Source organism: Streptomyces sp. NPDC031365 (assembly GCF_055569765.1).
In genome coordinates, this window is record NZ_JBVIIM010000009.1 from 113,783 (window position 1) to 225,324 (window position 111,542).

General features: G+C 72.1%; 103 protein-coding genes, 3 tRNA genes and 4 pseudogenes (1 of these 110 cut by a window edge). 54 read left to right on the top strand and 56 right to left on the bottom strand.

The features are described 5' to 3' along the window. The first annotated feature begins 10 nt into the window (after nucleotides 1–10). A complete protein-coding gene (locus tag ACZ5C2_RS16105) occupies nucleotides 11–1,324 on the top strand; it encodes a glycoside hydrolase family 26 protein (RefSeq protein WP_468790795.1) in 1,314 nt (437 codons plus the stop codon). 32 nt (nucleotides 1,325–1,356) lie between these two features. Here the strand turns inward: ACZ5C2_RS16105 and ACZ5C2_RS16110 are convergent, their stop codons facing one another. The 8 genes from ACZ5C2_RS16110 to ACZ5C2_RS16145 form a co-directional block, all read right to left on the bottom strand. After that, on the bottom strand, nucleotides 1,357–2,007 hold the full coding sequence (locus ACZ5C2_RS16110; protein WP_468790797.1) for a YveK family protein: 651 nt from the start codon (nucleotides 2,005–2,007) through the stop codon (nucleotides 1,357–1,359). A 15-nt stretch (nucleotides 2,008–2,022) separates the two neighbouring features. After that, complete coding sequence (locus ACZ5C2_RS16115) at nucleotides 2,023–3,159, bottom strand: glycosyltransferase (protein ID WP_468790799.1); 1,137 nt, start codon at nucleotides 3,157–3,159, stop codon at nucleotides 2,023–2,025. Beyond that, the gene (locus ACZ5C2_RS16120) at nucleotides 3,159–3,923 is read right to left on the bottom strand and encodes a polysaccharide deacetylase family protein (RefSeq protein ID WP_468790800.1); all 765 of its coding nucleotides are present in this window, start codon (nucleotides 3,921–3,923) and stop codon (nucleotides 3,159–3,161) included. The genes ACZ5C2_RS16115 and ACZ5C2_RS16120 overlap by 1 nt, the downstream gene beginning before the upstream one ends. Continuing rightward, the gene (gene murJ, locus ACZ5C2_RS16125) at nucleotides 3,907–5,589 is read right to left on the bottom strand and encodes a murein biosynthesis integral membrane protein MurJ (protein WP_468790802.1); all 1,683 of its coding nucleotides are present in this window, start codon (nucleotides 5,587–5,589) and stop codon (nucleotides 3,907–3,909) included. The genes ACZ5C2_RS16120 and murJ overlap by 17 nt, the downstream gene beginning before the upstream one ends. A gap of 563 nt (nucleotides 5,590–6,152) precedes the next feature. Further along, on the bottom strand, nucleotides 6,153–7,496 hold the full coding sequence (locus ACZ5C2_RS16130; RefSeq protein ID WP_468790804.1) for an O-antigen ligase family protein: 1,344 nt from the start codon (nucleotides 7,494–7,496) through the stop codon (nucleotides 6,153–6,155). A gap of 6 nt (nucleotides 7,497–7,502) precedes the next feature. After that, complete coding sequence (locus tag ACZ5C2_RS16135; RefSeq protein WP_468790806.1) at nucleotides 7,503–8,930, bottom strand: exopolysaccharide biosynthesis polyprenyl glycosylphosphotransferase; 1,428 nt, start codon at nucleotides 8,928–8,930, stop codon at nucleotides 7,503–7,505. Further along, on the bottom strand, nucleotides 8,927–10,171 hold the full coding sequence (locus tag ACZ5C2_RS16140; RefSeq protein WP_468790808.1) for a glycosyltransferase: 1,245 nt from the start codon (nucleotides 10,169–10,171) through the stop codon (nucleotides 8,927–8,929). Before ACZ5C2_RS16140 ends, ACZ5C2_RS16135 begins: the two co-directional genes overlap by 4 nt. A 44-nt stretch (nucleotides 10,172–10,215) precedes the next feature. Then, nucleotides 10,216–11,304: a DUF3344 domain-containing protein gene (locus ACZ5C2_RS16145; protein WP_468790810.1), complete on the bottom strand. Its 1,089-nt coding sequence runs from the start codon at nucleotides 11,302–11,304 to the stop codon at nucleotides 10,216–10,218. 321 nt (nucleotides 11,305–11,625) lie between these two features. On the opposite strand from ACZ5C2_RS16145, the gene ACZ5C2_RS16150 reads away from it, so the two are divergent. The 3 genes from ACZ5C2_RS16150 to ACZ5C2_RS16160 all read left to right on the top strand — a co-directional run bounded on the left by ACZ5C2_RS16150 (nucleotide 11,626) and on the right by ACZ5C2_RS16160 (nucleotide 12,698). Beyond that, a complete protein-coding gene (locus tag ACZ5C2_RS16150; protein ID WP_468790812.1) occupies nucleotides 11,626–11,826 on the top strand; it encodes a hypothetical protein in 201 nt (66 codons plus the stop codon). Continuing rightward, on the top strand, nucleotides 11,823–12,266 hold the full coding sequence (locus ACZ5C2_RS16155) for a hypothetical protein (RefSeq protein WP_468790814.1): 444 nt from the start codon (nucleotides 11,823–11,825) through the stop codon (nucleotides 12,264–12,266). Before ACZ5C2_RS16150 ends, ACZ5C2_RS16155 begins: the two co-directional genes overlap by 4 nt. Before the next feature lie 159 nt (nucleotides 12,267–12,425). After that, nucleotides 12,426–12,698 carry a hypothetical protein gene (locus ACZ5C2_RS16160; protein WP_468790816.1) on the top strand — a complete coding sequence of 91 codons (273 nt, stop codon included), beginning with the start codon at nucleotides 12,426–12,428 and terminating at the stop codon, nucleotides 12,696–12,698. Between the two features lie 202 nt (nucleotides 12,699–12,900). On the opposite strand, the gene ACZ5C2_RS16165 is transcribed toward ACZ5C2_RS16160, so the two are convergent. Beyond that, nucleotides 12,901–13,140, bottom strand: a complete 240-nt coding sequence (locus ACZ5C2_RS16165; protein ID WP_468790818.1) for a chaplin — start codon at nucleotides 13,138–13,140, stop codon at nucleotides 12,901–12,903. Nucleotides 13,141–13,454: 314 nt separating this feature from the next. Between ACZ5C2_RS16165 and ACZ5C2_RS16170 the strand changes: the two genes are divergently transcribed. From ACZ5C2_RS16170 to ACZ5C2_RS16185, 4 genes are all read left to right on the top strand, one after another. Next, a complete protein-coding gene (locus ACZ5C2_RS16170; protein ID WP_468790820.1) occupies nucleotides 13,455–13,724 on the top strand; it encodes a hypothetical protein in 270 nt (89 codons plus the stop codon). Between the two features lie 110 nt (nucleotides 13,725–13,834). Further along, nucleotides 13,835–14,104: a hypothetical protein gene (locus ACZ5C2_RS16175; protein WP_468790822.1), complete on the top strand. Its 270-nt coding sequence runs from the start codon at nucleotides 13,835–13,837 to the stop codon at nucleotides 14,102–14,104. Nucleotides 14,105–14,310: 206 nt separating this feature from the next. Further along, entirely contained in the window at nucleotides 14,311–14,580 is a 270-nt protein-coding gene (locus tag ACZ5C2_RS16180) for a hypothetical protein (RefSeq protein ID WP_468790824.1), read from the top strand. 143 nt (nucleotides 14,581–14,723) lie between these two features. Next, nucleotides 14,724–15,002, top strand: coding sequence for a hypothetical protein (locus ACZ5C2_RS16185; protein WP_468790826.1), 279 nt, complete (start codon nucleotides 14,724–14,726; stop codon nucleotides 15,000–15,002). A 67-nt stretch (nucleotides 15,003–15,069) separates the two neighbouring features. On the opposite strand, the gene ACZ5C2_RS16190 is transcribed toward ACZ5C2_RS16185, so the two are convergent. Continuing rightward, the gene (locus tag ACZ5C2_RS16190) at nucleotides 15,070–16,038 is read right to left on the bottom strand and encodes an alpha/beta fold hydrolase (protein ID WP_468790828.1); all 969 of its coding nucleotides are present in this window, start codon (nucleotides 16,036–16,038) and stop codon (nucleotides 15,070–15,072) included. Between the two features lie 202 nt (nucleotides 16,039–16,240). Here ACZ5C2_RS16190 and ACZ5C2_RS16195 point away from each other — a divergent pair, with 202 nt between their 5' ends. Both ACZ5C2_RS16195 and ACZ5C2_RS16200 read left to right on the top strand, forming a co-directional pair. Beyond that, nucleotides 16,241–17,182, top strand: coding sequence for an NAD-dependent epimerase/dehydratase family protein (locus ACZ5C2_RS16195; protein ID WP_468790830.1), 942 nt, complete (start codon nucleotides 16,241–16,243; stop codon nucleotides 17,180–17,182). 71 nt (nucleotides 17,183–17,253) lie between these two features. Then, nucleotides 17,254–20,697 (top strand): aminotransferase class I/II-fold pyridoxal phosphate-dependent enzyme, encoded by a 3,444-nt coding sequence (locus tag ACZ5C2_RS16200; protein ID WP_468791039.1) that lies wholly within the window; start codon nucleotides 17,254–17,256, stop codon nucleotides 20,695–20,697. A gap of 48 nt (nucleotides 20,698–20,745) precedes the next feature. On the opposite strand, the gene ACZ5C2_RS16205 is transcribed toward ACZ5C2_RS16200, so the two are convergent. Beyond that, a complete protein-coding gene (locus ACZ5C2_RS16205; RefSeq protein ID WP_468790832.1) occupies nucleotides 20,746–20,895 on the bottom strand; it encodes a hypothetical protein in 150 nt (49 codons plus the stop codon). Nucleotides 20,896–20,999: 104 nt separating this feature from the next. Next, the gene (locus ACZ5C2_RS16210; protein ID WP_468790834.1) at nucleotides 21,000–21,731 is read right to left on the bottom strand and encodes a response regulator transcription factor; all 732 of its coding nucleotides are present in this window, start codon (nucleotides 21,729–21,731) and stop codon (nucleotides 21,000–21,002) included. Nucleotides 21,732–22,158: 427 nt separating this feature from the next. On the opposite strand from ACZ5C2_RS16210, the gene ACZ5C2_RS16215 reads away from it, so the two are divergent. From ACZ5C2_RS16215 to ACZ5C2_RS16225, 3 genes are read left to right on the top strand one after another with little or no spacing between them, the layout of a single operon-like run. Further along, complete coding sequence (locus tag ACZ5C2_RS16215) at nucleotides 22,159–22,446, top strand: hypothetical protein (RefSeq protein ID WP_468790836.1); 288 nt, start codon at nucleotides 22,159–22,161, stop codon at nucleotides 22,444–22,446. A 5-nt stretch (nucleotides 22,447–22,451) separates the two neighbouring features. Beyond that, nucleotides 22,452–22,613, top strand: coding sequence for a hypothetical protein (locus ACZ5C2_RS16220; protein ID WP_468790838.1), 162 nt, complete (start codon nucleotides 22,452–22,454; stop codon nucleotides 22,611–22,613). 22 nt (nucleotides 22,614–22,635) lie between these two features. Next, complete coding sequence (locus ACZ5C2_RS16225) at nucleotides 22,636–23,790, top strand: sensor histidine kinase (protein ID WP_468790840.1); 1,155 nt, start codon at nucleotides 22,636–22,638, stop codon at nucleotides 23,788–23,790. 12 nt (nucleotides 23,791–23,802) lie between these two features. Here the strand turns inward: ACZ5C2_RS16225 and ACZ5C2_RS16230 are convergent, their stop codons facing one another. Together ACZ5C2_RS16230 and ACZ5C2_RS16235 are read right to left on the bottom strand one after the other, a co-directional pair. Further along, a complete protein-coding gene (locus ACZ5C2_RS16230; RefSeq protein ID WP_468790842.1) occupies nucleotides 23,803–23,931 on the bottom strand; it encodes a hypothetical protein in 129 nt (42 codons plus the stop codon). Nucleotides 23,932–24,120: 189 nt separating this feature from the next. Then, nucleotides 24,121–25,134: an RNA polymerase subunit sigma-70 gene (locus ACZ5C2_RS16235; protein ID WP_468790844.1), complete on the bottom strand. Its 1,014-nt coding sequence runs from the start codon at nucleotides 25,132–25,134 to the stop codon at nucleotides 24,121–24,123. Between the two features lie 82 nt (nucleotides 25,135–25,216). Here ACZ5C2_RS16235 and ACZ5C2_RS16240 point away from each other — a divergent pair, with 82 nt between their 5' ends. Then, a complete protein-coding gene (locus tag ACZ5C2_RS16240) occupies nucleotides 25,217–25,672 on the top strand; it encodes a hypothetical protein (protein ID WP_468790846.1) in 456 nt (151 codons plus the stop codon). 66 nt (nucleotides 25,673–25,738) lie between these two features. Here ACZ5C2_RS16240 and ACZ5C2_RS16245 read toward each other — a convergent pair whose 3' ends face one another. Further along, on the bottom strand, nucleotides 25,739–25,975 hold the full coding sequence (locus tag ACZ5C2_RS16245; RefSeq protein ID WP_468790848.1) for a hypothetical protein: 237 nt from the start codon (nucleotides 25,973–25,975) through the stop codon (nucleotides 25,739–25,741). Nucleotides 25,976–26,333: 358 nt separating this feature from the next. Here ACZ5C2_RS16245 and ACZ5C2_RS16250 point away from each other — a divergent pair, with 358 nt between their 5' ends. Further along, complete coding sequence (locus ACZ5C2_RS16250) at nucleotides 26,334–26,498, top strand: hypothetical protein (RefSeq protein WP_468790850.1); 165 nt, start codon at nucleotides 26,334–26,336, stop codon at nucleotides 26,496–26,498. 363 nt (nucleotides 26,499–26,861) lie between these two features. Here the strand turns inward: ACZ5C2_RS16250 and ACZ5C2_RS16255 are convergent. After that, nucleotides 26,862–26,934: transfer RNA gene (locus ACZ5C2_RS16255), tRNA-Arg, on the bottom strand. A 320-nt stretch (nucleotides 26,935–27,254) separates the two neighbouring features. Here ACZ5C2_RS16255 and ACZ5C2_RS16260 point away from each other — a divergent pair. From ACZ5C2_RS16260 to ACZ5C2_RS16275, 4 genes are all read left to right on the top strand, one after another. Next, the gene (locus tag ACZ5C2_RS16260) at nucleotides 27,255–28,865 is read left to right on the top strand and encodes a dynamin family protein (protein ID WP_468790852.1); all 1,611 of its coding nucleotides are present in this window, start codon (nucleotides 27,255–27,257) and stop codon (nucleotides 28,863–28,865) included. Nucleotides 28,866–28,868: 3 nt separating this feature from the next. After that, nucleotides 28,869–30,749, top strand: coding sequence for a YfjP family GTPase (locus ACZ5C2_RS16265; protein WP_468790854.1), 1,881 nt, complete (start codon nucleotides 28,869–28,871; stop codon nucleotides 30,747–30,749). 230 nt (nucleotides 30,750–30,979) lie between these two features. Next, nucleotides 30,980–31,450 carry a single-stranded DNA-binding protein gene (locus tag ACZ5C2_RS16270; protein WP_468790856.1) on the top strand — a complete coding sequence of 157 codons (471 nt, stop codon included), beginning with the start codon at nucleotides 30,980–30,982 and terminating at the stop codon, nucleotides 31,448–31,450. A 319-nt stretch (nucleotides 31,451–31,769) separates the two neighbouring features. Further along, nucleotides 31,770–33,179, top strand: coding sequence for a Cys-Gln thioester bond-forming surface protein (locus tag ACZ5C2_RS16275; protein WP_468790858.1), 1,410 nt, complete (start codon nucleotides 31,770–31,772; stop codon nucleotides 33,177–33,179). A gap of 62 nt (nucleotides 33,180–33,241) precedes the next feature. Here the strand turns inward: ACZ5C2_RS16275 and ACZ5C2_RS16280 are convergent, their stop codons facing one another. The 4 genes from ACZ5C2_RS16280 to ACZ5C2_RS16295 all read right to left on the bottom strand — a co-directional run bounded on the left by ACZ5C2_RS16280 (nucleotide 33,242) and on the right by ACZ5C2_RS16295 (nucleotide 36,490). Continuing rightward, nucleotides 33,242–33,853, bottom strand: coding sequence for a TetR/AcrR family transcriptional regulator (locus ACZ5C2_RS16280; protein ID WP_468790860.1), 612 nt, complete (start codon nucleotides 33,851–33,853; stop codon nucleotides 33,242–33,244). 61 nt (nucleotides 33,854–33,914) lie between these two features. Next, entirely contained in the window at nucleotides 33,915–34,640 is a 726-nt protein-coding gene (locus tag ACZ5C2_RS16285; protein ID WP_468790862.1) for an ABC transporter ATP-binding protein, read from the bottom strand. Further along, nucleotides 34,637–35,764: an ABC transporter permease gene (locus ACZ5C2_RS16290; protein WP_468790864.1), complete on the bottom strand. Its 1,128-nt coding sequence runs from the start codon at nucleotides 35,762–35,764 to the stop codon at nucleotides 34,637–34,639. The genes ACZ5C2_RS16285 and ACZ5C2_RS16290 overlap by 4 nt, the downstream gene beginning before the upstream one ends. A gap of 222 nt (nucleotides 35,765–35,986) precedes the next feature. Next, a complete protein-coding gene (locus ACZ5C2_RS16295; protein WP_468790866.1) occupies nucleotides 35,987–36,490 on the bottom strand; it encodes an HAD domain-containing protein in 504 nt (167 codons plus the stop codon). A gap of 598 nt (nucleotides 36,491–37,088) precedes the next feature. On the opposite strand from ACZ5C2_RS16295, the gene ACZ5C2_RS16300 reads away from it, so the two are divergent. From ACZ5C2_RS16300 to ACZ5C2_RS16320, 5 genes are all read left to right on the top strand, one after another. Then, on the top strand, nucleotides 37,089–37,589 hold the full coding sequence (locus ACZ5C2_RS16300; RefSeq protein WP_468790868.1) for a sortase: 501 nt from the start codon (nucleotides 37,089–37,091) through the stop codon (nucleotides 37,587–37,589). Nucleotides 37,590–37,691: 102 nt separating this feature from the next. After that, nucleotides 37,692–38,363, top strand: a complete 672-nt coding sequence (locus ACZ5C2_RS16305; RefSeq protein WP_468790870.1) for a class F sortase — start codon at nucleotides 37,692–37,694, stop codon at nucleotides 38,361–38,363. 308 nt (nucleotides 38,364–38,671) lie between these two features. Then, a complete protein-coding gene (gene ettA / locus ACZ5C2_RS16310; RefSeq protein ID WP_468790872.1) occupies nucleotides 38,672–40,336 on the top strand; it encodes an energy-dependent translational throttle protein EttA in 1,665 nt (554 codons plus the stop codon). Between the two features lie 4 nt (nucleotides 40,337–40,340). Further along, nucleotides 40,341–40,763 (top strand): acyl-CoA thioesterase, encoded by a 423-nt coding sequence (locus tag ACZ5C2_RS16315; protein WP_468790874.1) that lies wholly within the window; start codon nucleotides 40,341–40,343, stop codon nucleotides 40,761–40,763. Further along, a complete protein-coding gene (locus ACZ5C2_RS16320) occupies nucleotides 40,760–41,425 on the top strand; it encodes a DUF8185 domain-containing protein (RefSeq protein WP_468790876.1) in 666 nt (221 codons plus the stop codon). Before ACZ5C2_RS16315 ends, ACZ5C2_RS16320 begins: the two co-directional genes overlap by 4 nt. 186 nt (nucleotides 41,426–41,611) lie before the next feature. On the opposite strand, the gene ACZ5C2_RS16325 is transcribed toward ACZ5C2_RS16320, so the two are convergent. Next, nucleotides 41,612–42,025: a globin gene (locus tag ACZ5C2_RS16325; protein ID WP_468791041.1), complete on the bottom strand. Its 414-nt coding sequence runs from the start codon at nucleotides 42,023–42,025 to the stop codon at nucleotides 41,612–41,614. A 49-nt stretch (nucleotides 42,026–42,074) separates the two neighbouring features. On the opposite strand from ACZ5C2_RS16325, the gene ACZ5C2_RS16330 reads away from it, so the two are divergent. Continuing rightward, nucleotides 42,075–43,061, top strand: a complete 987-nt coding sequence (locus ACZ5C2_RS16330) for a methyltransferase domain-containing protein (RefSeq protein ID WP_468790878.1) — start codon at nucleotides 42,075–42,077, stop codon at nucleotides 43,059–43,061. A 252-nt stretch (nucleotides 43,062–43,313) separates the two neighbouring features. On the opposite strand, the gene ACZ5C2_RS16335 is transcribed toward ACZ5C2_RS16330, so the two are convergent. From ACZ5C2_RS16335 to ACZ5C2_RS16410, 16 genes and pseudogenes are all read right to left on the bottom strand, one after another. Further along, nucleotides 43,314–44,585 carry an RNA polymerase sigma factor gene (locus tag ACZ5C2_RS16335; protein ID WP_468790880.1) on the bottom strand — a complete coding sequence of 424 codons (1,272 nt, stop codon included), beginning with the start codon at nucleotides 44,583–44,585 and terminating at the stop codon, nucleotides 43,314–43,316. A gap of 37 nt (nucleotides 44,586–44,622) precedes the next feature. Next, nucleotides 44,623–44,973, bottom strand: a complete 351-nt coding sequence (locus ACZ5C2_RS16340; protein ID WP_468790882.1) for a YciI family protein — start codon at nucleotides 44,971–44,973, stop codon at nucleotides 44,623–44,625. Between the two features lie 264 nt (nucleotides 44,974–45,237). Beyond that, nucleotides 45,238–45,483 (bottom strand): annotated as a pseudogene (locus ACZ5C2_RS16345) (hypothetical protein); the annotation flags it as partial. A 98-nt stretch (nucleotides 45,484–45,581) separates the two neighbouring features. Next, on the bottom strand, nucleotides 45,582–46,910 hold the full coding sequence (locus ACZ5C2_RS16350) for an FHA domain-containing protein (RefSeq protein WP_468790883.1): 1,329 nt from the start codon (nucleotides 46,908–46,910) through the stop codon (nucleotides 45,582–45,584). 81 nt (nucleotides 46,911–46,991) lie between these two features. Continuing rightward, entirely contained in the window at nucleotides 46,992–48,338 is a 1,347-nt protein-coding gene (locus ACZ5C2_RS16355; RefSeq protein WP_468790885.1) for a vWA domain-containing protein, read from the bottom strand. Between the two features lie 132 nt (nucleotides 48,339–48,470). Beyond that, nucleotides 48,471–50,015 (bottom strand): PP2C family serine/threonine-protein phosphatase, encoded by a 1,545-nt coding sequence (locus tag ACZ5C2_RS16360; protein WP_468790887.1) that lies wholly within the window; start codon nucleotides 50,013–50,015, stop codon nucleotides 48,471–48,473. Nucleotides 50,016–50,018: 3 nt separating this feature from the next. Beyond that, a complete protein-coding gene (locus ACZ5C2_RS16365; protein WP_468790889.1) occupies nucleotides 50,019–52,583 on the bottom strand; it encodes a serine/threonine-protein kinase in 2,565 nt (854 codons plus the stop codon). Nucleotides 52,584–52,605: 22 nt separating this feature from the next. Continuing rightward, nucleotides 52,606–53,943: a hypothetical protein gene (locus tag ACZ5C2_RS16370; RefSeq protein ID WP_468790891.1), complete on the bottom strand. Its 1,338-nt coding sequence runs from the start codon at nucleotides 53,941–53,943 to the stop codon at nucleotides 52,606–52,608. A 196-nt stretch (nucleotides 53,944–54,139) separates the two neighbouring features. Further along, nucleotides 54,140–55,183 (bottom strand): glutamate ABC transporter substrate-binding protein, encoded by a 1,044-nt coding sequence (locus ACZ5C2_RS16375; RefSeq protein WP_468790893.1) that lies wholly within the window; start codon nucleotides 55,181–55,183, stop codon nucleotides 54,140–54,142. 53 nt (nucleotides 55,184–55,236) lie between these two features. Continuing rightward, nucleotides 55,237–56,676 carry a hypothetical protein gene (locus tag ACZ5C2_RS16380; protein ID WP_468790895.1) on the bottom strand — a complete coding sequence of 480 codons (1,440 nt, stop codon included), beginning with the start codon at nucleotides 56,674–56,676 and terminating at the stop codon, nucleotides 55,237–55,239. Nucleotides 56,677–57,326: 650 nt separating this feature from the next. Continuing rightward, nucleotides 57,327–58,298 (bottom strand): N-acetylglucosamine kinase, encoded by a 972-nt coding sequence (locus ACZ5C2_RS16385; protein ID WP_468790897.1) that lies wholly within the window; start codon nucleotides 58,296–58,298, stop codon nucleotides 57,327–57,329. Further along, complete coding sequence (locus tag ACZ5C2_RS16390; RefSeq protein WP_468790899.1) at nucleotides 58,289–59,554, bottom strand: 6-phospho-beta-glucosidase; 1,266 nt, start codon at nucleotides 59,552–59,554, stop codon at nucleotides 58,289–58,291. Before ACZ5C2_RS16390 ends, ACZ5C2_RS16385 begins: the two co-directional genes overlap by 10 nt. Nucleotides 59,555–59,564: 10 nt before the next feature. Next, nucleotides 59,565–59,672 (bottom strand): annotated as a pseudogene (locus ACZ5C2_RS16395) (carbohydrate ABC transporter permease); the annotation flags it as partial. Then, nucleotides 59,669–59,905, bottom strand: a pseudogene (locus ACZ5C2_RS16400) (ABC transporter substrate-binding protein); the annotation flags it as partial. The pseudogenes ACZ5C2_RS16395 and ACZ5C2_RS16400, both read right to left, overlap by 4 nt. Nucleotides 59,906–59,956: 51 nt before the next feature. Then, complete coding sequence (locus ACZ5C2_RS16405; protein WP_468790901.1) at nucleotides 59,957–61,174, bottom strand: ROK family transcriptional regulator; 1,218 nt, start codon at nucleotides 61,172–61,174, stop codon at nucleotides 59,957–59,959. Between the two features lie 220 nt (nucleotides 61,175–61,394). Further along, a complete protein-coding gene (locus tag ACZ5C2_RS16410) occupies nucleotides 61,395–62,501 on the bottom strand; it encodes a mechanosensitive ion channel family protein (protein ID WP_468790903.1) in 1,107 nt (368 codons plus the stop codon). Nucleotides 62,502–62,794: 293 nt separating this feature from the next. Between ACZ5C2_RS16410 and ACZ5C2_RS16415 the strand changes: the two genes are divergently transcribed. Then, nucleotides 62,795–63,349: an HNH endonuclease gene (locus ACZ5C2_RS16415; protein WP_468790905.1), complete on the top strand. Its 555-nt coding sequence runs from the start codon at nucleotides 62,795–62,797 to the stop codon at nucleotides 63,347–63,349. A gap of 354 nt (nucleotides 63,350–63,703) precedes the next feature. Here ACZ5C2_RS16415 and ACZ5C2_RS16420 read toward each other — a convergent pair whose 3' ends face one another. After that, on the bottom strand, nucleotides 63,704–63,877 hold the full coding sequence (locus tag ACZ5C2_RS16420; RefSeq protein ID WP_468790907.1) for a hypothetical protein: 174 nt from the start codon (nucleotides 63,875–63,877) through the stop codon (nucleotides 63,704–63,706). Between the two features lie 70 nt (nucleotides 63,878–63,947). Further along, the gene (locus ACZ5C2_RS16425; protein ID WP_468790909.1) at nucleotides 63,948–66,836 is read right to left on the bottom strand and encodes a beta-N-acetylglucosaminidase domain-containing protein; all 2,889 of its coding nucleotides are present in this window, start codon (nucleotides 66,834–66,836) and stop codon (nucleotides 63,948–63,950) included. Between the two features lie 298 nt (nucleotides 66,837–67,134). On the opposite strand from ACZ5C2_RS16425, the gene ACZ5C2_RS16430 reads away from it, so the two are divergent. From ACZ5C2_RS16430 to ACZ5C2_RS16445, 4 genes are all read left to right on the top strand, one after another. Beyond that, entirely contained in the window at nucleotides 67,135–67,410 is a 276-nt protein-coding gene (locus tag ACZ5C2_RS16430; RefSeq protein WP_468790911.1) for a hypothetical protein, read from the top strand. Nucleotide 67,411: 1 nt separating this feature from the next. Further along, nucleotides 67,412–69,466, top strand: a complete 2,055-nt coding sequence (malQ, locus tag ACZ5C2_RS16435; RefSeq protein WP_468790913.1) for a 4-alpha-glucanotransferase — start codon at nucleotides 67,412–67,414, stop codon at nucleotides 69,464–69,466. 272 nt (nucleotides 69,467–69,738) lie between these two features. Continuing rightward, nucleotides 69,739–70,014, top strand: a complete 276-nt coding sequence (locus tag ACZ5C2_RS16440; protein ID WP_468790915.1) for a hypothetical protein — start codon at nucleotides 69,739–69,741, stop codon at nucleotides 70,012–70,014. Nucleotides 70,015–70,173: 159 nt separating this feature from the next. Beyond that, complete coding sequence (locus tag ACZ5C2_RS16445) at nucleotides 70,174–71,619, top strand: FAD-dependent monooxygenase (protein WP_468790917.1); 1,446 nt, start codon at nucleotides 70,174–70,176, stop codon at nucleotides 71,617–71,619. Nucleotides 71,620–71,633: 14 nt separating this feature from the next. On the opposite strand, the gene ACZ5C2_RS16450 is transcribed toward ACZ5C2_RS16445, so the two are convergent. After that, nucleotides 71,634–72,146, bottom strand: coding sequence for a MarR family winged helix-turn-helix transcriptional regulator (locus ACZ5C2_RS16450; protein ID WP_468790919.1), 513 nt, complete (start codon nucleotides 72,144–72,146; stop codon nucleotides 71,634–71,636). A gap of 123 nt (nucleotides 72,147–72,269) precedes the next feature. Here ACZ5C2_RS16450 and ACZ5C2_RS16455 point away from each other — a divergent pair, with 123 nt between their 5' ends. Further along, the gene (locus ACZ5C2_RS16455) at nucleotides 72,270–73,253 is read left to right on the top strand and encodes an EamA family transporter (RefSeq protein WP_468790921.1); all 984 of its coding nucleotides are present in this window, start codon (nucleotides 72,270–72,272) and stop codon (nucleotides 73,251–73,253) included. 18 nt (nucleotides 73,254–73,271) lie between these two features. On the opposite strand, the gene ACZ5C2_RS16460 is transcribed toward ACZ5C2_RS16455, so the two are convergent. Continuing rightward, on the bottom strand, nucleotides 73,272–73,682 hold the full coding sequence (locus tag ACZ5C2_RS16460; protein ID WP_468790923.1) for a nuclear transport factor 2 family protein: 411 nt from the start codon (nucleotides 73,680–73,682) through the stop codon (nucleotides 73,272–73,274). A gap of 101 nt (nucleotides 73,683–73,783) precedes the next feature. Here ACZ5C2_RS16460 and ACZ5C2_RS16465 point away from each other — a divergent pair, with 101 nt between their 5' ends. Beyond that, nucleotides 73,784–74,422 (top strand): TetR/AcrR family transcriptional regulator, encoded by a 639-nt coding sequence (locus ACZ5C2_RS16465; RefSeq protein ID WP_468790925.1) that lies wholly within the window; start codon nucleotides 73,784–73,786, stop codon nucleotides 74,420–74,422. Nucleotides 74,423–75,069: 647 nt separating this feature from the next. Beyond that, on the top strand, nucleotides 75,070–76,602 hold the full coding sequence (locus ACZ5C2_RS16470; RefSeq protein ID WP_468790927.1) for a PQQ-dependent sugar dehydrogenase: 1,533 nt from the start codon (nucleotides 75,070–75,072) through the stop codon (nucleotides 76,600–76,602). Nucleotides 76,603–76,611: 9 nt separating this feature from the next. Here ACZ5C2_RS16470 and ACZ5C2_RS16475 read toward each other — a convergent pair whose 3' ends face one another. From ACZ5C2_RS16475 to ACZ5C2_RS16485, 3 genes are read right to left on the bottom strand one after another with little or no spacing between them, the layout of a single operon-like run. Next, nucleotides 76,612–76,977, bottom strand: a complete 366-nt coding sequence (locus tag ACZ5C2_RS16475; RefSeq protein WP_468790929.1) for a hypothetical protein — start codon at nucleotides 76,975–76,977, stop codon at nucleotides 76,612–76,614. Between the two features lie 2 nt (nucleotides 76,978–76,979). Then, on the bottom strand, nucleotides 76,980–77,468 hold the full coding sequence (locus ACZ5C2_RS16480; RefSeq protein WP_468790931.1) for a TetR/AcrR family transcriptional regulator: 489 nt from the start codon (nucleotides 77,466–77,468) through the stop codon (nucleotides 76,980–76,982). A gap of 19 nt (nucleotides 77,469–77,487) precedes the next feature. Then, complete coding sequence (locus ACZ5C2_RS16485; protein WP_468790933.1) at nucleotides 77,488–77,937, bottom strand: ATP-binding protein; 450 nt, start codon at nucleotides 77,935–77,937, stop codon at nucleotides 77,488–77,490. Between the two features lie 213 nt (nucleotides 77,938–78,150). Between ACZ5C2_RS16485 and ACZ5C2_RS16490 the strand changes: the two genes are divergently transcribed. The 4 genes from ACZ5C2_RS16490 to ACZ5C2_RS16505 all read left to right on the top strand — a co-directional run bounded on the left by ACZ5C2_RS16490 (nucleotide 78,151) and on the right by ACZ5C2_RS16505 (nucleotide 81,540). Beyond that, nucleotides 78,151–79,002 carry a helix-turn-helix domain-containing protein gene (locus tag ACZ5C2_RS16490; RefSeq protein ID WP_468790935.1) on the top strand — a complete coding sequence of 284 codons (852 nt, stop codon included), beginning with the start codon at nucleotides 78,151–78,153 and terminating at the stop codon, nucleotides 79,000–79,002. 8 nt (nucleotides 79,003–79,010) lie between these two features. Beyond that, nucleotides 79,011–79,196 (top strand): DUF397 domain-containing protein, encoded by a 186-nt coding sequence (locus tag ACZ5C2_RS16495; RefSeq protein ID WP_468790936.1) that lies wholly within the window; start codon nucleotides 79,011–79,013, stop codon nucleotides 79,194–79,196. Nucleotides 79,197–79,272: 76 nt separating this feature from the next. Beyond that, a complete protein-coding gene (locus tag ACZ5C2_RS16500; RefSeq protein ID WP_468790937.1) occupies nucleotides 79,273–80,124 on the top strand; it encodes an alpha/beta fold hydrolase in 852 nt (283 codons plus the stop codon). 246 nt (nucleotides 80,125–80,370) lie between these two features. Beyond that, the gene (locus tag ACZ5C2_RS16505) at nucleotides 80,371–81,540 is read left to right on the top strand and encodes a hypothetical protein (protein ID WP_468790939.1); all 1,170 of its coding nucleotides are present in this window, start codon (nucleotides 80,371–80,373) and stop codon (nucleotides 81,538–81,540) included. A 168-nt stretch (nucleotides 81,541–81,708) separates the two neighbouring features. On the opposite strand, the gene ACZ5C2_RS16510 is transcribed toward ACZ5C2_RS16505, so the two are convergent. After that, complete coding sequence (locus ACZ5C2_RS16510) at nucleotides 81,709–82,125, bottom strand: hypothetical protein (RefSeq protein ID WP_468790941.1); 417 nt, start codon at nucleotides 82,123–82,125, stop codon at nucleotides 81,709–81,711. A gap of 169 nt (nucleotides 82,126–82,294) precedes the next feature. On the opposite strand from ACZ5C2_RS16510, the gene ACZ5C2_RS16515 reads away from it, so the two are divergent. Further along, nucleotides 82,295–82,498 (top strand): NUDIX hydrolase, encoded by a 204-nt coding sequence (locus tag ACZ5C2_RS16515; protein WP_468790943.1) that lies wholly within the window; start codon nucleotides 82,295–82,297, stop codon nucleotides 82,496–82,498. Between the two features lie 68 nt (nucleotides 82,499–82,566). Here ACZ5C2_RS16515 and pepN (ACZ5C2_RS16520) read toward each other — a convergent pair whose 3' ends face one another. Next, nucleotides 82,567–85,143, bottom strand: coding sequence for an aminopeptidase N (gene pepN, locus ACZ5C2_RS16520; protein WP_468790945.1), 2,577 nt, complete (start codon nucleotides 85,141–85,143; stop codon nucleotides 82,567–82,569). Between the two features lie 174 nt (nucleotides 85,144–85,317). Here pepN (ACZ5C2_RS16520) and ACZ5C2_RS16525 point away from each other — a divergent pair, with 174 nt between their 5' ends. Next, nucleotides 85,318–85,803 (top strand): DUF1203 domain-containing protein, encoded by a 486-nt coding sequence (locus ACZ5C2_RS16525; RefSeq protein WP_468790948.1) that lies wholly within the window; start codon nucleotides 85,318–85,320, stop codon nucleotides 85,801–85,803. 77 nt (nucleotides 85,804–85,880) lie between these two features. Here the strand turns inward: ACZ5C2_RS16525 and ACZ5C2_RS16530 are convergent, their stop codons facing one another. Next, nucleotides 85,881–86,897: an aspartate-semialdehyde dehydrogenase gene (locus tag ACZ5C2_RS16530; RefSeq protein ID WP_468790950.1), complete on the bottom strand. Its 1,017-nt coding sequence runs from the start codon at nucleotides 86,895–86,897 to the stop codon at nucleotides 85,881–85,883. Nucleotides 86,898–87,230: 333 nt separating this feature from the next. Between ACZ5C2_RS16530 and ACZ5C2_RS16535 the strand changes: the two genes are divergently transcribed. Together ACZ5C2_RS16535 and ACZ5C2_RS16540 are read left to right on the top strand one after the other, a co-directional pair. Beyond that, entirely contained in the window at nucleotides 87,231–87,767 is a 537-nt protein-coding gene (locus tag ACZ5C2_RS16535) for an RNA polymerase sigma factor (RefSeq protein WP_468791043.1), read from the top strand. 1 nt (nucleotide 87,768) lies between these two features. Continuing rightward, nucleotides 87,769–88,758, top strand: coding sequence for a hypothetical protein (locus tag ACZ5C2_RS16540; RefSeq protein ID WP_468790952.1), 990 nt, complete (start codon nucleotides 87,769–87,771; stop codon nucleotides 88,756–88,758). Nucleotides 88,759–88,829: 71 nt separating this feature from the next. Here the strand turns inward: ACZ5C2_RS16540 and ACZ5C2_RS16545 are convergent, their stop codons facing one another. Further along, complete coding sequence (locus tag ACZ5C2_RS16545) at nucleotides 88,830–92,147, bottom strand: S8 family serine peptidase (RefSeq protein WP_468790954.1); 3,318 nt, start codon at nucleotides 92,145–92,147, stop codon at nucleotides 88,830–88,832. A gap of 222 nt (nucleotides 92,148–92,369) precedes the next feature. After that, a complete protein-coding gene (locus tag ACZ5C2_RS16550; RefSeq protein WP_468790956.1) occupies nucleotides 92,370–92,921 on the bottom strand; it encodes a CGNR zinc finger domain-containing protein in 552 nt (183 codons plus the stop codon). Between the two features lie 121 nt (nucleotides 92,922–93,042). On the opposite strand from ACZ5C2_RS16550, the gene ACZ5C2_RS16555 reads away from it, so the two are divergent. From ACZ5C2_RS16555 to ACZ5C2_RS16565, 3 genes are read left to right on the top strand one after another with little or no spacing between them, the layout of a single operon-like run. Beyond that, nucleotides 93,043–93,486, top strand: a complete 444-nt coding sequence (locus tag ACZ5C2_RS16555; protein WP_468790958.1) for a VOC family protein — start codon at nucleotides 93,043–93,045, stop codon at nucleotides 93,484–93,486. Between the two features lie 13 nt (nucleotides 93,487–93,499). Next, entirely contained in the window at nucleotides 93,500–94,399 is a 900-nt protein-coding gene (locus tag ACZ5C2_RS16560; RefSeq protein WP_468790960.1) for a pyridoxamine 5'-phosphate oxidase family protein, read from the top strand. Between the two features lie 9 nt (nucleotides 94,400–94,408). Continuing rightward, the gene (locus ACZ5C2_RS16565) at nucleotides 94,409–94,867 is read left to right on the top strand and encodes an NUDIX hydrolase (RefSeq protein ID WP_468790962.1); all 459 of its coding nucleotides are present in this window, start codon (nucleotides 94,409–94,411) and stop codon (nucleotides 94,865–94,867) included. A 173-nt stretch (nucleotides 94,868–95,040) separates the two neighbouring features. Here ACZ5C2_RS16565 and ACZ5C2_RS16570 read toward each other — a convergent pair whose 3' ends face one another. Then, nucleotides 95,041–96,093, bottom strand: coding sequence for a hypothetical protein (locus tag ACZ5C2_RS16570; protein ID WP_468790964.1), 1,053 nt, complete (start codon nucleotides 96,091–96,093; stop codon nucleotides 95,041–95,043). A 424-nt stretch (nucleotides 96,094–96,517) separates the two neighbouring features. Further along, nucleotides 96,518–99,094, bottom strand: coding sequence for an aminopeptidase N (gene pepN, locus ACZ5C2_RS16575; RefSeq protein ID WP_468790966.1), 2,577 nt, complete (start codon nucleotides 99,092–99,094; stop codon nucleotides 96,518–96,520). Nucleotides 99,095–99,231: 137 nt separating this feature from the next. Here pepN (ACZ5C2_RS16575) and ACZ5C2_RS16580 point away from each other — a divergent pair, with 137 nt between their 5' ends. Next, a complete protein-coding gene (locus ACZ5C2_RS16580) occupies nucleotides 99,232–99,879 on the top strand; it encodes a mycothiol-dependent nitroreductase Rv2466c family protein (RefSeq protein ID WP_468790968.1) in 648 nt (215 codons plus the stop codon). A 3-nt stretch (nucleotides 99,880–99,882) separates the two neighbouring features. Here ACZ5C2_RS16580 and ACZ5C2_RS16585 read toward each other — a convergent pair whose 3' ends face one another. Beyond that, the gene (locus ACZ5C2_RS16585) at nucleotides 99,883–100,125 is read right to left on the bottom strand and encodes a hypothetical protein (protein ID WP_468790970.1); all 243 of its coding nucleotides are present in this window, start codon (nucleotides 100,123–100,125) and stop codon (nucleotides 99,883–99,885) included. A gap of 558 nt (nucleotides 100,126–100,683) precedes the next feature. Between ACZ5C2_RS16585 and ACZ5C2_RS16590 the strand changes: the two genes are divergently transcribed. The 3 genes from ACZ5C2_RS16590 (at nucleotide 100,684) to ACZ5C2_RS16600 (ending at nucleotide 102,883) form a co-directional block, all read left to right on the top strand. Then, nucleotides 100,684–101,268, top strand: a complete 585-nt coding sequence (locus tag ACZ5C2_RS16590; RefSeq protein ID WP_468790972.1) for a biotin transporter BioY — start codon at nucleotides 100,684–100,686, stop codon at nucleotides 101,266–101,268. Nucleotides 101,269–101,524: 256 nt separating this feature from the next. Then, nucleotides 101,525–102,010 (top strand): ribose-5-phosphate isomerase, encoded by a 486-nt coding sequence (locus tag ACZ5C2_RS16595; RefSeq protein ID WP_468790974.1) that lies wholly within the window; start codon nucleotides 101,525–101,527, stop codon nucleotides 102,008–102,010. 45 nt (nucleotides 102,011–102,055) lie between these two features. Further along, nucleotides 102,056–102,883 (top strand): Fpg/Nei family DNA glycosylase, encoded by an 828-nt coding sequence (locus ACZ5C2_RS16600; protein WP_468790976.1) that lies wholly within the window; start codon nucleotides 102,056–102,058, stop codon nucleotides 102,881–102,883. 4 nt (nucleotides 102,884–102,887) lie between these two features. Here ACZ5C2_RS16600 and ACZ5C2_RS16605 read toward each other — a convergent pair whose 3' ends face one another. Then, nucleotides 102,888–104,138, bottom strand: a complete 1,251-nt coding sequence (locus ACZ5C2_RS16605; protein WP_468790978.1) for a GNAT family N-acetyltransferase — start codon at nucleotides 104,136–104,138, stop codon at nucleotides 102,888–102,890. Between the two features lie 164 nt (nucleotides 104,139–104,302). On the opposite strand from ACZ5C2_RS16605, the gene ACZ5C2_RS16610 reads away from it, so the two are divergent. Continuing rightward, nucleotides 104,303–105,481: a PP2C family protein-serine/threonine phosphatase gene (locus ACZ5C2_RS16610; RefSeq protein WP_468790980.1), complete on the top strand. Its 1,179-nt coding sequence runs from the start codon at nucleotides 104,303–104,305 to the stop codon at nucleotides 105,479–105,481. A gap of 24 nt (nucleotides 105,482–105,505) precedes the next feature. After that, nucleotides 105,506–105,956, top strand: a pseudogene (locus ACZ5C2_RS16615) (HD domain-containing protein). Between the two features lie 13 nt (nucleotides 105,957–105,969). Here the strand turns inward: ACZ5C2_RS16615 and ACZ5C2_RS16620 are convergent. After that, nucleotides 105,970–107,160: an acyltransferase family protein gene (locus ACZ5C2_RS16620; RefSeq protein ID WP_468790982.1), complete on the bottom strand. Its 1,191-nt coding sequence runs from the start codon at nucleotides 107,158–107,160 to the stop codon at nucleotides 105,970–105,972. A gap of 624 nt (nucleotides 107,161–107,784) precedes the next feature. Here ACZ5C2_RS16620 and ACZ5C2_RS16625 point away from each other — a divergent pair. After that, nucleotides 107,785–107,979, top strand: a complete 195-nt coding sequence (locus tag ACZ5C2_RS16625; protein WP_360411203.1) for a hypothetical protein — start codon at nucleotides 107,785–107,787, stop codon at nucleotides 107,977–107,979. Nucleotides 107,980–108,228: 249 nt separating this feature from the next. Here the strand turns inward: ACZ5C2_RS16625 and ACZ5C2_RS16630 are convergent, their stop codons facing one another. Together ACZ5C2_RS16630 and ACZ5C2_RS16635 are read right to left on the bottom strand one after the other, a co-directional pair. Further along, nucleotides 108,229–108,864: a hypothetical protein gene (locus tag ACZ5C2_RS16630; protein ID WP_468790984.1), complete on the bottom strand. Its 636-nt coding sequence runs from the start codon at nucleotides 108,862–108,864 to the stop codon at nucleotides 108,229–108,231. Between the two features lie 216 nt (nucleotides 108,865–109,080). Beyond that, nucleotides 109,081–109,151: transfer RNA gene (locus ACZ5C2_RS16635), tRNA-Gly, on the bottom strand. Between the two features lie 166 nt (nucleotides 109,152–109,317). Between ACZ5C2_RS16635 and ACZ5C2_RS16640 the strand changes: the two genes are divergently transcribed. From ACZ5C2_RS16640 to ACZ5C2_RS16650, 3 genes are all read left to right on the top strand, one after another. Next, nucleotides 109,318–109,394: transfer RNA gene (locus tag ACZ5C2_RS16640), tRNA-Pro, on the top strand. A 166-nt stretch (nucleotides 109,395–109,560) separates the two neighbouring features. Further along, nucleotides 109,561–110,964 carry a trigger factor gene (gene tig / locus ACZ5C2_RS16645; protein ID WP_468790986.1) on the top strand — a complete coding sequence of 468 codons (1,404 nt, stop codon included), beginning with the start codon at nucleotides 109,561–109,563 and terminating at the stop codon, nucleotides 110,962–110,964. 558 nt (nucleotides 110,965–111,522) lie between these two features. After that, nucleotides 111,523–111,542 carry the beginning of an ATP-dependent Clp protease proteolytic subunit gene (locus ACZ5C2_RS16650; RefSeq protein WP_030818448.1) on the top strand. The gene runs 586 nt beyond the window's last position, so only the first 20 of its 606 coding nucleotides appear in the window; the start codon lies at nucleotides 111,523–111,525; its stop codon lies beyond the right edge, outside the window.

Here is a 111,542-nt window from a genome sequence, read left to right on the forward strand (position 1 = left end):
GGAGCAGCCAATGGCCCCACAGCACGGGCGGGTCCGGCCCCGCGGAAGGGCCGTGGGCGCGGCGGCGGTCGTGGTGTCGGCCGCCCTGGCGGCCGGTCCCGCGGCGGGGGCGGCGCGAGCCGACGACTCCCGCCCCGCGCTGCCGTCCCCGGCGGAGTCCGCAGTCACGCAGGCCGTCCCGACGCCCACGCCCACGGTCCCCACGCCCGGCATTCCCACGCCCGTGCCCCCCACGGCCCCGGCCGTTCACCCGCCGTCGCTCACCACGCCGTCCGTCCCGGCGCCGGACCGGGGTGTACCGGCCTTCGGCGCCTTCCTCGCCTCCGACGCCCGCGGCGTGGCCCGTATGGAGCAGCTCAGCCGCTGGCTGGGCGGGGCGGAGCTGCGCGTCGGCCACACCTACCTGCCCGGCAACCGCTGGAGCGACATCGAGGGCGACATCCAGTTCCTCGAGTCGTGGGCGCACTGGCGCAACGCCGAGGACGACCGGATGCTCGTCCTCAACGTCCCCATGCAGGAGCGCAACGAGGAGGGGGCCTCCGACGAGGAGGTCCGGGGGCTGCTGCGGCGTGGCGCCGCCGGGGAGTTCGACCATCACTTCCGTGCCCTCGCCGAGCGGCTCATCGAGCTCAAGGTGCCGGACACGATCCTGGTGCTGGGCTGGGAGATGAACGGCGTCACCTACACCCATCGGTGCGGGCCCGACCCGGAATCCTGGAGGAAGTACTGGAACCGCATCGTCAAGACCATGCGCGCGGTGCCGGGCCAAGAATTCAGGTTCGACTTCACGCCGAGCCGGGGCCGGGACGCCGTTCCCTGGACGGAGTGCTACCCGGGGGACGACACGGTCGACATCGTCGGAATGGACTCCTACGACCAGCCGTCCGGGATGTCCTTCGACGAGCAGGTGAAAGAGCCCTACGGACTTCAGGACCATGTCGATTTCGCCAAGGCGCACGGCAAGCCCGTCTCCTATCCGGAGTGGGGGCTCTTCCGCAACGGCGACAATCCCGAGTACATGCGGCGCATGCTCGCGTGGATGGAGCAGCACCGGCCGCTCTACAACACGGTGACCGACTACTGCCCGCACGGTGTGTGGCAGTGCGACGACAACCCGGACTCCTCCCGCGTCTACAAGTCCGTGCTCTACGGCCGCACCCACGACGCGGACCCCGACAGCCCGGACGTCACGCCGGCGCCGTCCGCGCCGACCGAGCAGCTGCCCCTGGAGAACTGCTCGCCGCTGGACCTGGGCCGCTGGGTGGAGCACTGGCTCGTCGGGAAGCTCTGCCTGCCCTTCGACTGGTGGTCGCGCAGCCGCTAGTGCGCTCGCCGTCCCGGCCGGGTCCACCGCCGTCACCGCGGCACATCGGCGGCGGTGGCCGGGCCGGGCACCGAGGCGGTGGGCACCGGGTCGTCGTCCCGGCCGCCCCGCCTCGGCCGCGCGAGCAGGGCCAGCCCGCCCAGCAGCCCGCCCCCGCTCGCCCCCACCAGTGCGGTGACCGCCGACGACGCGGACGCGGGCCCGCTCGGCTTCACCGCGCGCGAGAACTGCACCAGTCGCACCTGCGTGCTGTCCTTGGTGTCCTCCGCGTGCCGGGTCAGCGCGCGCGAGACCGCGTTGGCCATGTCGACGGCCTGTTCGGCCCGCGCGGAGGTGGCCGTGACAGAAACCATCGGCGCGTCCGGCGACGTCGCCGTGCGCACGCTGTCCCGCAGCGTCCGCACCGGCACCCCGGCCCACACCTGCGCGTCGCCGAGCACCGCGAGCTGGGTCGCGACCCGTCCGTACGCCTGCGCGAAACCGCGGGCGGCGTCCGGGGTCGCCTGCCCGGTCGGTACGGCGACGACATAACTGGTGGCCGTGTACGACGGGGGCGTGAGCAGGCCGTACGCGCCGCCGAGCAGTCCGCCGACGAGCGTGCCTGCCACCAGCGCGGACCAGGCCGGCAGCTTCTTGACGCGGTCCATGGACGGAAGGCGCCGACGGGTCGGAGTGTCGGTCATGACGGGCTTGCTCCCTTAGGGTGCGAGGGACGGTGACGGGCCGGCGACGGCCGCCGTGTACACGTCCATGAGGCGGGCTGTGCTGCGGGTGATGCTGTAGTGGCGCGCGGTCTGTCCGGCCGTGCGCGGGACGGGGCCCGTCGCGCGGACCTCGGTGATCGCGCGCGCGTACGCTTCCGGGCCGCCGTGCACCCGCCGGGCATCGCAGGAGGCCGTCGGCGGCAGGTCCTCGATCGCCGGGCAGGAGGCGTAGAGCACGGGCAGTCCGGACGCCAGCGCCTCCACGGCCGCGAGCCCGAAGGCCTCTTCCGCGGAGGGGGAGGCGAACAGGTCCATCGCCGAGGTGAGCGAGGGCAGGTCGGGGCCCGGGGAGCCGTCGGGAACACTCGGGCGTTCGCCGGTGAACAGGACCCGCCCGGCCACGCCGGCCTCATGGGCCGTGCGGCGCAGTACGTGCTCCTCGGGGCCGCCGCCCACCAGCAGCAGCCAGTGGTCCTCCGGGAGCCGGGCCAGTGCGCGGACGAGGACATCGAACCGCTTGCCCCGGGTGAGCCGGCCGACACCGCCGACGACGAAGGCGCCCTGGGGCAGACCGAGACGCCGGCGGGTGCGCTCGCGGCGTTCCGGGTCGAAGCGGAAGCGTTCCACGTCGATGCCGTTCGGGACGACCTCGATACGGGGGGCGGGCACGCCCCAGCGCTTCAGCCGGTCGGCCACCGTCGGGGAGACGGCGACCGTCGCCGAGCCGAGCCGTTCGCTCGCCAGGTACAGCGCGCGTACCCCTGCCGTCAGCCGGCGGCCCTCCATCTGCGAGTCACCGAGCGAGTGTTCGGTGGCGACGACCGCGCGGACCCCGGCGACCCGGGCGGCCAGCCGGCCGTAGACGCAGGCCCGGTAGAGGTGGGTGTGCACCAGGTCGTAGCCACCGGAGCGGATCACCTTCACCAGGCGGGGCAGGGCGGCCAGGTCGCGGTTGCCGCCCATGCCAAGGTGCACGACACGGACCCCGTCGGCGCCGAGGCCCTCGGCGACCGGGCCCGGGTTGGTCAGCGTCACCACGTCGCAGTCGACGGGCAGATGGCGCAGCAGCAGCCGCAGCTGCTGTTCGGCCCCGCCGACGCCGAGACCGGTGATGATGTGCAGCGCCCTCATCACACGCCCTCCACCGGGCGGCGGCGCAGCCGGTGCAGCCGGAGCTTGAGATGCAGCCGCAGGGCCGTGTCGTTCTGCCCCACGTGTGCGCGCGGCAGGGCGTGCGGGCCGGTCAGCGGGCCGGGATCGATGGCGCAGGCGTAGGTGTAGCCCGCCTTCCGTACGGCCGCGACCACGCGGGCGTCGACCGTGCCGTACGGGTAGCAGAAGCCCTCGACCGGGGCGCAGGTCAACTCGGCGAGGAGGGTGCGGCTCTCGGCGACCTCGGCGGTGAGGGTGGAGTCGTCCGCGCCGGTGAGGTCGACATGGGTCAGACCGTGCGAGCCGATCTCCACGCCGGCGTCGGCGGCGCGCCGGATGCCGTCCGCGGTCAGCAGCGGCTTGCGCGGGCCGAGCGGGTCCCAGGCGTTGTCGCCACCGAGCCGTCCCGGCAGGACGAAGAGGGTGGCGCCGCAGTGGAAGCGGTGCAGCAGCGGCAGGGCGGCGTCGAGGAAGTCGGTGTACCCGTCGTCGAAGGTGAGGCCGACCAGGCGCCGCCCCTCGCCCCGGGCGCGCGCGGCAAGCAGTTCGGCGACGGACACGCCCCGCAGTCCGCGCCGGCGCAGCCACGCGAGCTGCCGCTCGAGCCGCTCGGGCGTGACGGTGATGCGGTAGGGATCGTCAGAGCAGTCGCCCACCGAGTGGTACATCGCCACCCAGGGGACGGGCCCGGGCCGGGGGGCCGGGGGTCTGCCGGTGTCCAGGGAATCAACGGAAGCGGCCATGTGTGAGCTTTCGTGTGATGGCGCTCACGGAGCGCAGCGCGGATGCGGAGCCCCGGGCACCGAGGACGGACAGGGCGAGCGGGACGAAGACGGCGGCCACGGTGAGACAGCCGGCCGCGAGCGCCGCCACCGGCGAGGCGAACCGGCTCGCGGCGTATGACCCGGCGGCGATGGCGAGGACCGAGGCGAGGACGGGCCGGCTCAGCTCGGCCAGGACCTTGCGCACACCGACCGAGACGCCGGTGGCGGCATGGCGACGGGCCGTGCGCAGGCCCGTCAGCAGCAGGACGGCGGTGACGGTGATGCCGAGGGCGTTTGCGGCGGCGATCCCCGCCACCCCCCAGCGACCCACGGTCACCGCACCGGTCAGGGACGTCACGACGATGCCCGCCGCCATCACGCCGACGGGATACCAGCTGGGACGGCCCGCCGAGAAGTAGCAGCGGACGAACGCCCCCACCAGTGTCTGGCCGAGCAGGCCGAGGGCGTACACGCGCATGACGTCCGCCGTCGCGGCGGTGTCACCGGCGGTGAACGCGCCTCGTTGGAACAGAAGTTCGATCATCTGGGGGCCGCAGGCGATCACCGCGCACATGCCCAGGAGCACCACACAGGAGGCCAGCACCAGGTCCCGTTCCACACGAGCCCGGGCCCGCCCGGTGTCACCGTCGGCCAGGGCGCGCGCCACCACAGGGAAGGTGACGGTGCACACCATCAGCGAGAGCGTCATCGGGATCTGGGCGACCTTCTGCGCGTAGTTCAGGTGCGAGATGGCCCCGGCGGGCAGGGAGGACGCCAGGAAGCGTTCGACGAGGACCTGCGACTGGCGGCACAGCGCGAACAGCAGCACGGCGGCGATCAGCGCGAGCCGCACCGGCCGCTCCACGCCGGCCGGCCCGGGGGCGGCGGCGGGCTGTGGTGCGCGGGCCGCCAACTGCCGCCACAGCGACGGTAGTTGCACCGCCACCATCAGAGCGCCGCCCACCGCGACCCCGACCGCGGCGGAACGCACCCCCCACCCCCCGCCGAGCAGGAACATCATCGCGACGATGCCCGTGTTGTAGGCGACGTAGATCGCCGCCGGTGCGAAGAAGCGGCGGTGCGCCCGCAGGGCGGCGCTGCAGTAGCCGGCGAGCCCGAAGGCCAGCAGGCTGATCGCGGTGAGCCGGGTGCAGTCGACGGCGAGGCGCGGATCGGGCAGACCCGGCGCCAGGACTCGGACCAGGTAGGGAGCCCCGGCGGCGGCCAGCGCGGCGACCGCGGCGAAGGCGAGGCACAGCTTCGGCAGCGTGGCCTTGACCAGATCGCGGACCGGGTCCCCGGGAACCCTCCGCGCACGTCGCGCCAGCGCCAGGCTGAACGCCGGGATCAGCGCGATCGCCAGCCCGTCCTCGATCAGCAGCGTGGCGGCGATCTCCGGCACGGTCCAGGCCACCAGGAAGGCGTCCGTGTCGCTCCCCGCCCCGAACAGCCGCGCCAACGACTGGTCCCGCACCAGCCCGAGCACCGACCCGGCGATGGACAACGCCGCGGTGATGAGAGCGGCCCGGGCAAGAAACCCCCGGGACGCCGCTTCGGCACCGCCGGCCTCGGACCGACCGCGCCCAGCCCTTCCCGGCACGGACCTGCCGGCCACCACCGCGCCCGCCGGGAGCCTGCCGGCCATGGGCCCGGAAGGCGGGGACGGGTCGGCCTTGGGTTCTTGCGGGGTGGGCGTGCGGGGTGTGTGGGGTGAGTGGGGTTCGGGCGGCCGGGGTTCGTGGGTGTCGGGCGTGGCTGTGGGTGTCGGGTGTCTGTGGGCTTCGGTGTGGTGGGGCGGGGACGGGCGGGTCGGGGGTTCTTGCGGAGGGGGTGCGCCGGGTGTGTGGGTGCTGGGTGCGGGTGCGGGTGCGGGTGCGGGGGACCCGGGGCGGTCGGGAGCGACGCCGCGGGTCCCGGGTGCGTCCGACGGAGGTTCTCCGGGCGAGGTTTCGCCAGGCGGGTTCCCACCGGGCACGGGGCTCTGGGGCGCGGGTCCGTCCGGGGTGGATCCGCCGGTCGCGGGCCGACAGCGCCCGGAGCCCTGGGACGTACGGCCGTCGGACACGGGGCTGTGGGGCGCGGGTGCGCTCGGGGCGGGCCCGGCGGGTGCGGGGCCGTCGGTCTTGAGGCCGCCGGGCCCGGAGGCGGTGCGGCCGGAAGCGGCAGGCCCGGAAGCGGTGGGGCCGGGGGTCTGCGAGGGCAGGACCGTCATCGCGCCACTGCCTCCTCGAGCCGCCCGGGGACCTCACCCCGGCGGGCGGGGTCCGGGCGTTCGTCACGGGGGAAGGCCCACCACGCCGTCAAGCCCAGAGCCACGCCGGTCAGCACGGTCGAGGGGCCGCCGATGTCGCCGTACACGAAGTCGGTCAGCTGCCAGAGCAGCAGACCACAGGCGACCAGGCCGCAGTCGGGGGCGGGTCCTCGGCGGCGCACCCGCAGCAGCCCGCGCGCCGCGCACACCAGCAGCGCCAGCCAGCTCCCGGCGAGGGTCAGCAGCCCGATCAGGCCCTGCTCGCTCAGCACCAGCAGATACATGCTGTGCGGCGAGAGCAGCGCCTGCTTGTGGTACGCCTCGCCCGCGCCCTCGATGTCGCTTCCCGACGACAGCGCCAGGGTCGCGTGTCTGTCCCGGTACTCGGGAAAGCCCTTCAACCCCACGCCGGTCAGCGGCTCTTCGCGCCACATGTCGGCCGCCGCCGCCCACAGGGTGTACCGGTCGACCACGGACTGGTCCGGGGTGTCGGCCACCTGCGTGATGCTGTCGACCCGCTCCTGCAGCATCGCCGTACCGACCCCGAACCCGCCCATGAGGACCACTCCCGAGGCGATCACGGCCGCCCCCACCTTCAGCGCCCGCCGCAGCCCCGCCAGCGCCAGCTGCACGCCGCACGTCAGCGCGGTCGCGATCCAGGCGCCCCGGCTGAAGGACAGCGTCAGCGGCAGCACCAGCACCAGCGCGCACCCGGCTGCGGCCGCCCGCTGCCACCGCGGCGCCCGGCCCAGCGCGAGACCGGCCGCGCACACCACGCCCAGCGACACCGCCGTCGCCATGCCCATCACGTCCTGTGCCCCGAAGGTGCCGACCGCCCGGACGGTCTCGCCCTGGTAGGAGGCACCGGTCCCGGTGACGTACTGGTGCACCCCCACGGCCCCCTGCCACAGCGCGAGTCCCACGAACGACCAGGCCAGCACCCGGAAGTCGGCCCGCCCCCGGAGCAGCACCAGCACGGCCGCCGGGACGAGTACGAAGACCTGCAGATAGCGGCACATGCCGCCGATTCCCACCGTCGGCGAGCTCGCCCCCATGGCGGCGAGCGCGAGCCCCACCACCGGCAGCCCGAGCACCACCGCCGCGCGGGGCGACAGCGGCCGCCGCCGTTCCCGGAGCAGACGGATCACGCAGTACCCCACCACCAGCGCGGACACCACGTCGGCGGGCCCCGCTCCGTTCCCCGCCGTCGGGACGGCCAGCAGGGTGACCACCGCCACCAGCGGCAGCACCGGCCCGAGCGCGGCGGCCCGGCGCGGCAGGGGCACGAGGGCGTGGCTCACGTGTCGTCAGCTCCCCGTCGGTCGGACCAGCGTGGCCGCGGTGCGCAGCAGGATGCAGATGTCCTGCCACAGCGACCAGTCGTCGATGTAGGCGTTGTCGAACCGGCAGCGGTCCTCGATGGAGGTGTCGCCGCGCAGTCCGTGGATCTGCGCGAGCCCGGTGATGCCGGTGCGCATCCGGTGCCGGGCCGCGTAACCGGGATAGGTCTGGCTGAACTGGGCGACGAAAAACGGCCGTTCGGGGCGCGGACCGACCAGGCTCATGTCGCCGCGGAGCACGTTCCACAACTGGAGCAGCTCGTCCAGCGAGGTGCGCCGCAGCATGCGGCAGAACCAGCGCATCTCGTTCTCGTTCGCCACGCTCCACCGGGTCGCCGACTCGTGCTCGTCGACCGGGCGGTGGGTACGGAACTTCAGCAACGTGAACGGCTCCCCGTGCCGGCCGATGCGCTCCTGACGGAACACCACGCCCGGTCCGTCACAGATGCGCAGCGTCACGGCGCACACCACCAGCAGCGGGCTGACCAGCAGCAGCAGCGTGCCCGACACGAGGATGTCGAGCATCCGCTTGCCGGTGCCGCCGCCGCGCGCCGGACGGAAGTCCAGCCGCCAGCAGGAGAACCCGGCCAGCCGCTCCCGCGTCGGGTACGGCGCGGCGTCGGTGTCGACCTCCCAGACCACGCATCCCGCATCGGCCAGCGACCGCAGCAGCGGCGCCTGTTCGGCCCGTACGGAGGGATGGACGGCGAGCACCGCCCGTACCCCGTTCTGGATGACCGCCCGCTCGACCTCCTCGTCCGTGCGCAGCACGGGCACGCCCTCGCCGCCGTCCGCCTGCCCGGCGACGATCCCCACCGGCCGCACCCCGCACCGCGGATGGCGCAGCACGGCCGCGGCCACGCGCTGCGCGGACGCCACCGGCCCGACGACGAGCGCGGCGTGCGGATGCCGCAGCAGCGCGGCGCGCCGCCGTCCGTGCACCACCGCCCGCAGGACACAGCCCGCCGCCACGTGCACGGCCAGGCCCGTCAGCACGGTGGAGGCGGACAGCGCATGCTCCGGCCGGTACGCCGTCCACAGCGCCGCGGTCGCCAGCCAGGCGATCGCGGCACGACCGCACACGGCGGGCAGTTCGTCCAGCAGCCCCGGCAACGACGGCCGCGCGGTGCGCGGGCGCAGCAGCAGCGCCGCCACGATCAGCAGTGCGATCAGTGGGGGGTGCGGCCGGGTACCGGCGAGCACCTCCGTGGCGAGCAGGGCGGCGGCGCCGTCCGCGACGAGCAGGGGCACGGGGGATGCGGGCCGGGCCGAGGGCCGCGAGGCGGGCAGACGGCCCTTGTTGGCGCCGCCGCGCGGCGGCATGACGGAGACGGGCGAGGGTCCGTGCTCCCGTGGCGGGACGCCGGGGGAGGGCACGGTGCGTTCGGCGGTCACGGGTGGATGGACTCCCTGTGCTCGGAGGACTCGACGCGCGGTGTCGTCCGGTCGGCCTCGGCGTCCCCGGCCACCCGGTAGGGGCGCGCCCACGTCGCGGCGGGCCAGGTGCCGAGCAGTTCGCGGTAGACATCGGCGACCGCCCTGGCGGTGTGCCGCACGTCGTGGAGGGACAGCACGTGGCGGCGGCCCCGGTCACCGAGGGACGTACGCAGCGGCGGGTCGAGCAGCAGCGCGCCGACCGCCGCCGCCAGGGCCCCGGGGTCCTCCGGCGGCACCACGCACGGGGCCGCGAACGAGCGCGGCAGGCTCTCGCGGGCGCCGTCGACGTCCGTGACCACCACCGGCCGCCCGCAGGCCATCGCCTCCAGCGGGGCCAGCGCCATGCCCTCCCAGCGGGACGGCAGAACGACGACATCGGCGGCCTGGTACCAGGGCGAGGCGTCCGCGACGGCCCCCGCGAACAGCACGGACCCGGGGGCGGCCGCGCGCAGCCGGTCCCGGTCCGGCCCGTCGCCGACCAGGACGAGCCGGGCGTCGGGCACCTGTCGCAGTACGGCGTTCCAGGCCCGCAGCAGGACGTCCTGCCCCTTCTGCCGGCACAACCGGCCCACACAGACGGCGAGCGGCGCCTTGGCGGGCAGGCCCGCGAGCGGCGCGAGCCCGGCCCGTACGGAGGACCCGGAGACCGGGCGGAAACGCTCCGGGTCGATGCCGTTGGGGACGACGCTCCACCGGCCGGTGATCCCGGCCCGTACACCGGTGGCGCGTTCCGCCTCGCTCACGCACACCACCCGCGCCGCCCAGCGTGCCGCCCACCGCTCCCAGCGCAGCGCGAGGGCCGCGGTGGAGCCGCCCACCGCCTCGAACGACCAGGCGTGCGGCTGGAACACGGTGGGGATCCGGCCGCGCACCGCGAGCCGTCCGGCGAGCCCGGCCTTCGCGCTGTGCGCGTGCACCAGGTCGGGGCGCTCCTCGTCGAGCAGCCGGGCCAGCTGCCGCACCTCCCGGACGAGTGACGCGCCCGGCGACCGGGTGGCGTGCCAGTGACGTACCTGCGCGCCCAGCGACCGCAGTTGGCCGGTGAGCGCGCTGTCCGGGCAGATGGCGGTGACGTCGAGACCGTCCGCCAGCTGGGCCCGCACGAGGTCCGTCACGACCCGGGCGACCCCGCCGTCCACGGGCTGGGTCAGGTGCAGGACCCGTGGCCGGCGGCCGGGCACTGACAGGTCCGTGGGCACGGTTTCCTCACTCACGCAGGTGTTCGGGACGGAGGGCGGCGGACTCACCGACGTGCGTCGACGGCGGCGAAGAACACGCCCGCCCACGCGGCGTCCCGCTGGGAGGTGAGCCGGAAGGTGGCCCGGTCACCGGCGTTCGGCAGGCCCCGTCCGAGGTCGAACACATCGGAGTCGTAGCCGAGGGTGTTGGCGTACGCCGGAACCCGTGCCGGGACCGCGCCCCGGGGGTCGGAGATGGTGGAGTTCAGGACGTCGTCGACCGGATTGGCCCCGTCGCCGAGCGCGACGGCCGGGGCGTCGCCCGCGGTGAGGACGAGGGAGTCGCCGGTGGTGCCGCGGTCGCCGTTGTAGGCCACCATCCCCACCCGCCCTCCGGCGCCCGCGGCGACCGGCAGGTCACGCAGCGGGAACCGGGCGCCCTCGCGGGAGCCCAGTGGCGCGAAGCCGTCCCAGACGGCGAGGTGGCGCAGCGGTTCCGCCGCGTTCTCGTACGCCACCACCAGTGTCCAGCCGCCCCAGCCGCCGGCCGTGGACCTGCCGCCGGCCACATTGAGCTGTGCCACCGTGTACAGGCCGGGCGCGCTGTCCCGCACCAGCCGGGTCACGTCAGCGGAGGCCTGGAAGGCGTCCGCGCCGTCCGCCACGCGGTGGCCCACGACGGTGTCCGCGAGCAGTTCCTTGTAGTCCCCGCCGGGTTCGGCGACCAGTACCCGCTCGTTGTCCGCGGCGGGCTTCTGCTCGCCCACGAGCAGGTTGCCGCCCCAGTACAGGCGGGCGTACGTCACCCGGGAGCCGGCGGGCAGCCGGACCTCCGCCCGGGAGGAGTTGTACGTGTGCGGGTCGCTGTCGACGTCGATGTAGCCCATGTCGAAGTCGCCGTTCACCGCGTGCGCGCCCGCCTGGGCGTCGCGGCACGAGGACGCCTGCGGACGGCAGGTGGCGGAGGAGTTGGCCGCGCGCACGATGTTGCCGTGCTGGAGGGCCCGGTAGCGCTGGCCGAAGGCGACGCTGTCGGCCTCCGGTGCGGGTGCGACCGGTGCGGCGGCCGCGGGGCCGCAGGGGGCCCACAGCGCGGCAAGGGCGAGAACGCCCACCGTCGCACGGCGAAGCAGCTGACCCAGGGTTTGGCGCATGACCGTCGGAGCCTTTCGGAACAGGTGGCGGCGGCAGGCAGCGGCGACGAGTGCGATGCGTCCGCCCATGAGGGTGCTTCGGAGGGTCGCAACTCTAGTCACCAAACGGACAAATTCACTGAAACTCGACTGAGGGTGGCAAGTGTGTTGAAATTGTGAAGCGGGGTGTATGGCGTGCGTCGCCCGGCACACGGCCTCATCCGGCGGGATGCGCAGGGGCGTGAAGGGACGGGGAACCGAAAGGCGCACTCCCGGTTGCGGCGGACCTCGGGGCCTCACACCGTGAGCTCGAGATCCGAGGCCCGCGAAAGGAACACCTCCATGCGCGTTCTGCCGGTACGGCGCACCGCACTCGGCAGCCTGTGCGCCGCCCTTCTGGCCGGAACCACCGGTCCCGCCGCCCTGGCGAGCGACGCGGCCCACGAGCGCGACCGGGCGGCCTCGTCCGCCGCGTCGCTCGCACAGGTCCAGAACGCCGACGCGCGCACAGGAGTGACCTCTCCCCGGTCGTCGACCTGGTGAGGGCGGTACTCGAGTCGGACGACGGTCAATTGCCCCCCGACCGGGCCGGAGAACTCGGCGACGCCGCGCGGGCCGCCGTGGCCCCGGCGCCGGGCGTGCTCCTGTCGGCAGCCGGGAGCACCGACCTCGCGGACGGCGCGCTGGGTGCCGTACGGGAGGCCTTCGACGGCCTCCTCGACCTGCTGCCGCCCAACTGCGACACCTCGGCCGCCGACCAGGAGTCAACGGCGGCCGAGGGTCAGGAGTCAACAGCGGCCGAGGGTCAGGAATCCACGGCCGCCGACGACCTGCTGACCCGGATGGACGCCCTCATCGACGCCCTCGTCGGCGCCGACCCCGAGGTGTCCACCCTGCCCGCGCCGGCCGAGGCGACGCCGTCGGCGTCCACCGCCCCGGCCACGCTCCCCGCACTCACCTCGCTTCTGCTGCCGGGTTCCTGAGCCCCGTAACGGAGCGGTATTCACCCCGTCAATCGTTCTTGGATCTCATATGAGGACTTGGCAATCTTCAGCTTCCCGGTTTCCGCTCCAGCCGGGGATCGTTGAGCACGGCGACAGAATTCCCCTCCGGCGCCCCGCGGTGCCGAAGAAAGGAACACGATGAAGTCCCTGAAGGCTGCCGCCGTCCTTGCCGGGTCCCTGATCGCCGCCGGTGTCGCCGGGCCCGCGTTCGCCGCGGACTCCACCGACCTGGCGTCCACCGGCCTCGACACCGGTCTGCGCACCGCGGTCCCCTTCGAGCTCATGCCGCTGTACGAGTCCGACTCGCTCGTCGACTCCGAAGAGGACTCGCTGCTCGGCACCACGAAGGAAGCGGCCGCCGTCGTGAACGAGGCCAAGCCGGTGCACGGTGACGTGGGGCTGCGCGCCTGAAATCAGTACCGCGGAATGCGGCCCCCGGTTTCCACCGGGGGCCGCATTCCGTTTTTCCGCCCCGGTCGAATGGGCGGGCCGTGACGGGGCGGAATAGGGAGGGTTGTGACACGCGGGCACGGCAAGAGCCCCGGCGCGCAAGGCGGCCGGGGCTCCCGGGGTACTACGACGGACGTCCGTAGCCGTAAGTCCCAGGGGTGTGTCAGTGGTTCACGCAGACGTTGCCGGCAGCCGGGTTCAGGAAGCCGATCACGTTGACGGTGTTGCCGCACACATTGACGGGAGCGTGGACGGGAACCTGGACCACGTTGCCGGACGCGAATCCGGGCGAGTGGACCGCCGCACCCTCGGCACCGGAGTGAGCCGAGGCCATTCCGGCGCCGCTGAGCACCACGGCGCCCGTTCCGAGAGCCACGGTGGCAGCCTTCGCGATGCGAGACATCACGTTCTCCTTACTGGTCTGGTAAACGCGGCAGCAACGAGCGGCCGCACTCCCCGCTCAACGCGGAACACCGGCCCGAGTCACGGTGATTGTCCCGGGATCACTCTTTGGTCCACCTTTGTGGTGAACGTCGACCGCGGCACGCGTTGCCGTGCGGCCAACCGGTGCGGCTCTGCAGGGCATTGACCTGCATCTTCACGAGGATCACACGCATTTGGGCGTTTCGGCTGTTAAAAGTCGCGAAGCTCCCTTATGTTGGCAACCGTCAGTGACTGATCCTTTACGGATCGTGTCCACTCGAGAACGGAGAGGTAATGCGCAAGTACCAGAAGGCCGCTGTCGTCATGGCCATGCTCGGCAGCGTCGGCTTCCTTGGCGCCGGCACCAGCTTCGCCGGCGACCACCCGGAGTTTGAGCTCAACAACAAGCAGACGACGACCTGCGCCCAGGACAACTCGGTTCAGTCGCTCATCTCCATCGACGACGTCAACGCCGGTGTCGGGGCGCTCCTCGGACTCGGCAACGCGGAGAACACCGAGGTCAACTCGGTTGCCTGCTCCTCGAACCTCGGCATCGCCGGCTGAGTAGTCGCTGATAGGTGAACCGGGCGGGATCCGGGGCGCGGCCCACGCGCTGCGGACTCCGGGTCCGCCCGGCCCGCTCGGCCATTCCACGACCGGCAAGGAAAAGGTTGATGTTCCAGTCGAAGAAAATTGCGGTGGCGGGCTTGCTGGGTGGTCTCGCCCTGATCGGTCTCGGTGCCACCCAGGCTGTCGGCGCCGAAAGCCCGGGCGCGTGCACGGAGGACGGCAAGGGTCATATGCGCTGCCTGCAGACGAGCGAGCACCGACTCGTCGAGAAGGGTGGAACGGTCCGGGTCGACAACGCCACGTCGCAGAGCTGCTCCGGCAAGGGTGAGCTCACCTGTGCCAGCACGCTCGTCGTCGGCGGCGAGCAGTCCTGACGGTACGGCGACGTGTAACGGCGTCGTTCGATCACCGAATTGCCGGGCTGATTGTGTGAAATGGCGACAGCAATGCGAAGTGTCTTTCTCTGCCATGTGAATACCGTTCGGCGTTTCGCTATCAATTGACGCAAAGGTCGCCCTAGTTTGGCGACTGCAACTGACCGGTCCGTCCCGGATCGCGTCAATTCGAGAATGGAGAGATAATGCGCAAGTTCCAGAAGGCCGCCGTCGTGATGGCCATGCTCGGCAGCGTCAGCTTCCTCGGTGCGGGCGTGAGCTTCGCGGGTGACGAGCCGGAGGCGGAGCTCAACAACAAGCAGACGACCACCTGCTCGCAGGACAATTCGGTCCAGTCGCTCATCGCCATCGACGACATCAACCTGGCGATCGGCATCCTGGGCCTCGGCAACGCGGAGAACCAGGAAGTGAACTCCGTGGAGTGCGCCAGCAACCTCGCCCTCGGCGGTGAGTGATCACCATCCGGTGATCTAGGCAGGCTCCGGAGTCCGGTCGCATGCGATCGGGTTCCGGGCCTGCCCGCTTCGTTGGCCGTCCCGGCATCCGGAACGGGCCCGCCGTTCCTTCGCGGCGCGCCCGAGCGTTGAGGAAAAGGCAGATGTTCAAGTCGATGAAGATCACGGTGATGGCGGGAGTTCTGGGGAGCTCCGTGCTGATCGGCCTCGGCGCCGCTCAGGCCCTCGCCGCTGAGGGCCCCGCCAAGTGCGCCGACGACGGCAAGGGCAACGTGCGCTGTGTGGACGTGAGCGAGCACCAGCTCACCAGTGACAGGTACGGAACGATCCACCTTGTCAACGACGTGACGCAGAGCTGCTCCGGTGAGGGCGCGAAGGTGTCCTGCGTGACCAGCGTCGCCGCCGACGGCGGGAAGGGCTGACGTCATCGCGTTCATGAGGGAGGGCTGGAACCCGGGAGCGGGTTCCAGCCCTCCCTCATGAACGCGGTCAGACCGGCGCGGGAGCGCGGCCGGTGCACAGGACCTCGACGGGGGTGCAGTACGGCAGGTCGTCGACGGGGCGGTCGGTGCAGAAACGGGCGATCAGGTCCGCGGATTCCTGTCTGCGCTCCACCGTGACCAGATGGTCCGCCTCCCTGACGGTGGTGAACAGTGCTCCGGGCATCGTCGCGGCGAGTTCGCGGCCCATCTGCGGGGTGCACAGGGTGTCGTACTCCCCGGTGAACACCAGGGACGGCACGGCGGGCACGGGCAGGGAGCGGTAACAGCCGTGCGTCACCAGCCTGGTGTTGTGCTCGACCGCCTTGCGGATCTCCTCCGGCGTCTGGTTCATGAACTGCTGCTGGAGCAGCCGGGCCACGGCCGCGTGCCTGCGGACCTTGTTGGCCCCCGGGTTGGACATGAACAGCCGTACCAGTCCGTCGGCGGCCTGCGTGATGTCACCCCGCCCGAGCGTCTGCGACAGCCGCGGCACGGCCTCGCTGTAGAGCTCGGGAAGGCGGATCGCGGCACCGGCGAAGAGGATGCGCCTGACGGACTCCGGGTGGCGCTGCGCGAAGCGGAGGCCGACGACCTCACCGAAACAGCCGCCGAACAGATTCACCCGGGGTACCGCGATGTCCGTCAGCATGTGCTGGACCGCGTCGGCCAGGAAGTCGATGTCATAGCGTGCCGGAAGGAAGTCCGAGCCGCCGTAACCGGGAAGGTCGACGGTGATCAGCGTGCACAGCGGCGCCAGCCACCTCTCGTGGCTCTGCCAGGAGTACCGGTTCTGCGACGAGCCGCCGAGCAGCAGCAACGGCGCGGTCTGCGGAACCCGTTGATGGACGATCCGGCACGTGTACGCGAAACCCCCGAAGGTGAGCCCTCGTTCCTCCACCTGCTCCGGCGCTGGGGGGAGGGGCCCGGAGCGCCCCGTGCGGGGCGGGTCCTGGGCGGCGATGACGGCAGTGCGCATGAGCGGCTCCGGGAAGGGCGCAACGACGGGGAACCGCTCCATGATTACCAGGAAGCACCCTTTTAGGATGCAATCACCCCATCATGGGCGATCCGGTGAAAATAGTGTGTGGGGAAGAGGTGGAGGGTCGGTGCCGGCGGCATAACCGTGGGCACTTCTGAGGCCACAGTGAAGCCTGGGGTTCTCGCGCTAGTGTGCGAGGATGAGTCATTCTGTCGTCGTAGGGTTAGGGCCCGCCGGGGCGGCCACCGCACGGCTGCTGGCCGAGAAGGGGCATGCGGTGCTGGCCGTCACCAGGTCGGGCCGGAGCCCGGAACCCGGTATCGAGCATCTCGCGCTGGACGCGACGGACCGCGAGGGACTGATCGCCGCCACGCGGGGCGCGGCCGCCATCTACAGCTGTGCCGCACCGCCTTACGCCCGCTGGGCGAGCGACTGGCCGCCACTGGCCTCGGCCCTGTGCGCGGCCGCCGAGGCGACCGGGGCCGTCCTGGTGATGCTGGGCAACCTCTACGGCTACGGCCCGGTGGACGGTCCCCTGACCGAGGACCTGCCGCTCGCGGCGACCGGCCGCAAGGGGCGGGTACGTGCCGCGGTGTGGGAACAGGCCCGGCACCTGCACGAGCAGGGCCGTATCAAGGCGGTCGAGGTGCGCGCCTCGGACTTCTTCGGTCCCGGTGTGACCGACGGCGGGCATCTGGCCGCGAGGGTCATGCCCCGTCTGCTGCGCGGCAGGCCGGTGTCCGTGCTCGGCGATCCGGATGCCCCGCACAGCTGGACCTACCTCCCCGATGTGGCCAGGACCCTGGTCGAGGTCGCGGGTCAGGAGCGGGTCTGGGGGAGGGCGTGGCACGTCCCCACCGAACCGGCGCTGTCCACCCGGGAGATGGTCGGCCGTCTCGCGGACCGGGCGGGTGTGGGACCGGTAGCGGTGCGCAGGGTGCCGCCGGCCGTCCTGGGGGCCGCGTCGGTCTTCTCCCCGCTGCTCCGCGAACTGCGGGAGGTCCGGTACCAGTTCGACCGGCCGTTCGTGGTCGATTCGAGTGCCGCCGAGGCCGCGTTCGCGATCCGGGCCACGCCCGTCGACGAACAGGTCGAGGCGACGGTGGACTGGTGGCGGGACCGCCGGGCGCCGCAAGTGTGACATCCGAGACAGCGGAGGAATCACCAGTGAAGACACCGGGGGTGCGGCGCGATGACGTCGCCATTGTGGGCATGGCCTGCCGGTTTCCGGGGGCGCGGAATGTGAATGAATACTGGCGGCTCCTGATGAGCCCCCGGCCGCAGTTCTCCACCGTTCCGGACACGCGGTGGCGCACCGCCGGCTTCCTCAGCGACAGCGCCCGCGACACGTCCGCGGCCTACACCGACACCATGGCGATGCTGCCGGACGTGGGCCACTTCGACCCGGTGCACTACGGCATCCCGCCCCGGCGGGCGAGGGCGATGGACCCGCAGCACCGGCTGCTGATCGACCTCGCCCGTGAGGCGATCCAGGACACGGGGTGGGAGACCGAGGGCTTCGACCGGGAGGAAACCTCGGTGATCACGTCGCTCGGCGAGAGCGGCTACCGGGAACTCAGCACCATGGACATCCGCGCCCGCCAGCTCGCCGGCGGAGAGTTCGGGACACCGGCGAGTGATCCCCGGCTGTCCGAGTCGGTCCGCGCGGTCGACCGGCTGCACGGCTCGTCAGTGGCCGGCCTGCTGCTCAACATGGGCCCGAACACCGTAAGTTCCGTCTTCGACCTGCACGGGGAGAGCTACGCGCTGGACGCAGCGTGTTCCGGCGGGCTCATGGCCGTGGCCAACGCCGTCTTCGCGCTGCGTGCGGGCCGCTGCCGTATCGCGGTCGCCGGCGGGGCCCAGCTGATCCTCGCCCCGGACCTGCTGGTGGGGCTGTGCCGGATCGGTGCCGTCTCACGCAGCGGCACGTGCAGGCCGTTCGCCGGCGGGGCCGACGGGTTCGTCCTGGGCGAGGGAGCCGGGGTCCTGGTCCTGAGGCCACTGGCCGACGCGCTGGCGGCCGGCGACCGGGTCTACGCCGTGATCCGGGGAGTGGGAACGGGCAATGACGGGACCGTGCCGGGCGGGATGGAACCGCAGCTGGCGGGCCAGGTGCGGACCCTGCGCAGGGCCTACCGCGACGCCGGCTTGAACCCGGACGAGGTGGGCTACCTGGAGGCGCACGGCACCGGGACCAAGGCCGGTGACCCGGTCGAGGTCGCCGCCCTGCGTGAACTGCGCGGTGACCGGGGCGCGCCCGCCTTCCTCGGCGCGGTGAAGGCGGTGGTCGGGCACTCGCTCGGCGCCGCCGGAATGGCCGGGCTCATCAAGTCCGTCCTGGCCGTGCACCGGGGAGTCGTACCGCCGCAGCCGGAGTTCGAGCCGGCCGACCCGTCCGGGCTCGACGCCGCGCGGCTCACCGTTCCGACGGCACCCGCCCGGTGGCCCGAGGCCGGGCAGCCGCGCCGGGCCGGGGTCAGCGCCTTCGGCTTCGGCGGCACCGGGGTGCACATGGTGGTGGAGGAGTGCGCCACGGCACCGGAGCGCCCGGCACCGGACGGGGAGCCGCACCTGCTGGTGCTGAGCGCCCGCGACCGTGCCGGGCTGGCCCGGTACGCGCGCGAGCTGTCGCACACCATCACCGGCGACCGCCTGCCGCTGGCCGCGGTGGCGGACACCCTGGCCCGCCGGGCACCCCTGGCCGAGCGCCTTGCCCTGGTGGCGGAGGACGCCGATGACGCCGCCGCCAAGCTGGCCGCGGCGGCCGCGGCCGTGGCGGCGGGCCGTACCGGAGAGCTCGGACCGGGACAGGTGACCGGTTCCGTTCCGCCCGGTGAGTCGCCCCGGGTGGCGGTTCCACAGCCCGGCTCGCTGGACACCGCAGCGCGCCGGGCCGAGCTCGCCGGGCTCGCGGAGCGTGCCGTCATGGGCGCCGGGATCCGTCCGGTGACGGAGCGAATACCTCCGTGCACGCTGCCACCGAGTCCGCTCGCCCCGCGCCACCACTGGGTGGTGGACGAGTCGGCCCGCGAACTGGTGGGGCAGGAACCGGTGGTGCCGGTGGAGCCGCCCCGGGTGCCGTCCGGGGTGCCCGCCACGCCGGGCGCCTCTTCGACCTCAGCCTCTTCGACCTCAGCCTCTTCGACCTCAGTCTCAGCCTCCTCCGCCTCCGCCGTCGTGCGCGAAGAGGTGTCGCGGATCGGCGTCTTCCCCCTCTCGGGGCTGAGCGAGCGGGCGGCCCTGGTGAGGGACCTCGGCTTCGACTCGCTGATGCTGCAGGAGCTGGAGGTCGGCATCGGCAAGCGCGTCGGAGGCTTCACCACGGACGAGATGTACGGGCCGGACCTCACCGTCGGCCGGCTGATCACGCTGGTCGAACCGCACATCACCCGGCCGCCGGCGCCCGGTGAGGCCCCGCCCCGGGACGTACGGGCGGACTGGTCGGCCGATACCGAGCGCGTGGACGACTTCCCGGAGGTACGGCAGTTCGAGGAGCGGCTGCGTCTCGTCGCCGGCAGCGGCGCGGATTTCCCGTACTTCCGCGTCCACGAGGGCAACATCCGTGACACGACCATGGTCGGCGGCCGGCGGTACCTGTCCTTCGGCAGCTACAACTACCTGGGGCTCTCGGGGCATCCGGTGGTCAACGAGGCCGTGCACCAGGCGGTGGACCGGTACGGGTCCTCGGTGTCGGCCAGCCGGATGCTCTCCGGGGAACGGGACCTGACCGTACGGCTCGAGCGGGCACTCACCGGCTTCCTCGGCGTCGGGGACTGCCTGGTGCTGGTGAGCGGCCACGCCACCAACGTCACCGCGATCGGGCACCTCGTGGGCGCGAGCGACCTCGTGCTGCACGATGCGCTCGCCCACGACAGCATCATCCAGGGCTGCGTCCTGTCCGGAGCGACGCGACGGCCGTTCCCCCACAACGACATGGGGGCACTGGAGGAGATACTGCGGCACAACCGGTCCCGCTTCCGTCGGGTGCTGATCGTCGTCGAGGGCGCCTACAGCATGGACGGCGACCTGGCCGACCTCCCTGGCGTGATCGAGCTGAAGAAGCGGTACGGGGCCCTGCTGATGGTCGACGAGGCGCACAGCATCGGAACGGTGGGCGACAACGGCGGCGGTGTCGGCGAGTTCTTCGGCGTCGACCGGGCCGATGTGGACCTGTGGATGGGAACCCTCTCCAAGGCCTTCGCCAGCTGCGGCGGTTACCTCGGCGGTTCGTCCCGCATGGTGCGGTGGCTGCGGCACACGCTGCCGGGCTTCGTCTACAGCGTCGGCCTCAGTCCGGCCAACGCCGCGGCGGCCTTGGCCGCAACGGAACTGATCGTCGCCGAACCGCACCGGGTGCGCGCGCTGCGGCGGAACGCGGAGCTCTTCCTGGGCCTCGCCGACGCCGCCGGGCTGGCGACCGGGGCCAGCGCCGACACACCGATCGTGCCGTGTGTCCTCGGATCCTCGGCGAGGACCCTGCGCGTCGCGGACCGGCTGTTCGAGCGAGGTGTCGTCGTCGACCCCATCTTCCACCCGGCCGTGGAGGAAGGGCTCGCGAGGCTGCGGTTCTTCATCACGAGCGAGCACGGTGAGGACGACATCCGGCGGGCCGTGTCGGTCCTGGCGGAGGAGGTGACGGCGGCCGGAGGATGAGCGGACGCCGTCACATCAGGGTGCGTTTCGATCCGGCGGAGCCCGGCGTCACCTCGGGTGAGCGGGCGCCGGGCCCGGTTCCCCGTCCGGTGGTGCGCCGTAGCGGCTCTCGGTGCCGGGCACCTGCTGGGAGAGCGGACAGGCGATGACCGCCGCATCCTGTTCCTGGACGTCGTCGTGGGCCGCGCGCAGGAGCATGCCGCGCACCAGGCCCCGTAACCGGCTCCGCCGCCACGCGCGACCGGGCGGCGACGAGCGCCTGACACGGCGCAGTCCCGCCCCACCGGCCCGGCCCTGAACATTCAGGGCTTGGCCAGTCCCTGCTGGAACGCGTAACGCACCGCGTCCGCCCGGTTGCGTGCGTCGATCTTGGCGAACGCGTTGTTGATGTGCGTCTTGACGGTCGTCTCCTCGATGAACAGCGAGGAGGCGATCTCCGTGTTGCTCAGCCCTTCCGCGATCAGACACAGCACCTCGGACTCCCGGTTGGTCAAGCCGTCCGGAAAGACCCGCCGGGCGGGCCGCTCCTTCGTCGAGGGGGCCGCCCCGGCCTCCGGCGCCTCCGCTGCCTCCGGCCGCGCCCGCGGCGGCGCGGAGAGCGCGGCGGCGAGCCGGCGGGTGATCGTCGGGTCGAACGTGGACTGCCCGAAAGCCGAGTTGCGGATCGCCATGGCGATCTGGTCGCGGTTGGCGTCCTTGGTGAGATAGCCGCGCGCCCCCGCGCCCAGCGCCGCGGCGATCGACTCGTCGTCGGCGTACGTGGACAGCGCGAGCACGGCCACCTCCGGATGGTCGGCCAGGATGCGCGCGGTCGCCTCCGCGCCCCCCATCCTGGGCATCCGCAGATCCATCAGCACCACCTGCGGGCCGGCCTCCGCCACCATGCGCACCGCCTCCGCACCGTCCGCGGCGCCGCCGACGACCTCGATGTCGTCCATCAGCTCCAGGAGGGACATCAGCCCCTCGCGGACGAGGTGCTGGTCGTCGACGACCAGCACCCGCACCGGACCGGCCGTGTGTTCTGTCCTGCTCACTCGAAACCCCCGAGGTAGTGCTTCGGCCCGGGGCAGGCTCACCGCGCGCAGCGACGAACCCATCCTCCGTCATGACGAAGGGCACGGCCCCGCGGCTCCCCGCGGACGGCTGCGACCCCCGGGAGCCGCGGGCCCGCGCCCGTGTCCGTACATGATGGCCTGCCAACACCTTTCGGCTGAAGGCAGTTCGCCGCCAGGCGCAGCGCACGGCACACCTCGGCCGCCGTGCCGCAGGCTCGTCGACACCAGCGGGGCGGCGGTGGTCGTCGCCGGCGTCGTGCCGTAGCCGGCGCACGTCCCGCGCGCACCCCACCCCGGTGGAAACGGGCACGGAGGCCGGTTCTCCGCCCCGATCTCCACCGCCGGGTGGGTTTCCCCTGCCGCGGACGTCCCTAGCCTCGGGGCATTCGCCCAAAGGAGTGCTGACATGCAACTGGCCCTGGACTTCGACACGGTCATGACCGTCATGCTGGTCCGCTTCGCCCTGGTGGTGGCGGCCGTCTCCGTGCTTCTGGTCATCGGGTTCGCCATCGTGATCGTCCTCAAACGCAACGGCCGGGCCGGCGACGTGACCAGGTACGTCGGGCCCGTCGCCCGTGCCCTGCGCCAGAGCCGGTCCCTGAACGGCGGGCGCTACGGTCGGACGCCCGGCCTGCGCCGGCGCACGCTGCTCTCCGTACTGGACCGCCTCGGGCGTGAGGGGAACCACAGGTGATGTCCATGCCCGCCACGACCGTCCTTGCCGCCTCGGACGACGAGAAGGACGAGATCCTGCACCATCTCATCCGCGACCACCTGTGGAAGGTCGGTATCGTGGCCGTCGCCGCGGTGGTCGTCCTGACCGCCATGGTGATCATTTACAAGAAGGTCGGCATCAAGTAGTCAACCTTCCGGAGCCGCAGGCATGACAACGACGCCCGAAGGCGGCCACTTCATCGACCGGCTCGCGCCGGGATGGCTGGTCATCCAGTTCCTGGGCACGGGGATGCTGGTGGTGGCGCTGGTCACCGCCCGTGAGGACTCCCTGTGGATCTGGGGCGTCTACGCCTTCACCGTCATCACCTGGACCCTCTTCATCGCCCTCCACCCGCGGCATCCGGGCCGTGCCGCGGTCATGCTGGCCGCCAGCGCGCTGCTGCCGGCCCTGGCCGTCGGCGCCGCGGACGACTCCACCGCCGTCCTCCTGCTCTGTGTGGTGCTCGGCCGGTTCACCTCGCTCACCGCCCCGTCGGGTCGGCTGATCGTCGGCGTGACCGCGGTGTGCCTGGTGCTGACCTGGACCAGCTGCACCGTCGCCGACCGGCCGCTCAGCGACGTACTGGGCTATCCGCTGCTGATCCTGGTGATCACGCTGATCAGCCTGAACCGGCGGCAGTCGCAGCTGCGCGCCGAGCAGGCCGAGCAACTGCTCGACCAGACGCGGCTGGTGCAGCAGGAGCAGGCCCGCGCCGCGGCCTTCGCCGAACGCACCCGGATCGCCCGGGAGATGCACGACGTCCTCGCCCATTCGCTCGGCGCCCTGTCGGTCCAGCTGAAGCTGGCCGAGGCACTCATCGAGAAGGGCGACACGGAGACGGCCCTGGCCCGGGTCAGGCGCTCGAACCGGCTCGCGGTCGAAGGGCTCACGGAGGCCCGCAACGCGGTCGCCGCACTCCGCGGTGACGTGCCCTCACTTCCCGTGGCACTTGGGGAACTCGTCTCCGCACACCGCGCCAGTCACCCCGGAGAGGTGCTGCTGCGCATCACCGGTGAGACGCGCCCTCTGGAGCCGGCCGCCGCGGTGTCCCTCCTCCAGGCCACCCGCGAGGCACTCACGAACGCGGCCAGGCACGCGGCGGGGGAGAGGGTGGAGATCTCACTGGGCTTCGCCGTCGGCGTCGTACACCTCAGGGTGGAGAACCGCATCCCGCGCGAGAGCCTGCCGGACGCCGGCCACCGTGTTCCGGGCTACGGGCTGACGGGGATGCGGGAGCGGATCGCGCTGGTCGGCGGCACCCTCGCCGCGGCCAGGGAGGACGAGCACAGGGCCTGGGTGGTCACGGCCGAGGTCCCTGCCTGAGCGGTTGGAACGTCAGAACTCGATCTCGTTCAGCAAGCCGGCCAGGGACGTGGTCCCGTCCAGCGGCCACCGGCTACGTTGCTCGTCAGCCAGACGGAGATGGTCGAACGTCAACCCGTACGGCACCTTCCGCCTGGACATGGACAAGCGCCTCGACCTGGAATCCACGGTGCCCCGCCCCCGCACCTCGTCGGTAGGACCGGCCCCGGCTCGCCGTCACGTAGCTCCAGCTGCACCCGGCCACGGGTGACGACGCAGAACGCGTGGTGCCATTCCTCCGCGATCACGGCGATGCGTGCGCCGGCGCGCAGCGCGAGCGTTTGCACCGGGTTACTCGGTGCCGTCGGCCGGCAGTCGCTCCGGCAGTCCGAGCCGCGGGAACTGGTCGTCGTGGAACGTGGTGATCTCGGTGATCGTCCCGCCGGTAACGCGCAGGACGTCGATCGTCAGCGGCAGGTACGCGCCCTCGGACTGCTGCCAGAGGTAGAAGGCCAGGGCGGGCTGCCGGTTCACCGAGGTGCGAACGGCGCGCAGGCCGGTCATGCCCTCGAAGCCGCTCTCGGTCAAGAAGTTCACCACCGCGTCACGGCCGACGTACAGGCCGGGCGTGGGCGGCATCGAGAAGCGGACGTCGTCCCGCAGCATCGAGGCGAGCGCCTTGACGTCCGTGGCCACGCTGGCCTCGGTGTAGCGGTGCACCAGCTCACGCGTGGTGGCGTCCTCCTCTCCGCCGGTCCAGTCCTGCCGCTCCGCGGGCAGGTGCTCCCTCATCCCGGCCCGGGCGCGTTGCAGCGCGCTGTTCACGGAGTTGACGGAGTCGCCGAGGAGTTCCGCGACGTCCTTCGCCGGCCAGCCGAGCACGTCCCGCAGGATCAGCACGGCCCGCGGGCGCGGCGCGAGGTGCTGGACCGCGACCAGGTAGGCCAGCTCGATCGTCTCCCGCGCGACGGCGACGGTCTCCGGCTCGTCCGCGTCACCCGCGGGGAGTTCGTCGAGCAGCCGGTCCGGGTAGGGCTGCAGCCACCGCGCCTCGCCGCCGGTCGCGGGCTCGGGGCGGCGCCTGGCGAGCAGGTCCAGGCAGGCGTTGGTGGCGATCCGGTACAACCAGGCCCGGAACGTCGACCGCCCCTGGAAGGTCTCCCGCCGCCGCCAGGCACGCAGGAACGTCTCCTGCACGGTGTCCTCGGCGTCCTCGAACGACCCGAGCATCCGGTAGCAGTGCACGTGCAGCTCCCGCCGGTGCCGCTCGGCCAGCCCCGAAAACCCCGACTTGTCGGCCTCACCCGGACCACGCGTACCCAGCCCGCTCATACCCAGCTCCTCCAGCATGGTGTCCGCGCTCATCACGTCATCCTTCCGTCTCACCCTGTCCGGTCATACATGTGACGGATGCGGTCGCGAAAACTCATCACCAGGGTCGGTCGGCATGGCTGAGCAGCCGGCATGCCCCGCCATCCAGGCCGACGACGTCTGCCCGCTACCCGACTCCTGGTCGGCTGCCCGGTGCGTCATGGCTGAACTGGCACCGCGCGGAGTTCTGCGGGTCGGGGACCGGATCCGGTTCGAGGGCCGGAACCGGCAGGTCATCGGGCTGGAGGGAACGGCCTTGCGGCCGCTCAGCGACGAGGGCGATGCCGGCGTCATGGCCGCTGGCTACGTGAAGGCGGCCGCCAATTTCGAGGGGATCACGATCAAGCTCACCTCCGACGAGGCACTTGTCCTATCGGACTGGCTGGAGCGAGTTCAGATGACGGATCTCAGCCGTCTGGTCGGCGATCCGGCCGCATGGGCCCCGATCCACACGCTTGTGTGGACGTTGGACAAGTCGCTTCCCGGGATCTTCGCTGCTGACTGTGCGGAGCGTCTCGACGCAGCACGGTGAACCGTTCGGAGTTCACCACGACGCTCGGACCAGAACGCAACCCGGTGAACCTGTGCGGTCGGAGCGCTAGCAGGTGATCGACTTGGTGGGGCCGGTCCTGCTGTCGGTGTTCTCCCCGTCGATCCATACCCGCCAGGTCTGAGTACCACTGCACCTGGCCGGCAGGGAAATGTTGCCGGAGCTGTCCCCGCTGGCGTCCCAGCCGTCGCTGTTCGCGGTGTACCAGATCCCCAGGACCTTGCGCTGAATCTTGATCTTCATGTCACCGCAGCCGCTGCCGGTCCAGGCACCGTATCCGGTCACCCAGGAATCTCCGGTGGAAGCTCCGGTCTTCAGAACATTGCCGGCCGTTACGCTGCAGGAGGCTGCGGCAGCCGGTGACCCTCCCGCGAGGAGGAGCCCCCCGGCCATGACAGCACCGAGCACAGCGGACACAGTCCTGTTCTTGAAGTTACGCATAGTGATTCCCCTTACGAGCAGTGTCGTGAACGGCAGAGAGCAAGACGACTTCGTGACACACGCTCCGCCGCCGAAGCTCACGTGGCAGTCTGCTGAGCTTCCGGCCCAGGGTGTACCTGCAACGTTTCAGGTTGCGTCGGACACGGCCACAACCGGCCCGAACCAGAGGGCCTCATTCGGAATACGGATGGCTTCTGCGATCATGGCCAAGCTCACGTCCAACGAGGCGGTCATTCTCTTGGGCTGGCTGGAGCGAGTTCAGATGACGGATCTCAGCCGTCTGGTCGGCGATCCGGCCGCATGGGCCCCGATCTGCACGATCGCGGAAGCGTTGGGCAAAGGCGCTTCTCGGGATCTTCGTCGCTGACTGTGCGGAGCATATGGATGCCAGGAGGGCACCCTCCGAGGGAGACCACCGACAGCTTCGCCGAAGACCAAGACGGCTGAGTCGTCCGTCCTGGCTGTCAGTCCGCTTCCGTGAGAGCCAAGTCGATGGAGAACGCTGACTCTCGGTATTCTCAATCGACTTGGCAGCCCAGCAGTTCAGTGCCCCCTGCCCTCCGGATGCACTGGGACAGGACAAAGCCGGCCGAAGCGCGTGGGCCCATGGGGGAGACGCGGGTGGAGTCGACGGACACCCGGAGGGGCGCGCCGGACGCGTCACACATCGAATCGTCCGTCGGCCCACGCAGACCGAACCGGACCTGGACGGCCCCGGCGGAAGAATGGGCGCCCCCGGCAGGACTCGAACCTGCGGCCAAGCGCTTAGAAGGCGCCTGCTCTATCCACTGAGCTACGGGGGCCGGTGTGACGGCCTGGCGTCATGATGCCCTGGTCGGGCCCGTTCCTGACGTTGCCGGAGACAAGGATAGGGCTCCCGCATCCTTGTCCCTGTCGCCTCGCCTCCGCGGCTCGATGTGGAGGTTCGGTGAAGCGGTCCTGATAATCGCAGGCAGGTACGAATCGTGCACCGTTTTTGGCCTCTGGCGCATCGGGTGTTGTGCACTCGTTATGCCTGGGCCGCGTCCGTGTCGCAGTCGTCCCTTCCATCCCTTGTGTTCTGTCGGCGCGCAGGCATGCTCATATGCTTCAGAATTCCCCTAAAATTGGGCATTCTTCGCATGTGGTGACCTTGGACGTACGGCCTCAGCTGCTCGACGCACTTTCCGCCCTGCGCGACCGTGTCGCCGCCGCACGCTTCCCGCTGCCCCTGGCGGGGGCCGCACGCGCGCGTGCCAACCGCGACGAACTGCTCGCCCAGCTCGACGACTATCTGGTGCCCCGGCTGAGAGATCCCGAAGCGCCCCTGCTGGCCGTCGTGGGAGGATCCACCGGGGCCGGAAAGTCCACGCTGGTGAACTCCCTCGTCGGCCGGCGTGTCAGCGAGGCGGGCGTGCTGCGGCCGACGACACGGACACCGGTGCTCGTCTGCCATCCGGAGGACCACCACTGGTTCAGCGGGATGCGGGTGCTGCCCGACCTCACGCGCGTATGGGTGCCCCACCACCAGGACCCGGCGGACGACCTGCTCCTGCCCGGCGAGAACCCCGCGCGCGTACTGCGCGTCGAGACCACCGATACCCTGCCCCCCGGCCTCGCCCTCCTCGACGCCCCCGACATCGACTCCCTGGTGTCCGACAACCGCGTCCTCGCCGCCGAACTCATCAGCGCCGCGGACATCTGGATCATGGTCACCACCGCCGCCCGCTACGCCGATGCAGTCCCCTGGCACATGCTGCGCACCGCCAAGGAGTACGACGTCAGCCTGGTGACCGTGCTGGACCGGGTGCCCCACCAGGTCGTCTCCGAGGTGTCGCGGCAGTACGGCGCGCTGCTCACCAAGGCCGGACTCGGCCACGTACCCCGATTCACCGTGCCCGAGCTGCCCGAGTCGGCCTGGGGCGGCGGGCTGCTGCCCGCCACCGCCGTGGCGGCGCTGCGCACCTGGCTCGTCCACCAGACGCTGGACCCCGCCGCCCGGCAGGACGTCATGGCCCGCACCGCGTACGGCGTCCTCGACTCCCTCAACGCCCGCCTGCCCCAGCTCGCCGGGGCCGCCGCCGCCCAGTACGCCGCCGCACTGCGGCTCACCGCCGCCATCGAGGGCGCGTACGACAGTGAGCACTCCCGCGTGCGGGGCCGGCTCCAGGCCGGTGCCGTACTCGCCGGGGACGCGCTCAAGAGGTGGCACGCCTTCCCCCTCGACTGCACCCCGGGCGAACTCCTCGACACCCTGGTGGAGAGCCTCGGCGCGCTGCTGCTGTGCGCCGTCGCCGCCGCCGACGAGCGCGTGGACGACGCCTGGCGGCGCGAGCCCGCCGCGGACGCCCCCGAACTCGCCGCCCGTGACGGTGCTCCGGAGAGCGCCGAACACCGGATCGGACTGGCTGTACGGCGCTGGCGGCGCGAGCTCGAGGAGTACGCCGAGGACGAGGTGCGGGAGCTGGACCGCGGCCTCGCACCCGACCCCGAGATGGTCGCCGCGCTGGTCGCCACCGTGCTGCTGGGCGGCCGACGGGCCCGGACCGCCGGCGAGGGTCTCGCCGAGCGGATCGGCGCGCACGGCGCGCTGCGGCTGCGGGACCGCGGCGGACGGCTGCTGGTGGAGCACGTGGACCGGGTCATGCACGCCGAACGTGAACGCCGGCTGGCCCCGCTCGACGCGCTCGAAGTACACGCCGAGCCCCAGCCCGAACTCATCGCCGCGCTGTCCGTACTGCAGAAGGAGAGGTGACCGGTGACCGCCGTCACTGACCAGGACCACACCGAGCACCCGGACCGCCCGGACCGCCCGGACCGCCCGGACCGTCCGGACCGCCCGGACCGCCCGGAGCACCCCGAGCACCTCGGGCATTCCGAGCGTCCTGAGCGCTCCGACCCCGACGCCGAGGGTCCGCCCTGTACGGATGCCGGAAGTCCCTGGGACGACGGGCTGATCGCGCGGCGCGTGAACGGGAGCGCCGGGGAGGAGCAGTGCCGGGTGACGGAGCCGAGGGCATCCACACCGCAGAAGGTGACGCCTCTGGCGTACGGCCCGCAGCTGGGATCGCGGCTCGACGCGCTGCGCGAACTCGTCGGGCTCTCCCGCACCCGGCTCGACAACCGCACCCTCGCACAGGCGGGCCGGATCCTCGACGAGGCCGCCGCGCGGCGCGGACTCTCCGGACAGCACACCGTCGTCGCCCTCGCGGGCGCCACCGGAAGCGGCAAGTCGCAGCTGTTCAACGCGCTGGCCGGGGTACCCATCTCCGAGACCGGCGTACGGCGGCCGACCACCGCCGCGCCCATCGCGTGCAGTTGGAGCGACGGCGCGGCGAGCCTCATCGAACGCCTCGGGATCCCGCCCCGGCTCAGACGGCGCCCCCTCCAGGCGACGGCGGACGCGGACGACCGGCTGCGCGGGCTCGTCCTGGTCGACCTGCCCGACCACGACTCGGCGGCGGTGCAGCACCGTGAGCAGGTGGACCGCGTGCTGGGCCTGGTCGACGCGGTGATCTGGGTCGTCGACCCCGAGAAGTACGCCGACGCCATGCTGCACGAGCGCTATCTGAGGCCCATGGCGGCCCATGCGGAGGTCATGTTCGTCGTCCTCAACCAGATCGACCGGCTGCCCGGGGAGGCCGCCGAGCAGGTCCTGGACGATCTGCGACGACTGCTCGACGAGGACGGCATCGTCCTCGGCGAGTACGGCGAACCCGGCACGACCGTGCTGGCGCTGTCCGCGCTCACCGGCGACGGGGTCGGGGACCTGCGGGAGGCGCTCGGCCGGTTCGTGGCCGAACGCGGTGCCCCGGCCCGCCGGATCTCCGCGGACGTGGACATCACGGCGGCACGGCTGTGGCCCCTGTACGCCACCCGCCGCCGCACCGGGCTGAGCGAGGAGGCGCGCGAGGAGTTCTCCGACCGGCTCGCGGACGCCGTGGGTGCCACCGCGGCGGGCGAGGCGGCCGAACGAGCCTGGCTGCGCAACGCCAACCGTGCGTGCGGCACGCCCTGGTTGCGGCTGTGGCGCTGGTGCCGGCAGCGGAGTGAGCCGTCCACCGGCCGGGTCGCCCTGCGCGGGCAGCCCGACGAGGAGGCCACCGCCCGGCAGCGCGTGGAACAGGCGGTGCGCACGGTGGTCGAGCGCGCGTCGGCCGGGCTGCCGGCACCGTGGGCGCAGGCGGTGCGGGAGGCGGCCGTACGCGGCTCCCAGGGGCTGCCGGAGGCGCTGGACGAACTGGCCGTACGCGCGGGACTGCCCCCTGGGAGGCCGCCGCGGCCCGGATGGTGGCCGGTGGCCGTGCTCGCCCAGGTGTCCATGACGGCCCTTCAGTTCGCGGGCGGACTGTGGCTGCTGGCGCAGATCATCGGGGTCATGGCGCCGAACCTGGGGGTGCCGGTGCTGCTGATGGTGATCGGCATCGTCGGCGGGCCGATCGTCGAATGGAGCTGCCGGATGGCCGCCCGGGGGCCCGCCCGGCGGTACGGACTGGAGGCGGAGAGACTGCTGCGGGAAGCGGCCTCCGGCTGCGGGCGGGCCCGCGTCCTCGACCCGGTGGCGGCGGAACTCCTGCGGTACCGGGAGGTGCGCGAGCAGTACGGGCGGGTCGTGGGGGTGGTGGCCGGAAGGAGCTGAGCCCCGGCCCATGGCGGAACCCCTCCTTCGGGTGGCGGAGATGTCCACAGGCCGGAGGCCGTCCACAGCGCTCGGCGGGCCCGGCCCGACGGCGGCAGTCTGGCTCCACGGCGATCGCGGAACGGTCCGCGGCCGTCGCGCCGGAAGGCAGCCGTACGGGACGGGCCCGTACGCGTATCCGCACCCGCAGGCACGGGAGCCGGCGGGCGTGGGCGAGGGAGGCAGACGTGATGAACGAGACGATGGTGTGCGTGGTGGGGAACGTGGCGACACGGCCGGTGTACCGGGAGACGGCCTCAGGCCCGGCGGCGAGGTTCCGGGTGGCGGTCACCTCCCGGTACTGGGACCGGGAGAAGAGCGCCTGGGCGGACGGACACACCAACTTCTTCACGGTGTGGGCCAATCGCCAGCTCGCCACCAACACCGCGGCCTCCCTGTCGGTGGGCGAGCCGGTGATCGTCCAGGGTCGGCTGAAAGTGCGTACGGAGACGCGTGAGGGGCAGCAGGGCTGGATGTCGGCGGATATCGACGCGGTGGCGATCGGCCACGACCTCACCCGGGGAACGGCAGCCTTCCGCCGCGCGCCCCGGCCGGAGCGGACGGCCGTCCCAGAACCCAACTGGGAAACCACGCCGGGAGATTCGCCCTCGTCCGACGAGGTGGCGCCCCCACCACGTCCGGAGCCGGTTGCCGTGACGTGACGTGACGTGACCTCACATGACCTCACATGACGTCATGTCAGTCGACCGTGCCGGCGTTCGCGACCGCCGTCGGCCGAACTGAGGCTTATCGGCAGGTGCATACCGAATCCATCCCGGGTGGATTTGTCGATAAGCCTTGCTCGCGGGGGCCGGGCGATAACGATTCCGAGTCGGATCACTCCCTCCGGCACGATCACCGGCAAGCGCTGTCCGTCGTCTCCTTAGGATGCCGTGACGGCTCCAGGGCTCCTGGGGCCATAGATTTTGCTGGTGGGACCATCTCTCCCGCGCCAACGGGTCCTGCTCGGAAGGGAATTAGGTGTCTGTTTCGTTCTCCGCGTGGACCCCGCGCGGACGTGGGTCGGCCCGCCTCGCGGCGGGAACGCTGGCGTCCGGACTGGCCGTTGCCACCGTGCTGGCGGGTGCCGGGACGGCGGCCGCCGACGGCGACGGGACGGCACCGGGGCACAGCGGAGCCGCGGCGGCCATAGGCGGACTCAAGACATACGGTGCGGCCGTCATACGCGGCGCCGCCGGGGACACGCAGGTGTCGGCGGGCCTGTTCGAGATGTCCGTCGAGGGCGGCGGCATGCTGCAGACGTACTGCGTCGACGTCCACACGCCCACGCAGAAGGACGCCAAGTACCACGAGACCGCCTGGAGCGGCACCTCGCTGGGCATCAACGAGGACGCCGGCCGGATCCGCTGGATCCTGCAGAACTCCTACCCGCAGGTGAACGACCTCGCGGCACTCGCGGAGAAGGCGGGCGTCCGCGGCCGGCTCACCGAGGAGGACGCCGCAGCCGGCACCCAGGTGGCCATCTGGCGCTACTCCGACGACGTGGACGTGGACGCCGTCGACCCCCAGGCCGAGCAGCTCGCCGACTATCTGCAGGACAACGCCCGCGACCGGTCCGAGCCCAGGGCCTCACTGACCCTGGACCCGCCGGCCGTCTCCGGCCGCCCGGGCGAGCGGGTCGGCCCGGTGACGGTCCGAACCGACGCACGCAGCGTGACGGTCACCCCGCCGGCCGACGCCGCGACGGCCGGAGTGCGGATCGTCGACGAGAAGGGCGAGCCCGTCACCACCGCCACCGACGGCAGCGAGATCTTCTTCGACGTGCCGGAGGACGAGGCGGCGGACACCGTCGAGCTCACCGCCCAGGCATCCACGACCGTGCCGGTCGGCCGCGCCTTCGTCTCCGAGAGCCGCAGCCAGACACAGATCCTGGCCGGATCCAGTGAGTCGACCGTCTCGGCGACGGCGAGCGCCACCTGGGCGGAGAAGGGCGCGATACCCGCCCTGTCGGCCCGCGAGAACTGCGCCAAGGGAGGCGTGGACCTCACGGTCAGCAACCCGGGCGACGAGCCGTTCACCTTCGAACTGTCGGGCTCGGAGTACACCGTCGCGGCCGGCGCGTCCGACACGGTGACGGTCCCGCTGAACGAGGACCAGCCGTACGACTTCACGGTCGAGGGCCCGTCCGGCTTCCAGCAGCGCTTCACCGGCATGCTGGACTGCCGCACCCGCGCCGCCGAGGTGGGCACCACCACCCAGACCCTCGCCACCCCGACCCCCCTGGCCGGGACCCCCACGGACACCAACCTCGCCGAAACCGGCACCTCCGACGCCACCCCGTGGATCGCCGGCACCGCGATAGCCCTGGTCGTCCTCGGCGGAGCGGGCCTGGTCATCACCCGCCAGCGGCAGACCCCCTCCGGCGGCTGAGGGACATCCGCGATGCCGGGCCCACCACCCGGCTCGGGTCGGCCCGGCGGGCGGGAAAGGGTTCAGTCGCCCTCCGGCCGGTCGTGGACCGTGCCTTCGGCCGGAGACAGACAGCGGCGTACCAATGCGAGGGTGCGCTCCGTCACGGTCTCGAGCGGGGTGCCGCGGTCCACGGCGGAGAGGGCCGTGTGCAGCATCCCGGCGATCAGGTCAGCCGTGAGTTCGGCATCGGGAACGCCGGCTTCCCCGACGGCGGCGCGGAACGGTGCAACCTGCTCCAGGTGGAGTGTCATCAGCCATTCCTGGCACGCGGGATGGAGCTCGGCGCTCATGAGAGCGGCCGCGGGCCGGTGCGCGCCCTCGGCTCCCAGGCGCAGACTCTCCGTGAAGAAGGCCTCGACGCGCTCGATGGGGCCGTCCGCCGCGGCCATGGCGTCGGCGAGCGCCTCGTTCGACCGCCGGTAGGCCTCTTGCATGATGACGACCAGCAGGTCCGCGGTGGAATCGAAGTACTGGTACACGCTGGAGCGGGCCAGGCCGGCCCGTGCGCCGACCGCGGCCGGAGTGACGGCGGCGGCGCCCTCGTTCACCAGGATGTGGATCGCCGCCCCGATCAGCGCCTCGCGCTGCTGGGCACGGTGCTCGGCGACGGTGGAGGCGTTGATCTTCGGCATGCGGGGCGGACTCCGGGGTGGCGAGCGGGGACGGGAGCGACGAGCCGGCCCACGGCCCCGGTCAGGACAGGCGACCGTCGACCATCTCGTACACCCGGTCGGCAGCGTCCATTATCGCCGTGTCGTGGGTGACCATGACCGTCGCCGTGCCCTGCTCATGGGTCTGCTCGGCGATCAGCCGCACGGCCTCGGCCGAACGCACACGGTCCAGCGCGGAGGTGGGTTCGTCCACCAGCAGGACGGCCGGGGAGGTCATCAGGGCGCGTGCGAGGCCCGCTCGCTGGCGTTCTCCTCCGGACAGCTGGTGCGGCCGGGCGCCGGCGCGGCGCGAGAGCCCGACCGCCTCGATGAGTTCGTCCGCCCGGGCCCGGCCCGCCGAGTCGAGGCGTCCGTCGATGTGCAGCGGCAGCAGGAGCTGCTCCCTGACGGTCAGCGAGGCCAGCAGATTCGACTGCTGGAACACGAAGCCGATATGACGCCGGCGGGCGGCGGTGCGCATCTTGTCCGACAGTGCGGTCAGTTCGGTGCCGGCGATCCGGACCGTGCCCGAGGTGGGCTGCTGAAGGCCGCCGGCGACGGCGAGGAGGCTGGACTTACCGGAACCCGAGGGGCCGACCACGGCGACGAACTCCCCGGGAGCGACGGTCAGGGAGACGTGGTCGAGGGCCGTCACAGCGGTGTCACCGTCGCCCAGGGTGAGGGTGACGTCCAGCAGGTGCAGTCCACCGGAGCCTGCGGCGTCCGAGGCGTCCGAGGAGGCCCGGTGGTCGGTGGCGGACGTGGTCATCGGGTGGCTCCCAGAGCGGTCAGGGGGTCGACGGCGGTGATGCGGCGGACGGCGACGACGGCGCCCACGATTCCGAACCCGATGAGGAGGCCGGAGGAGGTGGCGATGGCGGGGGCGGAGAGGGAGAACGGCGCCTTGCCGATCATCGCGCTCCCCAGGGCCAGGCCGACGGCGGTTCCGACGGCCGTGGCACCGACGAGTACGGCGACGACCTGTGCGAGCGCGTCGCGCAGCACGTACCCGGTCGGTGCGCCAAGTGCCTTCAGCAGGGCGATCTCGGGCTTGCGCTGCACCGTCCAGACGGTGAAGAAGGCGCCGATGACCAGGGCGGAGATGGCGTACAGGAAGCCCTTGATCAGGGCCATGGTGCTCGACTCGGCCGTGTAGCCCGGGGACGCGTCGAAGGCCGCCTCCTGGGTGTCGGCACGGGTGCCGGTCGCCTTCTCCACGGCTGCCGTGTCGGCACCGTCCTTCAGGGTCAGGGCGACGGCCGTGGCCTGCTCCCGTGCGGCCTCGGGCAGCTCGCCCGGCAGGCCGTAGTGCAGATGGCGCCAGGTGTCGAGGTCGGTGTAGGCGACGCCGATGTGGCCGTAGGAGATGGTGTCGTCGACCAGACCGACGACCTTCAGCGGCACCTCGCTCTTGTCCGCGGTGAGGACGTCTCCGACCTCCACGCCCAGATCGGCGATCTCCCGGGTGATGACGATGCCCGCGCTGCCGTCCTTCAGGCTCTTGCCCTCGGTGGGCTCGGGGGCCAGTGGGGAGTCCGGGGCCATGCCGAATACGGCGAGGTTGACCTGCTCCCCCTTCTCGGCGCCCTGGGTCACCTGGGCGTTGGCCAGGGTGTTCCCGAACGGCTCCGCCCGCTCCACACCCGAGGCCTCGGACCAGGCCTGCCAGTCCTCCTGCTCCACGGTCGAGCGGGAGAACTGCTCGCTGGTCGCCTTCTCGTCGAAGGCCAGGTGGGTGACGGGCAGCGCGCGCAGACCGGATATGCCGGCGTCCGCGAGGCCGGAGGCGAGTCCGGACAGCAGCACGCCGAGTACGGCGATGAGCGCGACCACCGCACCCATCAGGGCGAAGCGACCGCGAGCGAAACGCAGATCGCGTAGGGCGAGAAACACGAGAACTCCGAGCGGCGAGGGCGACGAGGGAGGCAAGGGACGCAAGGGACGCAAGGGATGCAAAGGGGCACGGCGGCAGGACGCCCGCGATCCTTTGCTGAATCTTGACGACTTGCGTGTCGGTATCCTACGGGACGTTGCCGACACGCGTGTCGACTCCCCGGGCTTCGGAGTGCGGTGCCCGGCAGACGGCCATGCGGTCGACCGACGGCCCCCGGCGGCTCATCCCGGCGCGACGGCATCGAGCCAGTCGGCGAGCGCGTGGAAGTCGGAGTCTCCGAGTCCCTTGCCCGGGTCGACGTGATGAAGCAGTGACGGCCCGGGGTGGGCGGCAGCGACCCACTGACGGTCCATGGCGCCCATCTCGTCGTCGACCCAGATGAAGGGGCGGCCGTTGGCCCACTCGACGAGGGGGCGGGTCTTCCAGTGCAGGCCCCGTGGGCCTTGCCCGGCACCGGTCTCCGGCCACGCCACCACGGGCAGCCTCGGTAGGCCGATGCGCGGGGCGACGACCTCGTTCGCCTCCTCCATCCAGGTCGTCGCCCATACGACAGGGCAGTTCAGAGCCAGGAGGCGCGCCCCGACCCCGGGGTCAAGCCGGGCCAGTAGTGGGTTCCCCCGCGCGGTGGGCATCGAGGCGGAGGCAGTACCGGTCGGCAACCCGAACGGGATCAGTGGGCCATCGACGTCGAGGAAGAGGAGAGGGCGCTCCACTGCGCTGGTCACGGCGGCACGATAGCCCGGCGTGGTGGGGGTGAGGCACCCCCGAGCCGGGCGTCCTGGGAGGTGCGAGGGCGCCCGAGGCCGACCAATGGTGACCAGTGACAGTCGGACCCGCGAGCGGGTGCATTCCGTGCTCGCGGGCGGGCGGCGCGGTACTGCCACGCATCGAGCGACGGCCGTGCACACCTCGTCGCGTGCAGCGCCCACCGCGTCGAACGGGACGGCAGCCGATCCGCGGCTCGCTTCGACGTGCTCGCCCCACCGCGGTGGAAGCGGGAAACAACCGACCTGACCGCTTCACCGTCACCCGCCGGGCAGGGACGGGGACCACGGCGGCGGCAGCCGCGCGCGTCCCGCCCATCAAGATCACGCAGCGGACGGGCGCCGGCCCTCCGTCACCCGTGCGGGAGGATTTCCCATCCCGCGCTCAGGGCCTCTCACCTGCGCCGATGATCGAAAGAGTGCGTTGACGAGCGTGGCCGGGTGATCCATCCGTCCGTATCCGCGTTGCGGCCCTGACGGTCTGTCGGTTTTCTCGTGAGCGAAGCACAACGACAGTGCCGCGCATTCCGCCCGGCCACTGCTCTCCCGGAGGAGTTCCATGCGTATCAAGTGTGCAGGCGTCGGTATCGGTCTGGTTCTCGGTGCCGTCGCTCTGTCGAGCCCAGCCGTTGCAGCCACGAGCGGCCCCGCCAGTGACCCGGACATCCGCTTCAGCACGAGACACGCCGCCCCGGGCGCCACCGTCAGCGTCAGCACCACAGCCTGCGGGTCGGAGACCTACGGCAAGGGTGAGTCCGAGGCAGGGGGCAAGTTCCACCTCCTGCCGGGTGACCGCAAGGGTGTACTGGCCGGCGAATTCCAGGTGCCGAGCGGCACCGAGACCGGTACGTACACGGTCACCCTGAAGTGCCCGCCCCGCGTCAAAGTCACGGGCACGTTCCGGGTCGGCACCGGCAACCCCAGCGGAGCGGTCGAGGCCGGTTTCGGAGCCGACAACGACAACGGCACACAGCTTGCCCTGGGTGCGGTGCTGCTCGCCGGAGCCGTCGCCGGAAGCGTGTTCAGGATGCGCCGCCGCCCGGCTGCCGTCCGCACCTGACGCTCCGCTCCATCGGTTGGGCCTCGGGTCCGTGACGGTCCGAAGGCTCGATTCGCACCCCGTACTCCTCCATGTCGGCCCCGGAGCGGAGGCGTCAGAGCCATGGCACCCGGCGACGAGTCCGGCGATCCTTCTCCCTCGTTCACACCCTCCGTCAAGTTGCTCGCCTGCACCCTGCTGACGGGCTTGCTGCTGGTCATCACGGCGCTCCGGGGCGGAGAGCCTCCGCAGCCCTCGGCCGCGCAGTCCTTCGCCCCCTCCCCGCGGCCCGGTGCCAGCAGCACCGCCCCGGCAGCCTCCCCCTCGGTGCAGGCGCTGCCCCCGTCCGTTCCGGTCCGGCTGCGGGTCCCCGTCATCGGCGTGGACGCCCCGATGACGGAACTGACCCTCGACGAGACAGGGGCACTGCGCCCGCCACCGGCGGACATGCCGGCCTTCGCCGGTTGGTACGGCGACGGCACGGCTCCCGGCTCGGTGGGGACGGCCATCACGGCGGGCCATGTCGACACGAGGGAAGGCCCCGGGGTCTTCTACCGACTCGGGGCACTGACCAAGGGCGACACCATCGAGATCACCCGGGCGGACCGGCGAACGGCAGTCTTCACGGTCGACGCCGTGGAGCTCTACGCCAAGGACGCCTTTCCGGACGAAAAGGTCTACGGCGGTTCCGACGGGCCCGAACTGCGCGTGATCACCTGTGGGGGTGAGTACGCCGAAGGAGAGGGCTACCAGGGGAATGTGGTGGTCTACGCGACGCTGACCGCAGTGACGTGACCACACCCGGCCGGCCCGTTCGTCAGGCCCCGCCCCGGGCGGCGGACGTGCTGCCCCGGCGCACCCGTGCGAGCCGTGAGCCCCGGACCTGACGCACCTGCCGGTCGACGTGGAGCCGTCTGCGGGCCCTGCGTGGGCCACCGAAAGGGCCCTTCGGCGGCCGGTGGTGTCCGGCGACCTGTGGTGGCCACCCGCGAAAGCGCACGTGGGAGGCGCCGCGCCCGACGCGTTTCCGCCCAGGGGTGGCGGTGCGGCAAGATGGGGTGTATCTGCCCACTGCCAGATTTCAAGCTGCCGGACGGTTTCTCTTGGCTGAGTACATTTACACCATGCGCAAGGCGCGTAAAGCGCACGGCGACAAGGTGATCCTCGACGATGTCACCCTGAGCTTCCTGCCGGGAGCGAAGATCGGCGTCGTCGGTCCGAACGGCGCCGGCAAGTCGACGGTCCTGAAGATCATGGCGGGGCTCGAACAGCCGTCGAACGGCGATGCGTTCCTCACTCCCGGTTACACGGTGGGCATCCTGCTGCAGGAGCCCCCGCTGAACGAGGACAAGACGGTCCTGGAGAACGTCCAGGAGGGTGTCGCCGAGGTCAAGGGCAAGCTCGACCGGTTCAACGAGATCGCCGAGCAGATGGCGACCGAGTACACCGACGCGCTCATGGACGAGATGGGCAAGCTGCAGGAGCAGCTCGACCACGCCAATGCCTGGGACCTCGACGCCCAGCTGGAGCAGGCCATGGACGCCCTGGGCTGCCCGCCCGGCGACTGGCCGGTCGCCAACCTCTCCGGTGGCGAGAAGCGCCGTGTGGCGCTGTGCAAGCTGCTGCTGGAGGCGCCCGACCTGCTGCTGCTCGACGAGCCCACCAACCACCTCGACGCCGAGTCGGTGAACTGGCTGGAGCAGCACCTCGCCAAGTACGAGGGCACGGTCGTCGCCGTGACCCACGACCGGTACTTCCTGGACAATGTCGCCGGGTGGATCTGCGAGGTCGACCGCGGCCGGCTGCATGGCTACGAGGGCAACTACTCCAAGTACCTGGAGACCAAGGCCACCCGCCTCAAGGTCGAGGGCGCCAAGGACGCCAAGCGGCAGAAGCGGCTCAAGGACGAACTCGAGTGGGTGCGGTCCAACGCCAAGGGGCGGCAGGCCAAGTCCAAGGCGCGACTCGCCCGGTACGAGGAGATGGCCGCCGAGGCGGACAAGATGCGGAAGCTGGACTTCGAGGAGATCCAGATCCCGCCGGGCCCGCGCCTGGGCAGCGTGGTCGTCGAGATCAACAACCTCAGCAAGGGCTTCGGCGACAAGGTCCTCATCGACGACCTCAGCTTCACGTTGCCGCGCAACGGCATCGTCGGGGTCATCGGACCGAACGGCGCGGGCAAGACCACGCTGTTCAAGATGATCCAGGGCCTGGAGGAGCCGGACTCCGGTTCCATCAAGGTCGGCGACACCGTCAAGATCTCCTACGTCGACCAGAGCCGCGAGAACATCGACCCCAAGAAGACCCTGTGGGCGGTCGTCTCCGACGAACTCGACTACATCAACGTCGGTCAGGTCGAGATGCCCTCGCGGGCGTACGTCTCCGCGTTCGGGTTCAAGGGCCCTGACCAGCAGAAGCCCGCGGGCGTCCTCTCCGGCGGTGAGCGCAACCGGCTGAACCTCGCGCTCACCCTCAAGCAGGGCGGCAACCTGCTGCTCCTCGACGAGCCGACCAACGACCTCGACGTCGAGACGCTCGGCAGCCTCGAGAACGCGCTGCTCGAGTTCCCCGGGTGCGCCGTGGTCGTCTCCCACGACCGGTGGTTCCTGGACCGTGTCGCCACGCACATCCTCGCCTACGAGGGCGACTCCAAGTGGTTCTGGTTCGAGGGCAACTTCGAGTCGTACGAGAAGAACAAGATCGAGCGGCTCGGCCCGGACGCGGCGCGTCCGCACCGTGCCACCTACAAGAAGCTGACCCGGGGCTGATCTCTTGCGGCACATCTACCGCTGCCCGCTGCGCTGGGCGGACATGGACGCGTACGGCCACGTCAACAACGTGGTGTTCCTCCGCTACCTGGAGGAAGCACGTATCGACTTCCTGTTCCGCCCGGAGAAGGACTTCCAGCAGGGGTCCGTGGTGGCGCGCCACGAGATCGACTACAAGCGGCAGCTCGTCCACCGGCACCACCCGGTCGACATCGAGCTGTGGGTCACGGAGATCAGGGCCGCCTCCTTCACCCTCACCTACGAGGTGAAGGACGACGATCTCGTCTACGTGCGCGCGTCGACGGTGATCGTGCCGTTCGACTTCGAGGCGCAGCGTCCGCGTCGTATTACCGCGGAGGAGCGCGAGTTCCTCCGGGAGTACACGGACGACTCCGCCGACGAAAAGGAGGAGGCCGTCGCCGCATGACGGTGCTCCATCTCGCCGATGAAGGGGAGGCCGCGGACCTCGCGGCCTTCCTCTCCCGGCTGCTGCACTACGACCGTTCCGCCGCGGTGCGGCTGCAGGCGGCCGGTACGGCGCTCGCCGTCTTCGGCCGGCCGCCCTCGTTCGAGGTGCTCGCCATCCGCGCCGTACGGCTGGTGAAGCCGTACGAGAACGGGCTGGACGTCAGGCTGGACGAGACCGTGTCCGCGGGTGAGCTGCTGGAAACGGTGGACGAGTCCGCCGCCACAGCGGCCGTACCGGGTGCGGTGACCGGGCCGCCGTGGGCCGGTGTGCTGCCCCCGCGCGGCGGCTGGCGGGCCGAGCCAGGGTTGCCGGAGCCCGGTGAGCTGCGGGGGCTCGTGGCGGCTTCGGTCGCGGAATTCCGGTCCCGTACGGAGGAGTTGGCGCCGGACTCGCGTACGCGCGCCGCGCTCGACCAGGTCGGGCGGGAGATCTGGTCCCGTACGGTCGGGGAGACGGGGCTTCCGGTGCGGGCGGTGCATGCCGCTCAGTCGCTGGGGTTTCTGCGGGGTGCCGAGCAGAGTCTGTTGTCGTCGGGGGCGTGGCTTCGGCTGCGTACGCGTTATGGGTCGGTCGCCGTGCGGCGGGCGGGTGTGGGTGCGCTGGGTATCAGCGTGCGGTGAATCCGGGGTGGGAGGTTTTCGCCCCCGCCGCCCCTTCCGTGCCTCCCCGTCCCCGTCCCCGTCCCCGTCCCTTCCCTTTCCTTCCCTTCCCGTCCCGTCCCGTCTCCGGGGTTCCGTCCCGGCCCCCGCTCCTCAAACGCCGGCGGGGCTGGGTCGGCTGAGGGGCGGGTTGCCCGGGTGGCCGGGTCAGTCCGGGGAGTTGATCATTGAGGCGGCGGCGTACGTCAGGTACTTCCACAGGGTCTGGTCGTGCTCCTCGGACAGGCCGAGGTCGTCCAGCGCGTCCCGCATGTGCTTCAGCCACGCGTCGTGCGCCGCGCGGTCGACCTTGAAGGGCACGTGGCGCATCCGCAGCCGCGGGTGGCCGCGGTTCTCGCTGTAGGTGGTCGGGCCGCCCCAGTACTGCATGAGGAAGAGAACGAGGCGCTCCTCCGCCGGGCCCAGGTCCTCCTCGGGATACATGGGCCGCAGCGACGGGTCCTCCGCCACTCCCTCGTAGAAACGGTGGACGAGCCGACGGAAGGTCTTCTCCCCGCCGACCTGCTCGTAGAAGGTCTGCTCCTGCAGCGTGCCGCGCCGAATCTCTGTCACGCCCTCCATGGTCTCAGACGTCACGGCGTAGGACTCAGGGCCTCAGTACTGTTGTCACATGGGCGGCCAGGACCGTGAGGCGTGTGAAGGGCTCGCCGAGGTGGCGCGGGCGGCGCTCGTGCGGGAGATCGGCGCGAGCGGGGCCTTCGACGCCGATCCCGTGTGGCGGGAGGCGTTCGCCGCCGTGCCCCGTCACCTTTTCGTGCCGTACTACTACGTGGGCGTCGTGGGCGGCTACGAACGCCGGTGGGGTGAGCACCCCGACCCCGGCGCACGTGAGCGGTGGCTGCGCGGAGCGTACGAGGACACCCCGCTGGCGATCCGGCTGCGCGACGGCGAACTGATCTCCTCCAGCAGCCAGCCGTCCCTGATGGCGCTGATGCTGGCAGGTCTGGAGGTGAGGGACGGGCAGAAGGTCCTGGAGATCGGCACCGGCAGCGGATACAACGCCGCTCTGCTGGCCCACCGGCTCGGCGACGACGACCTGGTCACCACCGTCGACCTCGACCCGGAGATCACCGAATCGGCCCGCCGGCATCTCGACGCCGCCGGACACCGGCCGGCCGTCGTCACCGGCGACGGCGCGCGCGGAGTACCCGCACGCGCCCCCTACGACCGGATCATCGCGACCTGCGCCCTGCCGTCCGTTCCCCGTGCCTGGCTCGCCCAGTGCCGGCCGGGCGGCCGGATCCTCGCTCCCTTCGCCACCGGCCTGGTCGTGCTGACCGTGCGCGATGCCGGGCACGCAGAGGGACGTTTTCTGCACACGCCCGCCTACTTCGTTCCGCTGCGCGGCACGGGCCGGTCGTGGCAGGAACCGCCGGATCCGGCGGGGCTGCCGGGCGCGGCCCGGGGCAGCGATCTGTTCCGGTTCCTGCTGGCGCTGACCGCCGGCAGCCTCGACCCGCGGCAGACGTACGACCTGTGGGAGAACGAGGGCAGGCCGCAGCGCGAACGCTACGGCCTGACCGCCGGCGCCGACGGCGACCGGGCCTGGCTGGACGACCCCAAGGGGCCGTACGTCTGGCCGGTGCCGGCCGCCTGACGGCCGGCACCGGCGGGTCACGTCGGAGGTGACCGGCGGTTTCGTCAGGTGCGGGTGTGCCCGGTCCGGCGGGAGGGAGCACGCCCCTGGGACCGGAGTTCGCAGGTTCAGGTGTCGCGTATGCGCGGCCGGGCCGGGAGGGGGCTCACGTCGCGTGATCCGCGCGAGTTCGGCGGCACCCGGCAGTCCGCTGACCGGCGATTGGCGGTGATGAGCGGCGGCAGGTCCGAGGTATCTCCAGAGGTTCCGCCGTCATGTGCCGGTTCTGGCGGCTGGGTCGGGCGGTTCGATCTCGGTCAGCTTGCTTCGCAGGTGGGCCCGTTCGGGTTCGGTGCCGGCCAGGTCGAGTGCTTCACGGTAGGCCGACGCGGCCTCGGGCAATCGGCCGAGCCGGTGCAGCAAGTCTCCCCGGGCGGCCGGGTAGGGGTGGTGACCGCGCAGCCGCGGCTCGTCGACCAGCTCGTCGAGCAGTGCCAGGCCCGCTTCCGGGCCGTCGCGCATCGCCACCGCCACCGCCCGGTTCAGCTCGATGACGGGGGACGGCGTGAGCGCGAGCAGCACGTCATAGAGCGCCACGACCTGCGGCCAGTCCGTGGTCGCGAGGTCAGGGGCCTCGTCGTGCAGGGCGGCGACGGCGGCCTGCACCCCGTACGGGCCGGGCGGCCCGCCCGTCAGCGCGCAGACCACCAGGCCGCGGCCCTCCTCGATCATCGGGCGGTCCCAGCGTCCGCGGTCCTGGTCATCGAGCAGTACGAGCTCCCCGTCCGGACCGGTCCGGGCGTCGCGCCGCGCGTGGATCAGCAGCATCAGCGCGAGCAGGCCGGCGACCTCCCGCTCGGCGGGCAGCAGCCGGTGCAGGATCCGCGCCATCCGGATGGCCTCCTCGGCGAGGTCGAGCCGTTGCAGCTGAGGGCCGGAGCTGGCCGCGTAGCCCTCGGTGAAGACCGAGTAGATGACCTGGAGCACCCCGGGCAGGCGTTCCGGCAGCTCGTCGGCGCCGGGTACGCGGAACGGGATGCGCGCCACGCGGATCTTCTTCTTCGCCCGCACGATCCGCTGGGCCATCGTCGCGGTGGGGACCAGCAAGGCCCGTGCGACCTCGGGCGTCGTCAGACCGGCCAGACAGCGCAGGGTCAGCGCCGTACGATCCTCCACGGCGAGAGCGGGGTGGGCGCAGGTGAAGAACATCTGCAGCCGCTCGTCGGGCAGCCCGCCGTCGTCGCCCGCGGGCGGGGCGGGGTCGGCGCGGTCCGCCTCCGCCTGCAGGATGGCGAGGCGGGCGGCGTAGACCTGGTCCCGCCTCAGACGGTCGACGGCCTTCCGCCGCGCCGTGGTCAGCAGCCAGGCGCCGGGCCTGGCCGGGACGCCTTCGACCGGCCAGTGCACCAGAGCCGCCTCCACCGCCTCGGAGGTGACCTCCTCGGCCAGGTCGAGATCGCCGAAACGGCGGACGAGGGAGGCCAGCAGTCGGCCGCGTTCCTCGCGGAACACCGACTCCACCGCCGACTGGCCGAGGGGGTCCATGGGCGTCTCGGGTCCTGCGGCTCCCTCGTCCCTCACGTCAGGCCCCGAACTCGGCGATCGGACGCACCACGACCGACCCGCTGCCGCGCGCGCCAGGACAGCGGGCGGCCCAGTCGAGCGCGACATCCAGGTCCGGTACGTCGATGACGTAGAAGCCGCCGAGGACCTCGCGCGTCTCGGCGAACGGCCCGTCGGTGACCGCCCGCCTGCCGTCCTGGCCGACCCGCACCGTCGTGGCGGTGACGAGATCCGCCAGCGACTCCCCGGACACCCAGATCCCGGCGTCCTTCACCTCCTTGTCGTAACTCATCCAGTCCTCGACGGTGCACTCGGCGGCTCCGCCGTCCTCATCGATCGCACCAGCGTTGATCAGCAGCATGTACTTCATGGTCCGACTCCTGTCAGGTCTGTGGTTTCCTCACGCGGCGGGTCGCCGTACACCATGACGACGAACGGACACGGTCAGATCGACAGCTCCCCGAAGATTTTCTCCGGGACGGGCTCGGCGCTCGGCGTCCACGCTGGTTCTCACAACGGAAACGATCGTTCGCGATGCGATCCGGGTCCGGCTTTCCCGTGCTGTTTCCGTGGGTGACCGGCTTCGTTGGGCGGTGGCGCTGCTGTGCCGGATCCATGCCCCGCCGGGCTCAGGTACCGGCTCCGTCATCACGGCCGGTGGCAGGGACGGGTTGGCGGCAGCGGCTTCCACCACGTGCCGGTCATGGTCGGCGACCAGTTCGACGACGACCTCGGGCGGCAGGGCCGGGTGCCCGGCGGCCCCACGCCGCGCCTGCCTGTTCGTCAGGCAGGCGAGCGGTGCAGGGCCGGTCGCGCCGGGGTGCCGGGCGATCTCACGCAGTGCCTTCTGATCAGGCGGCACGTGTCTGGTCAGGTCCTCAGGGGACACCCTTCCCCACGCCGTTCAGGCGGTGGGGAAGGGCACACGGGATCCCGCGTCTCCGGCATGATCCGCCGGACGGGCCCGGGGGAGGGCGCTCAGCCCCGGCGGATGGTGATCGTCGTCCAGGCGCCCACGTGGACGCGGTCGCCGTCCTGGAGCGGGACGGGGACGAACGGCTGGATGGGCTCGTCCGAGCCGTTGACCGTCGTGCCGTTGGTCGAGTTCTGGTCGACCACCGCCCAGGTGCCGTCCGGCTGCTGCACCAGCACCGCGTGCTGGTGCGAGACGCCCGGGTCCTCCGGCGGTGTGGACAGATCGATGTCGGGGGTGTCGCCGGTGGAGTGGCGGCGGCGGCCGATGGTGATCTGGTTGCCGGTGAGCTGACGTTGCTGCTCGGGTGAGTACGCGGGCAGGTTCAGGCCCGCGGCCTCGGGGCCGGAGCGGTGCATCATCGCCATGAAGTACTCGCGGTCCGGACCGATGGTCGCGGTCCAGGTGGCCGGGCCCTGCGGCGGGCGGGGCTGCTGCGGGTAGCCACCGGGTCCGGGCGGCGCCTGGGTGCCGCCGGGCTGCGGATAGCCGTAACCGCCGTGCTGACCCGGTCCGTTCGGACCACCGGGACCACCGGGACCACCAGGGCCGCCGGGACCACCAGGGCCACTGGTCGGCGGGGAGATCACCCAGTCGTCGTCACCGCCGCCGAAGGACGGCCCGCCCGGCTGCGGGCGGCCGGTCTCCTGCGGGTACCCGGGCGGGGCCTGCGGCCCGGGCTGGAACGCCTGCGGGGCACCGGGGCCACCCGGGCCGTTCGGACCACCGTGGCCACCGTGGCCGCCGGGACCGGCATGGCCGCCGGGACCGGCATGGCCCCCGTGGCCGCCCGGTCCGGGCGGCGGCGGTACCGGTCGTGAGGGGTCGCCGCCGAAGCCGGGCGGGCCCGGCGGGATCGGCTCGGCGGGCCGGTTCATCTGCGAGGGGCGCGAGCCCTGGTAGTCGTAGGAGTCACCGCCGCCGTACGACGGGCCGGGCGGCTGCTGGAAGGGCCCGCCCGGACCGGGGCCCGGGGCCGGCGGACGCGGGGCGGCCGGGGTGTACGAGGTGGCCGTGTTCGTCAGGAAGTTCCACCGGCACTCCTCGCAGAACGGCGCACCGCCCTCACGCGGCGTACGGCACTGCGGACACAGTTCGGTCCGGACACCGCCGGGGCCCCCGGGACCGCCGTAACCGCCGGGGCCTCCCGGGCCGCCGGGAGCACCGGGACCTGCCGGGCCGCCGGGACCCGGCGGTGGGAATCCGTAGCCACCGCCGGGTGCCGGCGGCGGGGGAGGAGGGGGAGGTGGGGGCACGGCACCCGCCATGCGGTGACCGCACACCTCGCACCAGTCGTCGGAACCCGACTGGTGTCCGTTCGGGCAGGTCGGCATGTCGGCGCTTCCCCCTCTCCTTGTCCGGCCGGGTCGGCCGGATTTCTCCAACCCCAAGGGGTCAGGCTCGATTACTTCCGGTCACTTCTTTACGCGAACGGTCTTGGTGGACCGCGTTTCGAGCGTCATCTCGTCGGCCTCCTCGACCTTCGCCTTCAGTCGCACAGTACCGGTCGCGGCGTCGACGACGTCCACCACCTTCGCAAGCAGTTTCGCAGTATCCGCGTTGCCGGACGCACTCGCGAGCTGAACGGCGCGGCCCAGTTTGGCCGTTGCTCCGTTCATATCCCCCTCTTTGCGCAGATCCAGTCCCTGTTGGATGACTTGCGCCAGTTCGGCCTGCCCGGTGTAGTGGGCGACCTGGGGGTTGATCGACGTCGAGGCGGCCATGTCGTCCGTCCACACGGCCCGCACCAGACCCTGTGCGCCGAGGTTCCGCGCGCTGCCGTCGGGCTGCGGAATGACCAGTGAGAGCCGGGCCGCGAGCATCTCCCGGCCGATGCCCGCGGGCGGTACCTCGACGCAGACGTGGTAGTCGCGGGACTCGTCCCCCCAGGAACCAAGCGGGTAGTCGCCCGCTCGCGGGCCCGCCTCGGTGCGGCGGCCGGTGAGTTCCTCGACCGTCGGCGCGACCTGCTTGACGAACGTCACCGCCGTGCCGACCGGGGTCCACAGCCGCAGCGAGACGTCCGCGACCTCCTTGCCCATCGCCGTCTCCATCATCTGCGTGAAGTCGGCGGCGAGACCGGCCGGGTCGGCGACGATGTCGGCACTGCCGAGGAGCGCGGAGGCGATGCCTGTGACTTCTTTCACTTCCCAGTCGGTGCCCACACCGCGGGCGTCACAGGTGAACCGTCCGGCGCAGGCGTCCAGGGCCGCCTTCAGATCCTCCGGCGACTCGTGCTCGTTGCGGCCGTCGGTGAGCAGGATGCCGTGCCGGATCGCCACGTCCGCCGACGCCAGCAGCCGGTCGGCCAGCCCCAGCCAGGTGCCGATCGCCGTACCGCCGCCCGCGCTCAGCTTCCGCAGTGCCTGCTGTGCCTGCTCGCGAGTGGACGCGTCGGCGACCGCCAGGCCGCCACCGCCCGGATACACCTCCTTGGCCACGTGAGTGCCGCCGACCACCGCGAAGTGCACGCCGTCGCGCAGGGCGTCGATCGCGGCGGCCGTCGCGTCACGGGCGTTGCGCATCTTGGTCGGCGGGTAGTCCATCGAGCCCGAGCAGTCGACCATGAGGACCACGGCCGCGGACGGCCCCTCACCGGGCGAGTACAGGTGGGGCGCCGCCACCGCGCTGCCGATGGTCCCGCCGCCGGTCGCCGTCACCGTGACGATGGCGTTGACTTCGCGGCCGCCCTCCGGCAGGTACTCGTTCTGGTACACGTCCACCGAGAACTGCGGCACGTTCGATTTCGAGAAGATGGCCATGCCTGTTTCGATCCCCCTCGGGTGCCCCGGCGGCGCGGGGCGACGACGGATGACGGACCGGTCCCCTCCGGTCCGTCGAGGCTTCTCCGTAAGATCCCGCAAGGCCCCGTAAGAGGCTTCCCGTACGCGGCCTCAGGCCGATCCTGCCCCCTGGGGGACGGCCGGGAACGGCACGAGGGCCACTGTTACGTTGTCGTGGCCCCCGCCGTCGAGGGCGTGACCGACGAGCACCCGGGCGCTGTGCAGCGGGCGCACGGCGGCGTCGGCGGGCACGACCTCGGCCAAGTCGTCGGCCGACTCCGCGTAGTTCCACAGACCGTCGGTGCACACCACGATCACTCCGGGCCGGTCCGGCTTGAAGGACGCGGTGTGCGGCTCCAGTTCGTAGGCGTCGGCGCCGAGCCAGCCGGTGATCGCGTGGGCCCGGTGGTCGGCGTACGCCTCGGCCTCGCCCATCAGGCCCGCGGCGACCATCTGCGCGGCCCACGAGTCGTCCTCGGTGAGCCGGGCCGCCGGGGCGGAGCGGTCCACCGGGACCCAGTAGGCGCGGCTGTCGCCGACCCAGCCGACGACCAGCAGACCGGCCGCCACCACCGTGCCGACGATCGTGCACGCCGGGGCGTTCTGGTGCGGGGTGTGCTCGCGGGCGTCCGCCGTGGGCTCGTCGGCCAATGCGTTGACCGCGTCGGAGGCGGCGATGATCGCGTCGTGCATCGCCTGCTGCGGGTGGGTGCCGCGCGGCAGGGCCGCGAGCAGCGACTCGGTCGCCGCCCGGGAGGCGGCCAGTGAGGCCTCGTCGGGGCGGGTCGCCGAGGAGACCCCGTCACAGACGATCGCCACGGAGACGGGCGAGCCGTCGGGCAGCGTGGCGGTGCCGATGCCGAAGGCGTCCTCGTTGCGGTGGTGGCGCAGACCGCGGTCGCTGACCGCGGCCAGTGGGCCGCATTCCTGTTCCATGTGGTCCCGTTCGCGTGGCTGGGCGTGACCGCAGTTCTCGCAGTAGCCGTCATCGTCCACCCTGCCCGCACGGCAGGCGACGCACACCGCGCCGCCGGCCCGGCGCTCCGGCTCGGCGGTCACGCGCGGGTCGGGCGCCTGGAGCGGGTACTCCTCGGGCTGCGCGGGCTGATGGACACCGTCGGGGCGCTCCTGGGGGACGGGGACGGCGGGTGTGTGGGCCGCGTCCGACTGCGTGCGGCGGTCGAAGCGCACGCCGGACGACGGTGCGGAGGGTGCCGCCGGCGGGGGCGGCGGTGGTACGGGGCTGCCCCCGCCCGGGGTCCGGGAGGCGGCCGGGGCGGCCGGTCCGGCCGCCTCGCCGGGCAGCGGGGAGCCGTCCGAGTTCGTGCCGGGCACGTCCGTCGGCTGATGGGTCGGGGGCCCGTCGACGCCACGGGCCGGACCGGGCGCGGGCCAGGCCGGTGCCGCGGGAGGGACCGCGGGAGGGGCCGTGACCGGCCCCGCGGGCGGGGTCGACGGCGGCCGGGGGCGGACCGGGTCCGCGGACGCCTGGGGCGGCACCGAGCCGTTCATGGCGATCGTCGGCTCGTCCTGCGGCCGCGCGGGAACCGCGGACAGGTCGTATCCGCACGCACCGCAGAAACGATCACCCGATTCGAGGGGCTCCTCGCAGCTCGGGCATTTCGACAGAGCGGCCGGCTGAGGCATCTGCGACATCAACTACACCCACGTCCGGGGGCGGTAACGATTGGCACGTTCCACCAGGTCGATCCTCTCCTCGCCGCTGCGCGCCAGCCGGGCCAGCGTGCGGTACGAACGCTCCAGGCCGAAGCGCAGGCCCCGCTCGTCCAGGCCGCTGCCGAGCAGCGTCCGTCCCCCGGCGGCGGGAGGGGCGGAACCCTGGCCCCCGGAGAGTACCCAGTCCAGCCCGCAGCCGAGGACCTCGGCCGACAACAGCTCACGCCGTGCCGGATCCAGACCGTACGCCTCCAGGGCCTCGACCTGCCCGGCGGCGGCGGTCAGGTCGTCCAGGAACGGTACGTCACCGGGGGTGGCCGTGCGTCCGCGCAGCCGCGCCCGGACGGCCGCCACCCGCGCGGCCGTGTAGTGGATGGAGGACTCCGGCACCGACTCCAGCGTCCGTACGGCGTCACGCCGGTCACCGGCCGCCAGCTGGACGCGGGCCAGCCCGAACGCGGCGCTCACATAGCTGGGGTCGGTCGACCACACCAGGCGGTAGTACTCCGCGGCGTTGTCCAACTGGCCCAGCACCTCCGCGCACAGGCCGAGCGCCAGCTTCGGGGCGATCTCCCCCGGAAAGGCGTCGTAGACCGCGTCGAAGGCGAGCGCGGCGCCCTCGTGGTCGCCGGTGACCAGCGCGGCCACGCCCCGGTACCAGACCACCCGCCAGTCGTCGGGGTCCTGCTCCTCCAGCGCGCGCAGTGCCTCCAGCGCCGTCGCCCACTCACCGGTCTCCAGCCGGGCGCGCATCTCGCGCAGCCGGGTCTCGGCCGACGGGGCGGGCGCCGCCGCGAGCGCGTTGATCAGCTCACCCGGCGCGGACGTCAGCAGGCCCGCGAGGAAACCGGCGTTGGGGTCGGCGGGGTGGACATGCGGAACGGGCAGCGCGAGCGCGGCGGGGGCGCAGTCGACGGGCTTGACCAGGGCAGCGGGCGGAGCGGCCGGGACGGCGGGGGCACCGCCCACGGGGGGGAGGGCCGGCCGGCCCTCCCGGGGGCGGGGCACCCTGGCCCCCAGACGGGACACGTCCCCGTGCAGCGCCGGGAACAACTCCGTGTCCGTCACCCGCAGTTCCGGGCCGAAGAGGGTGGACAGCGCGGGGCGGGACCGGCCCGACTGGAGCGAGACCACCTCGCGCAGCACACCCGTCAGCTGCTCGGTCATCTCCTGCGCGGAGGCGAACCTGCGCGCGGGATCCGGGTCGGTGGCCCGTACCAGCAGCCGGTAGAACGACTCGTACTGCCGGAAGACCTCGATGGTGTCCGGGTCCGGCAGCGAGTCCGCGAAGACGTTCGTGTACCCCTGGAAGTCGAACGTGAGGACGGCGAGCGTACGGGCCACCGTGTACAGGTCGGACGCCACCGACGGACCCGCCTCGGCGACCTCGGGCGCCTGGTAGCCGACCGTGCCGTAGATGGCCGACTCCTCGTCGTCCGTCCTGCGCACCGCGCCCATGTCGATCAGCTTCAGCTGGTCCTCGGTCTGGATCGCGTTGTCGACCTTGAAGTCGCAGTACAGCAGGTTCCGGCTGTGCAGATGACCGAGCGCCTCCAGGGCCTCGATGCCGTACGCGCAGGCCTGCTCCACCGGCAGCGGATCACGCCTGCCCTCCGGCGTGCGGCGGGCGTTGGCGATCTCCTTCAGCGACTTGCCGCCCAGGTACTCCATGACGATGTAGCCGTCGAGGGAGCCGGTGCGCTGGTCCAGGTGCTCCACGAAGTTGTAGATCCGCACGATGTTGGCGTGCTCGATCTCGGCGAGGAAACGCCGCTCGGAGATCGCCGCCGCCATCGCGTCCTGGTCGCCCGTGTCCAGCAGGCCCTTGAGGACCACCCAGCGGTCCGAGACGGCCCGGTCCACGGCGAGGTAGATCCAGCCCAGCCCGCCGTGCGCCAGACAGCCGACCACCTCGTACTGGCCGTGCACCACGTCCCCGGACCGCAGCTTCGGCACGAACGAGTACGGATGGCCGCACTTGGTGCAGAAGCCCTCCGTACGCCCCGGCCGGCCACTGCGGGCCCGGCCCACCGGCGCCCCGCAGTCCGAACGCGAGCAGAACCGCTTCCGCTCGGGCACCTCGGGGTCGTCCAGCACCATCCGGCGCGGATCGGGGCGCGGGATCGGCGGCACCTCGACCAGCCCGGCACCGAGGCGGCCCCGGCCGGAGGAGCCGGCGCCCGCGCCGGAGCTGCGCACCGACACCGAGCGGCCCGAGGTCCGGCCCGAGAGTGAACGGGAGAGCCTCCCGGAGACCGACCGGCGGGACTTCGACGACTGCGACGACGTACGCGCACTGCGGCCGCTGCCGCGGCTGCTGTGCGACCGCCCGCTGTCCGACGAGCCGTGCGAGTCACGGCCGCCCGCCGTGATGCCGGTCGGGGGCGAGGCGACCAGGCCCGTCGGCGACACGACCGGGGCGAGGCCGCACGTGTCGCAGTACAGTTCGCCGCCGCCGACGTCCTCGTACGTGCCGTCGCAGTCGGGGCGCTGACAGGCGCGCGGCGCCTGGCCGGCCGCGGTCAGCCGGCTCTCCGGCTCGCTCATGACACCGCCTCCCCCTGGTCGTTCATGCGCCCGGTCCCCTCCGCTCGTCGGACACGCCCTGGCCGGGGACCCGCGGCGTGCCGCCGAGCAGTTCCACGGCGGCGTGCTGGTAGCGCAGCACCGCCTGCTCGGCGGCACGCAGGTCACACGGCGCGCTCCACAGCATGCGGCGCGCCTTCTCGTACCGCTCCACCAGCAGGGGGTCCTCGGCGAGGCCGTGCCGGGCCACCTTCGCCTTGTACGCGTCCAGCCGGCCGCGCAGTTCGGCACGGACCGCCAGCGGGGCCGTGACCGCCGTCAACGACTCACGTGCCCGCAGCAGTTCGTCCTCCGCCTTCTGCTCCAAGGACTCCAGGAGCGGGGACAGCCGGTGCCACTGGGCGTGTCTGCGGTACTCGGCGGCCGTCGACAACTGTTCCTGGAGCACCGTCGGCGGCCCGCTGACCGCCGGCACCTCCGTCGCGGCGATCTTCGCCAGCACCTCGCCGCGTGCGGTACGCGCCTCGGCGAGTGTGCGGTCGGCGCGGGACAGCAGGTCGCGCAGTCTGACGATGCGCTTCTCGGCGTCCTGGCGGACCGTCAGCACCGCGTCGATCTCACGGCGTACGTCCTCCAGGGCGCGCGCCTCGCGGTCGTAGACTGTGGTGTCGGGTCGTCCACCGCCCGGCGCCGAACTGCCCTCCGCGGGCTTCCAGTACGCCAGCGGGTCGGAGATCACCTGCTCGCGCAGCCTCGTCAGTGTGCGGGTGATCCGCTCCAGGTCGTCGCCCGCCGGATGTTCACCCGGACGCACGCCGACCGAGTGCGCGAGCCTGCTCGTGCGATGGAGCTCGGCGGCCAGCAGATCGATCCGGGCGGGCAACGCCGACCACACCGCGTCCGCGGCCACGACCATGTCCAGCGAGGTCGCGTACAGCTCGTTCATACGGTCGACGAGGGTGGCGAGCGAATACCGCTCGCTGAGCCTGCCCGGGCTGCCGCCGTGCAGTGTCGGCGCGTTGGCCGTCGCCGAGGCGCTGCCGGCCACCGTCACCGACTCGCCGCGCAGCAGCTCCGTCAGCTCCACCAGGTCCTCATGGCTGGACCAGCGGCGCCGGGAGCGGATGTCCCGCGCGGTGCGCAGCGCGTCCGTGTACGCGTCGAAGTAGGTCCACAGCAGCGTGATCGACGCCTCGGTGGCCGTCCAGCGCTCCTCTGTGAGTCCGGTGAGCCGTGCGCCCTCCAGGAGTCTTCGGCCCGCGTGGTCCTGCAGGGCGAGGAGCGAGGTCTCGATCGCCTCGTGTTCCGCGCCGAGCCGCGCCAGCGCACGGTCCACCTCGTCCCGGTCCAGTACCGGCCCGGCGGGATCCGTGTCGGCCATCGATCACCTTTCGCTGCGGGGCTGTTGACGGTTGTGTGGTGCGCGGGCTCGGGTCGGGAGTCGGAGTGTCCCGGCGGAGTGCCGGTCGGGTCGGTCCGGGCGGGGTGGGCTCTCGGTCGGGTGGGGTCTCGGGTCGGGCGGCGGGAAGCGGTCGGGGGTGGGGCGTGGTCGGGGTGGGGTGGGGTGGGGTGCCGGGTCAGGTCGTGCGCAGGTATGCGGGAGCCGGTGGTTTCGACCGGGAGGAGTCGTCCCCCAGCGTGGCCGACAACCACTCGGTGTACGAGGACTGCCAGCCGCCCGTCGTGTCCTCACGGAAGTCCACCAGGATCTGGTTGACCCGGCGGACCAGATCGTCCGCGTCCTTCTTCATCGCCACGCCGTAGTACTCGGTCGTGAAGGCCTCGCCCTTGAGCTCGACCGTGGGATCCTGCGCGGCCTGGCTGGCCGCGAGCGCGCCGTCCGTGACCACCGCGTCCACCTCGCCGAGCTGCAGCCGCACCAGGCAGTCCAGCTGGTTGGGGACCGTCGTGCGGATGTCGGCGGACTCCGGAAGCCGGCCCGCCTTCTTGTCCGCCTCCAGCGTCGAGTACGCCGTGGAGCCCGTCGCCGTGCATATCTCCTGGTCCGCCAGGGTCGCGTCGTAGCCGTCGACGGGGGAGGACTTCGGGGCCAGGACCTGCTGGCCCGTCTTGAAGTACGGTGCGGAGAACGCCACGTCCTGCATGCGCGCGCAGTTGATCGTCATCGTGCGGACGACCATGTCGACCCGCCCGTCCTTGATCGCCGGGATGCGCTGGTCGGTGGGGATCGCCTTGAACTGGACCGCCTCCGGGTCGCCGAGTATGTCCTCGGCGATACGGTGCACGAGGTCGATGTCGAAGCCCTCGAGCTTCCCGCCCTCACCGCTGTTGGGGTTCCGGTAGCCCCAGCGGTAGCTGTTCTGGTCCACCCCGACGATCAGCTTGCGCTTCTCGCCCTGGCGGTTCTTGATCGCCTCGATCGTGGGACCGTCGGCGTCGTCGGGGGGCAGGGTCTGTTTCTCCGGGGCCGTGCACTCCTCGTCGGCCCGCGTCCGCTCGGTATGGGCGACGGACTGGCCGGTGCTGTTCGCCGGCGTGCGGCCCTGGGATCCGGTGCAGGTCAGGGCGAGTGCGAAGAGCAGTGCCAGGGCGCAGGCCATCGCCATCGCGCCCACTCCGCCCCATCCCCTCGGGCGGGTCCGCGGGCGTTGTACGGTCATCTTCGGCGCCCCCTTCGGCTCGGTCGCCCCCTGCGGGTCCGGCACGCGCGCGTTCATCGGTACTCCGACAGCCTGCGCCCGACGCCCAGCACCGCGCCGGCCGCGCCCAGCACCGTGAGGACCGCCGCGCCCAGCGGCAGACCCGTCAGCGCGTCCCGGCCGTCGCCGGCCGCCTGCCGGAACTCGGTCTCCTCGTGCGCCAGCGCCGTGGCCAGGTTCTTGTCGACGCTGTCGAAGCACTCGCCCGTCGCGCCCTCGGCGCCGATCACCATGTCCAGTGCCTGCTGGTAGTTGCCGTTCTCGTCCTGTTCACGCGCGGCCGCGTGACGTTTCTTCCACTCGGTCATGTTGCTCACCGCCGAGGTGACCGGCTTCGCACCGCTGTCGTCGTCCGCGAGCCGCTCGGCACGGGCCAGCCCCTTGGCCAGGGTGTCCATGCCGCGTGCGAAGTCGTAGTCGTACGCGTCGTACGTCTTCTCGCCGACCTTCGTCGTCTCCGCGCCGCGGGCCACCAGGGTCAGGTTCTCGTTGCCCCTGGCCTTCAGCGAGGCGATGCGGGCGTCGTGCAGCACGTTGAGCGAGCGGACGCCGTGGTCGTAGGAGTCGTTCAGGTTCGAGCGGGCGAGGGTGTGGCCGGCCGTCAGCCAGAGCAGGACCACCGCGGCCGCGACGGTCGCCGCCACCAGACCGTGGTTGAGTACGCGGTTGGTGCGCAGGTAGTTGCGGCGCTGGGCCCAGCCGAGGGCGGCGAGGACGGCGAGGCCGAGGGCGATCGCGGGCCACGGGTAGGGGGTCGCGTCCGCGTAGTCCGAGCGCAGGCGCCGGTTCTCCGAGGTGTAGAGGTCCTCCGCCGCCGGGAGCATCTCCTTCTGCATCTTCTCGTTCGCGTACCGCAGGTAGGCGCCGCCGACGGGGAAGCCCTGCCGGTTGTACGTGCGGGCGCGCTCCACCAGGCCCTTGTACTCGGGGAGCAGACGGTTGAGGTCGGCGATCGTCTTCGCGGAGGACGAACCGGGGTCCGAGCTGGCCGCGGCGTTGACGAGTTTGGCGGCGGCGGTGCGGATGTCGTTCTCGTAGCGGTCGCGGGAGGCCGCGGTCTCCTGACCGCCTGCCAGGAAGCCGCTGGACGCCGCGGTGTTCGCGTCCGCGAGGGAGCGGTAGATGTCGGCGGCGTCCGAGGTGAGGGGCTGACTGCTGGTGAGGACGTCGTCGGCGGCCGCGGCCCGGTCCGTCATCTGCCACGCCGTCACGGCGCCGAACGCGAGCACGAGGGCGGCCAGCACGGCGCCGATGATGCGGAGGCGGCCGGGTTCGGTGGTGGCGGCCTGGCGCAGGCGGTCCGCGCCCTCGGCGAAGGCGGTACGGCGGGCGGTGGGGGGAGGGGCGGCGGGGGTGGGGGGTACGGAGGGTGTGGGGGTACGCGGCGCAGGCACCGCCGGCAGTCCGGGTGCGGCGTTGCCCGGTGGCGCCGCGCCGTTCGGCGTGTGTGTCACTTGACCTCCCCCATGGTCATCCCTCCGCGGCAAGTATCGCCGCCGGGGCTGACAGATGCACCGGCCTTGGCGCGATCTTGATCCGATTGCGGCCCGATCGCCGGGAATTCCGACCCGTCGCCCGCCCCACACCCTGCCCAGGAACACGCCGGTCAATTCCGTTCGGTTCCAGTGTCGGACCGCGGCGCGCCGGGTGGGATGCCTGCGGCGCCGCCGTCCCTCCGGTGGGGGTTGCCGTAGCGCCCACGGCCGGTGGGTGGGCCGGGGCCGCGTCGGGGGTGTCCGTCCTCGGCCTGGCGCGACAGGGGTGCCCGGAAGGACCGAGGGTGCGGACGCGCCAGCCACTGCGGGCGGGCACCCCCGCCCCGTCCCCTCCCCGCCGTGCGCGGCCCCCGGGGCGGCTTCGGTCCCTCACCGCGGCCGGCCCCCGCCGCCCACCGCCTCACACGCAGCCAACCGCCGCTTCCGCGGGCAGTCGTGCCGCCGGGGCGGCACGGGTGGGCGCGACGGCACCCCGTCGGCGCCGGGCGGCGCAACCCCCCGCCCAGCACCAACGCCGGGGCACCCGCAGGCACCGGGCTGCACAGCGATCCGGCCCCCGCCCGCGCCGAGGTGCGCCGCAAGCACCGGGCCGCGCGACCCCCCGCCCGTCAGCCCGCGTAATGCGCCCGCAAGCGTGCACGCACCTCCTCCGCTGCCGACATCCGGTCCAGTCCCAACAACCCCGCCCCCAGCACAGGACGCGCCGTGACCACCCGAGGCACCGCCTTCGGTGCCCGCTCGGCGAGGAGGACGTGAATCCGGTCGTCCAGCAGCGGGTGCCGTGCCGCCAGCACACCCCCGCCCAGCACCACGGGCGTCTCCTCGTCCAGCAGGGACAGCCGCGTCAGCGCGACGACAGCCATCGTCACGATCTCCTCGGCCTGCCGGTCGACGATCGCCCGCGCGACCCCGTCCCCCTCCGCCGCCGTGGCGAAGAGGACCGGCGTCAGCTCGTGGCGCCGAGCCACCGGCACGTGTTCGAGGTGCAGCGCCTCGATCAGCGCGGGCATGCCGGAAAGCCCGAAGTGCGCCGGAAGCGCGGCGGCCAGCACCGTAGGCTCCCCGCGCCCGTCCGACGCGCGGGCCGCGTGCCAGAGCGCCTCCTCCGCCAGCGCCCAACCCCCGCCCCAGTCACCGGAGATACGCCCGATCGCCGGGAAGCGGGCGGTACGTCCGTCGGGACGCATCCCCACGCAGTTGATGCCCGCCCCGCACACGACGGCCACCCCCCGCGGCTCGGTGACCCCCGCGCGCAGGATCGCGAACGTGTCGTTGCGCACCTCGACGGTCGTGCCCCAGCCGCACGCCGCCAGCGCCACCGTCAGCTGTTCCTCCTCGACGGGGAGGTCGGCGTTGGCCAGGCAGGCCGAGACGTGGGAGACGGCCGGGGTCCCGGCGTCGGTGAGGGCCAGGGTGACAGTCCTGGTGAGGGCGTTCATCGCCGTGTCCAGACCCACGGCGGGAGGCCGGAAGCCCTCCCCCCGGGCGGTCGCCAGCACCGTCCCGTCGGACCCGATCACCGCCACATCCGTCTTGCTGTTGCCGGCGTCGATGGCGAGGACGCCCGCGGTCAGGCCCACGTGAGGTGCTCCCGGTTGTGTGCGACGAGGTCGTCGGTGAGTCTGTCCGCGTACTCGTACTGGGCGATCAGGGGATGGGCCAGCAGGGCGCGGAAGACACGGTCCCGGCTGCCGTGCAGGGCGGCCTCCAGGGCCAGGTTCTCGTAGGCCGTGACACTGGCCATCAGGCCTGCGAACAGGGGGTCCACGGGGGCGACGGGGAGCGGCCTCGCGCCCTTCGGGCCCACGGCCGCCTGGACCTCGATGACCGCGTCGTCGGGGAGGAAGGGGAGGGTGCCGTTGTTGTACGTGTTGACCACCTGGTGCGGGGACCCCGCGCCGCGGAGCAGGGCCGCCGCCAGGTCGGCCGCCGCCTCGGAGTAGTAGGCGCCGCCGCGCTGGGCCAGCAGAGCCGGCTTCTCGGCCAGGGCCGGGTCGGCGTACAGGGCCAGGAGGCGCCGTTCCATGTCGGCCACCTCGGCGGCCCGGGAGGGCTTGGTGCGCTGCTCCCGTACGACCTCGTCGTGCGCGTAGAAGTAGCGCAGGTAGTAGGACGGGACCACGCCCAGGCGGTCCAGCAGCGGGCGGGGGAGGTGGAGGTCGGTGGCGATGGTGTCGCCGTGGGCGGCCAGGAGGCGGGGGAGGACGTCCTCGCCGTCCGGCCCGCCCCGCCGTACCGCCGTCTCCCAGGTGAGGTGGTTCAGGCCCACGTGGTCCAGGTGGAGGCCGGCGGGGTCGGTGTCCAGGAGCGCCGCGAACTTGCGCTGGAGGCCGATGGCCACGTTGCACAGGCCCAGTGCCTTGTGGCCCGCCTGGAGCAGGGCCCGGGTGACGATGCCCACCGGGTTGGTGAAGTCGATGATCCAGGCATCGGGGTTCGCCCGGCGGACGCGGTCGGCGATGTCCAGCACGACCGGGACGGTGCGCAGCGCCTTCGCCAAGCCGCCGGCACCGGTGGTCTCCTGGCCGACGCAGCCGCAGTCCAGCGGCCACGTCTCGTCCTGCTGACGGGCCGCCTGGCCGCCCACCCGGAGCTGGAGGAGCACCGCGTCCGCGCCGTCCACCGCCGCGTCGAGGTCGGCCGTGGTGGTGATGGTGCCCGAGTGGCCCTGGCGGGCGAAGATACGGCGGGACAGGTCGCCGATCAGCTCCAGCCGGTCCGTCGCCGGGTCGGTGAGGACCAGCTCGGTGACGGGGAGGGTGTCCCTCAGACGCGCGAAGCCGTCGATGAGTTCGGGGGTGTAGGTCGAGCCTCCGCCGACCACGGTGAGTTTCATGTGGTGTCTCCTATCCCTTCACTCCGGTGAGGGTGACGCCCTCGACGAACGCCTTCTGGGCGAAGAAGAACACGAGGATCACGGGGGCCATGACGAGCACGGTCGCCGCCATGGTGACCCGACGACCCTGACCTTGATGTTGGGGTGGGCCTTCTCGAAGCGGTCCACGTTCTCCTGGACCGCCTTCACCTCGGCGGGCGCGCTCCAGCCGTGCCAGAAGGTGATGGTCGTCTCGGCGTTCGGGTCGTCCGTGGCGCCGGACTCGGTCTGGCCGGTGCAGGCGGTGGTGAGGAGCGCGAGGGAGGCGACGGTGGCGAGCGCGAGCGTCGCTTTTCTGGATATTCCGGGCATGACGGTACTCCCTGGGGCAGGGGTGGGAGAGGAAGGTACGGACGGGACGGGCTAGCGGGAGGTGTCGAAGACCTCGTCGCGGGTGGTCGCCAGCGCGCTCTCCAGCGCGCCGCGCAGCACGGGGTGTTCACGGACGTCGCCCACGACGAGGCGGGGGCGGGGGGCGGCCAGGTCCTCCAGTTCGGCCTGGACCAGGGCGCGCAGCACCTCACCGCCGGAGGTGAGGCCCGTGCCGCTCAGGACGACCAGTTCGGGGTCGAGGACGGAGACCAGCGAGGCGAGACCGGTGGCCAGGCGGGTGGCGTAGGTCTGGAGGAGACGGCGGTGGGGCGTGTCGTCGTCCCCTGCCGCCGCGGCGCGTGCGAGGAGGGCGGCCGCCGTCTCGGTGTACGGGCCCTGAGGGATGTCCTCGATGCCCAGCTCGCGGGCGAGCTTCGGGACGGCCTGGGAACCGGCCAGCTCCTGGAAGCCGCCGCTGTTGGCCTTGGCGACCTGGCGGACCAGCGGCGTGCCCGGCACCGGCAGGAAGCCCACCTCGCCCGCGCCGCCGGTCCAGCCCCGGTGCAGCCGGCCGCCCAGCACCAGGGCGGCCCCCAGGCCCTCCTGGTTCCACAGCAGGACGAAGTCGGTGTGGTCGCGGGCCGCGCCGAGCCGCTGCTCGGCCAGGGCCACCAGGTTGACGTCGTTCTCGTACTCGAACGGCATGGGCAGCGCGGCGGCCAGCTCGTCGAGCAGCGTGGGGGAGTGCCAGCCCGGCAGGTGGGAGGCGTAGCGCAGGCGGCCGGTGTTCGGGTCGAAGGCGCCCGGAGTCCCTATGACCAGGTGGTGGACGTCGGATCGACACAGTCCGGCCGCCTTCACCGCGCCGTCCACGGCGTCCGTGACCTGCTGGACGACGGGGGTCGCGGAGCGTCGGCCGGGGGTGGGCAGCTCGTGGTGGCCGACCGTGCGGCCGGTGATGTCGGCGACGGCGGCGCGTATGCGCTGGGGGGTGACATCGAGCCCGGCCGCGTGCGCCGCGGCCGGATTGACCTCGTACAGCTGGGCGTTGGGTCCGGGGCGGCCCTCGGTGGTGCCGGTGGCGAGGACCAGTCCGGCCGCTTCCAGGCGGGCCAGCAACTGGGAGGCGGTCGGCTTGGACAGGCCGGTGAGCTTGCCGATCCGGGTGCGGGACAGCGGCCCGTGCTCCAGCAGGAGGTCCAGGGCGGTGCGGTCGTTCATGGCGCGCAGCACACGCGGGGTGCCCGGCGTACCGGCGGTTCCTGCCATGGGGTGCGACACCTGCCCTTCTTCGACTGCCCAGCTTCTCAGCGGCCGGCGGGGGACGTCCATCCGGGGCGGTCCCGCCGATCGGCTCCTGATCACTGTTAGGAAAGTTTCCTGTCGGATCGGGAGGAACGTAATCCCGGCGCGAAGGGGGCGTCAAGAGGGGGCACGGGAAAGGGCGGCACCCGGTCGGTTCCGGGTGCCGCCCTCGAGGAGCCGGCGGTTACTTCGTGATGTTCGGCGGAGGCAGCGGGGACGCGGCGATCGACTGCGGGGAGATCGAGCTCGCGTAGGCGGACGGGGCCGCCACGCCGGCCGTCGGGTCGGCGGCCGGCGCGTCCTCCAGGGCCGTGGCGCCGCCGACGATACGGATGCCGGTCGCGTCGAAGGCGCGCTTGATCCGCCAGCGCAGCTCCCGCTCCACGGTCAGGGACTTGCCCGGCATGGTCTTCGCCGAGACCCGGACCACCATTGAGTCCAGCAGCACGGAATCCAGGCCGAGTACCTCGATCGGGCTCCACAGGAGCTCGTTCCAGGGCTCCTCCTTGCCCGTCTTCTCGGCGACCTCGCTCAGCGTGGCCTTCACCCGGTCCAGGTCCTCGTCCGCACGGACCGTGACATCGACGTTGGCGGTCGCCCAGCCCTGGGAGAGGTTGCCGATGCGCTTGACCTCGCCATTGCGGACGTACCAGATCTCACCGTTGTCGCCGCGCAGCTTGGTCACCCGCAGCCCGACCTCGATGACCTCGCCGGACGCCACGCCCGCGTCGATCGAGTCGCCCACGCCGTACTGGTCCTCCAGGATCATGAAGACACCGGAGAGGAAGTCCGTCACCAGGTTGCGCGCGCCGAAGCCGATCGCCACGCCCGCGACACCGGCCGAGGCCAGCAGCGGGGCCAGGTTGATCTGAAAGGTGCCGAGGACCATCAGCGCCGCCGTGCCCAGGATCAGGAACGACGCCACCGAGCGCAGCACCGAGCCGATCGCCTGCGAGCGCTGACGGCGCCGCTCGGCGTTGACCAGCAGGCCGCCGAGCCCGGTGGGGTTCACCGCCCCACCGGTGCGCGACATGCGGTCGACCATCTTGGTGATCGCCCGCCGCACCACGAATCTGAGCACCACCGCGATCACCAGGATCAGCAGGACCCTGAGCCCGATCGCGAGCCATGTCGACCAGTTCTGCTCGACCCAGCCGGCGGCGTTCGTGGCGCTCTCCTGGGCGTCCTGGAGCGAGGGAACCACCGGGGTCCCGGACTCCGAGGGCGTCGGCGACGGATCGGCGGCCGACAGGACGGCGGACAAGGACACGGCAGGTACCTCCAGGTGCATGATCTGCCCCCGGCGCGGCGGTCAAGTCCGGCAAGGTCACGATCGGGTCACCGGACGGGCAGAACCACCACACTAACGGGGCATTGTGCGGGGTTCGGCGCCATGTGTGAAGAAGAGACAGTCCTCACCCGCGCGTGAACAGGCAATGATCCTGGGGATGCATCGGGATGTGGTCGAAAACACTCCCAGCCCGTTACCGGGACATGGTGGCGCTTCCACCAGGCATGAGGGGAAACTGACTACGGATCGTCCCGGCGCGAGCCACGCGCCGCCGGCGTACAAGGAGGCCATCCGTGCCGCATGTCCTGGTCCTCAACGCGTCGTACGAGCCGCTCGGCGTCGTACCGCTCCGCCGCGCGCTCGTGCTCGTCCTTGAGAACAAGGCAGTCTGCCTCGAGGAGACCGGCGCCTATCTGCACAGCGCGACCGTTACCGTCCCCGCACCCAGCGTGGTCCGGCTCAAGCGTTTCGTGCGGGTTCCCTACCGGGGGCCCGTTCCACTCACCCGCCGGGCGCTGTTCGCCCGTGACGGGGGCCGGTGCATGTACTGCGGTGGTGTCGCAACCAGCGTCGACCACGTCATCCCGCGCAGCCGGGGGGGCAAGCACGTCTGGGACAACGTGGTGGCGTCCTGCCGCCGCTGCAATCACGTGAAGGCCGACCGTCATCTGTTCGAGCTGGGCTGGCGCCTGCGCCACAAACCCGCCCCGCCCACCGGTCTGGCCTGGCGCATCATCGGCACCGGCCACCGGGACCCGCGCTGGCTGCCGTACCTGGAGCCGTACGGCGCGGACGACGTGCTGGCCCGGATCGACGGGATGGCCCGGATCGACGGCATCTCCGCCTGACGCCGATCCGGGCTTCTGCGTGTCAAGGGCCCGGCTCCGGGACGGCTCCGCGCACGCGTGAACACCTCACCGTCCGGTGTTCACACGTCCGCGGACGGGTCCCGAGGCCGGGATGGCCCACTCGGCGTCCACCGTCCTGCGACGGCCCACGGTTCCCGGCCCCGGGGTTCGGCGGCTGCCTCGACCGGCAGGAGTCCTCGTCCGCTGATCGGCGGCACGGCAGCCGCTCACCGCGCGGATCGCTCACCTCGACCCGCAGCGTGCGGTCACCGAGAGTGAACACGCACGCGGATGAGCCGCCCCGGACGCCGCCGTGCACCAGGGCGTCGGTCATCTACTCCGGCACCACGACGGCTACGTCCCCGGCGATTCCCGACTGCCCCGCCCGGCACAGGGCCGCGCGGCCCGGCGCCGGGCGAGGGGGACGCTGCGCCGGTACAGCACGGCCATCGCCGCCGAGTCCCCGCCCGCGACGTCACGCAGCAGCGTCGCATCCGAGTCCCCCTCGTCCTCCCGGTGGCCCCTCATGGGGCGGAACAGTCTCACACCCCCTCTATCGACGGCCTCCTGCCCGCCGGTTCACGGCCGTCACGCCCTCTCACGGGGCGACCGCGTACGCCTCCACCGACCACAGCGAGTACCCGTACCGGGTCGCCCGCTTCTCGCCCTGGACGCGGACATGGCGTACGTCCCGCTCGTCCATGCGGACGGTCTCACGCCCGCCCCCGCCGTCCCGGACCTCCGCAGCCGTACGCCAGCTCCGCCCGTCCTCCGAGACCTCCACGCGGTACGCCGACGGATACGCGTCCTGCCAGTGCAGCGCCACCTTCCCCAGCCGCACCGGGCGTTCCAGCTCGACCTGCCACCAGGCGTCGTCCTGCACGGGGGAGGACCAACGGGTGCCGGGGTCGCCGTCGTTCGCCGCCGGGGCGGGGAAGTCGGGTGTCTCGTCGGCCGAGGAGCTCGCCCGGCCGGTGCGGGCGAGGTCGGGGCCGCCGACGCGGGGAACGGCGTGCACCGTCAGGGTGCGGGTCGTGCCGCCGAAGCCGAGCCGGATCTCGTACGACCGGACGGGCGTGCCCGGCTTCACGGTCACCTCGACCGGCACCTCCACCGGCGTCCCGCGCGGCACGGTCAGCGCCTCCTTCGGCACCCGGACCTCGACGCCCTTCGGAGCGTCCACCGTCACCTTTCCGCGGACCTCGTCGGGGCGCAGCGAGCCGAGCGTGGCCGTCAGCCGCCGCGTGCCGCCGATGTCGGCGTCCGCGCGGTCCTCGGGCAACTCCACGGAAGCGGCCGGCGCGTCCGCGAACCACGGCACCAGATGCCGCACCCGGGCGGGATCCGCGCCGGTGACCCGTACGGCACCGACCGGTTCGCCGCCGGTACGCAGCTCGGTGGCGCCCTTCGCGGACAGCGCGCCGAGCCTGCGCCATCCCTCACCCGGCGCCCGCGTCTCCACGGTCCCCCGGGTCCCCGGCTCGGCGAGCACCGTCACGGCGTCCATCGCGCGGGCGCGCGGCAGGTCGAGCGTGCGCTCGCCACCGGACCGCGCGGGCGGTTCGTGGTCGATGCCCGCCCAGCTCCGGTACGCCTTCTGCGCCCGGCTCAGGAACGGGTCCAGTACGCCTTCGCCGACCGTCACCCGCGCGGAGGCCGCCCCCTCCCGCTGCCCGCCGAGCTTCCGGAACGCCGTCCAGGCGGCGGCCGCGTCCCCGGCCTGCTGTGCGCGCAGCATGTCCAGGGCCGTGGTGCCGGCCTCGCCGTAACGGGCCAGCCGCTCCGTCCACGGGGCGACCTCGGTGGCGAGTGCCGTGCCGGCCAGCCGTCCCGGCAGGTCGCGCAGGACGGTGAAGGCCGCGCGCAGCCGCACGGCCGCCTTGGTCTCGTCCGCGCCGCGCGCCGTCGGGCGGGTCCGCCAGAACTCCGCCATCAGCGGCCGCAGATACGCCGACTCCTTGCCGCCCAGCACCGAGGACGCCGTGTTCCCGGCGAGTGCGCTCAGCGCCTTCCCGCGCCGGGCGTCACCTCCGGCGAGGTCGGCGATCGCGGCCCGCCAGGACTCCTGGGGACGGTAGTCGCGCGGGTTCCAGGTGAAGTCGGCCGACGTGAACAGCGGGATGCGGGACGCCTCGGGCTGCTCCATCGCGTTGGCGAGCAGCGCGGCCGACCCGGCGGCGACGGCCGGTTCGCGGCCCTGGTAGGGGCCGAGGAAGATCCGGCCGGGGGCGTAGTCGTTCACCGGGTAGTTGTCCATGGTCACCAGGGGATGCCCGAACGCCTCGCGCGCCTCCGCCAGGTGGCCACCGGTGATGGTGCGGGGCACCACCCCGACCCCGGTCCAGGCCACCTCGACGCCCGCGTCCAGGGCGCGCGCGAGGGCCAGCCGGTACGCGGTCGAGCCGTCCTCGTAGTACTCGGTCGGCATCAACGACAGGGCGGCGGGGTCCGCATGGCGTTTCGTCAGATGGCCGGCCACCGCGTTCGCCACATGCGCCTGGGCGCGGGCGGCGGCCTCGGGGCCGGACCCGAACCGGTCGGCGTCCGCCCCGCAGTGCCACTCGCTGTAGCTGACGTCCTGGAACTGGAGCTGGAAGGCGCGGAAGCCCAGCGCCCACATGGCGTCCAGCTTCCGGGTCAGCGCCCGCAGATCCTCGTCCGAGGCGAAGCACATCGCCTGCCCCGGGGCCACCGCCCAGCCGAGGGTGACGTGGTTGCGCCGCGCCCGCTCGGCCAGCTCCCGGAACTCCGCGCGCCGCTCGGCCGGGTACGGCTCCCGCCAGCGGGCCTGCCGCAGGAGGTCCTCGCCGGGGGCGTAGAGGTAGCGGTTCTGCTTGGTGCGGCCCATGAAGTCCAGCTGGGCCAGCCGCTGCCGGTGCGTCCACGGGGTGCCGTAGAAGCCCTCGGTGATGCCGCGCACGGCGGTGCCCGGCCAGTCGCGTACGACGGCGGCGGTGATCGTGCCGTCCGGGCCCAGCAGCTGCCGCAGGGTCTGCACGGCGTGGAACAGGCCGTCGCCGTCGGCGCCCGTGAGGGAGACGGCGTTCTTGCCGGCGGTCAGTGTGTAGCCGCCGGCCGGGAGGGCGCGTGAGGGGTCGGCCGAGGCGCGTTCCGCACCCATGCGCACCACGAGCGCCCCGTCGGGCACCGATGCGCCGGGTGCGGTGAACCGGCGTGCCCCGGCCTCCCGCAGCAGCTCCCTGAGCGCCTCGACGGCGTACGGGTCGGCCGCCTCGTCCGCGATCAGGGCCACGTCGTCGGTCACCTCGACCGCAGCGCCGTTCGCACGCAGGGAATGAGGACGCGGCCACACGGACAGGTTCGCTGCCCGGGCCGCGTCGGAGGGAGCGGGCGACGTGGCCGCCCCGGGCGAGGGCGCCGCCGGCACGGCCACGGCGGCCGGCGCGGTGCCCAGGGCTCCGGCGAGAACGGCGATCGCGAGGGCGGCCCTCCCGGCGTTCGCCGTCCCGCCACGCCGCAGCTGCACGAGGCCCTCCTCCTTGCTCGGGCCGGCCGGCCCGATGGCCGAACGGGCGTGTCCATTCCGTTACCGAGGAGCCCCGAGCCCACCATTTCTGCGGTGAACGTGTCAATGAGGGTGGACGTTGTGGCGCGTTTGTCCCACTGTGGAGGGAGAGGAGGGGAAGAGAATGTGAGCAGGAGCACGTTGAAGGACTTTGTGCGTCTGGCATCGGGTCCGCTGGGTAGGGCTGCGGGATAACCCGCACGACCCGCACCCGCACGCCCGCGTGATCCGCGTACCGTGCTCGACGAGGAGACCATCTGTGACCGCACCGGCCTACGTCCCTTCCCCGGCCCTGTCCAAACCCTCGGCGGAGACCTCCGCCGACGACCTCCACTTCTGCATCTTCAGCGCGGAAGGCCCCTGCACCGAGCTCCCGCTGACCAGCGAACCCCCGCTGCCCGACGCCGAGCCCCTCACCAGCGAACCGCCCCTCGCCGAAGCCGCCCCGCTGACCAGCGAGTCCGACGCCTTCATGGACTTCTCGGACGCCTCCGGCCTCGACTCCTTCCCGGCCCAGTACCGCCCGGAGCCCTAAGGTGACCGCGCCACGGCCGGCCGAGCCCCCTTCCGAGGCACTGTCCCGGCTCGCCGCGCTGCACGGCGTCGCCACCTCCTACAGCCCTTCACCCGACCGCACCGTCGCGGCCTCGGCCACCGCCGTCACCCTCGCGCTGGCCGCCCTCGACGTGGACGCGGCAACCCCGGACGCCGTCCGCACCGCCCTCACCGCCCGCGAACGCGCACGCGGCGAGCAGTTGCTGCCCCCGACCGTGGTCGGCTGGGGCACCGGCACCCCGGCCGCCCTCGCCGCGCTCCCCGAGGCCACCCGGCTGAGCATCCGCACCGAGCAAGGAGAGACCCGCGCGTCCGCCGGACACCTCCCGCCCGGCGTACACGCCCTGACCGCCACCGCCCCCGACGGCCGCACCGCACACGCCCACCTGATCGTCGCCCCGACCGGACTGCCCGCGCCCCCCGGACGCTCCCGCGGGCTCCTGGTCCAGCTCTACTCCCTGCTCTCCCGCCGCTCCTGGGGCATGGGCGACCTTGCCGACCTCGGTGAACTCGCCGGCTGGGCCGGGCGCACCCTCGGCGCCGGATTCGTCCAGGTCAACCCCCTGCACGCGGCCGTTCCCGGACCCCCGACCGACCCCTCCCCCTACCGCCCCTCCTCCCGCCGCTTCCCCGACCCCGTCCACCTGCGCGTCGAGGACGTTCCCGAGTTCGCGTACGTCGAGGACCGCGACCGTGTGCGCAGCGTGCTGGAGCGGGCGGGAGAACTGCGCGAGTCGGTGCTGGAGAAGGGGGCGCTGATCGACCGGGACGCCGTGTGGGAGGCCAAGCGGGAGGCACTGGAACTGGTGCACAAGGTCCCGCTGGGGCCCGGCCGCCGCGCCGCCTACGCCGACTTCCTCGCCGGCCAGGGCCAGGCCCTCGAGGACCACGCCACCTGGTACGCCCTCGCCGAGGTCCACGGCGCCGACTGGCACCGGTGGCCCGCCGCCCTGCGCGACCCGCGGTCACCCGAGACCGCCCGCGCCCGACGTGACCTCGCGGACCGCGTCGACTTCCACTCCCGCCTCGTCTGGCTCACCGACGCCCAGCTCACCGCCGCCCAGCGCGCGGCGAGCGAGGCCGGGATGCCGGTCGGGATCGTCCACGACCTCGCCGTCGGCGTCCACCCCGCCGGCGCCGACGCCTGGGCGCAGCAGGAGCACTTCGCGGCCGGCATGTCCGTCGGCGCGCCCCCGGACGCCTTCAACGCGCGCGGCCAGGACTGGGGCCTGCCGCCCTGGCGCCCCGACCGCCTCGCCGACTCCGGGTACGCCCCCTTCCGCGCCCTGCTCCGGGCCCTGTTCCGGTACGCGGGCGCGCTGCGCATCGACCACGTCATGGGCCTGTTCCGGCTCTGGTGGGTCCCCGCGGGACATCCGCCCACGGAGGGCACCTACGTGCGCTACGACGCCGAGGCCATGCTCGCCGTGCTCGTCCTGGAGGCCTCCCGCGCCGGAGCGGTGGTGATCGGCGAGGACCTGGGGACCGTCGAGCCGGGCGTCCGCGAGGCACTGCGCGAACGCGGTGTGTACGGCACCTCGGTGCTGTGGTTCGAGCGGGACTGGGCGGGCGACCGCCGCCCGCTGCCGCCGGACGCCTGGCGCGCGGACTGCCTGGCGACGGCCACCACCCACGACCTGCCGCCGACGGCCGCCCGGCTGAGCGGTGAGCACGTGGAGCTCCGGGACAGGCTGGGTCTGCTCACGCGGCCCCTGGAGGAGGAGCGGGCGGAGGCGGCGGCGGACGTGGGGGAGTGGCGGGACCTGCTGCGCCGGCTGGGGCTCCTGCGGGACTCCTCGCGGGAGGCGGAGATCCAGGCCGTCCACCGGTACCTGCTGCGGACCCCGGCGCGCATGATCGGCGTATGGCTGCCGGACGGGGTCGGCGACCGCCGTCCGCAGAACCTGCCGGGAACCTGGGACCAGTACCCGAACTGGCGGCTGCCCATCGCCGACACGTCCGGTCGCCCGGTCACACTGGAAGAACTCGCGGCCTCCCCCCGCCTACGAGCCCTGATGGCCGCACTACGGGAGTGAGCGACCGCTCACGCGAGCAGCCGTGCAGCCCATGGCCCCTCCGCGGGCAGTCGTGCAGCCCACATGGCGCCCCACCGCCGTCCTCCGCGGGCAGTCGTGCCGCTGGGGCGGCACGGGTGGGCGCGACGGCACCCCGTTGGCGCCGGGCTGCGCGGACACCCCCCGCCCAGCCCTCACTCCGGAGCACCTGGCAACCCCTGCCCGGCACCCCCGCAGCCCGTTACACCACCCCGAGCGCGCGCAGCCAACCCGCGTTCGATACTTTGGGGACCGTGGACAAGAAGAACGCCCTGCGCGCCGGAGCCCTGGCAGCCGGTACGACGCTGATGATGCTGCTCATGACGTCCCCCGCTCTCGCGCTCACCCGCGACGACGGCGACGACCCCGGCACGGGCCTCAGCGTCGTCGAGACGCTGGGCCTCTACGTCCTGGCCCCCGTCGGCCTGTTCCTGGCCATCGCCGCACTGGTGATGATCGGCGACAAGTCGCACCAGAAGAAGGACACCACCAGCTCCAACATCAGCACCAAGGCCGAAGCCAAGGCCTGATCCGGAGCAGGCCGCCCACCCGGGCGGCCCACCACGCACTTTCCCGGAGGGCGCCGGCACCGCCGAACACGGAGCCGGCGCCCTCCGCGCTGCCCCCGCGCCCTTGCGCGCCGCGCCGCGGCGCGATCTCCTCACAGGGTGGCCATCGAGGAGGTCCGGATGAACGGCACGGCACGCACCGTGATCGTGGTCGGTTCGGGCCCCACCGGACTGCTGCTCGCCGGTGACCTGGCCACCGCCGGAATTCCCGTCACCGTCGCCGAGAGGCGCCCACGCGGCATCAGCAACCTCTCCCGCGCCTTCGTCCTGCACGCCCGCACCCTCGAACAGCTCGACGCACGGGGCCTCGCCGGGGAACTGGAAGCGGCCGGCCGCCCGCTCGACCGGCTGCGCCTGTACGACCGGCTCGAACTCGACCTCGGCACACTCCCCACCCGCTTCCGCCACCTCCTGGTCATCCCGCAGTACGAGGTCGAGAAGGCCCTGCTGCGGCGGGCCGTCGAGGCCGGCGCGGACCTCCGGTACGAGACGGAGGCGACCGGGCTGACCCAGGACGCGGACGGCGTGACCGTCGGGACCACAGGACCCGGCGGGGAGCGCGGGGAGCTGAGGGGCGCGTACGCCGTCGGCGCCGACGGCGTGCGCAGCACCGTACGGGAGGCGGTCGGGATGCCGTTCCCGGGACGTTCCGTGATCCGGTCCGTCGTCCTGGCGGACGTGCTGCTCGCCGAGGAGCCGGAGACGCTGCTCACCGTGAACGCCGTAGGGGACGCCTTCGCCTTCCTCGCGCCCTTCGGCGACGGCTACCACCGGGTCATCGGCTGGAACCGGTCCCGTGACCTCCCCGACGACGCGCCCCTGGACCTCGACGAGATCAGGGAGATCACCCGGCTCGCCCTCGGCCGTGACCACGGCATGCACGACGCCCGCTGGATGTCCCGCTTCCACAGCGACGAACGCCAGGTGCCCGCCTACCGCGTGGGCCGCGTCTTCCTCGCCGGGGACGCCGCACACGTCCACACCCCGGCCGGCGGCCAGGGCATGAACACCGGCATGCAGGACGCGGCCAACCTGGGCTGGAAACTCGCCCAGGTCCTGGACGGCCACGCCCCCGACTCCCTGCTCGACACCTACCACGCCGAACGGCACCCGGTCGGCCGGGCGGTCCTGCGCAGCAGCGGCGGCATCGTCCGGCTCGCCATGGCCCGGCGACCCTGGACCCTCGCCCTGCGCTCGGCCCTGGCCACGGTGGTCAGCCATGCCGGGCCGGTCCGCCGCAGGGCGCTCGGCCAGGTCACCGGCATCGGCGTCCGGTACGCGGCGCCGCTCGGTGCCCACCGCATGACCGGCCTCCGCGTCCCCGACGTGACGCTCGCCGGCGGACGCCGCCTGCACACGTCCCTGCGCGACGGCCGCTTCGTACTGATCACCCCGGAGCCGTACGACGACGGGGGCGCCCGCGAGGGGCGGCTGGCGGTGGAACGCTGGGCGTCGGCGAACCGGCGTACGACCGTACTGGTGCGCCCGGACGGCTACGTGGCCTGGGCATCGGACACCGCCGGACCGGCCGGCATCGAGGCCGCGCTCGCCACACACGTCGGCTGACGCCGCCCCCGGCGCTACCGCTCGGTCGCCAGCAGCAACTCCCTCAGCAGCCCGGACAGCTGGGCCGCCCGTTCCCCGTCCAGGGCGGACAGCGCCTCCGACTGCTCCGCGAGGCCCGCGCCGACCGCTTCGTCGATCAGCCGCAGCCCCTCCTCGGTGAGCGTGACCTGGAGTCCGCGCCGGTCGTGCGGGTCGGGGGAGCGGCGCAGCAGCCCCGCGCGCTCCAGTTTGTCCAGGCGGCCCGTCATCCCGCCGGTGGTGAGCATCAGCGTGCCCGAGAGCTGCCGGGGGGAGAGGGTGTAGGGCTCCCCGGTCCGGCGCAGGGTGGCCAGGACGTCGAACTCCCCGCGTGAGATCCCGTAGCGGGCGTACGCCCTCTCCATCCGGTCGCCCATGGCGCGCGCGAGCCGGTAGACGCGCCCGAAGACCTCCATGCCGGCCGTGTCGAGATCGGGCCTGACCTGGGCCCATTGCTCGATGATCGCGTCGACGGGGTCCTTGGGGTGCCGCTCGGGGGGAGTGCGCATGGCAGGAGTATCCGCCGCGGGTGGGTCGCCCGCAAGAAAGTAGCTCACCGGAAAGCGGCTTGATGATAAGTAGCTTGATGCTAAGCTAGTACCTGTCGACCTACTCGGAAGAGGTGTGCCGCCATGGCCAATCACCGCGCCGCCCTCATCGCGCTCACCGCCCTCGCCCCCGTCTCCTGGGGCACCACCTACGCCGTGACCACGGAGTTCCTCCCGCCCGACCGCCCCCTGTTCACCGGTCTGATACGTGCCCTGCCGGCCGGGCTGGTCCTGCTCGCCCTCGTCCGGGTGCTGCCGCGAGGCACCTGGTGGTGGAAGGCGACCGTGCTCGGCGCGCTCAACATCGGCGCCTTCTTCCCCCTGCTGTTCCTCTCCGCGTACCGGCTGCCCGGCGGTATGGCGGCGGTCGTCGGCTCGGTCGGCCCCCTGCTGGTGGTCGCCCTCTCGGCCCTGCTGCTGGGACAGCGGCCCACGATCCGGAACGTCCTCACCGGAGTGGCGGCCGCGTTCGGCGTCAGCCTCGTCGTCCTGAAGGCGACCGGCGCACTGGACCTCCTCGGCGTCCTCGCGGCGCTCACCGCCACCACGTCGATGTCGGCCGGTACGGTGCTCACCAAGCGGTGGGGTCGCCCGGAGGGTGTGGGTCCCCTGGCCCTCACCGGCTGGCAACTCACCGCGGGCGGCCTGCTCATCGCCCCCGTCGCCTTCCTGGCCGAGGGTGCCCCGCCCGCCCTGGACGCCCCGGCGATCGGTGGTTACGTGTATCTCGCCCTGGCGAACACGGCGATCGCGTACTGGCTCTGGTTCCGGGGCATCGGCCGCCTCACCGCCACCCAGGTCACCTTCCTCGGCCCCCTCTCCCCGCTCACGGCGGCGACGGTCGGCTGGGCGGCCCTCGGGGAGACGCTGACCCCCCTGCAACTGGCAGGCATGGCAGTGGCGTTCGGGGCCACGGTGGCGGGGCAGGTCACTCCGGGCCGCCGCACGGCCCCCGTGCTTTCCCGCACCGCACGGTCCACTCCCGCTGAAGCGGACGGTCGAGGAGATACGAACGATGCGATGGGCCTGGCGGCCCGGGCATCGCGACTCCGGGGACCGGGGCGGTGAGCCGGCTGCGCGGCCGCACTACCCCGCGTGCTGTGGTTCCGTGCGGTCGATGGTTCGGGTGAGCTGCTCGGCCCGTCGCAGCAGGCCCTCGGTGGTGAAGTCCGCGAACATGTGCACCCGCGTCGTGACCGGCCCGCTCTTGCGCATCCGGCCGTGGATCGTGAACCGGGCCGCGATCCGGTTGCCGTCCGCCAGTGCCTCGTGCACCTCGAACCGGAACTCGGTCAGATTCCTGCGCACAGGGCGCAGATGGGCGACCAGCCGGTCCCAGTCGAGTCGCACACCGTCGGCGATCTGTATGACGTCCCGGGTGTAGAACCTCGCCATGAGATCGGCCGGGTCCTCCGACCCGTGGATCACGGCTTCGGTGAAGGTGGTGAAGAAGTCGGCGACGAACTGCTCGGGTGTCTTGGTGTGCAGGGGTCGCATATCGCTCCAGCCGCGCGTGTGGCAGGGTGGCACCCCGCTGCTTTCGCTTACACCTCTGTAAGATATGCGTGTCCCTTAATTCTGACAAGGCTGTAAGAATTGTGTCTGATTCCATGGTCCCCGACGGCACCTCGGCCGTTCGGCGTCGCCGGCGCGCCGATGCCGAACGGAGCAGGGAGGCCGTACTCGACGCCGCGGTCCGACTGCTCGCCGAGTGGCCCCACGCGGGCATGGCCACCATCGCCGCAGCGGCCGGCGTCACCCGCCAGACCGTCTACGCCCACTTCGGCACCCGTGACACGCTGCTGGAGGCCGTGGCCGACCGCGTCACGCAGGAAGCCATGGCGGCCATGGACGCGGCTGAAGTCGAGGACGGGCCCGCCCTCGACGCGCTCCTGCGGCTGCAGGGCATCGGGTGGCAGCTGTTCGAGCGGCACCCTGTGCTGCTCCAGCTCGGCGCCGCGCCGGAACACGCCGAAGCCGACCGGGCGCGGCACGAGCCCGTCGCGGTCCGGCTGACCCGGCTGATCGAGAAGGGGCAGGCGGCCGGAGAGTTCGACCCCGAGCCGCCTGCCGCGTGGCTGGTCGCGGCGGTGACCGCCCTGGGGCACGCCGCCGGCGGTGAAGTCGGGTCCGGCCGGATGGACGTGGCGGAGGCGGCGGCCCACCTGCGCACCGCCACACTCCGCCTGCTGAAAGCGCGGTCCTCCGGGGGTGACGCACCCAGGGCTGTCCCGTAAATGATCTACGGTGTTCTGGTCGACCGGTCCGGAGGCGATGCGCGATGTCCCGCGGAATCCGATGGCGCGGCGCAGTTCAGACGTCAAGCATCACCCTATGCATGATGTGGGGTTGTCGGACGGGGTCATCACTCTTTCCCCGCTTTCCCGGCACACGCGAGGGCGTCGAGCCTACATACGGCACTGCCAGGAACAGTGGGACACATCCGGCACACTCCGCGCCTTCGGCATCCGGGTGGGCGCCGGCGAGACGCTCGCTGGGACGATCGACCTGCGGTTCACGGCAGAGGGCTTGTCTCCCGGCCAGGTGAATGTCGCCTACGGCCTCTACCCGTCCTGGAGAGGGCGCGGCCTCGCCATCCGCGCGGTTCTCCTCGTCATGCTCGGCCGGCGGCCACGAGCGACCGCGTCCGCCCCGGTCGGTCTGTCGTGGACGCAGCCCGGCGACCGCAACGTTTGCGCCACGCGGGGCGAAAGTGGCGCAATCAAACATTGCCGCCCTGGAGGGTGACGCGCAGCCTGAGAGTCCACGGGAGCGCTCCCATGGCGTATCCCGCAGGGATCGGTCGCCCCTTGTTGCCCAGGAGAAGCGCCAGAAGCACCAGAAGCACCACCGCCGTGCAAGCGTCCTCGTTTCTGGAGCCGACATGCTACGACGCCGTTGGGCCGGGCCCCTTCTGCTGGCCGCCCTCCTCCTGACCGCCCTCACCCCGCCGGCCGCAGCGGCGGACAGCGCGCCGCCCCGGACGGACATGCCGGAAAGCACCGCGACCGTGCCCCTGCCGTCGCTCAGCGCGACCACCACCCAGGTCGCCTCCGGTCTGCGGCGCCCCACCGCCCTGGTCGCCCCCGACGACGGCACGGACCGCCTGTTCATCACGGAGAAGTCCGGCACTGTGCGCGTCTACCACCCGGGCACGGGCCTGGCCCCGACTCCCCTCCTCGACATCACCTCAGCCGTGGACGAGTCGGGCAACGAGCGTGGACTGCTCGGCATCGCACTCCCACCCGACTTCGCCGACACCCACCACCTCTACCTGGCCTACACGGCATTGCCCGACGGCGCGGTCACCGTCGCCCGCTACCGCCTCGACGACTCCCGCCTGGAACCCCTCCTGTCCCAGGAACACGCCGAGTTCAGCAATCACAACGGCGGCCAGCTCGCGTTCGGCCCGGACGGCAACCTGTACTGGAGCATCGGCGACGGCGGCGGTTCCGGCGATCCCTTCCGCTCCGGGCAGCGGCTGGACACCCTGCTCGGCAAGATCATGCGCATCGACGTGAGCCGTGCCTGTGACCCGCTGCCGTACTGCGTCCCCGCCGGCAACCCGTTCGTGGGCACGCCCGGCGCCCGCGACGAGATCTGGCTGTACGGCCTGCGCAACCCGTGGCGCTTCTCCTTCGACGCCGCCGACGGCTCGATGTGGATCGGTGACGTGGGCCAGGGCCGCTGGGAGGAGATCGACCATCTCGCCCCCGGCGAGGGCGGGTTGAACCTCGGCTGGTCCTGCTACGAGGGCCTGGAGAAGTTCACGGACGGCGACTGCGTGCCCGGCGAGGAGTACACGGACCCGGTCTTCACGTACTCGCCCTACACCGGCGGCTGTTCGGTCATCGGCGGCCATGTCTACCGGGGCCGGGACCACGCCGACCTGGTCGGCGGTACGTACATCGCCACCGACTACTGCTCGTCCACGGTCTGGGCGCTGCGCCCGGACGGCAACGGCGGCTACGAGCAGGCCGAGATCGGGGAGATGCCGACCCAGGTGACGTCGATCGGCACGACCGCGGAGGGCGAGTTCTACGTGGTCAACGATCTCCCCGGCGGCCTGCACAAGGTGTCCTTCTCCCAGGAGGAGCCCACCTGCCGGGTGGACCGCACGGTGACGGCCTGGGGGACCGGGATGACCGTCGACCTGACCGTCACCAACACCGGTGACACCCCCGTGAACGGCTGGACGCTGGAGTTCCCCCTCGCCCTCGGCCAGACGGTCGTCTCCGACTGGAACACCACCCTGACCCAGGGCAGCAACACGATCACGGCGGTCAACGCCCCGCACAACGCCACGATCGCCCCCGGCGCGAGCGTCACCCTCGGCTACCTCACCGACCACACCGGCGACACGTCGCCGCCGGTACGGTTCATGCTCAACGGGGACGCCTGTGCGGTGGGCCGCTGAGCCGGTACGTCAGTCGCGGACGATGGACCGCTCGACGAGGTCGACGGTGGCACGGGGGTCGTCGACCTCGATGACGAGGCGGTCGTAGGTCCCGCCGTCGGCCAGTTCGACGACGACCGCCTTGTCCGGGTTCTTCACGTCCCAGAAGAGACGTTCCCCGCGCCGCCGGAAGCGGCCCGCGGTGATGAGGCCCGGGAACTGGGTGCCGGCGACCCGGAAGCCCTTCGGTCCGCGTGCCATCCCGGGGTCATGGGTGGCGCCGCGCACATGCGCGAGGGGAATCTCCAGGCGGCTCTTGAGCGTCCAGAGCTTGTCGAGGCCCTGGAACTCGACGGTCAGCAGGCCGCGTTCGCGGTCGACGGAGATCAGGGCCATGGTCAGTGCTCCTCGGAGTCGGTCGGCTGTGCGGCGCGCAGCCGGAGGCGGGCGCCGAGGACGGTGGAGGCGAGCTGGGGCGCGGCGTCGCCGTGGCAGGGACGCAGGGCGTCCTCCAGCGCGGCGATGCCCTCCGCGACCAGCGCGGCGACGTCGGGGTCATGGGGTGCGCGCTCGGCGGCGGCGAGCAGGAGCAGCCCGGCGGCAGGCCCGTTGTCGTACGAGGCGATGGCTGTGGTCAGTGCCTGTTCGGGGTCGGTGAGGGTGGCGATGGCGGCGGTGCTCGGGTGGATCTCGTGATCGAGGTGATGGCGAAGGGCGATCAGATGAAGGTTCCTCTTCGAGCCGAACACCTTGTAGAGGCTGCCCCGGTGGACGCCGGTGGCGGTGACCAGATCGTCCACCGAAGTGCCCTCGTAGCCATGGGTGGCGAAGAGCGCGGCAGCGGTCTCGACGGCCTGGTCGGTGTCGAAGGCGCGTGGTCGTCCCATGTCCATGATCCTACGGGGTTCAAGAACGTTCAGTCAAGAACGATCGTTCGCAAACCTCTCCGGCCGGAGTCAGCTCGCACCACACCACCTTCCCCCTGCTCCCGCCCCTGGTCAGCGGCTGCCACCCCCACACGTCGGCGGGGGCCCGCACCAGTGCGAGCCCCCGCCCGTCCTCCCGCTCCAGCGCCGGCTCGAGGGGTTCCGGCGGCTCCGGGGGTGAGGGGTCCGCGTCCCATGCCCCGATCCGCAGCACGCCGGTCCCCGACCAGCGCACCCGCAGCGCCGCCGGTCCCTTGGTGTGCCGTACGGCGTTGGCGACCAACTCCGCCGCCAGCAGCTCCGCGACGTCGACCAGTCCGATCAGGCCGTGCATCGTCAGGATCAGCCGGAGGGTGCGGCGGCAGACGGTGACGGCTCTGAGGTCGTTCGGGATGTGGAGGGAGTACTCCCACGGTTCGGATTCGGGCATGCGGAGTCCTTGGGGTAGGTGGGAAGTTGAGGGCGTCGGTGTCATTGCCGCCCGTCACGGCGGAACGGAACGGTGCGCTTCCTCGCCCGGGACGCTGTAGGTATTCGCGTCATCACCGAAAGTAGACCTTAGATTTAACCTGAGGCAAGTGGATCGCGTAATCTGACGCCCGAACGAGTTGCACCGACCGGTGTGTTGAGTGAGGAGCCGTCGATGGGGACCAGGCGTGAGCCAACAGCACGACAGCTACGTCTGGCCGTTGAACTCCGTCGGCTTCGGGAGGCGGCAGGCCTCAGCGCGCGCGAGGCGGCAGCGCTGCTCGGCGTGAACTCGGTGCAGATCAGTCAGATCGAGGCCGGCACCACTGGTGTGAGCGAACAGAGGCTGCGGCGGCTGGCTGCGCACTACGCCTGCACGGACCGCGAGTTGGTCGACGCGCTGGCAGCGATGTCGACGGACCGGGTGCGTGGATGGTGGGAAGGCTACCGCGGCCTCCTGCCCACGGCCTTCCTGGACCTGTCCGAGCTCGAGCACCATGCCACGTTCCGTTGGGACGTGGACTTCCTGCATGTGCCGGGCCTCTTGCAGACCGAGGACTACGCCCGTGCGCTCTTCTCGCGGAGGGTCCCCGAACTCCCCGAGGACGAACTCGAGTGGCGGGTGCGGCACCGCATGCAGCGACGAGTTGTCATCGAGGGCGCGCAGCCCGTCCCGTACGAGGCCCTGGTCCATGAGGCAGCCTTGCGGATCAGAGTGGGCGGCCGGACAACCTCGCGGGCCCAACTCGCTGAAATCCTGGCGCTGTCGGACGCCGAGCACGTGACCGTCCGGGTCATTCCCTTTGCGCTGGAGGACTTCGCGGACATCACCGCCGCCATGGTGTACGCCGGGGGAGCGGTACCGAGGCTGGACACCGTCCTGCGTGACGGTCCGGACGGTGCGGTCCTCGTGGATTCCGAAGCGCGACTCGGAGTGTTCCGAACGCTCTTTCGTAGAGTGGAGGCGGTGTCACTCGACCCCGAGTGTTCGCGTGAGTTCATCCATGGACTGACCAAGGAGCTGTGAGGCGCCCGGTGACTACTCCCGACAACTGGCGGAAGTCCTCTTACTCAGGCAGCGGCGATGGCAACGCCTGCGTCGAGATCGCGGACCTGGGCACGCACATAGCCATCCGTGACTCCAAGTCCCCTTCCCGCACCCCCCTCTCCCTCCCCGCACCCGCCTTCGCCTCCTTCATCAACGCCCTCAAAGAACACTGAGGTCACCTGGCGTCACGCCGGAGCCCTCACCGAAATGGCGTGGCGGAGCATCGCCCTGCCTGCGAGCATCCGTTGCATGCCGACGTTCGACGCACCCGACGGGACCCGACTCGCCTACCACCGGAAGGGATCCGGGGGTGATCGACCGCTGGTCTGCGTTCCCGGCGGTCCGATGATGCCCTCCGCCTACTTCGGCGACCTCGGAGGGCTGGCCGCGCGGCGGGAGCTGGTGCTGCTGGACCTGCGCGGCACGGGAGAGTCGGCCCGGCCCACCGATCTCGCGGGCTTCCGCGTGGACAGGCAGGCCGAGGACATCGAGGCGCTCCGTGTCGCCCTCGGCCTGGAGCAGCTGGACCTTCTCGGTCATTCGGCCTCCGGTGACCTCGTGCTCGCCTACGCGGCCCGGTATCCGGAGCGGGTGCGCTCGCTCGTCCTGGTCTGCGCGCGTGCGCGCACCGCCGGGATCGACTTCCCCGTCGAGCGGCGCCGCGAGGCGCTGGAGCTGCGCTGTGACGAGCCCTGGTACGAAGAGGTCCGGCCGGCCTTCGAGCGGGCGGTGTCCGGGGAGGCGGACGAAGCGGACTTCACGCTGCTCGACCGCCTGTCCTACGGCCGCTGGGACACCGCCGCGCAGGAGCACGCCGCCGCCTGCGCGGGAGTGGTTCGACGAGGAAGCGGCGGGGGCCTACCTTGCTCCGGGCGCCTTCGACGGTGCGGACGCCGCCCGCGCGGCACTGGCCGGGCTGGACGCGCCCGTCCTTGTCATCTCCGGCGCGCTGGACGGCTCCCCGCGTCCGGACTCCGCCGCCGAGGTGGCGGCGCTCTTCCCGCGCGGCGAGCACGTTGTCCAGGCGGGCGCCGCGCACAACCCGTGGGTGGACGGCCCGGACCACTTCGTCCGCACCGTCACCGAGTTCCTGGCCGGTAGCGGCCGAGCCGCCGCAGGCTCCCCGCTCCTCTGACCAGGTCGCAGGCGCCGGACTTCCCTCAGCCGGGTGTGAACTCGTACTGCAGCTCGTACGTCCTTGTGCGAACCGATGCCGCGTCTGTGGAGCAATGCCTCGCAGTGTGCTTGCCCCGCCTGCGTGAGCTGGGCTTTTCGTTCCCCGAGTGAGAGAGCGGGTGTGACCGAACCGCCGCCCTGGATGTCAGTGGCGGCTGCTTACATGAGCCCATGGACACCGTGCACACGACCGCCGCCCTCCTCCCGGACCCCGCCGAGCTCCGCGCGCACCTGCGCGCGCTGGCCGTGCTGGACCAGGCGATCTGCCGCGACCCGCTGTTCTCCCGCTACTCCTTCTCCACCACCTGGGGGCCTGGGACGGAGGCGGCCCTGATGGACAACGGCTCGGGTGACGACTTCTCCGTCCTCTTCACCCCGGCCGGTGTGCTCGTCCGCGGCTTCGACCACGAGTCGGAGATGAGCCCGTACGGCACGGACGACGAACAGGTCTGGCCCGGTGTCATCGACGAGGTGCCCGCCTCGCTGCGCCCGCTCCTGGACGACCCGGCCTTCGTCGACGAGAGCCTCGGCGCCCCGCGGGTCACCGCCTGCCTGTGGTGGGAGACCGGCGGCAGCGCCTGGCGCACCGGCTCGGGCATCGAGTTCCCCTCGGGCAACCCGGACCCGGACGGCTCCGGGCACCTCTTCCGCCTCCTCACCGATCGCTCCCCCGAGGCCGTCCACGCGCACTTCGAGGAGGACTACGGGCGGCCCGTCCCCCTCGACACCGTCCGCCACGTCCTCGCCGGCCACCCCCTGACCCCCGAAGCCGCCCGCGGCCTCAACCCGGCTGCCCTCTCCGACGAGGCCCTGCTCCGCCGGATCGCCGCCGACCCCGAGGTCGAGTCCTACCTCGCCTGCGACGGCGAGTTCGACCTCACGCGGACCGATCCCATCGAGTCGATCGCCCTGCCAGCCGGTCTCCCGGTGGAGCCCGTGGCCGGCTGCAACGCGGGAGGCACCCACTACCTCTGCGGCCCGGCCGGCTCCGACCGCGTCCGCCCCGTCCTCTACACCGACTCCGAGGGCCAGGCTTCCCTCATCGCGGAGTCCCTCGCCGAGGCCCTGACCCTGGCCATCGTCCTCCCCTCCTGGCACGACGCCCTGGCCGGCTTCCGTCCCCCCGCGCTCAACGCCGACTACCTTGAGGACAACCCGGACCACCCCGAGGTCCGCGACCGCCTCCTCGCCGCCCTCCGCCTCCCCCCGGCCACCGAGCCCGAGGTCCTGGCCCGCCTCCTCACCACGGCCGCCCGCACCGTCCCGGACGGCTTCCTCCCTTCGGTCGAGGGCGAGGAGGACGCGGCCTTCGAACCGATGCTCCGTCTGCCGGCCGAGTAGGACAGCCCCGCCGCGCGCCGCCTTCCGGACCCGACGCACCGCTACGGCGAAGCCACCATGGGCTTGTGGTGGAGGGTGTTGGCCGGGCATACCACCTTGGCTGCGGCGACCCCGCTGTACCGATGTTCCCCGAGGCCGGAACACGTGCCAGCCCTCCCGGAGCGGACCTCATCCGGACCGGTTCCGCCGACGTGCGGCGGGAAGACGGGTGATGGTCCCTGACTGTTCAAGTTGCTCCCGGGCGTGCGCGAGCTCCAAGTCGAGCTCGGCGACGATCCGGCGCAACGCGGCGCTGACGGCTTGCTCGTTTGCGAGCTTTTTCGTGACGGCAGCCAGCTTCTCTTTCACCTCGCCGTACGGATCCGTTCTTCGTTTCGCAGGGGTGAGTCGCCAGTCCTTGAACGCCTCAACATCCCGCACCGTCGCGTCGTCCCACGAGCGGCCGATGGCGTCCAGGAAGTCGAACCACACGATCAACGTGTACGCGTACCGCCTCCAGGTCCCGGGCTCGGAGGCCGCCATCTTTCCCTCCCTGAAGAAGAGGTTGACCCGGTGGTCCGGCCGACCAGACGGCGAGAGGATCACGGGAGTGCCATGCCGTGCGCCGTTGCGAGCGGCTCTCTCGTGCAATCTCCCGAACCTCAGGATCGTTGCGGCTGATCTGGGACGGTGAAGTCGTAGAAGTCGACGCTCCAATGCTCCAGAACATCACGGCATTCCGCTGTCCGCGGCCACCCCGGTCGGGCGGCACCCGGTGCACATCGATGCCCACCACATCCCGGCCAACCCTGACAAGGGCGAGCCGGGCCATCGGCATTTCGACTTCCGGTTCGTCTTCCTCGCATCCACCGATGTCGTCGAGTTGCAGACCGAGGAGGTCACAGCAGCCGCATGGCGGGACGCCGGCACCATCGAGGACGAGATGTTGCGCAGGCGCGTACTCGAGGTGCTGCGCTGACTCGCGCAGAAGGAAGGGGCGCCCGGCACGTACCGGGCGCCCCTTCCTTCTGCGTGCGGGATGCGGGATCAGGCCCCCGCGTCCGCCGCCTGGGCGCGCAGCGCGCGTTCCACTCCCGCGCGGGATTCCGAGACGAGGCGGCGCAGGGCCGCGTTGGGGGCCGTGGCCGTCAGCCAGGCGTCGGTCTTGTCGAGGGTTTCGCCGGAGACCTGGATGCCGGGGTACAGGCCGACCGCGATCTGCTGGGCCATCTCGTGCGAGCGGGAGGACCAGACGTCCGCCAGGACCTCGAAGTACCGGTCCGTGTACGGCGCCAGCAGCTCGCGCTGGTCGGTCTGGACGAAGCCGGCGATGACCGCCTCCTGGACGGCGTTCGGCAGCTTGTCGGAGTCGACGACCGACTCCCACGCCTCGGCCTTGGCCTCCTCGGTCGGGCGGGCCGCACGGGCGGTCGCGGCGTGGCGCTCACCGGCCGCCGTCTTGTCCCGCTCGTACTCGGCCGAGATCTCCGCCTCGTCGAACCGGCCCACCGCCGCCAGTCGCTGGACGAACGACCAGCGCAGCTCGGTGTCGACGGCCAGACCCTCGACGGTCTGCGTGCCGGCCAGCAGCCCCTCCAGCAGGTCCAGCTGTTCCGGGGTGCGGGCGGTCGCCGCGAAGGCGCGCGCCCACGCCAGCTGGTGGTCGCTCGCCGCCTCCGCGGACCGCAGGTGGGCCAGGGCGGCATCGGTCCAGCGGGCCAGCAGGGCCTCGCGGGCGGACGGGTCGGTGTACAGGTCGATCGCCAGCTTCACCTGGCGGTGCAGCGACTGCACGACACCGATGTCGGACTCCTTGCCGATGCCCGACAGGACGAGCGAGAGGTAGTCGCGGGCGGCGAGTTCCGCGTCCCGGGTCATGTCCCAGGCGGAGGCCCAGCACAGGGCGCGGGGGAGTGAGGACTCGAAGTCGCCCAGGTGCTCGGTGACGAAGGCCAGGGACTGCTCGTCCAGGCGGACCTTGGCGTAGGACAGGTCGTCGTCGTTGAGGAGGACGACCGCAGGGCGGCGCTTGCCGGCCAGCTGCGGCACGGCAGTCAGCTCGCCGTCGACGTCCAGTTCGACGCGGTCGCCGCGCACCAGCTTGCCGGTCGCCCCGTCGAGGTCGTACAGGCCGACCGCGATGCGGTGCGGGCGCAGGGTCGGCTCACCCTTCGCGCCGGCCGGGAGCGCGGGGGCCTCCTGGCGGATGGCGAAGGAGGTGATGACACCGTTGCCGTCCGTCTCGAACTCCGGTCGCAGCACGTTGATTCCGGCCGTCTCCAGCCACTGCTTCGACCAGGTCTTCAGATCGCGGCCGGAGGTCTCCTCCAGGGCGCCCAGCAGGTCCGACAGGCGCGTGTTGCCGTACGCGTGGCGCTTGAAGTACGCCTGCACGCCCCGGAAGAACTCGTCCTCACCGACGTACGCGACGAGCTGCTTCAGCACCGACGCGCCCTTGGCGTACGTGATGCCGTCGAAGTTGACGAGCACGTCGTCCAGGTCGCGGATGTCGGCCATGATCGGGTGCGTGGACGGCAGTTGGTCCTGGCGGTAGGCCCAGGTCTTCATGGAGTTCGCGAACGTCGTCCACGAGTGCGGCCACTTCGAGGCCGGCGCCGACGCCTGGCAGGCGGCCTCGGCGTAGGTGGCGAACGACTCGTTCAGCCACAGGTCGTTCCACCACTCCATGGTGACGAGGTCGCCGAACCACATGTGGGCCAGCTCGTGCAGGATCGTGGCGGCCCGCACCTCGTACGCGGCGTCGGTCACCTTCGACCGGAACACGTACTGGTCGCGGATCGTGACCGCGCCCGCGTTCTCCATCGCGCCCGCGTTGAACTCCGGTACGAACAGCTGGTCGTACTTCTCGAACGGGTACGCGTAGTCGAACTTCTCCTGGAACCACTCGAAGCCCTGCCGGGTCACCGCGAAGATCGCGTCCGCGTCCAGGTACTCGGCGAGCGAGGGCCGGCAGTAGATGCCGAGCGGGACGGACTGGCCGTCCTTCTCGTAGACGCTGTGCACGGAGTGGTACGGGCCGACGATCAGCGCCGTGATGTACGACGAGATGCGCGGGGTCGGCTCGAAGACCCAGACGTTGTCCCGCGGTTCGGGCGTCGGCGAGTTCGAGATGACGGTCCAGCCCTCCGGCGCCTTCACGGTGAACTGGAAGGTCGCCTTCAGGTCCGGCTGCTCGAAGCTCGCGAAGACGCGGCGGGCGTCCGGCACCTCGAACTGGGTGTAGAGGTACGCCTGGTCGTCGACCGGGTCGACGAAGCGGTGCAGGCCCTCACCCGTGTTGGTGTACGCGCAGTCGGCCTCCACCCGGAGGATGTTGCGGCCCCTGAGCAGACCGGGCAGGGCGATGCGGGAGTCCGCGAAGACCTCGGCGGGGTCGAGGGAGTCACCGTTGAGGGTCACCTCGTGCACGGCCGGAGCGACCAGGTCGATGAACGACTCCGCGCCGTCGCCGTCCTCGGCGACGTCGAAGCGCACCGTGGTCACGGACCGGTAGGTCCCGCCCTCCTGCGCGCCGGAGAGATCCAGGTCGATCTCGTACGAGTCAACGGTCAGCAGCTTCGCCCGCTGCTGCGCCTCTTCGCGGGTCAGGTTTGTGCCAGGCACGCGGTCATCTCCTCGTTTTGTGTGGGTTGCGTCATCCTTCCACGCGGGATCGGGATCAGGGGATGACGGAGCCGGACCATGGGGATACCCCTCTGTCGGGCCGGGCGGCGAGGGCGTGACAAGAGGTCCGAAAGCCGCCAGCGGGCCGAGGGCGGCGGGACGAGAGTGGCCGGTATGACGATCCACACGCTCCACGCCGCGCGGCCCGTTCCCGCACAGGTCGTGACGGAACTGCTGGCCACCGACGACGCCGGCCACCCGGCCGTACCGTTCACCGACGACGAGGGCGGCGCGCCGCTCCGCTGCTGTCTGCGGCGCAGCCGCGTCGGTGAACGGATCGCGCTCGTCTCGTACGCCCCCCTGCGCCGCTGGGCGGTGGAGACGGGCGTGGACCCGGGCCCGTACGACGAGCAGGGACCGGTCTTCGTCCACGCCGGGGAGTGCGAGGGCCCGGAGAGCGGGGACCTCCCCTTCACCCACGCCCACCGCGTCCTGCGCCGCTACGCCGCCGACGGCCGCATCCTGGGCGGGCGGCTGGTGGAGGCCCCGGAGGACTTCGGACCGGCCCTCGACGAGGCGTTCACCGAACCCGGGGTGGCCCTGGTGCACGTACGGGCCGTCGAGTACGGCTGCTTCCTGTACGAGGTGCGGCGCGGCTGACCGTCGGCCCCGTACGACCCGCACGAGAGAGGCGGGCGTCCCACCGGGGACGCCCGCCTCTCACCTCGTCGCCGGCGTCAGCCGCGCAGCTCCGCCGCCACCAGCTCCGCGATCTGCACCGCGTTCAGTGCGGCGCCCTTGCGGAGGTTGTCGCTGGAGACGAACAGCGCGAGGCCGTTGTCCACCGTCTCGTCGGCGCGGATGCGGCCGACGTACGACGGGTCCTGGCCGGCGGCCTGGAGCGGGGTGGGGATGTCGGTGAGGACGACGCCCGGGGCCTCTCCGAGCAGCTCGGTCGCGCGCTCGGCGCTGATCGGGCGGGCGAAACGGGCGTTGATCTGCAGCGAGTGGCCGGAGAAGACCGGGACGCGCACACAGGTGCCGGAGACCTTGAGCCCGGGGATCTCCAGGATCTTGCGGGACTCGTTGCGCAGCTTCTGCTCCTCGTCGGTCTCGTTCAGGCCGTCGTCGACGACGTTGCCGGCCAGCGGCAGCACGTTGAAGGCGATGGGGCGCCGGTAGACGCCGGGCTCGGGGAAGTCGACCGCCGAGCCGTCGTGGGTCAGCTTGTCGGCCTCGTCGATCACCTTCTGCGCCTGGCCGTGCAGCTCCGCGACGCCCGCGAGACCGGAACCGGACACCGCCTGGTACGTGGCGACGACCAGCGCCTCCAGGCCCGCCTCGGCGTGCAGCGGACGCAGCACCGGCATCGCGGCCATCGTGGTGCAGTTCGGGTTGGCGATGATGCCCTTCGGACGGTTCGCGATCGCGTGCGGGTTGACCTCGGAGACGACGAGGGGGACCTCGGGGTCCTTGCGCCAGGCGGAGGAGTTGTCGATCACGACCGGGCCCTGCGCGGCGACCTTCTCGGCGAGCGCCTTCGAGGTCGCGCCGCCCGCGGAGAACAGCACGATGTCCAGGCCGGTGTAGTCGGCGGTGGACGCGTCCTCCACCGTCACGCCGTCCAGCTCCGTGCCCGCCGAGCGGGCCGAGGCGAACAGACGCAGCTCCGTGACGGGGAAGTTCCGTTCCGTGAGGATCCTGCGCATGACCGTGCCCACCTGACCGGTGGCTCCGACGATTCCGACCCTCACGGTGACTCCCTACTGCGTCCTGATACGTACCTGATGTGCCTGGCCGAGGCTCTTCCATGATGCGGCCGACCACGGCCCGCCTGTCCAGTTCTTTGCCGCCTTGCCCGCCCACTGGGACGGCGGAGCAGTGCGCGCGGGTTGCGGACCTTCGGTCGTCGCCCCGCTGAGCTGCAGAAATTCAGCCTACGGGGGTCCCGGACCGCAAGGTCCCCTGCCCGGATCGCCCCCGCCCACACGGAGGTGTGACGTACGCCTCTGCCGCGTCCGGAAAACCCGTGCGAACGTTCCGGGCCCGGATGGCGTCGTAGGAGAAACAGCGTGAGGGGGTGGCCAGTGCTGCGCGGAAGGATCCGGCGCGGCCGGGGGTCGTACGTCGCTGCCGACGACGACCCGCTGGACGCGGCGCAGGAACGCCGGGTGCGGGCGGTGCTCGCACTGGGCGGGGTACCGCAGGCGGACCTGCCGGACGGGGTGCAGCAGGTCCGCCTGCGGTTGCTGGAACGGGCCGCGAGCGGGCGGGAGGCGCCGCGGGACGTCTCCGCGTGGGCGGCCGTGGTCGCCTCCAACCTCGCCATGGACTGGCACCGGGCCAAGCGCCGCCAGGAGCGGATCGGGGAGCGGCTGGCCGCGCTGAGGCCGGCGGACGCGCCCTCCGGTGAGGAGACGAGCGTGCTCTCCCTCGCCGTCGCCCGGGGCCTGGACCGGCTGCCCGACGCACAGCGCCAGGTCGTCGTGCTGCGCTTCTACGCGGATCTGCCGGTGCGCTCGATAGCCGAACAGCTCGGCGTTCCGGAGGGCACGGTCAAGAGCCGGCTGCACTCCGCCGTACGGGCCCTGCGCGCCCGCCTGCACGAGGACGAGGTGGTGTGACATGACCGCCCACGACGAGGCCCGGGACCCGTCCCGCGACGGCCCCGAGTACGACGGTATGGACGCCCTGATGGCCGCCATCCTGGAGGAGCTGCCGGATCCGGCCCGGCGGGATCCGGCGTTCCTGACCGCGCGGGACGCCGCCGTCGCCGACCTCGGGGTCCTGCGTGAGCAGCTGACGCTGATCGGGGACGCCCTCGCCGGCCCGGGGGACGGTGTTCCGGCGGGGCGAGACGCGGCCGCTCGGCCCGGGAAGCGGCCGGACACCCACGCCGGGCCCGAGGGACGCGACCCGGGGACGGATGCCCCGGGGGGCACGGCGCCCGGCCCGGAGTACGGGTCCGCGCCGGTCACCCCCGCCCCGTTGACGGGCCTGCCTTCCCGTCCCGGGGAGGTCGCGGGGTCCAAGGACGGGCCGGGGGACGGCGACCGGGCGGCTGCCGCGCCGTTGGTGCGGCGTGCGGGTGCCCGGCCCCGGACCGTCGGCATCTCCCGTGGTCCCCGCCGCCCGCGTCGCCGGACGGCGAAGGTGGTCCTCGGCGGGCTGGTCGCCGCCGGTGCCGCCGGTCTGGTGCTCGGCATGGGATGGCTCGTGACGCAGGACGGGGGAGCGGCCGGCTCGGCGGACCGCGGTGTCGCCGCGGACTCCAAGGAGGCGGGCGGGGTCCTCTTCGGCAGCCCCCGCTATCTCGCGTGCGCGCGCCTGGTCGCCGAGGGCTCGGTGACGGAGGCGGAGCAGGTGCCGGGGGCCGCCGGCACGGAGCGCGTCACGCTGGAGGCGAGCCGGTACTACAAGGGTGAGGGCGAGGTCACGTTCCTCCGGGACGCCACCGACGGACCCCCGCTGCGCCGGGGCGACCGCGTACTGATCGGCCTGCCCCTCGACGGCGTCCGCCCGGACATGGTGATCGTCGGCGAGCCGGACATCGCCCGCGAGCGGGCCCTGATCACCGCCTCGCTCCCCGAGTCACGCTCCCTGACCTGCGGCTGAGTACCACCGGACACGACGGAGGGGCGGGCGCCCGCATGGACGCCCGCCCCCCTCTGCCGTAGGTCGGACGCTTACGGGACGACCTTCTCGATCGCCACGCTGCCGAGACCCGCGACCGTGCCGCGCTCGTTCACCAGCTGCACGCGCCCGAAGAACGCGCGTCCCTCGGGAGCCGCCGCCGCGACGGTGACGTCGCCGGAGACGGTGGCCGAGTCGCCCGTGCCGAGCTTCACCGGCGCGGAACCGTCGACGGTGACGGAACCGAGCGTGGAGGAGAAGAACACGTCAAGGTAGTCGTAGTCCGTCGAACCGGCCGGGACCGAGTAGCCGTCCACCTTGACGGTGTACGTGCCGGCCGCCGGGGAGGCGATCGACACCGACTCCTCCGAGTCGCCGTCGGCGGACTGGGCGACCTGCTTGCCGGCCTGGTCGTAGACCGTCAGGTCCAGGTCGGCGGCGGTGTCGGAGACGTTGCCGATGGCCACGTCGAGCGACGCGGCGCCCTCGGGCACCTCGACCGTCGTCGTGTGGGTGTCACCCGTGCTGATGGCCGGCCGGTCGGTCTTGGACGAGCCGAGCGGACCGCCCACCAGCTTGCCCTCCAGGGCGGCGAGCTCGTTCGTCACCTTCCAGGAGACAGCGGCCGGCGTGCCGATCTTCGCCTCGGGCACCGTCACGGTCTCCGGGTCGAAGGCCGCGCCGAGCACGGCGACGTCCAGCGTGTACGGGTTGTCGAGCAGCGGCGACGTACGGCGCGACTCGACCTCGATCTCCCAGACGCCCGGCTGCGGGTCCGTGTACGAACGCACGTCGGGGCGGCAGGTGTTGGCCGGGTTGTTGTAGTTCGGGTAGCAGTTGACCGTCGACGTCGGGTCGGCCGGGACGCCGTACGGGTGGATGGCGATGAACCGGGTCTGGCTCGTGGCCTTCAGCCCGCTCATCGCGATCTCCAGCGTCCTCGCGCCCTCGGGCACGGTGACGAAGTAGGAGGTGGTGCTGTTGCGCTGGGCCGTGCCGGACGCGGAGAAGGTGTACTCCAGCGGCGCGGAGGCGACCACGGTGCTCAGGATCTGCCGGTCGACACCCTCGGTGCGCGGGTCGTCGACCTCCAGGATCGCGCTCTTGATGCCGGCCGAGCCGGGCGCGGCCTGGACCTTGACGGTCACCGGCTTGTTCAGCGGCAGCCGGATGTCGTCGTCGCCGAGGATGCGGAAGGTGCGGCCCTCGTTGTTCTCGATGTCCAGCTCGTGCCGCAGGGCACGGTCGGGGCCGGACGTACGGGTGATGGTGATGTCGTACGTCTTCTTCTGGCCGGCCTTCAGGCCGCCCTCACGGTCGTACAGGCCCGTGCCGAAGCCGGGGGTCTTCAGGAACTGGTCGATCGCGGTGTCGACCGGCGCCTTCACCTCGTACTGGTGCGCGGTGGCACCGTCGCGGATGGCGTCCCAGGCGTCCTCGATGTCGATGAGGCCGGCGCCCTCCTCGTAGGCCTGCACGCCGCGGATGTGCTCGGCGGTGGAGGTGAGGGCGGTGCGCAGCGTCACCGGGGTGAGGTCGATGCGCTTCTGCTTGGCGGCGGACAGCAGCAGCGCCGCGGCGCCGGTGGCCTGCGGGGAGGCCATCGAGGTGCCCTGGAGCATGCCGTAACCGGCAGGGAGGCCGTAGCCGGCCTCGGCGACCGGGGCGCCCGGGGCCCAGGTCTGGATGGTGTTGATCGCGGCGCCGGGGGCGGCCAGCGTCGGCGTGAAGCCGCCGTCCTCACGCGGACCGCGCGAGGAGAAGGGCATCATGTCGTACTTGGTCCGCACCTCGGAGCCGTAGTTGGCGGCCCAGGTCTCCTTGGAGACGGTCGCGCCGACGGAGATGACCTTGTCCGCCAGGGCGGGGTCGCCGATGGTGTTGGCGCCGGGGCCGGAGTTGCCCGCGGAGATCACCAGCTGGACGCCGTAGGTGTCGATCAGACGGTTGTAGAGCTCCGCGCGGGCGTTGTTGCCGTCGTTGAGCGCCGGCAGACCGCCGATGGACATGTTGACGATGTCGACGCCGCGCTTGGTGACGAGGTCGATCATGCCCTCGGTGAGCGCCACGTTGGTGCAGCCGCCGGACCAGGTGCAGGCGCGCGAGGAGACGAGCTTCGCGCCGGGGGCGGCGCCGTCCATGCGCCCGCCGAACAGGCCGTTGGCGGCGGTGATGCCGGCGACGTGCGAGCCGTGCGAGCCCTCGATGACACCGATGTTGACGAAGTCGGCCTTCTTGCCGGTCCAGTCGCCGCCGTAGGGGTCCATCGGGACGTCCTTGCGGATCTCCACGACGAACGGCTGACGCTCGGCGACGTCGGTCGTCGGGTCGTCGGTGCCGAAGTACCCGATCTGGAAGCCGTCCTTGTACGGCTTCATCGGGGTGTCGTCGGAGAAGTCCTGGTTGTTGTTCAGGTCGACGCGGACCGTGCCGGCGGCGGCGTCGTAGAGCATGCCCCAGGAGTCGGTGGTGTCGCCGTCGCGGTTGGCGTCGCCGCCCGCGTCGCCGCCGGTGGTGTACGACTCCAGGAAGGAGCTGATCTGGTACGTGCCCGCCGGAGCCGTCCAGGTGGTGCCGCCGTAGGTGAAGGTGGGCCCGGTGACGGAGGAGACCATGGGGCGCCAGGTCCGGTCGTTGTCCACGATCGGGTCGGTCGCCGTCACCCAGTCGACGATCTTGCGCTCGCCGGTGGTGGTCTTCTGCAGCGCGGGGTGGCCGAGGTCCACGCCGGAGTCGAGGATGCCGATGGTGACGCCGCGGCCGTCCGCCTTCGGGTGGTCCTCGACGAACTCGACGGCGCCGGTCTCGAAGGACGGGTTGTACGGGTTCTTCGCGGGGGTCCGCTTGTCAGGGCCGCTGTAGGTGCGCGTGCCCCTGTCCTTGCCCTGGGCACTCTTCGTGGTGTCCGCGCCGGGCGTCGGGTCGTCCAGCGGGATCTCGTCACGCAGGTCGACACCGTGCACGGAGGAGAGCTTGGTGGCGGCGGCGATCGCCGCGTCGGCCCTGCCGGTGGGGACGGTGGCGCGGACGTAGCCGAGCTTGTCGTCGGTCCGGCCGACCGAGCCGCCCTTGACCGCGTCCAGCTGCTCGGCGACCTGCTCGGTCTTGCCGGGAGCGGTGGCGATCATCATCGTGACGTGCTTGGAGCCGTCGGCCTTGGCCTCGGCGAGCAGCTCCGCGTCGTCCGAACCGAGCTTGTCGTGGGCGGACTTGACGTTGGCGTCGGCCGGCGCGGCGGGCGGCGTGTCGGCGGCGAGGGCCAGCGGCACCGGCCCGGCCGCGGAGAGTGCGGCGACGAGGCCGGCGGCCACGGCTATGCGGGCCACGCGTCTGGTGCCCGATATGGGCTCGCGCTCAGGGGAGTTGGTCATCGGCATCCCTTGTAAGTAAAGGAACGATCAGGAGCGACCGGAGCGGATCGGCCCTGGTCGCGACGTTCCGGAACGCAGTCCCGGACGATCGTTGAGCCTTACGCAAGGGGCTGATGTTTGGCGAGGGTTGGCGAGAAGGAAATGGAGGTGTGGGGAAAACCCCCGGTGTATTTATGGGGAGATGGGGTCTGAACCCGACAAGTCGCCCCTGTGTGCGTAGGGTCAGGCGTCCTTCGTGCGCGCGTAGTGCCGGGACGCCTTCGCGCGGTTGCCGCAGGCTGCCATGGAGCACCAGCGGCGGGTGCCGTTGCGCGAGGTGTCGAAGAAGTACAGCGTGCAGGCCTCGTGGGCGCAGGCGCGGATCCGGTCGGGCGCGGTGCTCAGCAGCCGGAGGTAGTCACGGGCGGCCAGCCAGGCCGGCCCCCAGGAGGCGTCGTCGAACTCGGGCCGCTCCCCCGGCCCGTCCGCGGTGAGCGTGGCCCGGATCCGGCCGTGCGCGAGCACGGCGTCCACGGCCGCCGCCGCCGCCCGGCCGGACGCGTCGCCAACGGCTTCCCGCAAGGCGTCCCGCGCCCGGAGTGTGTGCCGCAGGGTCGCCTCGTCGGCGGTGAAGCGGGTGTCCAGTCCGTTGGCGCCGAGCCACATCCTGAGCCCGTCGGTGCCGGTGAGCAGGTCCCGCGCGGCGGCGCCCTTCCCCCACCGCGAGTTGAGCAGGTCGAGCGCGAGTGGCTCGCCGGTGAGCGGTCGCGGGTCGGTGCGGTCCGGGTCGGACATGGGGCTCCCTCCTGACTAACCAGTCAAGGGTACGGGACCGGTTGCACCTCTCCTTCTAACCCTCTACTGTGAGGTTCAACGGTTAGTTCCGCTCCCGCGGGACTCCACGAAGGGACCACGCATGACCCTGCGCACCGGCCACATCGGTCTGAACGTCACCGACCTCGGCAACTCGCTCGCCTTCTACCGGGACGTCCTGGGCTTCCCCCTGATCGGCGAGGGCAAGGAGGAGGGCCGGCGCTACGCGTTCCTCGGAGACGGCCGAAGTCTTCTGCTCACGCTCTGGCAGCAGGCGGACCGGCCGTACGGGGCCGACCGCGCCGGGCTGCACCACCTGGCTTTCGAGGCGGAGTCGATCGAGCGGGTCAGGGAGTACGAGACCGCGCTGCGTGCCCACGGCACCGAGTTCGCCCACGAGGGCGTCGTCGCCCACCACGAGGGCGCGGCCTCCGGCGGCATCTTCTTCCGCGACCCGGACGGCACCCGCCTGGAGATCTACGCACCGGGCGGCGCCGAGGACGCCCCGGCGCCGAGCCAGTCCGCGCCCACCTGCGGCTTCTTCTAGGAAGGACGCGTCCATGACGGAAACCGCGGCCGCGTACCACGCGGGCTCGCGCACGGTGCAGGACCGGGCCGGCGTCCGCGAGAACGCCGACCACGTCGGCCGGTCCATCGGACGGGACATCAAACCGGTGGCCGCGGCGTTCCTCGGCCTCCAGCCGATGCTGGTGATCGGCGCCGCCGCCCCGGGGACGGGCCGGGTGTGGGCCTCCGCGCTCACCGGAACCCCCGGCTTCGTCCGTGCCACCGGCACGCGGCAGATGTCGGTCACCGGCCGGCCGTCCCCGGCCGACCCGCTCGCCACCGCCCTGGCCACCGGGGGGACCCGGGCCGGCACCCTGGCCCTGGACCCGCGCACCCGCCGTCGCATGCGTCTCAACGGCCGGCTCCGGCCCACGCCGGAGGGCTTCGCCGTGGAGGCGGACCGGGTGTTCGCCAACTGCCCCAAGTACCTGCAACGACGCGAGTCCTACGAGACGGTCGGCGACCGCACGCCGGGCCCCGCCCGCCGCTCCGGCGCGCTGACCCGCGCGCAGGCGGGGTTCGTGGCGGACGCCGACACCTTCTTCATCGCCACCGTGCACGGTGGCGGAGCCGACGCCAGCCACCGGGGCGGCAACCCCGGTTTCGTCCGGGTGACCTCGCCGACGGAACTGACCTGGCGCGACTACCCGGGCAACGCCATGTTCCTCACCCTCGGCAACCTGGCCGCCGACCCACGCGCCGGCCTGCTCTTCCTGGACTGGACGACCGGCACGACCCTCGCCCTCACCGGCGAGGCGCACACCGAGTTCGCCCCCGACGGGGAACGCAGGGTCCGCTTCACCGTCGGGGAGGGGGTGGAGACGCCGTGCGCCCTTCCGCTGCGCTGGTCCGCCCCCGCATACTCACCTGCCAATCCGCAGCCCCCGGGTTAACGTCTCACCGTGCGAACGAAGTTGAGGGTGGCGGCCTACGCCGTGGTGGTACGCGACGGTCACCTCCTGCTCGCCCGGTCCCCGGGCCCCGGCGGCATCCGCGAGTGGGTGCTGCCCGGCGGCGGCGCGGAGCACGGCGAGGACCCCTACGACACCGTGCGCCGGGAGGTCGAGGAGGAGACCGGCTACCTCATCGAGGTCACCGGACTGCTCGGCGTGAACTCCTCCCGCCGCACCGTCACCCGCGGCCTCGGTGGCGCCGTCGACCATCACGGCGTACGGCTGGTCTATGAGGGCCGGATCACCGGCGGCGAGCTCCGCGACGAGATCGGCGGCTCCACCGACCTCGCCGCCTGGCAGCCGCTCGACGCCGTCCCCGGTCTGGTCCGGGTCCGCCTCGTCGACATCGCCCTGCGCCTGTGGCGGGAACGCCCGGCGACGGGGCGGGTGGAGCCGGTCGGCGGGTAGCCGCGTGCAGAGGGGCCATGAGAGCCACGGGGTTCATGGAGACCACCGGAGCCGCGGGGCCACGGGGGGGGCAGGCCCCGCTCACCTCCCGGGCCGCACCAGGGGGGTGTTGTCAGGATCGGGGCTCCGGTGAGCGGGGATGGGGGGCCGAGCCGGGCGGGGTCGGACACCCCCTAGCGGGGCAGGACGACGACGTACGCCGCCGGGGTGCGGTCGGTCGCTGCTGCCAGGGCCGTGCGGAGGACCGCAGCCTGTTGGCCCATGGCGTCCCGGAGCCCTCGCGGGGTGATGTGCACGACCGTGATGCCTAGGCGTTCCAGATGCTCTCGCTTGCGGGCGTACTCCGCCCACTCGGCGTCGTCCTCGGGGCGCCGGCCCGGGCGGGGCGCGCGGGTGTCCAGCTCCACCGCCACCGACTGCTCCGGCCAGTACGCGTCCACGCCGCCGAGGAGGGGGCCGCCCGGCAGGCGCAGGCCGACGTTCCAGCACGGGTCCGGCAGGCCGTGGTCGCGCACCATCCGGTAGAGCCGCGCCTCCGCCAGCACCCGGCCCTCGGCCAGCAGCGCGTCCACCGCGTCCACCACGTGCGGCAGGTTCAGCAGCTTCGCGCCGGTCAGCTCCCGCACCACCGCCGCCGGTTCGCAGTGGCCGCCGCGTACCGCCTCCGTGAGCAGTCGGCGGACGACGGTCGCGTCCTGAAGGCCCGCCACCGCGTCGGCCAGTGCGCGCGGCGCCGGCGCCACCGGCAGACCCATGACCTGCTCCGGGACGGGCAGGGCGGAGGTGCGGACGATGCGGGCGCAGCCCGTCGAGCGCAGTCGGCGCAGCCGGGGGACCAGGACGTCGAAGGTCTCCATGGACGGCAGCGGGGGAGCGGAGGCGAAGCCGTGCAGGGTGAGCGCCGCCGGCCCGGTGATCACCGCCTCCCCGAAGGGCGACGCGGGCGGCTGGTCCGCGCCGGGCTGGACGGGGACGCTCACGGTCCGCTCCCGTGCCGCGTACAGCAGCACCGCGTGCAGCCGCTCCTCGCTGGTCGGCGGGCCGGAGTGGAGCAGGACGACGCCCGGGAGGAGCTGCTGCCAGGGCCCACCGGGGCGGCACTGCTCACCGGCCTCCGCGGCCGAGACGCCGTGGGCGCGGAGCTGCGTGTACGTCAGCACGCGGCGTCCGGCACCAATGGAGGGGTGGTGCAGGGGGCGGGGGGAGAGCGGCGTGTTGTGGTTCATGACCGGCAATTTCCCGCCTCCGGCCCGCCTCCGAACCCCTGTTACACGCTCGTCGACAAATGAGGACAAGCCTGCGCTAAAGGACATGTGTTCGGATACCGAAAACCCCTGGTCCGTTCGGGTGAGCCCCCAGGGTTACGGGCTCGATTGCCCGCGTTCGGTAACGGCCGCGGACACCGGGGCTCCAGGGGCGGGAGGTGACTCCGGCCACCAGGCCGTCACGGGCCAAAGGCCACCGACCCCCGACGCCCCGGTCGGCGTGGGACGCCGGGATGCCGGGTGTGCCTCCCGGATCCGCGCCGGCGTTCCGCCACGGGCGGAGCCCCGGGCCCGGCCCTCCGGTCGTGCGGTGTTCGTGCCGGGTGTCGTGGGCCGGAGGGGCGCCGGTCGGTGCCGTGTGGCCGGTGGGGTCCCGGGCCCGGAATCAGCCCGCCGCCGTGTCGCACTCCTGGCCGCGCAGGGCACGGGCCAGGTCGTCGCGGGACTCCAGGACCAGGCGGCGCAGGGCCGGGGCCGCCCGCTCGTGGGAGGCGAGCCAGGCGTCCGTCGCGTCCAGCGTCGCCCGCGAGTCCTGGAGGGAGGGGAACAGGCCCCGCACCACGTCCATGCCGATCTGGATCGACCGCTCGGTCCACACCCGCTCGATCACCGCGAAGTACGTCTCCGTGTACGGCGCGGTCAGCTCCCGCTGGGACGGCTGGGCGAAGCCCGAGATAGTCGCCTCCACCAGCGCGTTGGACAGCGCGTCCGACTCCACGACCTGCGTCCAGCACTGCGCCTTGACCGACGCCGACGGGCGGGCGGCCAGACAGCGGACGTGGTGCCGCTTGCCGGACGCGGTGTCGTCCCGGGCCAGCTCCTCGTCCAGCCGCTTCTCGTCCGCCACCCCGTGCGCGGCCAGCGGCTCCAGGAACGCCCAGCGCAGCTCCTGGTCCACCTCGAGACCCGGCAGTGTCACCGTGCCGTCCAGCAGCGAGGTCAGCAGCTCGAAGTCGGCCGGCGCGTCGGCCGCGTGGGCGAAGAACCTCGCCCACGCCAGCTGGTGCTCGCTGCCCGCCTCGGCGTCGTACAGCTGGAGCGACGCGCCCTCGGCGAGCCGGCGCCCGGCCTGCTCCCGCCGTCCGGGCGCCGTGTAGTGCACCGCAGCCGACTCCGCCCACGCGTGCAGTGTCTGCAGCACGCCGATGTCGGACTCCCGGCCCGCGAATTTCAGCACCAGTTCGATGAACTCCCGGGCCGGAAGCAGCGCGTCCCGCGTCATGTTCCACAGGGCGGACCAGCACAGTGCGCGGGCCAGCGGGTCGGTGAGCGAGCCCAGGTGTTCCCGCAGCGTCACCAGCGACGTCTCGTCGAAGCGCGTCTTGCAGTAGGTCAGGTCGTCGTCGTTGACCAGCACCAGTTCCGGCGCGTCCGCGCCCGCCAGCTCCGTGACGACCGTACGCGCACCGTGGACGTCCGTCTCGGTCTGCGCGTAGCGTTCCAGCGTGCCGGAGTCCGTCCGCCGGTAGAGGCCCACCGCCACCCGGTGCGGGCGCAGTTCGGGATGCGACTCCGCGGCCTCCTGCACGACGGCCAGCTCGTCGATCCGGCCGTCCTCGTTCAGCAGCACCTGTGGGGTGAGGGAGTTGACGCCCGCCGTCTGGAGCCAGGAGCGGGACCACGCGCTCATGTCCCGCCCGCTGGTCTCCTCCAGGACCGACAGCAGGTCACCGAGGCGCGTGTTGCCGTACGCGTGCCGCTTGAAGTAGCGCCGGGCGCCCTCCAGGAACGCGTCCTGACCGACGTACGCCACCAGCTGCTTGAGCACCGAGGCGCCCTTGGCGTACGTGATGCCGTCGAAGTTGAGCTTGGCGTCCTGCAGGTCGCGGATGTCCGCGGTGATGGGGTGCGTGGAGGGCAGCTGGTCCGCGCGGTACGCCCACGCCTTGCGCCGGTTGGCGAAGGTGATCCAGCCGTCGGTGAAGCGGGTCGCGCCGACCAGTGAGAAGGCACCCATGAAGTCGGCGAAGGACTCCTTCAGCCACAGGTCGTCCCACCACTCCATGGTGACCAGGTCGCCGAACCACATGTGCGCCATCTCGTGCAGGATGACGTTCGCCCGGCCCTCGTACGACGCCCGCGTGACCTTGCCACGGAAGACGAACTCCTCGCGGAAGGTGACCATCCCCGGGTTCTCCATCGCGCCCAGGTTGTACTCCGGCACGAAGGCCTGGTCGTACTTCCCGAACGGGTACGGGTAGTCGAAGTGGTCGTGGAAGAAGTCCAGGCCCTGCTTGGTCACCAGGAAGATGTCGTCGGCGTCGAAGTGCGGGGCGAGCCCCTTGCGGCACATCGCGCCGAGCGGGATCTCCAGGCGCGTACCGTCCTCGAAGACCCGCTCGTAGGTGTCGGTGACGTAGTGGTACGGACCCGCCACCACGCAGGTGATGTACGTCGGGATCGGCTTGGTCTCCGCGAACCGCCACACCCCGTCGGCGAGTTCACCGGCGCCGTTGCTCCACACCGTCCAGCCCTCGGGTGCGCGCACCTCGAAGCGGTACGGGGCCTTGAGGTCCGGCTGCTCGAAGTTGGCGAACACCCGGCGGGAGTCGGCCGGCTCGTACTGGGTGTAGAGGTACACCTCGCCGTCCTCGGGGTCGACGAAGCGGTGCAGGCCCTCGCCGGTGCGGGAGTAGGCGCAGCGCGCGTCGACGACCAGTTCGTTCTCGGCGGCGAGGTCCTCCAGCGCGATCCGCGAGCCGTCGAAGACCTGGCCGGGGTCGAGGTCCCGCCCGTTGAGGGACACGGCCGTCACGCCCGGCGCGATCAGGTCCGCGAAGCTGCTCGCGCCCGGCTCGGCGCAGCGGAACCGCACGGTGGTCACGGAGCGGAAGGTGCGCGGGCCCTCGCCGCTGTTCTCGCCGACCGCCGACCGCAGGTCGAGGGACACCTCGTACCCGTCGACGGACAGCAGTGCTGCCCGCTCCCGGGCCTCGTCGCGGGTCAGGTTCTCACCGGGCACGGGCGGACTCCTCATGCGTCGTCGACATGGATGAACAGCACCGATCCTGCCATGTGCCCCTGACGCGGGGCAGCGGGGAATGGCCGGGACGGGCTCCGGCGTTGTCGCCCACAGGTGCCGCATTCTTGAGGAGTGACATGCCGGACAAGTCTCCCGCCACGCCCGTCGACTTCTGGTTCGACCCGTTGTGCCCCTGGGCCTGGATGACCTCACGCTGGGTGCGGGAGGTGGAGAACGTGCGGGACATCGAGGTCCGCTGGCATCTGATGAGCCTCGCGGTCCTCAACGAGGACAGGCTCGACGAGCTCCCCGAGGAGTACCGCGAGCTGCTCGAGACCAAGGCCTGGGGCCCGGTCCGGGTGGTCATCGCGGCGCAGGAGGAGCACGGCACGGAGGTGCTCGGCGATCTCTACACCGCGCTCGGCACCCGCATCCACAACAAGGACGAGGGCCCGGGCAAGGCGACGGTCGCCGCCGCCCTGAAGGAGGTCGGTCTGCCCGAGTCGCTCATGGAGCACTGGGACTCCACCCCGTACGAGCCGCAGCTGCGCGCCTCCCACCAGGAGGGCATCGACAAGGTCGGCCAGGACGTCGGCACCCCCGTCATCGCGGTCCCCGGCCCCGACGGCCAGGAGATCGCCTTCTTCGGCCCGGTCGTCACCCCGGCCCCGAAGGGCGAGGAGGCCGCGCGCCTCTGGGACGGCACGCTCGCGGTTGCCTCCGTCCCCGGTTTCTACGAGATCAAGCGCAGCCGCACGAAGGGCCCGGACTTCAGCAACCTGTGACGCTCACTTCGGCGGGAGCAGTTTGACCGGCCCGGGGAACGGCCTCATCTGCGTGAACCGGCGCAGGTTCCGGCACTGCTCGCCGGTCTCCGCGTCCAGTACGTTCTCGCAGAGCCAGAAGTCGTACACGGCCCGGAGGCCCAGCTGCTCCTTGGCCCCGGGCTCCTCCTCCCGGGTCAGCTGGCGGTGCCGATGCCGGCCCTTGCACGTCGGGCAGAGCAGCGTCAGTGTCCTCGGTGTCGCCATTGCCCAACCATCACCCGGATCGCCGCATACCGGAAGTCCCCGCGAGTCCTGTCCTCGCGGGGACTTCCCTCTTTCCGCCTGCCGGGTGAACGGCGAGAAGACGATCACGAGGCAGGAGGCTTATTGCGACTTGCTTGCAATTACACTCTAGCGGCGAAAAGGCGCGTTCGTGAGTCCCCGCACAGGAAACGGCCCCGGCGTTCACGCGAGGGCCGCGGCGGAGAGCGCGCAGGCGGTCGGTCCCGGGTGCGTGCCCGCTGCCGGACGTAGCCACTGCGGAGGGTCGCGGTCCGGTTGCCCGGGGGTGGCGTCACGGCACCCCTGCCGCCCGGCGGCCCGTTTGGTGGTTCCCTACAGCCGCCGTGCCCCCTCCGCGTGTCGGCGACACCACCTCACCTCAGTGACCGGCGTCACCTCCTGCCCATGGTTACCCTCCTTCTTTGTCCGGAGCCCACCAAGTCCGTGTTCGAGCCTTTGTTGAGCGCTGACGGTGATCGGCGCGGGTGCGCCGGTATAGCGTCGCGGTGTCCCCAACCGCCCTCACCCCGCGGAGATCCCATGAGCACCGCTTCCGTCACGTCCGCCCGACCCGGACAGGTCCTCGCCGACCTCGTCCCGGCCTCCCGCGTCCGGGACGCCGCGCTCGTGCTCGGCGGCGCCGCGCTCACCGGGCTCGCCGCCCAGATCGCGGTGCCCGTCCCCGGCTCCCCGGTGCCGGTGACCGGCCAGACCTTCGCGGCGCTCCTCGTCGGCACCACCCTCGGCGCCCGCCGCGGCTTCGCCTCCCTCGCGGTGTACGCGCTGGTGGGCATGGCCGGTGTGCCGTGGTTCGCGGAGGGCAAGTCGGGAATGGGGATGCCGTCCTTCGGCTACATCCTCGGCATGCTGCTGGCCGCCGTCGTCGTGGGCGCGCTCGCCCGGCGCGGCGCCGACCGCTCCGCCTGGCGGACGGCGGGCACCATGGTGCTCGGCTCGGCGGTCATCTACGCCGTCGGCGTGCCCTACCTGGCCCTGGCCACCGGTATGTCCGCCTCCGCCGCGATCGCGGCCGGCCTGACCCCGTTCCTCGTCGGTGACGCCCTGAAGGCGGCCCTGGCGATGGGCGTGCTGCCGACGGCCTGGAAGTTCGTCAACAAGCGGTAGTCGCCGAGGGCTCGTGCGGAGGAGGCTCGCCGGTCGCATCGACGGCGAGCCTGCGCGCGTGGTGCCGCCGGCTCCCGTCCGCACGGGCCTCCCCGGCTTCCCGCCCCACCCCTGCCTCTGCCCCGGTCGGCCGACTCCGGCCGGATCGACCCCACGTACGAGCCCGGTCCGCCCGCGAGATCCGTGAACGGACTCTCCCTTTCCGCGCGGGGCACCCCGCGCCGCCGCCCGGTGGCAGCCGTGTCACACTCGACCCATGCGCGTGTATCTCGGCTCCGACCATGCGGGCTACGAACTCAAGAACCACCTCGTCGAGTGGCTCAGGGAAGCGGGCCATGAGCCCGTCGACTGCGGCCCGCACATCTACGACGCCCAGGACGACTACCCGCCCTTCTGCCTCCGCGCCGCCGAGCGGACCGCCGCGGACCCGGGCGCCCTCGGCATCGTGATCGGCGGCTCCGGCAACGGCGAGCAGATCGCCGCGAACAAGGTCAAGGGCGTACGGGCGGCCCTGGCGTGGAGCGAGGAGACGGCGGCACTGGGCCGTCAGCACAACGACGCCAACGTCGTCGCGGTGGGCGCGCGCATGCACAGCCAGGACGAGGCGACCAAGTTCGTCGAGACCTTTCTGAGCACACCGTTCTCGGGTGACGAGCGCCACATCCGCCGGATCGACATGCTCTCCGCCTACGAGACCACCGGCGACCTCCCCCCGGTCCCGGCCCACCACCCCCAGCAGTAGACGGCGGCGGAACGCGGGACGAGGAAGCGAACGAGGGGGGGACCCGTGCCCGAGGGGCACACGATTCACCGGCTGGCCAAGGACTACGCCGACGCCTTCGTGACCGGCGACCCCCTGCGCGTCACCAGCCCCCAGGGCAAGTTCACCGACGCCGCCGCTCTCCTCGACCGCACCCCGCTGCACACCACCGACGCCCACGGCAAGCATCTCTTCCTCGGCTTCGGCGACCCCGAGCCCGAACACACCGACTGGGTCCACATCCACCTCGGCCTGTTCGGCAAGGTCACCTTCGGCCCGGCCCCGGCGCCGCCGCCCACGGACACCGTCCGCCTCCGCGTCGCCGACGACACCTCCTACGTCGATCTGCGGGGCCCCACCACCTGCGCCCTGATCACGGACGGCGAGAAGCGGGCGGTACACGACCGCCTCGGCCCCGACCCGCTCCGCCCGGACGCCGACCCGGCCCTCGCGTACCGGAGGATCAGCCGGAGCCGTACGACGATCGCCGCGCTCCTTATGGACCAGAAGGTCATCGCCGGCGTGGGCAACGTCTACCGCGCCGAGATCCTCTTCCGGCACGGCATCGACCCGTACCGCGCGGGCCGGGACATCAGCCCGGCCCAGTGGGACGCGATCTGGGCCGACCTGGTCGCGCTCATGCGCGAGGGCGTCCGCGACAACCGCATCGACACCGTCCGCCCGGAACACACCCCCGAGGCGATGGGCCGCCCACCGCGCGTCGACGACCACGGCGGCGAGGTGTACGTCTACCGCAGGGCGAACCTGCCCTGCCACCTCTGTGGCGGCGAGATCCGCACCGCCGGCCTCGCCGCCCGCAACCTCTTCTGGTGCCCCGCCTGTCAGCGGCCCTGAGCCCTCAGAAGCCGTGCGGCAGCCACGGCGCCCGGCCGCTCCCGAACGCCAGGGACGCCTCCGCCAGCGCGTCGCGCCGCAGTTCACGCACCCGGCCGGCCGCCCCGAGCGCCAGGAGACTCACCCCACCCAGATACGCGGCGCCCAACTCCCGTACCGACAGGGCGAGATCGGCGGCATCCTCCGTACGCTCGCAGGACGCGCCCTTCGCGTCCCCGCTCAACCGCCAACGCCCCGTGTTCCAGGGGCAAAAGGCGTCCTCCACCTCGAACACGACGTCCACCGGGGCTTGATACGTCCGCGCCCGGAGGGCCGCGCCGACGTCCACCAGCCGTATGTACAGCGCATCCCGCAGCCGCGGCCGGCACCGCCGTATGTCCGACACCAGGAACTGCCAGCTCTCGTCGACCGGCCGCCCCCGCGCCACCAGCGTCGACGTCAGGTCGATGTCGAACAGGAAGCGCCACAGCGCCGCGTCCGCAGCCGGATCCAGCGCCTCCAGACTGCTGAGGAGCACCTCACCGTCGGGCCCGTCCGGGCCCCAGGACGGCTTCACACGGAACCGCGCGTACCCGACCGTCTCGCCGTCCCGCTCGGCGACCACGCACTGCAGCGGCGACGCCCCGCCCCGCTCGCTCTCCGGGTCGAGCACCCCCAGCCGCTCCCAGCCCGGTCCTCGCGCCAGCATTCCCGGGCGGTCCGGCACCAGTTGGGCGTAGACCGCCTCGCAGGCGTCCAGCACATCGGCGGGCGCCGCATACCGCAGCCGTACGTCGTCGGTGCCGGCCGGCACCGACAGTCCCGTGCGCCGGGTGTCGATCTCCGCGTCCGTCTGGAAGGTGGCCGCCCCGTATCCGAACCGGCCGTAGATCGCCGGCTCGGACGCCGTGAGCACCGCCAGCGGCTCGCCCCAGGAGCGGACGTCGTCCAACTGCCGCCGCATCATCGACGTCAGCACCCCGCGCCGCCGGTGCGTGGCGGCGACGCTGACCATCGTGACACCCGCGGCAGACACGGACGCGCCACCGGGCACGGTCAGGCGGAAGGAGAAGGCGCCCGCCGTCCCCACGCACTCCTCGCCGTCCCAGACGCCCAGGAAGCGGTCGAACTCGGTGAGCGCGTTCCACAGTTCCCGCTCCTCCTCCGCCTCCGGGGGCCCGCCGAAGGCACGGATGAGGTTCGCGTACGACGTGTCCCATTCATCCGGCTTCAGCACCCGGAGTTCGATCGCGGGGCCCGTCTGCTCGTTCGCCATGGGCCCATGCCTACCAGGGCGGTGCGGGACGGGCGAGGGAATTTCTCCCTGGCGGCCCCATGGCGGCTCCCCGTGAAGTTCACTGTGATTCCGGTCCCCGTCAGGGGGGACAACCAGGACCTCCCGTGCCAAGCGGCCGGTCCGATGGATAGGGTCCCGAACTAATGGCAGCAGGACGAGAGCGGCGCGCGGAAGCCGACACGTTCACGGCCCGGTTGAAGAAGCAGTGGCACCGGGCCCGCGTCGGCGTGCGCCGGGCCGCCGTCGACTACTTCCGCGGGGACGGCTCCGACTGGATCGCGCTCGTCGGTCTGCTCCTCACCGTCCCGCTGATCACGGCCGGAACCCTCGCCAACTCCGTGTGGTGCGCGCCGGCCGCACTGGTCATCCCGATCGTCGTGGGCGGCCTGCTGCTGCGTCCGGCGAGTCTGCTCGGCCTGTACGCGGCGGCGGCGACCGCCCTCATCGTGGAGGCGGTACGGCTCGGCCCCTACACCGAGGGCGCGGCCCGGGTCACCCCCGGCGTGGTCCTCGTCGTCGCGGCCTGCGGCTTCTTCGGACTGCTCGTCGCCCAGTTCCGCAGCCGGGTGGGTGTGCCCTGGCGGCGCGGCGGCACCATGCTGTTCGACCTGCGCGAGCGCATCCGGGTGCAGAGCAAGCTGCCGAAACTCCCCGACGGCTGGCACCGAGAGATGGCCCTGCGCCCGGCCGGCGGACAGTCGTTCTCGGGTGACTTCGTGGTCGCGGCCCGGACCAACGGCGGGCGCACGCTGGAGGTCGTCCTGACGGACGTCTCCGGCAAGGGCATGGATGCCGGTTCGCGTGCCCTCTTGCTGTCGGGCGCCTTCGGCGGTCTGCTCGGCAGCCTCCCGCCGCACGCGTTCCTCCCGGCCGCCAACGGCTATCTGCTCCGCCAGGACTGGGACGAGGGCTTCGCCACCTCCATCCACCTGGTGCTCGACCTGGACTCCGGTGACTACGAGCTCTACTCCGCCGGGCACCCGCCGGGCCTCCAGCTCAGTGCGGGCAGCGGCCGCTGGGAGGAGAAGGTGGCCGACGGTCCCCTTCTGGGCGTGTACGACGGTGCCCAGTTCGACTCGGTGAAGGGCTCGCTGCGGCCCGGCGACGTACTGATGCTGTTCACCGACGGCCTGGTGGAGACCTCCGACCGGGACATGGTCGAGGGAATCGACCGCCTCACCGGTGAGGCCGACCGGTATGTCGCCGGCGGCTTCCACGGCGCCGCCTGGCATCTCATCGAGTCGGTCGCCAAGGACGTCAACGACGACCGGGCCCTGCTGCTCATAAGCCGGAAGGGCCCGGCGGCCGCCGCCGCCCGCTGAACCCCCGCGGGGGACACTGGACGGATGACCGAGACACCGCGCACCCCGCTGACCCCGGACCGGGTGGAGGCCGTCGCCCGCGCCGCGCACGCCGGCCAGACCGACAAGGCGGGCCGGCCCTACACCGAGCACCTGCGGGCGGTCGCGGAGGGCGTACGGTCACGGGGCGGCGACGAGGAGCAGATCGCGGCGGCCTGGCTGCACGACGCCGTCGAGGACGGAACAGTGGCTCCGCGAGGCCGCGCTCACCCGGCGGACCAAGGACATCGTCCTCGCGGTCACCAAACGGTCCGGGGAGCCGCCCGAGGCGTACGCGGCCCGTATCCTCGCCACCCCCGGCGCGCTGCTGGTGAAGGAGGCCGATCTGGCGCACAACGCCGACCCGGCCCGGCTCGCGGTCCTCGACGGGACCACCCGGAAACGACTGACCGAGAAGTACGCGCGGATGCGCGCACTTCTCGGCCTGAATGAGTGAGACGGAGGGGACGTCAGACCAGGACCCTCTCGCCCGGCGTGCGCACCTCGGTGTTCTCCCGCTGCGCGCCGCGGGCCGTCTCGGGCGGGTCCTGCCGGAAGGCCCACGCCATCTTCGGCTCCACCACGCACCGCAGGGCCCGCTGCACCGGCCGGGTGCACAGGACCGTGACGACAGCGGCCGCCAGGACGGTCAGCCCGATCGCGCCGAGCGGCTCCCGCAGTACCGGGTGGTCGAACCAGCCCGCGTAGTTGCCCGCCTTCACGAAGAAGGCGTGCAGCAGGTAGCCGTAGATCGTGCCCGCGCCGAGCGCCGTGAACCACATGTGGCGGCGGGGCACCCAGGCGAAGAAGCAGACGGTCAGCACCAGCGAGCAGCCGAGCGTTCCGAACACCATGACCGGGCCCGCCCACCACGGGGCGCCCAGCTCCTCCGCGGCGCTGCTGTGGTAGAGCCAGCCGAGCCTCATGTGCGGCATCGACCACCAGGCGACGACGGTCGCCACGGCCAGCACCGGCAGGGACATCAGACGGACCGAGCGGCGCTGCACGCGCTGGAAGTGCTCGGGCCGCAGCATCAGGCCCAGCACGAAGAACGGCAGGAACTGAAGCACCCGCTGAAGTTCCAGGTCGTCACCGATCCGGGGTGACACGGAGCCCAGTGCGGCGAGGGCCAGCGAGACCGCCAGCGGATGGCGGATCGTCTTCCACACCGGAGTGGTCATCCGCCAGACGACCAGCGCGCACAGGAACCACAGGTGGTACGTGGGGTCCAGCAGCGTGATGCCGTGGTCCGGGTCGTCGTTCCCGTAGCGCTGGAACAGGGAGTAGGCGGTCTCGAAGACGACGTAGGGGACGATCACACCGGTGACCAGCCGCTTGACGTGCTTGGGGCGCAGGTCGAAACTGCGCGAGAAGTAGCCGGAGATCAGGATGAACGCCGGCATGTGGAAGGTGTACACGACGCGGTACGCGGTCTCCAGGGCCCCGTCGTCCAGGATCTGTCCCCAGGCGTGGCCCACGGCCACCAGCACGATCGCCAGGTACTTGGCGTTGTCGAAGAACGCGTCGCGTTGTCTGCCGGACGGCGCCGGCCGGTCGTTCTCCTTGTGCGTCGTGCGCGGGCTCGGCACTCCGTCCGCCGGCGACTCGACCGGGGGGAGCGGCGTTCTGTGGTTGCCGTAGGTTCGCGGCGAGTTCGTCACTGACCCTCCCGGCAGGGACTCGGGGAGGCGATCGGTGAGCTCGCTGCGCTTGCGGGGGACGAGGCAGCGTGAAACATCTGAGGCACCCTAGCGTTGTCCGTGGGATTTCGTAAAACGCCCGACGTCATTCCTGTTATTCGATCCGGATACCCCGGATCGAGGAAAGTGCGCAGACGGGTGAGGTGATGGTCAACACATCACGTACGGACGAGGCCTGACTGCCGTGAACAACCGTACTTGTCATGATTGTTCCGGACTAAGTCATGCATAAGACCGGCAGGCGACTCCGGCGATATGTCCGTCTTCGCGTGACTTCCGGGACCCGACCGCAAGGGTGTTGAGGTATCCGCGGCCACAATTCGAATTACCTGCGAACGCGTTGTGTGGAGACGGAAACGATCCTCTTGAATTCCCTGTGCGGGTGTGCCTTCGAATTGTCGTGCGACACGGGGCCGTTGGTGCGCGCGGGCGGGTCCGGGCGCCCGCGCCCGGACACTGTGGGGCGGACGATGTGTCAGCCGCCGCATAGGGGGCTCATGTTGGTGGCACGATGGTTCTGGCGGGGTGCGCGGGGTCGCGTCGCCCGGGCCGGGGAAGCGGAACCGACCAAGGGTGTGATCAGTTGTGGCCATTTCACTGTCAGTGGTGCTGCTGTTGGCGATCATTCTGGTGGTGTTGCTGAGAGGCGGCTCCATCAAGGCCGGGCCGGCGATCGTCGCCGTCCTCTTCGGCTTCTTCCTCGCCTCGACCGGCATGGCCGACGACATCCAGCGGTTCCTGGACTCGATAGCCGAGATGGTCAACTCGATCAGCTTCTGACCGCGCCCCGCCCGCGTCGCGGTGCCCCCACGCGTACCCGTCCTGACCCGGCAAGACGATGACCTGCGCGTTCTCGCGACGCTCGCCGGGCTCCCCGTTGTTCCCCGCGCCGTGCCGCCTCATCGGGCCCGTACGGGGCACAGGTGCCGCCTGCGGGCTCTCCGGCGGGCGTCGGCCCCTCTCGGGGGTGCGACGCCCCTGTTCGACCGTCTCGGAGGCGCTGCCGCAGTCCCGGCTGCCGACGGTGGTTCACCATCCGTCGGAACCGGCACCGGGGCTCGAAGCGGGCTGTGCGGGCCGGCTGCCGCCGGAGCCGTGGCGTTCGGCGAGCAGCCGCTTGCGACAGCTTCTGCGCCGAAGGGCGGTGACGAGGGCGACGGCGGCGCCGACGCTGACTCCGAGCACCGGGAGAAGGACGGCCGGTATCAGCCGGATCCCGAACGCGGCAAAGCCCCCGGGGTCCCCGATGGCGTACCGGGACGGCCCCTGGGAGGTGCAGGTGACCTCGTAGTCGCCTGCCCGCCGCACGTCGATGGTGTAGAGCGGGTTCCAGGTCGCGTCGCGGGTGAGGAACACGTCGATTCCCGGCCCGGTGAGACCGGGGTCGCCCGGACCGGTGATGTTGCACGCCTGGCGGAAGGACGGGCCTCGATCCTTGATCCAGATCGCCTTCTCGTGTTCCGGGTCGAGCCGCAGGGTGACGGTGTCGCCGTTGGCGAACTGGTTGTCCGTATCCACCGCGTTCATCACGTTCTCGAACCGATACACGCCGATGGCCACGCCCAGCACGATCAGCACGACGGAGATCGCGGCCGCTGTCGCATACCAGTGACGGCCGGGCCGGAGTTCGTTCGCCGGTATCCGCGGTGACGGTAAGGGCTGCATCGGCACACCCTAGATCACCCGTGCTGCCCGGTACCCGCCCCGTTCTCCGGGCCCACTCGCCGGCACGTGCGAACGGCGACCCTCTCTCCCTGCCGCGATCGTCCCTGCCGCGATCGCCCGGCGCACGCCGGGGACACGACCGACTGATCGGGCCCCGGAAAGCGCTCAGGGCCGGGTCGGAGGAATGATCCTCCGACCCGGCCCTGAGCCGTACAGAGCGGGCGACGGGAATCGAACCCGCGTAGCCAGTTTGGAAGACTGGGGCTCTACCATTGAGCTACGCCCGCACGGAGCGCGCCGCGCGTCGGACGGCCGCGGCACTGACAGGCATCGTAGCGGGTTGTACGCCCTTGTCGCACACCCCGTTCCCGGACCGCCGCCGGTGCCGCACCACGCCCGGGAAATGCGGCGGCCGTACCGCCTGGGTGCATGTACCCTACGTGTCGCACCAGACGGGGTGTGGCGCAGCTTGGTAGCGCGTCCGCTTTGGGAGCGGAAGGCCGTGGGTTCAAATCCCGCCACCCCGACCAGCCACCTGCCTCGCGCATCGGTGATCGCCTTTTGGGTGCCGTAGCCGCTGCCGTTACTATGCAAGCTGCGCGCCCTGTGTGTCTCTGAAGTCCTCCGGGCGGCGAATCGGCCGGACCGCTCTGGTCCCGGCAGAACCCGTGAAGTCAGCCACAAGGAGACCGAACCGTGAAGAGCGCCGTGGAGACCCTGAACCCGACTCGGGTTCGGCTCACTGTCGAGGTGCCCTTCGAGGAGCTCAAGGACAGCCTCGACGCGGCGTACAAGAAGATCAACCAGCAGGTCACGGTGAAGGGCTTCCGTAAGGGCAAGGTCCCGGCCCGGGTCATCGACCAGCGTTTCGGCCGCGGTGCGGTGCTGGAGGAGGCCGTCAACGACGCCCTCCCGAAGTTCTACACGAACGCGGTCAACGAGGCGGAGCTGAACCCGCTGGGCCAGCCCGAGGTCGACATCACGGAGCTGAAGGACGGCGAGACGCTGAACTTCACCGCCGAGGTCGACATCCGCCCGGCCATCGAGATCCCGGACTACTCCGGCATCGAGGTCGAGGTCGACGCCGTCGAGGTCGGCGAGGAGGACGTCGACAAGGCCGTCGAGGAGCTGCGTGAGCGCTTCGCCTCGACCTCCCCGGTCGAGCGTGCCGCCGAGGACGGCGACGTCGTCACCCTCGACCTGGAGGCCAAGGTCGACGGCGAGGTCCTCGAGGACGGCGTCGCCAGTGGCGTCTCGTACACCATCGGCTCGGGCGAGCTGCTGGAAGGTATCGACGACGCCGTGAAGGGCGTGGAGGCCGGTGGCGAGGCCACCTTCACCTCCGAGCTCAAGGGCGGCTCGGCGGCCGGCAAGGAGGCCGAGGTCACCGTCAAGGTCACCCAGGTCGCCGCGCGCGAGCTGCCCGAGCTGGACGACGAGTTCGCGCAGCTCGCCTCCGAGTTCGACACCCTCGAGGAGCTGAAGGCGGACAGCCGTAAGCGCCTGGAGAACATGAAGCAGTACGACCAGGCCACGCAGGCCCAGGAGCGCGTCCTGGAGAAGCTCCTCGAGCTGGTCGAGGTCCCGGTCCCCGAGAAGCTGCTCGATGACGAGATCAACACCCGCAAGCACAACCTCGAGCACCACCAGCTCGGCCAGATGGGTCTCGACCTCGCGAAGTACCTGGAGATCCAGGGCAAGACCGAGGAGGAGTTCGACACCGAGACCCGTGAGGCCGCGGTCAAGGGCATCAAGACCCAGTTCGTCCTCGACGAGCTCGTCAAGCAGGAGAAGCTGAACGTCAACCAGGAGGAGCTCACCGAGCACCTCATGCGGCGCGCCGCCTCCTCCGGCATGTCCCCCGACCAGTTCGCCCAGGCCGTCGTCGAGCAGGGGCAGGTCCCGCTCCTCGTCGGTGAGGTCGCCCGCGGCAAGGCCCTGGCCGCCGTGGTCGAGAAGGCCACGGTCAAGGACACCAACGGCGAGATCGTCGACCTCGATGACGAGGAAGAGGACGAGGCCGCCGAGACCGTCGAGACCACCGAGGCCACGGACGCCACCGACGCCACGGACGCCGCCGAGGAGAAGACCGAGGGCTGACCCTCGCCTCACCTCTGCCGTAATCAACAGGGCCCCGGAGCGCACACCAGCGCACACCACTCCGGGGCCCTGCCGTCCGCCCGGCCGACCCCCGCTCCCGGGGACCACCCCGTCCGGCGCAGGCGCAGCCGCCCCAGGGGCGCGGGGAACTGCGCGACCGGCCCCCCCCGCCGGGCCCGCACCCGCCCACGCTCCCGGGGGACCACCCCGTCCGGCGCCCCTCGCGCAGCCCCGTGCCCCCGCCGCCGGCGCAGGCGCGACCGCCCCAGGGGCGCGGGGAACTGCGCGACCGGGCCCCCACCGGCCCGCACCCGCCCACGCTCCCGTGAGCCCACGGCGAGAAGGCATCCGGCGCTCCCCGCGGAGCACATCGCGGAGTACGCCTCTCTACGCCCCCGGCGAACACCCCGGTTACCGGGATTCCCCGGCGCAGCCCCCGCGTTAGGGTCCATGAATACGAGGGCAGGGGAGTCACCGAATACGGCTCCAGCCCCGCAGGGAAACGTGAGACGGCCCGGCGCCGTCGTAAGACGAGCAGGTGGATACGTGACGAATCTGATGCCCTCAGCCGCCGGCGA

Bases quoted from the DNA above. Each gene is read 5' to 3' on its own strand.
- ACZ5C2_RS16105 (WP_468790795.1), top strand. From the start codon at position 11: ATGGCCCCACAGCACGGGCGGGTCCGGCCCCGCGGAAGGGCCGTGGGC.
- ACZ5C2_RS16110 (WP_468790797.1), bottom strand. From the start codon at position 2,007: ATGACCGACACTCCGACCCGTCGGCGCCTTCCGTCCATGGACCGCGTC.
- ACZ5C2_RS16115 (WP_468790799.1), bottom strand. From the start codon at position 3,159: ATGAGGGCGCTGCACATCATCACCGGTCTCGGCGTCGGCGGGGCCGAA.
- ACZ5C2_RS16120 (WP_468790800.1), bottom strand. From the start codon at position 3,923: ATGGCCGCTTCCGTTGATTCCCTGGACACCGGCAGACCCCCGGCCCCC.
- murJ (WP_468790802.1), bottom strand. From the start codon at position 5,589: ATGGCCGGCAGGCTCCCGGCGGGCGCGGTGGTGGCCGGCAGGTCCGTG.
- ACZ5C2_RS16145 (WP_468790810.1), bottom strand. From the start codon at position 11,304: ATGCGCCAAACCCTGGGTCAGCTGCTTCGCCGTGCGACGGTGGGCGTT.
- ACZ5C2_RS16150 (WP_468790812.1), top strand. From the start codon at position 11,626: ATGCGCGTTCTGCCGGTACGGCGCACCGCACTCGGCAGCCTGTGCGCC.
- ACZ5C2_RS16160 (WP_468790816.1), top strand. From the start codon at position 12,426: ATGAAGTCCCTGAAGGCTGCCGCCGTCCTTGCCGGGTCCCTGATCGCC.
- ACZ5C2_RS16165 (WP_468790818.1), bottom strand. From the start codon at position 13,140: ATGTCTCGCATCGCGAAGGCTGCCACCGTGGCTCTCGGAACGGGCGCC.
- ACZ5C2_RS16170 (WP_468790820.1), top strand. From the start codon at position 13,455: ATGCGCAAGTACCAGAAGGCCGCTGTCGTCATGGCCATGCTCGGCAGC.
- ACZ5C2_RS16175 (WP_468790822.1), top strand. From the start codon at position 13,835: ATGTTCCAGTCGAAGAAAATTGCGGTGGCGGGCTTGCTGGGTGGTCTC.
- ACZ5C2_RS16180 (WP_468790824.1), top strand. From the start codon at position 14,311: ATGCGCAAGTTCCAGAAGGCCGCCGTCGTGATGGCCATGCTCGGCAGC.
- ACZ5C2_RS16185 (WP_468790826.1), top strand. From the start codon at position 14,724: ATGTTCAAGTCGATGAAGATCACGGTGATGGCGGGAGTTCTGGGGAGC.
- ACZ5C2_RS16190 (WP_468790828.1), bottom strand. From the start codon at position 16,038: ATGCGCACTGCCGTCATCGCCGCCCAGGACCCGCCCCGCACGGGGCGC.
- ACZ5C2_RS16195 (WP_468790830.1), top strand. From the start codon at position 16,241: ATGAGTCATTCTGTCGTCGTAGGGTTAGGGCCCGCCGGGGCGGCCACC.
- ACZ5C2_RS16200 (WP_468791039.1), top strand. From the start codon at position 17,254: ATGGCCTGCCGGTTTCCGGGGGCGCGGAATGTGAATGAATACTGGCGG.
- ACZ5C2_RS16205 (WP_468790832.1), bottom strand. From the start codon at position 20,895: ATGCTCCTGCGCGCGGCCCACGACGACGTCCAGGAACAGGATGCGGCG.
- ACZ5C2_RS16215 (WP_468790836.1), top strand. From the start codon at position 22,159: ATGCAACTGGCCCTGGACTTCGACACGGTCATGACCGTCATGCTGGTC.
- ACZ5C2_RS16220 (WP_468790838.1), top strand. From the start codon at position 22,452: ATGCCCGCCACGACCGTCCTTGCCGCCTCGGACGACGAGAAGGACGAG.
- ACZ5C2_RS16225 (WP_468790840.1), top strand. From the start codon at position 22,636: ATGACAACGACGCCCGAAGGCGGCCACTTCATCGACCGGCTCGCGCCG.
- ACZ5C2_RS16230 (WP_468790842.1), bottom strand. From the start codon at position 23,931: ATGTCCAGGCGGAAGGTGCCGTACGGGTTGACGTTCGACCATCTCCGT.
- ACZ5C2_RS16235 (WP_468790844.1), bottom strand. From the start codon at position 25,134: ATGAGCGCGGACACCATGCTGGAGGAGCTGGGTATGAGCGGGCTGGGT.
- ACZ5C2_RS16240 (WP_468790846.1), top strand. From the start codon at position 25,217: ATGGCTGAGCAGCCGGCATGCCCCGCCATCCAGGCCGACGACGTCTGC.
- ACZ5C2_RS16250 (WP_468790850.1), top strand. From the start codon at position 26,334: ATGGCCAAGCTCACGTCCAACGAGGCGGTCATTCTCTTGGGCTGGCTG.
- ACZ5C2_RS16270 (WP_468790856.1), top strand. From the start codon at position 30,980: ATGAACGAGACGATGGTGTGCGTGGTGGGGAACGTGGCGACACGGCCG.
- ACZ5C2_RS16280 (WP_468790860.1), bottom strand. From the start codon at position 33,853: ATGCCGAAGATCAACGCCTCCACCGTCGCCGAGCACCGTGCCCAGCAG.
- ACZ5C2_RS16285 (WP_468790862.1), bottom strand. From the start codon at position 34,640: ATGACCACGTCCGCCACCGACCACCGGGCCTCCTCGGACGCCTCGGAC.
- ACZ5C2_RS16300 (WP_468790868.1), top strand. From the start codon at position 37,089: ATGCGTATCAAGTGTGCAGGCGTCGGTATCGGTCTGGTTCTCGGTGCC.
- ACZ5C2_RS16305 (WP_468790870.1), top strand. From the start codon at position 37,692: ATGGCACCCGGCGACGAGTCCGGCGATCCTTCTCCCTCGTTCACACCC.
- ACZ5C2_RS16320 (WP_468790876.1), top strand. From the start codon at position 40,760: ATGACGGTGCTCCATCTCGCCGATGAAGGGGAGGCCGCGGACCTCGCG.
- ACZ5C2_RS16325 (WP_468791041.1), bottom strand. From the start codon at position 42,025: ATGGAGGGCGTGACAGAGATTCGGCGCGGCACGCTGCAGGAGCAGACC.
- ACZ5C2_RS16330 (WP_468790878.1), top strand. From the start codon at position 42,075: ATGGGCGGCCAGGACCGTGAGGCGTGTGAAGGGCTCGCCGAGGTGGCG.
- ACZ5C2_RS16335 (WP_468790880.1), bottom strand. From the start codon at position 44,585: ATGGACCCCCTCGGCCAGTCGGCGGTGGAGTCGGTGTTCCGCGAGGAA.
- ACZ5C2_RS16340 (WP_468790882.1), bottom strand. From the start codon at position 44,973: ATGAAGTACATGCTGCTGATCAACGCTGGTGCGATCGATGAGGACGGC.
- ACZ5C2_RS16350 (WP_468790883.1), bottom strand. From the start codon at position 46,910: ATGCCGACCTGCCCGAACGGACACCAGTCGGGTTCCGACGACTGGTGC.
- ACZ5C2_RS16355 (WP_468790885.1), bottom strand. From the start codon at position 48,338: ATGGCCATCTTCTCGAAATCGAACGTGCCGCAGTTCTCGGTGGACGTG.
- ACZ5C2_RS16360 (WP_468790887.1), bottom strand. From the start codon at position 50,015: ATGTCGCAGATGCCTCAGCCGGCCGCTCTGTCGAAATGCCCGAGCTGC.
- ACZ5C2_RS16365 (WP_468790889.1), bottom strand. From the start codon at position 52,583: ATGAGCGAGCCGGAGAGCCGGCTGACCGCGGCCGGCCAGGCGCCGCGC.
- ACZ5C2_RS16370 (WP_468790891.1), bottom strand. From the start codon at position 53,943: ATGGCCGACACGGATCCCGCCGGGCCGGTACTGGACCGGGACGAGGTG.
- ACZ5C2_RS16375 (WP_468790893.1), bottom strand. From the start codon at position 55,183: ATGACCGTACAACGCCCGCGGACCCGCCCGAGGGGATGGGGCGGAGTG.
- ACZ5C2_RS16390 (WP_468790899.1), bottom strand. From the start codon at position 59,554: ATGAAACTCACCGTGGTCGGCGGAGGCTCGACCTACACCCCCGAACTC.
- ACZ5C2_RS16405 (WP_468790901.1), bottom strand. From the start codon at position 61,174: ATGGCAGGAACCGCCGGTACGCCGGGCACCCCGCGTGTGCTGCGCGCC.
- ACZ5C2_RS16410 (WP_468790903.1), bottom strand. From the start codon at position 62,501: ATGCACCTGGAGGTACCTGCCGTGTCCTTGTCCGCCGTCCTGTCGGCC.
- ACZ5C2_RS16420 (WP_468790907.1), bottom strand. From the start codon at position 63,877: ATGAGGGGCCACCGGGAGGACGAGGGGGACTCGGATGCGACGCTGCTG.
- ACZ5C2_RS16445 (WP_468790917.1), top strand. From the start codon at position 70,174: ATGAACGGCACGGCACGCACCGTGATCGTGGTCGGTTCGGGCCCCACC.
- ACZ5C2_RS16450 (WP_468790919.1), bottom strand. From the start codon at position 72,146: ATGCGCACTCCCCCCGAGCGGCACCCCAAGGACCCCGTCGACGCGATC.
- ACZ5C2_RS16455 (WP_468790921.1), top strand. From the start codon at position 72,270: ATGGCCAATCACCGCGCCGCCCTCATCGCGCTCACCGCCCTCGCCCCC.
- ACZ5C2_RS16460 (WP_468790923.1), bottom strand. From the start codon at position 73,682: ATGCGACCCCTGCACACCAAGACACCCGAGCAGTTCGTCGCCGACTTC.
- ACZ5C2_RS16470 (WP_468790927.1), top strand. From the start codon at position 75,070: ATGCTACGACGCCGTTGGGCCGGGCCCCTTCTGCTGGCCGCCCTCCTC.
- ACZ5C2_RS16475 (WP_468790929.1), bottom strand. From the start codon at position 76,977: ATGGCCCTGATCTCCGTCGACCGCGAACGCGGCCTGCTGACCGTCGAG.
- ACZ5C2_RS16480 (WP_468790931.1), bottom strand. From the start codon at position 77,468: ATGGGACGACCACGCGCCTTCGACACCGACCAGGCCGTCGAGACCGCT.
- ACZ5C2_RS16485 (WP_468790933.1), bottom strand. From the start codon at position 77,937: ATGCCCGAATCCGAACCGTGGGAGTACTCCCTCCACATCCCGAACGAC.
- ACZ5C2_RS16490 (WP_468790935.1), top strand. From the start codon at position 78,151: ATGGGGACCAGGCGTGAGCCAACAGCACGACAGCTACGTCTGGCCGTT.
- ACZ5C2_RS16500 (WP_468790937.1), top strand. From the start codon at position 79,273: ATGCCGACGTTCGACGCACCCGACGGGACCCGACTCGCCTACCACCGG.
- ACZ5C2_RS16505 (WP_468790939.1), top strand. From the start codon at position 80,371: ATGGACACCGTGCACACGACCGCCGCCCTCCTCCCGGACCCCGCCGAG.
- ACZ5C2_RS16525 (WP_468790948.1), top strand. From the start codon at position 85,318: ATGACGATCCACACGCTCCACGCCGCGCGGCCCGTTCCCGCACAGGTC.
- ACZ5C2_RS16540 (WP_468790952.1), top strand. From the start codon at position 87,769: ATGACCGCCCACGACGAGGCCCGGGACCCGTCCCGCGACGGCCCCGAG.
- ACZ5C2_RS16545 (WP_468790954.1), bottom strand. From the start codon at position 92,147: ATGACCAACTCCCCTGAGCGCGAGCCCATATCGGGCACCAGACGCGTG.
- ACZ5C2_RS16550 (WP_468790956.1), bottom strand. From the start codon at position 92,921: ATGTCCGACCCGGACCGCACCGACCCGCGACCGCTCACCGGCGAGCCA.
- ACZ5C2_RS16555 (WP_468790958.1), top strand. From the start codon at position 93,043: ATGACCCTGCGCACCGGCCACATCGGTCTGAACGTCACCGACCTCGGC.
- ACZ5C2_RS16560 (WP_468790960.1), top strand. From the start codon at position 93,500: ATGACGGAAACCGCGGCCGCGTACCACGCGGGCTCGCGCACGGTGCAG.
- ACZ5C2_RS16570 (WP_468790964.1), bottom strand. From the start codon at position 96,093: ATGAACCACAACACGCCGCTCTCCCCCCGCCCCCTGCACCACCCCTCC.
- ACZ5C2_RS16580 (WP_468790968.1), top strand. From the start codon at position 99,232: ATGCCGGACAAGTCTCCCGCCACGCCCGTCGACTTCTGGTTCGACCCG.
- ACZ5C2_RS16585 (WP_468790970.1), bottom strand. From the start codon at position 100,125: ATGGCGACACCGAGGACACTGACGCTGCTCTGCCCGACGTGCAAGGGC.
- ACZ5C2_RS16590 (WP_468790972.1), top strand. From the start codon at position 100,684: ATGAGCACCGCTTCCGTCACGTCCGCCCGACCCGGACAGGTCCTCGCC.
- ACZ5C2_RS16595 (WP_468790974.1), top strand. From the start codon at position 101,525: ATGCGCGTGTATCTCGGCTCCGACCATGCGGGCTACGAACTCAAGAAC.
- ACZ5C2_RS16605 (WP_468790978.1), bottom strand. From the start codon at position 104,138: ATGGCGAACGAGCAGACGGGCCCCGCGATCGAACTCCGGGTGCTGAAG.
- ACZ5C2_RS16610 (WP_468790980.1), top strand. From the start codon at position 104,303: ATGGCAGCAGGACGAGAGCGGCGCGCGGAAGCCGACACGTTCACGGCC.
- ACZ5C2_RS16630 (WP_468790984.1), bottom strand. From the start codon at position 108,864: ATGCAGCCCTTACCGTCACCGCGGATACCGGCGAACGAACTCCGGCCC.